The sequence below is a fragment of the Chitinibacter bivalviorum genome (assembly GCF_013403565.1).
In the GTDB taxonomy this organism is placed as follows: Bacteria; Pseudomonadota; Gammaproteobacteria; order Burkholderiales; family Chitinibacteraceae; genus Chitinibacter; species Chitinibacter bivalviorum.
The window spans coordinates 2,476,580-2,591,922 of the sequence record NZ_CP058627.1; the positions used below are offsets into that span (position 1 = coordinate 2,476,580).

A 115,343-nucleotide genomic window follows, 5' to 3' on the forward strand; every position below is an offset into this window, starting at 1 on the left:
CTGGCCTGATTTTTGTACTGATCGAATTGAAAAAGGCTGCCGAGGCAGCCTCAGGCTGCAGAGAAAGTGGAAAATCACAATCTTTAAGTCTCGGCAAAGCCGAGCCTAAGACATAAAGCCTTGAATCTGCAGCCTTCATGTTTTATTCCCACCCCTCCCGTCCCCTCCTTGAGGGGAGCCTCGCTTCGCGAGTGGGGTTTGTCATCAATCTGAGGCTACCGAGGCTGCCTTTTTTTTCGCGTTTAAATCAGTGGAAATTCTGTGGCGACGGCGGGCATGGCGGTTGTCCAATGCCCTGACTTGCCGCCGATTTTCTCGATCAGGCGAATATCGGTCATGACCATACCTTTATCGACGGCTTTGCACATATCGTAAATAGTCAGCAGCCCCACCTGCACTGCGGTGAGCGCTTCCATCTCAATGCCGGTACGACCAAACGTAGCGCACGTCACTGCGCAGCGCACGGTAGATTTAACGCGATCAATCGAAAACTCAACATCAACCGCAGTCAGCGGCAGTGGGTGACACAAGGGGATTAAATCGCTGGTTTTTTTCGCAGCCATAATCGCGGCAATGCGCGCGATCCCAAGTACATCGCCTTTTTTGTGATTACCCTCTTCGATCAAGCGCAGCGTATCGGGCAACATGCGAATATCACCTTGCGCGGTGGCGATGCGCTTGGTTTCTGCTTTATCACCCACATTGACCATATGCGCCTGACCTTGCGCATTAAAGTGCGTCAATTCACCGGCCACGGGAATGGTTTCTGCACCAGAGAGGCGACTGGCGAGCAAGGATAAATCTTCTGGGGTATTCAGATTAGGGAAACAACCGTCAGGAAAAGTGACATACACCGCGCCGATGCTTTTGAGCCACTCGCCCATTTTGGATTTACCGCTCGACAGATTTTCCAGCAAGGAAGGCATTACATCGCGGCGCAGCAGGCATACCGACCAATGCACTTGCCCATCGGGCGTACGGGCGACTGCCGCAGGGGCTTCGCTGGCATTAAGTGCGGCGCGAAATTGCAACAATAAATCAGACGGCAAAAACGGTACATCGCACGGCACGACGAGCATCCAATCGGCTGGCGAAGACATCCACGCGGCATGGATGCCCGCCATCGGGCCGGGATGATTTGGATATACATCGCGCAAGACAGCATGACCAAACGCGGCATAGTCAGGCATATTGCGGTTGGCAGAAATCAGGATATGATCGATCGGGATGGTTTGTTTTTGCAGCGATTGCAGCACCCAATTAATCATTGGCTTGCCCGATAATTCAATCAGCCCTTTATCGCGCCCCGCCATCCGGCGTGCTTCGCCACCCGCCAATACCACCGCATCCAAGGTCATTTCATCTTTCCCAGCGTAGCTGCGCAGCTTGGTCGGAGTCTTTCGCCTCCACCCAAGTTGCTTGGTGCAAGGTGACTTCTTTCTTCCAAAACGGCGCGTCGTTTTTTAAGTAGTCCATAATATAGATGTTCGCGTCATATGCGGCAACGCGGTGCGCACTTGCCGTTAAAACCAACACTATTTGCTCCGCCGGCCCCATGCTGCCGACGCGGTGGATGATCGTCACTGCATCGAGCGGCCAGCGTTCATGCGCTTGCGCCACAATTTTGTGCAATGCACGCTCGGTCATCGCGGGGTAATGCTCAAGGTGTAATGAGACTAAATCGGGCTGCGGGTTGATATCGCGTACTCGCCCGACAAACATCACCACCGCACCGATGGTCGCGTCACCCGCGAGGCGCTGATATTCGGCGGCCACGTCAAAATCGGCCTCTTGCACGATGATTTTATCGCGATGCGTCTGCCCCATCTTAACCCCCCGTCACAGGAGGAAAGATCGCCACTTCGGCCCCAGCAGGGATCGCATCATCAAGTTGCGCCATTTCCTGATTGATGGCGATACGAAACACGCGATTGCCGCCCAATTCCTCGGCCCAAACGCCGCCGCGCGTGACCAGTTGTGCAATCAATTCACGTCCATTCGCCACTTCAGGCAGTTGCTCTTCGCTACATAACAGCGCATCGCGCAAGCGTGCAAAATACAAAATCGTCAGCATCACGCCCCCAAGCTGTTAAACGGGATGTATGACACCACATCACCGCGACTGATGGTTTGACCAATTGGCAAATCAACCAAACCATCGCCCCACACCATCGACGTCAACACGCCCGAGCCTTGCTTGGCAAATAGCTCGACGCGGCCAGTTGCATTGAGGCGGGCACGCAAGAATTCGCGGCGATCTCCGGCCTTTTTCCAGTCAAAATCGGCGATCAGAGGCAAACGCGCTGGCGAGGTTTGACTTGCGCCTTGGCGCGCCAAGATAAACGGGCGCACCAGCATCAGAAAAGTCACCAAGGCCGAAACAGGGTTGCCGGGCAGTCCGATAAAATCACAAGCGCCGATTTTACCAAAAGCAAAGGGCTTACCCGGCTTGATGGCGATTTTCCATAAATTCAGTTTACCTAGGTATTCGACTGCAGACTTCACATGGTCTTCTTCTCCGACCGATACCCCGCCCGAAGTTATCAATACATCGTGTGATTGCGCTGCATATTGAAGCGCCGCAATGGTGGCCTCTTGATCATCGGGCACAATGCCCAAATCACTCACCACACAACCCAAGGCTTTGAGTGCGTTGATCAGCACATAGCGATTTGAGTTGTAGATTTGCCCAGCTTGCAGCGGCAAACCAGGCTCGACCAATTCATCGCCCGTACTCAATAATGCGACGCGCAGCGGGGCAAATACATTCAACGCAGCCACGCCAACTGAGGCCGCCAAACCAATCATCGCAGGCGTCAGCACAACGCCGCGTGGCAGAATCACCGCGCCCGCCGCAATATCATCACCGACCCGGCGGATGTTCGCGCCGTCTTTCAGGGTCAGATTGACGCGTAATTGCTCACCATCCACGCTACACACTTCCTGCATCGCCACCGCGTTGGCACCTGCGGGAATCGGCGCGCCGGTAAAAATCCGCGCGGCTTCGCCAGCCGCCAGCGGCGTACCAACTTCACCCGCAGCAATGCGCTGTACTACGAGGTATTGCTCTGGAGGATTTGAAAAATCAGGAACATGAAGGGCATACCCATCCATCGCACTATTATCAAAACCCGGCACATTGATCGCCGCACACACATCATCGGCCAAGACCCGACCCAGTGCAGCGGCCAAAGGCACAGCTTCGGTCGTCGTCACGGCTTGCGCTTGCGCCAATAATTGCGCCAGCGCAGCATCAAAATCTAACATCGCAAAGTCAGGCATGGGATAAATCCGAAAAATACTGAAAGATAAACTGCGCAATCGCAGCGGGATGATTGAGGTCGAGCAGCGGTAATTGATGCGGCGGCAGCGCAGCGGCCGAATCGGTCGCGATGGCGATGACCTGCTCATCGTCCACAAACAATGGTGGTTTGCCATTGACTGCGCGCCAGACTTCGATTTTCGCAATCGGCTCGCGCTTGAAACCTTCGACCAGACATAAATCAGCGGGCGCGAATCGTGCGATTTGTTCGCTCAGACGTGGCATTTCCCTGCCCGCCAATTCCTGAAAAATCGCGACCCGATACGGCGACACCAGCATGACTTCACCCGCCCCCGCCGCACGAAAACGGGCGGTGTCTTTGTGTGGCGGCTCAAACTCGATGTCGTGATGCGAATGCTTGATCACATTCACCCGCCAACCCAATTGTGCCAGCTCGGGCAATAGCGCTTCAATTAGCGTCGTTTTACCTGAGCCTGAATAGCCTGCGATTGCCAATACTCGATGCATGCAAAAAATCCGGTTTTAAATTGGTTTGCTTAGGCTGCGCAGCATGACTTTGCGCTCTGCCGTGTAATCCCACCACGGCTTTGCGGCCTCACCCGCCATAAAACGCGTAATCGACATAAACACATCGAGCACACAGGGATCATGCTGTGTCGCCGTCAAATCACACAATTTTAGGTACATTTGGTAGGGGCTTTGCCCGATGAGTTGCTGCGGGGTATGGATGCCCAAAAGTTGCAAATCCGCCGCCATCGCGGGGCCAATATTGGGTAAGTCCGTCAATTGCGAGAGCTCAGCGCGGTTTACTTTACTGGGGTGCATAGTCTCGCCAGATTACTAGCCACCCGTTTGCGACATAAAGCGGATCAGCTTAGTGGGTTGTTCGATAAATTCGTGTCGCTCGGGTTTGAGCTCGATCGCGTGCAAAATCGCCGCTTCCAGCTCGGCGTCAGATGCGCCACCGCGCAGCAAAGGCCGAAACTCAAACGCGCTTTCCTGCCCCAGACACATATACAGCGTACCATCGACGGTGAGTCGGACGCGATTACAGCTGGCACAAAAATGCTGCGAAATCGGCGTAATAAAACCAATTTTACCGTGATGTCCAGCGATTGCCTGCCGCGTTTGCCAGTAGCGTGCGGGGCCACCGCCTAATTCCGCCACTTCAGGAATCAGATCATAACGCTCAACGAGTCGATCGCGAATCGGCCCCAAGTCGAGGTACTGCGCATTGCGGCCAGTATCACCCATCGGCATCGCTTCGATCATGCGCAGAATATAGCCATTTTCAAACGCAAAGTCGGCCATCGTGTTGATTTCAGCGTCATTCACGCCCTGCATCGCGACCATATTGAGTTTAATCGGCGCAAGCCCCACGGCTTTGGCGGCGCGTAAACCCGCCATCACTTGGTCAAACGAATCACTACCAGTAATTTCAGAAACGCATTGTCGATCGAGACTATCGAGGCTGACATTAACGCGCGTCACGCCGGCGTCTTTGAGCGCCTGCGCGTGTTTAGCCAATTGGGTGGCATTGGTCGAGAGCGACAAGTCATCCAGCCCCAAGCCGCGAAGCCGTCCTGCCAGCTCGGGCAAATTGCGGCGCAGCAAAGGCTCGCCGCCCGTGAGCCGCACCCGACGAACACCCAAGCGGGTAAACGCGCCGACTAAACGCTCGATCTCGTCAAACGTCAGCCAATGCGCAGGCTCTTCAAAACCTTTGAAACGGGCAGGCAGGCAATAGCTGCAGCGCAGATCACAGCGATCTGTCACCGAAACGCGCAAATAATCGATGGCCCGGCCAAATCGATCTTGCAGCATAACTCGCCCCTTTTCTGAAAAAAATCAAATACTCACATCACGTGAACTTAAGTATGCACCATCGCCCAGAGCGGCTAAATACCCATTTGGGACAATAGACTGTTACCAGTTAAGCAATAAAACGTCGCAAGGCAAAGCCAGCGTTTAAGAAATAAACCATAAGCGCATGGGTATAGTCATAAACACCAATCAAAACACTATCCTCATGAACATACCCATTCATAATATTTCAAGCCCATCACACACTGGCGGCCCATGGCGCTAATGAATGAGTCGTCGCAAAAGTCACAATATGACAGCGGAGCAAATAATTCGCGGTTTAATGCCTTGTCTGGCTAGTATCTGGCAACGGCTTTGTTTATGCTTTCTCCCATAGTCACGAATTTGGATGTCGATTTTATGAAACACCGTTTATTGCACCTTTGCACCATGATGATGTTTTTAGCTTTCATCGGCTTGAGCTGGGCCAATGATGCACCCGCGCCAACCGAAGCCAACGAAGGCTATGTCGCGAAGATAAATAATCGCGACATTATGACTTTTCACAGCCCAATTCTGACTTACAGCGCCCAAGACCGCGCGCTGGGCGCCGAGCAGCGGATCAAAAAAATCTTGGCCTCGCTCAAAGAGGGCAAGGTCGACAGCAGCATGATTAACGCGCCGGCCATCGGCATTAGCATTACGATTGATGGGCAACAGGCGTTTATTGTGTTGCAAGATGATGTCAATACGCTCAGCGGTGAAACACTAGAGTCGACCGCCAATAAAGCCAAACATCAATTGCGCATGCTCATTGCCGAAAGCAATGAGCTACGCGACCCCAAACAATTACTCCACGCCGCGGCCTATGCACTCGTCGCGACCGCGATCTTTGCAGCACTCATTTACGCACTATCCAAATCGCGTATTTTCTTATTTAAAGCTGGTCGTCGTTATATCACCCGCCCCGTTGCCCATCTGGCGCAAAAAACCACTGGCGTGAGCTTTTCTTTACTAAATCGCGTGTTGCGCTGGTTGATTAATTCGATCACCACGGTATTTGGGCTGATCTTTTTATATAGCTGGACCAGCTTGGTATTTAGTTTGTTTCCGTTTACCCGCGCTTGGAGCGAAAGGCTGAATGACTCAATTCTGACTTTCCTCGGTAATGTGGGTGAAGGCATCCTGCATGCGATCCCGAGCTTTTTGGTGATTGTGTTTATTGTGGTTTGCGCGCGTTATTCTTCGCGATTCCTGCATTTTGTCTTTGGCCGTATCGAGCGCGGTGAAATGCACTTGAGCTGGTTTGACCGTGAAACGGCCAGCACCACGCGCAAAATCATGTCTTTTCTCGTCTGGCTACTGGCCATCGCGATGATTTACCCCTATTTGCCCGGTGCGGATACGGAAGCCTTCAAGGGTTTATCGGTGATGGTCGGCTTGATGGTGTCCTTGGGTGCATCGAGCGTGGTGGGGCAATTTGCCAGCGGCTTAATCCTGATTTATGCCAAATCACTCAAGCAAGGCGAATACGTACAGATTGGAGACACCGAAGGCACTGTGATGCACATAGGCTTGTTTGCGACCAAAATCCACACCAATTTGCGCGAAGAAATCAGTATTCCCAATTCGGTATTGGTCGGGCAAAGCGTGAAAAACTTCTCTCGCCTCGCGGCGGGTGGCGGCGTAATCACACAAGTGGGCGTCACCATTGGCTACGACACTCCGTGGCGCCAAGTCGAAGCGATGCTGATTGAGGCCGCAGATCAAACCAGCGGCGTGCGACAGATCCCAAGCCCGATCGTCTATCAAACGGCGCTTTCTGATTATTATGTCGAATATTTCCTACGTATCGCCGTCGATGAGCCGCGCCGTCGCTTGGAAATCATGAGTGAATTACACGCCAAAATTCAGGATGTATTTAATACCTATGGCGTGCAGATTATGTCGCCGCATTATCGTGGCGATCCGCCTGATGCAAAAATCATCGCCCCTGAAAACTGGGCACCAGCCCCAGCCAAGGGCGTTGATGCACCTTATACGTCTTAAGTTCATTCACTGAGCAAAGCACAATAGTGCTGCGCAAAAGCCTCGATGGCTGTTTGGTGCTCCACATCAAAGGGCGATCGAGGCAAATGTTCAACATCATGCAGCACCAGCGGTGTATGCCAGATCAGCCCCAGCGCCTCTGCCGTGAGCCGCATCGGATACCACAAAGCCTCAGTCGAAATGGGCTGTGCCGCATCATATAAAGCGCCAACCGACGCTGTACTGACCACCAAATGCAAGTGTTTCCCCGCCAAACTTTGCACCCCGCCATACGCCCAGTCGCGCTCAAAGACCTCATCTTGCCAACGCTTTAGCATCGCCGGGCAGCTATGCCAGTACAAAGGAAATTGCCAAACGATGCGCTCGGCTCGCAAGCAAGCCGCCTGCTCAGCCAAAACATCAATCACTCCATCGGGATACATGCTTTCCAAATGATGGATTTTGACTTGTGGCAATTCGGCGATTTCATCGATCAGCGTGCGATGAGTTTGCGAGGACGCCAAATGCGGGTGCGAAAAAATAATGAGATTTTTCATGATCAGGCCTCGCTCCATTTACCTCTTTAGTATGGTTGTCGCATGAAAGAAATACTCGCTATAAAGAGGTAGCACAACAGACAAGAGGTTAGCCATGGCCGCCACCAGTAGCGGTGTTAGCGCGCTGCATCAATCCGTATTAATCCACGAAGAAGTCAAAATGGTGGTACGCAACTGTTTTGAAATCAATCTGATGGGTTTAAATGCGATTTTGCTGGCCAAAAAGGCAGGGGAATCAGCGCGTGGCTTTGGCGTGATTTCGAGTGAGTTGCGCTTACTCAGCCTTGAGCTTCAAGCTGCAATGCAAAGACTGGGCGAGCTCACCCAAGAACTATTGGCACAGGCCACACAACGCCTGCAATCAGAGCGGCGGCTGGCGCGACTCTCCGATGCAGCAGAGCACTCCGATCAACTCAAGCTAATACTCCAACCCGCGATTACTCAAGCACAAAACAAGATGGGTCATCTCGTTGAAGCCAAGCGCTTTCGCGAATGCCTCGAAGACGCCAACCGTACTTGCACCTTCGGCTTGGTGCTAGCCCGCTCGGCCCGGATCGAATCGGCCTACAGCGGGGCGATGCGTTCAGTGCTGGCCGAATTATCGGAATCCTTTGCCCAAAAAATCGAGGCCGTTTTACCGCGACTTGACTCCCTGCAACGCATAACACAAGACTTGAACTAAACACCTATGAAAAAAGCTCAGCTAATAGCCAGTACAAGTGAACATCGCTGGTACGCCATTTCGCGCGATCCGGCTCGACCGCATCATTTAATCGACACTAATGAATATGTTGTGACCACCGGCGACGATAGTATTTTATGCGATCCAGGCGGCTCGGAGGTGTTTCCTGCGGTTTTTGCCGCGCTATCCGAAGTGATCGACCCACGCACGGTGCAGCGGATTTTCTCCTCGCACCAAGACCCCGACGTGATTTCATCGCTCGGGCTGTGGAATGATTTTAACCCCAAAATTCGCTGTCACGTTTCAGGGCTGTGGGGCAGCTTTATTCCCCATTTTGGCTGTAGCGAAGACACCTTGGTATCGATTCCTGATGAAGGTGGCATCATTACCCTAGGCAAAGCCGAATTACAGTTTATCCCCGCACACTATCTTCATTCCTCGGGCAATTTCCATTTGTATGATCCAGAGTGCAAATTGCTTTTTACGGGTGATATCGGTGCCGCCCTATTGCCGAATCATGATTGCAATCTGTACGTCGAAGATTTCGATACGCATATTCGCTACGCGGAAGGCTTTCATAAACGCTGGATGGGCTCGAACACCGCCAAGCAAAAATGGATCAATCGGGTACGCGAGCTAGATATCGATTTGATGTGCCCTCAGCACGGCGCGATCTATCGCGGTGATGATGTCAAACGCTTTATCGACTGGTTTGATAAATTACAGGTTGGCATCGGTTGATATTTTAAAAACAGTCCCCATTATTTTGAATAACCCTTTTAACGCCACGGGATTTGTGGCGTTTTTCATATCATCACAGGATTAAAACTCATGGCAATTATCGTAAACGGCGTTGAAATCAGCGAAGAAATGATCGCAGGCGAGCAAGCCAACCATGCCCAAGCGCCAAGCGCGCGTGACGCCGCAATCCAGGAGTTGATCCTGCGTGAATTGCTGCTGCAAAAGGCCAATGCGGCGGGCATCCAATCAGCAACGCCTGAAGAAGCGATCGGTGCTTTGCTCGAACAAGAAATCAAAGTTCCAGAAGCGGATGATGCCGCTTGCCAAGCTTTCTACGATGAAAACCCAGAAAGCTTCACCCGCGGCGAAATGGCTGTAGCTAGCCACATTTTGTTCCCACTGGGCGAAGGTCTGGCAGCTAGCTTAGCCAAATCAAAAGCGGAAGGCGTATTGGCTGAAGTGCAAGCCAATCCAGCGCGTTTTGCAGCCTTGGCGAGCGAACACTCAACTTGCCCATCAGGCAAACAAGGCGGCAGCTTGGGTCAATTTGGCCGTGGTCAAATGGTGCCTGAATTTGAAGCTGCGGTATTTAGCACCGAAGCAGGTCAAATCACACCTAGCCTGGTTGAAACACAATTTGGCTACCACATCATTCAAGTGAATGAGCGCAGCAATGGCGACAAAGTAAGCTTTGATGAAGTGAAAGAGCGTCTGCAAGCATTCCTGACCGATATGGCGGGTCGCAAATTGATGCACGACTACCTCGCAGCCTTGGTGGCTGATGCAAAAATCGAAGGTTACAGCTTGCCAGCCATGGCCTAAGTCTGCTCTAACTTTCAAAAAGACCGAACTTGAAGGTTCGGTCAGATTGATGGCAACCCCCACTCGCGAAGCGAGGCGCCCCTCAAGGAGGGGACGGGGGGTGGGAATAAAACATCAAGGCAGCAGATTCAACGCCTAATTTCTGAGGCTCGGCTTTGCCGAGACTTGAAAAATGTGGTTTTCCAGCTTGTCAGCAGCCTGACCGAACTTTAAAGTTCGGTTTTTTTATTGAGCGCGGCCAGACTCTGCTCGCGTAAGTCGCTCAATTGCGACAGTGTCGGATTTTGCAGTTGAGGATTAACTTCGAGCAAAGTCCATTGTTGCGCCAAAGCCATGGCCCCCAATTGCGAAGCGATACCCTTGGCGCTGTGCGCGTGCCTTTGCGCGGCCTCGATATCGGCATCGTGCAGTGCGGCCAGAAAATCCAACTCCAATCCCTGCAAACGAATAAAGCCTTTGAGTGCCAACTCAGCAAAACGTGCTTCGCTAAACCCCAGCCTAGCCTGCGCCAAAGCGGCATCCATCAGCGCAATCGAAGTATCTCCCGCATCGATCGCTGCAGCGGCAACATTCAAGCCCAGTAATTCGAGTAATTCCTGTGCTTGATAGGGTTTGCTCAAATAGCCGTCGAGCAATTTAAATTGCGGTAGTAGTCGTAACTCGTGCTCAGGGGAGGCGGAAATTAAATAAATCGGTTTATTAAAACCCAAATCACGCAATTGCGCGGTAGTACTCAGGCCATCAAGGCCTGGCATCTGGTAATCCATCAAAATCCGTTCAATTTCAGGATGCGCTGCCACCATCTTGATTGCAGCTAGCCCATCTTCTGCTGCCAGCGTCAAAGCACCTGCTTCTTCAAGTATTTCGCACAATAAATCGCGATTGACGATCTGGTCTTCCACCACCAAAATCGTCTTGCCCAACGCTGAAGCAGCATAGTTTACCGGGGCTGGCCGCGTCGCCAACTGGGGCGGCGCGGCGACCTTGGTCGGTACGGTCAGTGTGAACTCACAACCAAAACCAAACTGACTTTGCGCTACCAGCTCACCGCCCATCAAACGCGCATAATCTCGGCTCAGCGCCAAGCCAAGCCCTGTTCCACCAATATGCTTACCGCTTTCGGTTTGCTCAAATGGATGAAATAAATGGGCTAATTCATGCTCGGCGATCCCGCAGCCGGTATCCTTCACTCGCGCTTTTAGCTCGAATAGCTCGGCCTCACCCTGCTTTGAGATGTGTACCGTCACCCCGCCCTGCTCGGTAAACTTCATGCTATTGCCGATCAAATTAATCAAGATCTGCCGCAGCTTGCCACCATCGAGCATAATAAATTCGGGTAAGTCAGGTGCCAATTGAATCTCTAGCCGCAGTTTTTTTTCCTGCGCCATCAAAGCAAACATGCTGTCTAATTCGAGTTTAAGCTGCGGCAAGCTGATTGTTTCGGTGATCAGCTCAAGCTTGCCACTTTCGGATTTGGATAAATCCAGCACATGATTGAGCAGGCTGAGCAAATGTTGCCCCGAATGCGCGATATGACCGAGCTGCTTTTTTTGCCCATCACTCAAACCCAAACTTTGCCGCAAGCGCTCGGTGTAACCCAAAATAGACGTCAATGGCGTGCGGATTTCATGGCTGATGTGCGCCAAAAAACGACTTTTAGTCGCATTGGCCGCCTCAGCCAACTGGCGCGCATCGGATAAAGAAAAATTAAGCGCAACCAACTCTTTGCGCTGCTTTTCGCTACGCCACAGCACCGACAAGCCCAAGCCCGCAAACAGCAGCAATAAAATAATCTGCAACCCCGACAAAGCCACGCGGAAAAAACCCAGCCGAGCCAGTCGGTTTTTCTTGGCCTCACTATTATTGGCAAATTGCAGCCGCGCCGATTGAATCAGCTCATCAATATGGTCTTGCTGCTGCAATACGAGCGCCTGCATCGTTTTCCACTGCGCAGCACTGAGCTCGCTTTGGCGTAGCAATTGATCTGCTTCGGCAATAAAGCGATGCAAAGGCGCGGTCATGGCACTGCGTAATTGCGGATCGGGGAATAGATCACGGGTAGAGCCGCCTTCAATCCCTTTGACGCGGCTATAAAAAATATCAAAGCGCAGCGTTAAATCATCAAAGCGATGCGCCGTTGTCGCCTCGCGCAAACGCTGAAACTCGCTGCCCAGCTGAAAAATCTGCCACAGCTGATTATCAATGCCCTGCTCTGATTGGCGGGTTAACTCGGCCTTTTGCTGCTGCTCGAAATAGACGATCAGGCTAAAATTGGTCAGCAATACCGCGCTGATCGTCAGCAAAATCAGCAAAAAACGCCGTGACATCGATTATTCCGCAACGATCTGTTTAAGCTGCCAGATACACCGGCGGTAGTATTCTGTTTTGCGCAGCTCTTCTTTTGAATCAAAAGGATAAATCACAAACAATGGGCCTTTTTCACGAATGGCCATCGGTTTGCCATTGAGTTTGCTGGCCACAATGACATCGTAACTCTGCGCATCGCTCACCGGAATCTCAATCGTATAGTCATTTAAAGCCGTCATTTTGAGCGTACCCGCTTTAATGCCTGCCAGTTTGATCACATCACGTAGCAATGGGCCTTCAAAAGTTTGCGGCTCTGGATACCAAGGGGTAGGCACGGTCAGTTTTTTTTGTGGCAATTTATCCAAATCAGCAATCGATAACGCTTGCTCTTGAGTCACTTTCCCCGCAATTTTCAATACCGTTTTGGCGGCATCCGCATCGGCGGCAAAACCCAATGGGGCCAATAATAAACTGACGACTAACACTAAGGTACGCAACATCGGTTTTCCTTTTGAAATCAATAACACCCAGCGATTGTATAGCGGCTTTGCTCTGTCACATATATCTGTTTTTAGTTGTGTAACATATTAAAGGCAATGATTTTCACTTAGCGCATCGCAGCAATGTTCAATCCACATACCTAGTCACGTATAGCGTCACAATCAAATCAATCATTAATGTTATGGCACATACCCAAGACATCAATAATTACACGCCGGTTATTTAGTAGTCATTAAACGCAAGAACTAGCCAATCTATTCAATCCATTACACAGCAAATGATGATGCGCTTTCACTTGGAGCGGAATTCAAACCCCATAGAGATACAACACCAAGTATTGCCATGAAGTCATCTATATAAAAGAACTACAAAGCAATACCCCCGCATAGTAGATTCCCCGCATCGCGAAATTTAACTTCGCCAGCTAAGCTAGTTTGATCAGCAAAAGGATAAAGCGATGCGGATCATAATCATCGGCGCTGGGGTGATTGGCGTCACGAGCGCCTACTATCTGCAGCGAGCTGGCCATCAGGTGACGGTGCTAGAGCATCACCCCGCCCCAGCGCAAGAAACCAGTTTTGCCAACGCAGGGCAAATCTCCCCCGGCTACGCAGCGCCGTGGGCGGCGCCGGGCGTGCCGATGAAGGCAATGAAATGGCTGATGCAGGAGCACGGCCCGCTCCGTGTGCGACCGAAAAATGATCCGTTTCAATGGCAATGGATGGCGAAAATGCTCGCCAATTGCACGATTGAAGCCTATCAGCGCAATAAAAACCGCATGGTGCCGCTGGCTGAATACAGCCGCGATCAGCTCAAGCAACTTCGCGCCGACACCGGTATTGAATACGAAGGGCGCAGCTTGGGCACACTGCAAATTTTCCGTCAGGCCAAGCAATTAGAAAATGGCCGCCGCGATGCCGACTTGCTGGCCAAGATGGGCGTTGCGCATGAGTTACTCGACGCCAACGGCATCGCCCGCACAGAGCCCGCCTTGGCGCATATCGCCGATCAATTGGTCGGCGCGCTGCGCTTACCCAATGATGAAACTGGCGATTGCCAGCTGTTTACCCAGCAATTGGCCGATCTGGCGGCGCAACTCGGTGTGGTGTTTCGCTATGGCGTAGATGTATTGGGCTTGCCCGTCAAATATGGTCTGATTCAGTCGGTGCAGCTATCGGGTGAAACCTTAAACGCCGATGCCATCGTGCTGGCGGCAGGTTGTGCATCTCGCCAGCTGGGGCAATTGATCGGCCTTGATTTGCCCGTTTATCCAGTGAAAGGCTATTCGATTACCGTGCCACTGAGCGCCGCCGCCAAAGAGCAAGCCGATTTAGCGCCGCGCTCGACGGTGATGGATGAAACCTACAAAATCGCCCTGACCCGCTTTGATCTGCGCCTGCGGGTCGGTGGCATGGCCGAGCTGGCGGGTTATGACAAAACGCTAGACCCCAAACGCGTGGCAACACTCAAAATGGTCGCGCACGATTTATTTCCACACGCGGGCGATCTGACTACCGCTAGCGCGTGGACTGGTTTGCGCCCGATGACGCCCGATGGCACGCCGATCATTGGCGCAACGCCCATCAATAACCTATGGCTCAACACCGGACACGGTACGCTGGGCTGGACGATGGCGTGTGGCTCGGCCAAAGTGCTTGCCGATCTTATCAGTGGGCAACGTCCTGAAATTCCAACCGAACACTTAGGCTTAACTCGATATGGCTAGTACACATTCTGTGCAATATTCCCGATTGTGACATTGTTGGGGTTGCCCTCATAACTCCTTAGGATATACTTACAGATCGCGGAAGCAGTCGTTTGGCTGCTTACCGCTCTGATCCATCGAGCTCCTCGTTCAATACCATCTACCAGCATCATTATTCAGAGGAGCTTTCAACCGGAGCTCAATATGACCCACACCGCCAAGCCACGGCATACCTTTAGTATGCCGGTGCTGATCCCGAGCCTTGTTCTGATCATTGCCTTAATTGCCTTCACTACTCTGGCCCCGCAAGTGGCCGAAACGAATTTCGTCGCCGCCCAAAGCTGGATTACGGTGCATTTTTCTTGGTTTTATATTCTGGCGGTATCCGGCTTTTTCCTGTTCCTGATCGGACTGGCGATCAGCGATTACGGCAAAATCCGCCTTGGTGCCGATGACGCCGAGCCTGAATTTAGTCTGGGCTCATGGCTGGCCATGTTGTTTGCCGCAGGGATGGGTATCGGCTTGATGTATTACGGTGTCGGTGAGCCTTTACAACACTATGTCAATCCGCCACTAGCCCAAGGGCAAACTTTGGCTGGCGCCAGTGAAGCGATGACCAGCACCTTTTTGCACTGGGGTTTTCATGCCTGGGCGATTTATGGCTTGGTCGGATTGGTGCTGGCTTATTTTGGCTTTCGCTATAATCTACCGCTGACGCTGAGCTCTGGATTGTATCCGCTGCTACGCGAGCGTGTGAATGGCCCTGCGGGACATACCATCAATGTATTCGCTCTGTGTTGCACCCTCTTTGGGCTGGCACCGTCGGTTGGTTTGGGCTCGGTGCAACTCGCGGCTGGCATTCATCAACTCACAGGTTGGGACACCAGCGGATTGTCAGTGCAATTGGCTCTGATTGCGACCGTGATTTTTTTGGCGGGTATTTCAGCCTCAACCGGCCTAGGCAAAGGGGTACGTCGACTCTCAGAATTAAACCTGCTGCTGGCCGTGATATTGCTGTTGTTCGTCCTATTTGCAGGACCCACCTTATTCTTGCTCGGTGCCTTTGGTGACAATGTCGGCAATTATCTGAGCCAATTTTTGAATCTCACCTTCCGTGGCTTTACCTATACCCCAACGCAGAGTGAAGGCTGGTTAAGCGGCTGGACCATCCTATATTGGGCATGGTGGATTTCGTGGTCACCGTTTGTGGGCTTATTTATTGCCCGTATTTCTCGCGGCCGAACGATTCGGGAATTTATAACCGGCGTGATTATCATCCCGAGTATTTTCACCTTCATCTGGATGACGGTGTTTGGCAATAGCGTGATCTGGCTGGATATGAACGTGGCCCACGGCGCGCTGGCGGCGACCGCTGGCAATGTGGATGCGCTGCTATTTAGCTTCTTCTCGTACCTGCCATTTTCGAATATCGCCTCGATTATTTCGATGATGCTGATTTTGGTGTTTTTCGTTACATCCGCGGATTCGGGTGCCTTGATGCTCGATGGCTTGTCGTCGAAAGACCCAGCCAACTCCCCCATCTGGCAACGCTTATTCTGGGCGATTTTACTCGGTCTAACCGCAGGAACCCTACTCAGCGCAGGTGGACAGAAAGCCTTGATGACGATGACGCTGATCGCGGCACTGCCATTTACCGTGATTATGATTTTGCTCGCGTTTTCACTCTGGCGCGGCTTGGTGGCTGACCAGCGCCACTCGCAGCAAAAATTCACCCCAGCCAGCACATTCTGGAGTGGCCAGCACTGGAAGCAACGTCTGGAGCAGATTTTGCATCAGCCAAGCCAAGAAGACGTCGCCAGCTTTATTCGCGATACAGTGACGCCTGCCCTGCATGAAGTGGCCATTGAAATGCAGCAACGCGGCTGCAAAGCGCGAGTTGAAACGCATGACGATGGTGGCATTTCGCTGTGCGTACCGCAGCCAAATCTGCGTGACTTTATCTACGGCGTACATGCGCATGCACGCCCAGTAGCCAGCTTTGCTCTGCGCGATGCGAATTTGCCCGCCAGCGAGCGGCAATATACCTACGAGCCGGTGACTTTCTTTGCTGATGGCCGTCGCGGCTACGACATTGAATACATGCGCACCGAAGAGTTAATCGCCGATGTATTGAAGCAATATGAGCGGTATCTGTCGCTAAGCCAGAGCCAGAATACTCATTTGATCAATACCACCCCGGAGCATACCAGCAGCAATGGCTAAACATCGCTAGCTTCGTGTTCATCACTCACTCTGCCTCACCCATTGAGGCAGAGCTCAAGCGCCGCCTTGGCAACTGCCAGGCGGCTTTTTTTGCGCCGAAAGCGGCGCAAATCAGGCTAAAATTGAGCCTTACGATCAACCAAGCTGGTCTTGCCCCACAAGAGCAAGGGTGGCCATCCACGGGATTTCTCATGCACAACAATCGCCCCTTCCCCACGACCCGCCTGCGCCGGATGCGCCGTGATGACTTTTCGCGTCGCCTAATGCGCGAAAACACGCTCACCGCCAGCGATCTGATCCTGCCGGTTTTTGTGCTGGATGGCAGCAACCGGGTCGAAGACATCGCCTCGATGCCGGGCGTGCAACGCATGAGTATGGATAAACTGTTTGCCGTCGCCGAAGAAGCCGTCCAACTCGGCATCCCCGCGCTGGCGCTGTTTCCGGTGATCGAATCCCAACTCAAAACCTTGGACGCGCGTGAAGCGTGGAATCAGCGTGGCCTCGTACCGCGCACCGTCGAAGCGCTTAAAATGCGCTTTCCTGAGCTGGGCATCATCACCGACGTGGCGCTTGACCCGTACACCACGCATGGCCAAGACGGCATTATTGATGACAATGGCTATGTGCTGAACGACGAAACCATCGCCGCACTGGTGCGCCAAGCCGCCAGCCATGCCGCCGCTGGCGCGGATATTGTGGCGCCATCCGATATGATGGACGGCCGCGTCGCCGCGATTCGCGCCGCGCTCGATCGCGACAATCACATCCACACCCGCATCCTCGCCTACTCGGCCAAATACGCCAGCGCCTTCTACGGCCCATTCCGCGATGCGGTGGGCTCGGCCGTCAATCTGGGCAAAGGCAATAAATACACTTACCAAATGGACCCTGCCAATAGCAACGAAGCGCTGCACGAAGTCGGCCTCGATCTGGCCGAGGGTGCCGATATGGTGATGGTGAAACCGGGTATGCCTTACTTAGATATCGTGCGCCGCGTGAAAGACGAATTCGCTGCGCCGACTTTCGTGTATCAAGTCTCAGGCGAATACGCGATGCTCAAAGCCGCAGCGCAAAATGGCTGGCTGAATGAAGAAGCAGTAGTAATGGAAAGCCTGCTCGCGTTCAAACGCGCCGGCGCCGATGCGATTTTGACTTACTACGCGATTGAAGCAGCGAAGTGGCTGGCGAAGTAATCCGTATCACCCGAATCGCACCCCCAAAATCAGCCTTGATTTTGGGGCTCGAATGCCTGCTCCTGCTCCCACTGCCGCGAAAATAAGCTAATTCTTTCATATTCAATCACTTGTAGGCTCGGTGATAGCGAGGCTTAATGCGACTTGGATTGCGTGGGGGGCCAGATCTATCGGGGCGTAATCGTTCGACTTGCTTGATTAATAAGACAATTATTTTATCGAACAAGGCACCAAACCGCTTAGGGTCACTCAACAAGCGAGGCAACTGGTGTCGCAGTTGCGAAGCGGCGTAACTTAAATTGGCATGAAATAAGGCCTGCTGCTCTGCAGGCAATGCTCGCAATGCATCTTCACAAGCTAGACTCGCCAGATTATGTAACAAAATGGCGGCATGAAACTCCTGTCGTACAGCCAGTGGGGTTTCACCACCAAATTGTTCCAGCTTTAAGCGGCACTTGAGATTGCGGAATGCCTCTTCAATTCGCCAACGACGGTGATAGAGCGCGGCAAATTCCGCGTGAGGATACTGCACTTCATTTAAGAGCGATGTGGCCAGTATTTCGATCATACCCGACTGAAGTATCACCTTAACCAGCCTGATTTTAAAGGGTTTAATGGCAATACCATGAGTATTGAAGGACTTATATTGCGCTCGATTAGGTGTAATGGTGATGACTTCGCTCATCCGATCTGAGCGCGCAAAGGCGGTGACCAGTGGATTGTAGGACGAGCTATAGAGTCGCATACAAAACGCTTGTTGGCGTTCAAGCAGCAAGGCAAACAGCCAATGCGCAGGATAGCCTCGATCAAGCACCAATAAATCGTCTTGTTTGAGGATGGGTAACTGCCGGAGCAGCAGCTCACGCTCGCTGACGCGATCGGCATCAAGATCCGCACACAGAATCAATCCAGTACTGGTTTCGCACAAGGCGGCAGCACGTGCCAAGGAATAAGGGGGCGCATTTGCGCCATCATAAACATTGAAGTGTTCAGGCTTGCGAATATCTGCATGGTTGGGCAAATACAAAGTGGTTGAGTCGGCGGCAATGATTCTCCAGCTATGCCAACGTTGAGCCAAATCGCTTGGTAAATCATGGTTGATTTGGTCGCGCAGCTCGATATAAGCAGACTCTTTGAGCTTCTTACGCGCCATTCGAAAGGCGTCGTCATTGGGTAAACGGCCATCAGGCAGATCCAAATGATCAAAGAACTGATCGACTTCGACTTGCAAAGATTGCTGAAGTCCAGCGAGCAAAATGCCCGCTACGCGTGGAAAGGTAAAAGTGGTGTTGCGAGTGAAATCTTGCGGGCGTTGACGGTGGCGGGAACGAAATTCAAGAGAATGAAGTAACTGCTGGATTTTATAGATTGATTTGGAATATAGGGAGGGTCGGATTCATAGTCTATTAGTTATATAAAACAATAAGATAACACATAATGCCATGATCGGGCGACCTGGGAAAGGCTTATTTTCGCGGCAGTGGCTCCTGCTCCCCGCCGTGACATTGTTGGCGTATTCCTTCTTTGGCGTTTGGGTGGCAGGCATCTCATTTGTGCTGCACGCGCTACTCTTGTATGCCGCGCGAAATAGTCGCTATCGTTTAGCAAACCCAATCACCATCAGCGTTGATGACGATGCTGTTTGGTTAAGCATGGGCCATGCCACGCACTGGAAAATTGAGAGCAAAAATATTGAATCAATAGAAAGAATTAAATTGAATGGTTTTTTCCGTCTGCAAAATGAAATGCTCATCTTGCACACCAAAAATAATGATTCATTTTCAATTTCAAGTTCTGATTGCTATGAGCCTCCCTTATACCAAACACTGAATACTGCGATTTCAAGCAGAACAAGTAAGCACATTGGATTCGATAACAACCAATACCCACCCAACGTATGTCAGCCAAGCCATCGATTATATTGATCCGCACAGATATACCCATTACACCATAATTCACACTACGGCTCAGCACCTGCTCGGTGTTACTATCGCTGCATCTTCCACCTCCGCTCCTGCCCGCCGAATATTCTAATCGTCCTCTCAGCTCGCTAGCTCTTTAGCGCCTTGGCAGATCGAGAAGCGTTCCTCGCCCGCATCTGCATCAAGGCTTTTATGTCTACCCCGAATCTTGGCTATGCCATCAAACACCAGCACGTAGCCGTGGCCGGTGGCGCCGACCTGCACGTTCGCTCTTTGCTCGATAAACAGCAGTTTTACGACCCGCTCGGTATTGCTGAGGCGGCGGGCGTGTCGGAAGCGTGTTGGTCGCTGTTTGGGCAAGTTTGGCCATCGGCGCAAAAAATGGCCGATTTAATGCAGGACTATGCACTGGGCGAGCGGCGCATTTTAGAAATTGGTTGTGGCTTGGCGCTGGCCAGCTTGGTGATTCACCGCCGCCTCGGCGACATCACCGCCAGCGATTGTCACCCGCTGACCGAAACTTTTCTGAATGAAAATACACTACTGAACGCCATGCCAACACTGAAATATTGCACCGGCAACTGGGGGCGCAGCAATCTGGACTTGGGCGAGTTTGATCTGATTATCGGCAGCGATGTGCTGTACGAGCGTGACCAGCCAATTGCGCTGGCCGAATTTATCGAGATGCACGCCGCACCTGTTTGCGAAGTGCTCATTATCGACCCCAACCGCGGCAACCGCAGTGCGTTTAATCGCCAGATGAGCGAGCGCGGGTTTGAGATGAGCGAAACCATAATTACCGCACCACTGAACGATGGCAGTGCGTATCGGGGAAGGCTACTGCGTTATTTGCGCTGAGCTCATCAGCGCGATGCGCTAACGCACCGCAAATCAAATTTTTCCAAATCGCAACATAGACTTAGCCTATCTTGACTTTGCTGATTCGATTGTCGATATTCATCTGGCTGCTTGCAGCCTTTTTGGCACCAATAGCCAAAGAGCTTCACAATAATGATGGATGGAAAGACTATGAAAATCACGCTACTCGCCCTTGGGTTTGGCGTGGGCTTGGCGGCGCAAACCGCGCTGGCCTGCTCGCCAAACCCTAATCCGACCTTACCGCAAATGCCAACAGGTCTGGATGGCAAACTCCCGCTCACTTACCCTGATTTAGATCCCAACTACCCCTACATTCCGCCCGTGACCAGCGGCGCGTGCCCAACACCGGCGCGTTACGGCTTTCAGGCAACAATGCCAGCGCTAAACGATGCCGAAACGGATCGGGTGTATGGCACACAAAACACCAGCGCCCCCGCTTGGGACGCGGCCAAGGTCTATAACACCGGCGATCTGGTTAGCTCGGAAGGCGTGACATACAAAGCCAAATGGTGGACGCAAAACGAAAAACCAGGCCAGCCATGGGGCGCGTGGGAAGAGCAAACTGCGCTATCAGGCCCACAAGCGTGGAGCAGCAGCAAAGCATACAACGGCGGCGATCAGGCCACCTTTGATGGCCGCCTGTATCAAGCCAAATGGTGGACACAAAATAATCAACCCGGTCTGGCTGGCAGCCCTTGGGAAGACAAAGGTGTAGCGCCCATCCCAAAATCTCGTCCACCGCAATTCAAAGTGAATGTCACTCGCCAAAACGATGGCTCGCTCAATATCACGGTGCCCGTTGGCTCGTACATTTACCCCGTTTCATATGTGTACCGTGCCACCGCCTCATGCAGCGCAACCATGACCACCGAGGGTGAACGCCCCGCTTCGGCCATTCCACCAGTGATCGAGCGTTGGGAAGTGCATATCGATGGTAAAACAGTGGCTACCCAGCAAGGTCCGTACTTGATGCCCGTTCCTGCGGTTGCGCCACCACCCCCGCCGATTATTCCGCGCAATGCCGATGGTAGTTGCAGTGTTGCCGAAGGTACTATCGTTGGCCAATTCGGCTCGGCGCGCGGTGGCGACGTGATCGGCTGGACCACCATCGCGGCTGACAAAGCGGCTGGGCATATGCTCAGCGTTTGGCTATGCAATGGCGATCAGTGCCGCCCCTCAACCTTGCTGTGGAAAGATCGGTTTGGTACACAAGCCAATCAATATTGAGTTGTAAATACCGAGTGGCAAACAAAATGCCAAGTCAATTGACTTGGCATTTTTTATCAATCAAAGCGGATGAGTGGGGCGATGATTTGCTCCGGCGCTTTAAGCATCCTGCCATTTTTCATAAGTCGCGGCCTGCCCATGGCACACGCCCGTATCGTCAATCAGATTCCACACCGTCACATTTTCGATCCAGAAGCGCCGCCCTGATTTGGCAATACGCAGCCCGCGATAGCCAGTGGCATAACCCTGACGGCTGACCGTATCGAGTAATTGCTGGCGCTCTTGGCGATTGGGCGCTTCAGCCGAGAGGCGCGATGGCAGGCCGATCAGCTCGGCTGCACTGTATTCAAAACAGCGTTGTGCCGTCGTATTGGCAAAAATAAAACGCGGGTCGCTACTGGCCTCATGTGCCAGCACGCAAAATGGCGCTTCAAATTGCAGCCAGTGCGCCGCTTGCTCAAGCGGCCAATCGGCAGGCAGCAGCTCGCGCCCCACTAGACGGCGATAGCTGTCCAACATTAATTGCACCAAGGCTAGCTGAGTCATGATTTTTACGAATTAGGTCAAGAGACTAGACATTATACCGCGTCACTAGCTTGACTTTACCGCCGACGCTAGGCAGATTGATTCGCTCTACATGCTTGCTGACAAGACCATATGCAATACTGGCTAATGAAATCCGAGCCCGATGATGTGTCAATCGACGATCTGGCCGCCCGAAATACCGTGGGGTGGTATGGCGTGAGAAACTATCAGGCACGTAACTTTATGCGCGATACCCAGCAAGTGGGCGATGGCGTGCTGTTTTATCATTCTTCGTGCGAGCAGCCGGGCGTGGCTGGCTTTGCCCGCGTGGCCAGCAGCAGCTACCCCGACCCGACGCAATTTGATCCTAACTCCAAATATTTCGACGCCAAAGCCACGCTGGAAAAACCGCGCTGGATGCAGGTCGATGTCGAATATGTGCGTAAAACGCGGCTATTGTCGCTGAGCGAAATGCGGCAATACCCTGAGCTGGCCGAGATGCTGGTACTGCAAAAAGGCTCGCGGCTGTCGATTACCCCCGTCTCACCCGCCGAATGGCGCTTTATTCAGGATTTACTCGCATGATGACGATGATTGCCGCTTGCTTGGCGGTGGGATTAATTGCTGGTTTTCTCGCTGGGCTGTTGGGCGTTGGCGGTGGCTTGGTGATTGTGCCCGCCCTGTTGGCGGTGTTTCACCTCGCGGGTATTTTGCCCGAGCACCAGCAGCATTTAGCATTGGGTACGAGCTTGGCGACGATTATGTTTACCGGCATCGCCAGCGTGCGTGCCCACCATGCGAAAGGGGCGGTGCGCTGGGATATCGTGCGGCAAATCACGCCGGGCATTATTGCGGGCACATTTATTGGCGCCCAAATTGCCGGGCTGATCTCTACCCGTGGCTTGCAATGGATTTTTGTTGTCTTTGCCTACGTCGTCGCGGCGCAAATGCTGCTGGATTTAAAGCCCAAACCCTCGCGCCAATTGCCCGCGCGCAGCGGGATGCTCTCGGTAGGCGGTGTGATCGGCGTGTTGTCGAGCTGGGTAGGCATTGGTGGCGGGTCTTTATCGGTGCCATTTTTAAGCGCCTGCAATGTCCCCGTCAAAACTGCGATCGGCACATCATCGGCGATCGGCGTACCCATTGCGCTGGCCGGTGCGGCAGGCTACATTGCCAGCGGCTGGGGTATTGCCAGCTTACCTAATTACTCATTGGGCTATGTTTATATACCTGCACTACTCGGCATTGTACTTGCCAGCTTTCCCATGGCCAAAGTCGGCGCAGCAGTGGCGCATCGCCTCCCAGTGCCTACACTGAAAAAATGCTTCGCCGCCCTGCTGATTATTCTGGCCAGCAAGATGCTGTGGAGCTTGTGGTGAGGACAATGCAATGCGCGGCGCAAAGATAACACGATGGTTTTGGGGCTTGATCTTGGCGCTGTGCTTTAGCACAACAATGGCCAACGACATCAGCATTACACCCGCCTGCCAAAAGGCCTTTGTCTCGCTCAAGCAGTATATCGATACGCAACATGGCCTGATTTCCAGCGCAGCACTCGAAACCAGTCTCGCCGCCGACGAGGTACGCCTCAATTGTGATGGCAGCGCCAATGCGTATTCGCTCTCGATCGCCCAGATTGCCAAGCGTTATTTACCCCCGCCATCCAAACCAAGCGGCCCATTGATCGATGCACAAACCGAAACGGTCTTGTCGGTGCTGATGATCATCGGCCTGATCGCGGCGAGTAGCGCGGGCTATTTTGTATTTGATTCGGGTGGCTTGACCATCGGTATCGTAGGAGGACATTGATGTATCGCCTGCTTTTAAGTCTAGTGGCCGTACTGCTGAGCCAGAGTATTTGGGCCAAAGATTATCGGTTTTTGCAGCAAATTAACTTGCCCGACAATCACAGTGTGCTGCAAGTAGCAGAAGGCGAAAACGAGCCGCGCAGCATCGGCAGCTATAGCATTCGGCTCTATGGCGGGCACAATCCTGACTTCCCCTTGGATGACTTTATTACAGGGCTGATAGTCGCGCGCGAAGGCGTGGTTGAGCGGGTATTTAATATCGATGGCAATGGCGATGGTATTGGTGAAGTCGTCGTCGTAATCCGCAGCGCTGGCAGTGGCGGCTATCTCACTTTTGATGTTTTTGACTGGCAAAATCAGCAATTAAAACGCATTTTCTCGCTGAGTGATTTGCCCCCCAAAGCTGACCCCGTGGTAGAAGTAAAACGCGTCATGCGCAAACCATGACCCGCCCCGTTGTTCCTGCTTACCTGCTGTTAATCGCCGTTTGGTCCACCACGGCGCTGGCCATTAAATGGGGCGTAACAGGCTTGTCGTTTAGCTTGGCGCTGATGCTGCGCTTTGTGCTGGCGGCGTTACTCGCGCTAGGCATACAGCACTGGCGCCGTCAGAGCTTGCCTTTCGATCGCGCTCACTTGCGCGCCTATACCATTGCGGGCGTCGCGACTTCACTGTCAATGTTGTGCTCATTCTGGGCCGCGCAATATATGGCTTCGGGCTTGATCGCCGTGCTCTATGGCTTGGCACCACTGGCGACGGGGTTTTATGCCAGCCTATGGCTAGGCAGTAGCATGCGACGGAGTGAATTGCTGGCAATTGCGGTTAGTTTGCTCGGCTTGGCGCTGATCTTCGGCCAAAACCTCAATTTGGCCCCAAGTGGCTTACCAAGCATGCTGGCCTTGATCTTGGGCATGGCCTTGCAATCGGGCGCCGCAGTATTGCTCAAACGTTATGCCAGCACGCAATCGGCCATGGCGGTCAATACCGGCGCGCTACTGATCTGCGCCTTCCTGACGACTTTGTTCTGGTTGATCTCCGGCGCAACGATGCCCGCGCAGATTCCAACCAAGGCACTGCTCGCCATTCTGTATCTAGCCAGCATTGGCTCCGTGCTGGCCTTTGGCCTGTACTATTGGCTGATTCGCGAATGTCGCCCTATTAGCGTGGCGCTGATTTCGCTAATCACCCCCGCCACCTCGCTCTGGCTGGGTAGCTGGCTGAATCATGAAGTACTCCATCCGCGCGAATTGTATGGTACGGCGTTGATTATGCTGGGGCTGTTGATCCATTGCCTGCAAAGAAAAAACTGATCGTTTTACAGCTACCCCTAGAAGTATCGCCCTCCAACTACCAATTTTATTTGCTGATAGCAATATACCCCGTCACACCGCCACCAACACCAAGGTGATTTTTCTTTTATTATCAATCGCTTATAAACAACGTCAGCGTAGCAATTTTTGTATTATTTTTGCCAATCATGTAGTTTTAATATTGCCACTACATTAGTTTTCCCTTATACATGCACATATAACTAAATCAAAGAGATGCGCGATGGATCAATTGATTTTTACTAAAACTGAGGCGGGGCTCAAAGAGCTGCAAACACGCAGCGGCCTAATCGGGCAAAAAGAGCGCCAATTGCTATTTATGATCGACGGCCAGCGCAGCTCGGCAATGTTAGTGGCCATGCTGCCGGGGCAGGAAGTCTTGCTAACGCTGAAAAAGCTACAAGACCTCGGTCTAATCGCCCGCAATAGCGCGCAAAAGAAACTCGATCAAATTCAATTTTCTGGCCCAACAACCATCGCGCCACCGCCACCCCGTCGCAATAGCGAACAGCTCAATGAAGCACGCAAGGTGATCTTGTCGGTAACGCAAGAATTTCTCGGGCAAAACTGGGAAGAAAAACTCGGCATCATGCTGCAATCAGTGCGCAATGCCGACGATCTAAAGCCGATTGTCGAAGAATGGGCGAATGCGCTACGCCGCTCAGGCCATCGCGGCGCAGCCTATAATGGCGAAAAAGCCATCGAAGAATTATTCAAATAATTCAAACGCGCTGTAGTACTTGAAATAGGCGGGGTTTTCCCGCCTTTTTTTGTTAGCGCAACAATCCCGCCAAACGCCGCACGCCTTCTTCGATTTGCCCAATTGAGCTATGGCTAAAATTGAGCCGCAAAGCACTCGCACCCTTGCCATTCGGATAAAACGGCACGCCCGGCATCACCGCCAGATTCTGCGCCAAGCCTTGTTGCATCAAGGCCAGCGTATCTTGCTGGCGGTGCAAATGCAGCCAAAAAAACAAGCCCCCTGCAGGCTTAATCCACGACGCCCGATCCGCCAAATGCTGACTCAAAGCCGCATGCATTGCATCGCGCTTCGCACGATAACTAGGCAGAATATGGGCCACATGTTCATCCAATTGCCCAGAGCGCAACACCTCAGCCACTATCGCCTGACTCAAACGATTGCTGTGCAAATCGGCGGCTTGTTTTAATCGCGTTAACGGCACGATCAAATCAGGATGCGCAATCAGATAACCCAAACGCAAACCGGGCGCGAGGGTTTTGGAAAATGAGCCCTGATACACCCAGCGCGCCGACTTCAGGTGCGATACCAAGGGCGCAGGGGCCACGCCATCAAAAGCCAGATCACGATAAGGATCATCCTCAAACACGGGCATGCCTTTTGCATCCAAGGCTTCAGCCAGCACCTGACGCTGCGGCAAGCCATAACATGCCCCAGTTGGATTTTGGAAAGTCGGGATCAGATACGCAAAACGAGCCTCATTTTCGGCAATGGCCGCTGGCGTTAAGCCAATTGCATCTTGCTCACCAGTGATAAATTGCGCACCAAATAGCTCAAACACCTGCAAAGCAGCCAGATAGGTTGGCGATTCGCACAAAATGCGCGTGCCTTCATCGACCCAGAGTTTGGCGACCAAATCGATGCCTTGCTGCGAGCCATTCAGGATCAATACCTGCTCAGGCCTGCAATCCAAGCCCATCGCCTTGGCGCGTGCCGCCACCAGCTCGCGCAAATCGGCTTCACCCTCAGATGGGCCATATTGCCAAATATGGCTAGGTGCTTGCCATTGATCCAGTTGGGGCTGAAACAAGGTTTCTGCCGCTGGCAAACCACCGGCAAAAGAAATTACCCCAGGAGCCTGTGCGGCAGCTAGAATTTCTCTAACCAGTGAAGGCTTTAAGCGTTCAATTCGATTGGCAAACATGGCCACCCCAAATAGGTCAACAATATAGACCTATATTAACGCAACGAGGATATACGTCAATATGCTTGACCATACCGCTCATCCATCTGGCGCACATACCGAATACGAGCTCAATTGCGCACTTGAGTTGCTGTTTTATGGCTACAAAGGATTTACCGCCCAACCCGACGCAATCTTGGCCGAGCGCGGTTTGGCGCGTGTCCATCACCGCATTTTGTATTTTGTAGGCCGACAGGGTGGCTTATCGGTTAATCAATTGCTCGCCAAACTCGGCGTGAGCAAACAGGCACTCAACGCCCCGCTGCGCCAATTGCAAGAAGCGGGCCTGATCACCGCCAGCCCCTCTGAAATCGACAAGCGAGTAAAATGCCTGGCGCTCACTGAGGAGGGTATAGAGCTAGAAGAATCATTATCTGGTGCTCAACGAACTATACTCGACAGGGTATTTGCCCAATGTGGCCCACAAGCAGAATCAGGTTTTAAACAAGTGTTGGGCGTTTTAGCCAAAATCACTCAAGCCGATACCGCGCAATCATGAATACAGCAGCGGCTCACTTGCAATCGAAGTATGCAGCACGCATTTAATGATTTACCCCCTCAACCAGACAGGAAGCATCATGTTATTTGACTCATTCAAGCTCGGCCCTTTGTCGCTACAAAACCGCACGGTGATGGCACCCATGACGCGCTGTCGCGCTGTCGTGAATAACACGCCGAATGAACTGGTTGCGCAATATTATGGTCAGCGCGCCAATGCGGGCCTAATCATTACCGAAGGCACATCGCCCTCACCCGACGGCATCGGCTACGCCCGCATCCCTGGCCTTTATAACGCCGAACAAGTTGCCGGCTGGAAACTGGCCACCGACGCGGCCCACCAAGGCGGCGCGAAAATCTTTATCCAATTTATGCACTGCGGTCGCGTCACCGGCGCAGCTAATCTACCAGCAGGCGCACGCGCGGTAGGCCCAACGTCTGAAAACTGCCCCGGCGAGATGTATACTGATGCAGCCGGCATGCAAGCTCATGCACAGCCTCATGCCCTCACTGAAAGTGAGATTACTGAGGTCGTAGCTGAGTATGCCCAGGCCGCTAAGCTGGCCGTCGAAGCGGGCTTTGATGGCATTGAATTGCACGGCGCGAATGGCTACTTAATCGAGCAGTTTCTGAACGCCAACGTCAACAGTCGCACCGACGGCTATGGTGGCAGCGCCGCTGCGCGCAATCGTTTTGCATTAGAAGTCGCCAAAGCCTGCGTCGATGCCATTGGTGCCGACCGCGTCGGTATGCGCATTTCACCCTATGGCGTATTCAATAGCACCGGCGCATTTGATGGCGTGGAAGCGCAATATCTGGATTTAGTCAAAGCCCTTTCCGATCTTGGCTTGGTGTACGTCCACCTCGTTGACCATTCTGCGATGGGTGCGCCAGAAGTACCTGCGGCGTTCAAGGCGCAACTACGAGCAACATTCAAAGGCGCATTCATCGCTTCCGGCGGCTTTGAAACCGTCGAGGCGGCTGAGGCGGTACTCGCCGAAAATCGCGGCGACCTAATCGCCTTTGGTCGCCCCTTCATTAGCAACCCTGATTTGGTCCATCGCCTCAAAAACCAGCTGCCGCTGGCGCAGCCAGATGCAAATACGTTTTACACCGCCGATGCAGTGGGATACACCGATTATCCAACCGCAGCCTAATGAGTAAATAAAAACGGGGCGCATGCGCCCCGTTGTTTATCAAATGCCCCTAATCCAGACTAATGCTAAGCATTCGCTCTGACTGCAGTTCAATTTCAGATCATCAGCCTGGGTTTGCTAAATTCAATAGCTGCACTTTTAATCCAGCCAAATTTTGAGCCGATCAAGTAATCTCGCCGTCGCTCCGCGATGCGCTTGGCTAAATGCCACGCCGGCCAAGCCCATTTGCTGGCATCTGGCGTCATCATGGAGCACGCGTAGCGCCTCTGAGCAAACGGAGTCAGCATCTTCTCCCTGCCAAGCAGCACCTACTGCGATCGCCTCAGCTGAGGCTTGGGCGAAGTTAAATGTAGAAGGTCCAATCAGTACTGGACAGCCGCAGGCAGCCGCTTCGATCAGATTTTGGCTACCGAATTTCAGCAGCGATCCGCCCATGATGGTGACATCGGCGGCGCTATACCACGCAACCATTTCACCCATGCTGTCGCCCAGCAGCACCTGCACATTGCTAGCCTCGCCCTGCCACTGGCTACGGCGCAAATAGGTCAAGCCACGTGACTCAAGCAAAGTCGCGACAGCATCAAAGCGCTGCGGATGGCGTGGCACAATAATGAGCAGTGTATCGGCAGACAAATCGCCCAATGCGTTCAGCACCAGCGCCTCTTCACCATCGCGACTGGAGGCGAGCAGGATAATCTTGCGCGCCAGTACTTTTTTCCACGCTTGACCGCGTTCAATCAGCAAAGGGTCAAGCTGGTTGTCAAACTTTACATTCCCCATAATATGCACGTCTTTTGCGCCCAACTGCTGCAAACGGTCGGCATCTTGCGGCGATTGTGCCAACACAGCGGCAAATTGCGGCATCACTTGGCGAAATAGAGGAGCGAATTTCAGATAACCATTGAGCGACTTTTGCGATAGGCGTGCATTAGCCAGCACCAGCGGCACGTTCGCTTGCTGGCATTGCATGATGCAATTTGGCCAAATCTCGGTATCAATGACCAAGCCTAGCCGCGGCTGGAAGGTACGCAAAAATCGACGTATTGCTGAAGGATAATCGTAGGGCAGAAAAACAATCGTCGCATTAATGCCTGAAGACTTACCAAATAACTCATGCGCAGTGGTGCGACCCGTCGGCGTCATGCAGGTCAGCAATAAAGGCGTATCAGGATATTGTTGATGCAAGGCCAATACGATGGGTTGGGCGGCACGCATCTCCCCAACCGATACCGCATGCAGCCAAATTGGTTGGGTATTACCACCTAAGCCTTCTCCAAATTGATCTACAGAGTAATACCCAAGGCGCTCAGACCAATTTTGCCGATAGGCTGGCTGCTTACGCGCACGTTTGAGCAAATACAGCCAGATCAGCGGAAAGGCGAGCCACAGCGCAATGCGATAAATCAGCGCCGCCATTTATGCGCGCCAACCCATCTGTACAGCATCCCAGACAGCATCAACACTCGGCGCCTGCCCGCGTTGCCCCAAATTAACCGCATAACTGCTCGCCCGTATCCCGGTTAGCTCTGGATCTGATGCGCAAAAAATCGCCACAGTCGGTACGGCCACCGCAGCAGCCAAGTGCACCAAGCCTGTATCAACACCAATCACGATTTTGCTTTTAGCCAGCAAAGACGCCGCCTCGCTCAGACTGAGTTTTGGCGCCACCATGGCCGCCGGCAAGGCCGCGGCCAGTCGCTCGGCACGAGCGCGCTCAGTAGCGCTACCCCAAGGGAAAACGGGTCGAATCCCCTGCGCCAATAGCCTTTGTCCGAGCAATATCCAATTGGCCTCGGCCCATTCTTTATCGGCGCGGCTGGTCGCAGTCAGGCAGACGGCGTACGGTGAATCAGGCAGCCACGGCAAATCTAGCTCTGGCACTTGTAGGCCATAATCAATGGGGCCTTGCAGTTTGTAATCTAATGCTGCGGCGCTAAGCTGGCGATTGCGATCAATCGCGTGCAAGGATTTGCTCACCCTGTATTTACGGCAGTAACTCAAGCTAGCCAGCGGCTCGCGGATCGATTTGCGATCAAAGCCAGCGACAGGGCCGCAGGCCAGACGGGCAATTGCCGCACTTTTGATTAAACCTTGGGCATCCAGCACCAAATCATAACGGCAGGCTCGCAGCTCGGTCTTAAATGTCTGCCATTGCATGTGCGTAGGGGACGCCCAGATCGATTTGCGCCAGCGACGCAAAGCCACGGGGATCACTCGGCGAATCGCAGGGTGCAGGCGGGGCAACTCGGCGAACCCCTCCTCCACCACCCAATCAATGGCGGCATCAGGGTAAACGCGTGCCAGATCAGTGATCGCGGGCCACTGATGAATCACGTCTCCCATCGACGACATGCGTACGATAAGAATTTTCTGAATGGTCGGTTTAGTCTTCATTAGCACATTCTAACAGGCTCTACGCCCAAGCGAAAAAGCCCTATTCATTATTCAAACTACAGATTAATTACCTAAGTCTGCGCCCTAAAATCGACTAGCCAATTGAAATAAATAACATTTTTATAACTTTTTAGCGGTATTCGAGATGGATACGCGGCAGTTTTATTTTCGCCTGCTAGGATAAAAAGTAAACCCAACGGCTCGGGGCTTTTCATGCTGATCATACTGATTCTTGCGCTAGTTGCTGGCATCCTATGGCAATGGCAACAAATACGACAATTGCGACAGCAATTGGCCAATGGCTCGCTCACGGATCAACTGACGGGGCTTTATCAACGCCATCATTTACTCGATCTGGCCGAGCATGAAATTAATCGTGCGCAGCGCGGGAATATAAAAGTCTCCGCCTTGATCGTCGACCTGGATTATTGCGCCAAAATCAATCACCAATACGGCCATCAAGCAGGCGATTTGGCGCTACAGCATGTGGCGCATGCCGTGAATGAATCGATCCGCGATTTTGACTTGGCGGGGCGTTTTTCCGGCGAAGAAATCGTCCTAGTCTTGCCCAATACCGACCAAGCGGGCGCCATTGTGGTGGCGGAACGCTTACGTCATAAGGTCAAACAAAGCGCTATTGCGCTCCCCAATCAACTCCAGCTGACTATTTCGGTCACGATTGGCCTCGCCACGCTGGAAACCGAAACCGAAAGCATCGAAGATTTATTGCTGGCCGCTGATACGGCCTTGCAACGCGCCATGCAATTGGGCATCGATCGTATTCACGTTTACCAGCTCGAAGACGACGTAGCCAACGCGACATTATAAAAATCCATTTGCCCACCACTACGCTTGGGGCTAAAGTCGGGGCTTATTGTTTCCACACGATGATCCCCATGCCCCAACCTCAAGCGGCCTTGGCCCAAGCTGCGCGCGAGCGCCAAAGTCAACTCACCAAACCTGCGGGTAGCTTAGGCCGTCTCGAAGACTTGGCCATCTGGCTGGCCGCCCGTTTGCCCAGCCCGACGCCGATGCGCCTCAAACCGATGCTGGCGATTTTCGCCGCAGATCATGGCGTGGCGACGGAAGGGGTTTCGGCATTTCCTGCTGAAGTCACCGCCCAGATGGTAATTAACTTTCTCAATGGCGGCGCAGCCATTAATGTGCTGGCACGCCAACATCAAATTTCGCTGGCGATTATTGATGTCGGCGTAGCCAATGATTATCCCAATAACAGCCAAAGCATCGCCAAGTTATTTCGCACGCCGATTGCCAATGGCACGGCGAATTTGCGTCATGCGCCAGCCATGAGCGAGGCGCAATGTCAAAAAGCCTGGCAAATTGGTTTTAGCATCGCTCAAGAGGCGGCCAAAGCAGGTAAAACCTTGCTGATTGCAGGTGAAATGGGCATCGCCAATACGACTGCGGCGGCGGCTTTGATCTGCGCACTCACAGGACATGCTGCCGAAGACATCGTGGGTTTGGGCACTGGCATCAACCCCGCTTCGCGCGCATTGAAAGTCCAAGTTGTTAATGATGCAATCGCTCGCGCCACGGCTTCAGGCGCCAATAGCGCACAAGATTGGCTACGTGAAGTGGGCGGTTTTGAAATCGCGGCTTTGGCGGGTTTTTATGCGGGCGCGGCGGCTGCGGGCGTTCCAGCGCTGCTGGATGGTTTTATCACTACAGCCGCCGCACTAGTCGCGGTTAAACACGATGCGGCGATTGGTCAATGGCTGATTGCCAGCCACGCATCACAAGAACAAGGCCACCGCCTAGCCTTGCAGGCTTTAGAACTTGAGCCACTGCTCGATCTGGGTTTGCGCCTAGGTGAAGCCAGCGGCGCTGCGCTGTGTGTACCGCTGCTGCAAAGTGCGCTTGCGTTGCACGGTGAAATGGCGACCTTTGCTGAAGCTGGCGTGGCCGCCAGCAATATGGAGTGATATGCCGTTTCGTTTAACGCTGATTCGACATGGTGAAGCCGAAAGCGCGCAAAATGCAGTCTTTGGCCAAAGCAATCCACCGCTTTCCAGCTTAGGGCGGGCGCAAATGCTCGCACGCTGGCAAATGCTCTCAGCCCAACCTGTTGACGCGATTGCCAGCTCTACACTGGCACGCTGTGCAGATTTTGCGCTCGATTGCGCCCAGCAGCTGCAAGTACCACTCCATCTCGACCATGGCTTTCAAGAAATACACCTTGGGAGTATTGATGGCAAAGCCAAGTCTGAATGGACTTCAGAAGACCATACCCATTGGGATGCCTGGCAAGCCAATCCTCAGCTGTCGCCACTCCCAGCGGGAGAAAATTGGTTGCAATTTCAGCATCGCGTCATCAGTGCGCTCGATAGTTGGTTTTCACAAGGCGAAGCAGAGCATCGGGTACTGATCGCCCATCAGGGTACGATCAAAGCCATTTTACTCGCCGCGTTTGGCCTGCCGGCAGAGCGTCATCAGCAATTTTGGCTGGCAACGGCGGGCTCGGTGACGCTGTGGTGGGATGAACACTACCCGCCCATGCTGCTTGAGCTTTCAAACACTTTGGCTGCCGATTGATGCGTTCCATCTTCGATTGGCGCTTGCCAGTGCTAGCGATCCAATTTCTCACTCGCTTACCTACGCCGCAAATTCAGCACTTTGAGCCAAGCCTACTGGCTAAATCAGTAGGCTGGTTTCCAATGGTGGGGCTGATTGTTGGCGGTTTGCTCCTGATACCTGCGTATGGTTTACAGCAAGAGCCTTGGCTGGCCGCGGTATTGAGTTTGTTATTGTGGGTCTGGGTCACGGGTGGTTTGCATTTGGATGGTTTGGCCGATATGGCCGATGGGCTTGGCGCATCTCATCGTGACCCAGCGCGATTTCTGGCGGTATTGAAAGACCCGCATCTCGGTAGCTTTGGTGTGCTATCGCTCATCATGCAAACAATACTCAAACTGATTTTGCTGATGCTCTGTATCCGTAGCCACGCATGGTGGGCGATTTTGCTGATTCCGGCTTGGGCGCGCAGCGGTGTATATAGCTGGCAAACCTTGCCAGCACTGGCGCCGGGGATGGCGGAGCAATTTGGTTGGAAAAAAACACCTTATCTGGGCTGGAGCTGGTGGCTGTGCTTGCTAGGGCTTTCGGTATGGTTGAGCCCATGGTTGGTTCTGGGTTTAGCGGTCATTGTTGTGTATCGAAGCTGGTTAAAACACAAGCTGGGCGGCGTGACTGGCGATTGCCTCGGTGCAGGCATTGAGATGAGCGAAAGCGCCTTATTGATCTGCGCCATCGTCGGGCCAATCATCGCCCACACGATTGCCAATTAAATCTTGTCGCCCTGCCAGACAGTGGCGATAATCACCCCTTTTTTACCGCATCGAGCCTGCATTATGAAAATCATCCGTGTATTGGAAGTCTGGGAAAAAGGCATGGAAGGTGGTTTTGTCGGCACATTGCCGCTCGATGAAACTCTCGATGTGGCGTTTCTCTACAGCCTATTTGCTGCCGAGCAGGATAAGCCCGACCCAGAGATGAAATTGTCATATATGCTCGATGAATCTCGCCTCGCCGCCTTGCAGCCGTTTGTGGCGCAAAGTACCGACTTTGAGCAATTTGACTATATCCTCAGTGCACACGGCATTCCTGATTACGAGTAATGGGTATATCCATCAAAGCCGATGATAGGAAGGGCTTGATAAATATACCCAGCACCACGCACTTTATTCTGGCACAAAGGTGAGTGCTACCGAGTTAATGCAATAACGCTCACCAGTCGGCTCTGGGCCATCAGGAAACACATGCCCAAGATGAGCATCGCACCGCGCGCAGCGCACTTCTTCGCGCACCATGCCGTGACTTAAATCCTGATGCCGCTCAATGCTGCCAGGCTCGGCCTCTTGCCAGAAACTGGGCCAGCCACAGCCCGCATCAAACTTAGTCCCCGACTTAAATAATAAGCTGTCGCAACAGACGCAATGATAATCACCCGCCGCTGTGACCCGATATAGTTCCCCCGAATAGGGGCGTTCTGTACCTGCTTGGCGCGTGACACGAAAGGCTTCGTGGCTCAGTTGCAACTTCCATTCTGTTTCGGTTTTTTTAATCTTATTCATGGCTTTGCTCGGGAATTGGGAATACAAGCGGTGCTACATTACTCGCCATAGCGCATACGACTTAACTCCAGACGCAATGCAATTTCTAACTGATGCAATGGTCGCTGGAAAATACGGGTTAATTTTCGCTCGGCCTGCTTTTGAAACAAACTAAGTTGTTGCGCATGGGCAAATTCCAGATGCATTAATGCGCCTTCATAATCACCTTCATTCGCGCAAATGGTTTCCAGCAATTGGTGCGCTTCCTGCCCCATCGCAAAACCCTGAATACTCTCCCCCAGAGATAAACACAACTCCAAGGAAAGTCGAGCCTCGGCCAGCTTATTTTGTCGAATAAAGATGCGCCCCAAAATCAAAGCAACGTAGGATCGGCACCATAAACCACCCAGCTGTTGCGCCAATACACGAGCCAATTGTAAATGCTCAAAGGCCTCATCCAGCTGAGATTGATCAAGATGAATCAAGCCACTGTAGATATGAAACTCCGCTTGCGTTTCCAAATGAGGTCGTAATCTCAGCTTGGCTTTCAGACGTTCTAATAACGTCTGCATTTCACCATACAATTGCAGGCGATAGCAGGTTGCGATCAGAGCCAACAAACAATCGACTCGCAACGGTACGTCATCGACATTTTCAGCCAATGACAAGGCTCTTCGTTGATACTCCAAAGAGATTTCAAGCTGATTAAATACCAGACACACCTGAGCAATCCCAGAGTAGCCACGAATAAAAGCACGGCTATCCTCGGCTTCAATGGCCGTTTGCAGCGCTTGCAGCCAAATATCAAGCGCCCGCATATATTCACCCTGCAGCAACTGGCTTTGCGCCTGCCAATGCAGCGATTGCGCCAGTAAAGGCCAATCACGTAATTGCCGCGCAATGAGACCCGCATCGCGAAAATCCCGTGTAGCTGCTGCGGGCCGTTCGCCCAAATCAATCAGATATTCACCCCGTGCCAGTAATGCGGCAGCCTGCCCCCGAGGATAATTATTCTGTTGTGCGCTATGGATCAACTCAGCCAATATTTCAGGCTTTTTTTCTGCCTGCATTTGAATGCGATAGCTCGCGAGAGTCTGGTCAAATTCTTCTGGACTCATTGATAGATCTCCACGCGATTGCGACCCAAGTGCTTGGCTCGATATAAGGCATGGTCTGCATTTTGCAGCAGGATATCAGCCCCAGACTCCCCAGATAGCTCGGCAACGCCAATACTGCATGTGGCCTGCAAATTAGGGTCAAACTGAGCCCAATCAAACTGCGCAACTTTCATCCGAATACGCTCAGCGACTTCGGCTGCGGTGGCCGCCGTTGCGCCCGGCAGTAACAACACAAACTCCTCGCCACCAAAGCGCGCCACCAAATCACCACCGCGGCACGATTGCAACAAAATCATGGCAGTAGAGCGAATCACGTCATCGCCCACTGCATGCCCGAATGTGTCATTTACTTTTTTGAAATGATCCAGATCGACCATCAGTACTGACAACGCTCGCCCATCCTCTGCACACCGCTGATAGAGAATCGGCATTTCTTGATCGAGGTGACGACGATTACTCGCGCCGGTGAGCGGGTCTTGCAAAGACGCGCTTCGCAAAGTCTGCATCAATTCTGAATTGGCATTACTTTGCTGGCGCAGCATTAGATTTTCTTGTCGAGTTTGCAGCACCATCAATTGGGTATCGAGCTCACGAATTCGCCGATCAAGCGCATTGGTGAGCTTATCCTTCGCCAGTTGCTGCGCATTTTGAATGGCCAATTCATGGTATTGACGGCGATATTCCCAAGCCATTTTATAGTCGCCGCGCAATCGGCCTAATTCTGACAGTTGTGAATACACCCGCAGCAGCAGAGTAAACGAGCCAAAACTAGAAATTTTCTCCAGCGCGAGCGTGAGGTATTCGTGGGCTTGCTCATATTCACTCAGGGCAACGTAGACCTTGCCTAGATTTAATAAATTGAGCGATTGGCTCCATAAATAGGAGGTTTTGCGATTGATCTCCCATGCGGTATGCAGCCATTTCTTGGCCGAGTCATATTCAGCCAGCGCCCAGTATGCTTCACCACGATAACTATACCAATCAGCCAGCCAAGCTTTATGCTGGGAAGCCTGAAAAATGGATTCCCCAGTCTTGGATAAGGCCAATACCAGTTGATATTCACCCAGCAGATTCAAATCCGCCGCGACATGCAGGTAACTTTCGGCCAATTGTTCTGGATCATTTACTTTACGGGCAAAATCAAGGCCGACCTCATGCCAACGCAACGCATCGCCAGCCTGTTGATGTGCGAAATACACATCACCAATACCCATGCAGCAATCGGCATAAATATCGAACGCTTTTACACTCAGTGCTTTTTTAAGGCTAATCGTCCATGCTTTTAGCGCTAAGCCGTATTCGCTCGCCGATAGATGCAGTCGACCACGTGCACACTCCAACTCCGCATAGAGCCGCGCAGACTTTAGTTGCCCAGCCAGATCTTCGGTTCGATCTAGCGCGGTATGCCCTTGCTCCAAATTCCCCAATGCCCAGAAACTACGTGCCAAGAGAAGCTGCGCCTTTGCTTCTTGCGCAGCTAAACCTGCCGTTTGCGCCAAAGCAATTGCCTCACGCATCAAGGCAATCGTTTGCTCACAATCGGGCACGAACCATTTCTGCCCTTCAGCGATCAATTGTTGAACTTTATCAACGAGATTAGCGGGTAAAGCCATTTCAGCCTAAACAGTTTGGGGTTTGGTTTTAACTATAGCTAGTTTATTGCTACAAAAACTAAAACCCTGACGCAGCAGGGTTTTAGTTTTATTCCAACGCCATATTGATTCGCAGTTAAATACCTTCTGCAATAAAGCGTCGAATCATGCCCAATAACTCATCCTCTTGATATGGTTTGCCCAAATAGGCATTGACCCCCAAATCGAAGGCATATTTCTTATGTTTATCCGCTGTACGCGAGGTAATCATAATAATCGGGATGTGACGCGTATCTTCGGCCACCCGCACATTGCGTGTGAGCTCAAAACCATCCATCCGTGGCATTTCGATATCGACCAACATTACCGCAGGTTTCACGTCGTGCAATTGCTGCAATGCATCCACACCATCTTTAGCAGTGACGACTTGGAACCCTTCACGCGCTAATAGACGACCAGTAATCTTGCGTACGGTTAAGGAATCATCAACGACCATCACCACTGGTGCCGTTGCCAATTGCTCAGGCATGGTGGGTTGCGAGGTTTGTGCCGGCGTCACTTCCTGTTTTTGAACCGATTGGGTAATCTGACCAGATTGAGCCAGCAATGCCAATGGATTCATAATCAGTACGATTTCACCCGTACCCAACACGGTAGCACCGACCACACCTGGGATACGTGCCAATTGTGGGCCAATTGGCTTCACCACAACCTCTTGGTTTTTAACCAATTGATCCAGATGCAAAGCAATACGTTCAGCGCCCGAGCGCAATAACACTACGGTGGAGTAGCGTTTTTGTTCAGGTACAGCCTCAAAATCCCCTAGCAAACGCGGCAAATACGCAAAGCGGTAGCGTTGCCCCATCCACTCTTGCGAGCGATTTGCATAGAGTGCGGCCAAGGCTTCTTGTTTAAGCTCCTGAACCTGCTCAACCATAACTGACGGGATCGCAATTAATCGATCTCCGCCCTTCACCAGTAATACTTGCGCCACCGCCAGAGTCAACGGCAGATGAATCGTAAAGGTTGTTCCTTGACCCGCAACGGTAGAAACATCAATCTTACCGCCCAGATTACTGACTTCGGTTTTGACCACATCCATACCAATACCGCGACCAGACAATTGGGTCACCGTAGAGGCAGTTGAGAATCCGGGTTCAAAAATCAATTGGCACACATCGCCTTCGGAAATAACCTGATCGGCAGTAATCAGGCCTTTCTCGATGGCTTTCTGTCGAATGCGTGTTACATCAAGTCCACGACCATCATCTTTGAGCAGCAGGACAAGTTCATTACCTTCTTGGCGAACTTCAATTTGAATCTCACCAAACTCTGACTTGCCGTGCGATTGGCGCTCGTTACTGTGTTCCAAACCATGGTCGATCGCGTTGCGCAGCATATGCTCGAACGGCGAGATCATTTTATCGAGTACACCACGATCGATTTCGACACGGCCACCTTTAACTTCCAAGTTGACCTTTTTGCCGACCTCTTTACCTGCTTGGCGGGTTAAACGATATAAACGCTCAGACACACTCGAAAACGGCACCATGCGCACACGCATTAGGCTTTGTTGCAACTCTTTAGTCATTCGAGACTGAGCCAACAAGGCCGCAGATGACTCATCCAGATTATTCAAAAGATGCTGCTGAACCGTTGCCACGTCATTAACTGACTCGGCCATAAAGCGAGTCACTTCCTGCAATCGACTAAAGCGGTCGAACTCCAGCGGATCAAACTCGCGGTGCATGTCCTGCACTTCTTTTTCACGCGCCTGCATTTGCGACTCAGCCTGGATTTCCAGCTCTCGCAATTGCGTGCGCAGACGCGCCACGTTTTCCGTCAAATCGACCAATGATGATTTAAGCGCAACCATCTCAGATTCAATACGAGTACGTGAAATTGCAACTTCACCGGCCTGATTGACCAACTGATCGATCAACTCAGATTTGACACGAATAACAGTCTTATTCTCAGGGTCGGCCGCAGCCAATAGTTTTGGCATTACGGGGGCAACGGCAAGCTCGGCCACACCAACCTCAGGTGCGGCTTCAACTGGCTTGGTCAACTCGCCAAAAAACGCCAGTAACGCGTCATAATCACTTTCTAAGCGGGCGGCTACAGTTGGGTCGGTTGCAACACTTTCAATGAGTCGCGACTCCATAACGTGAGCAGCTTCACCCATTCGCATTGCACCACTCATTCGCGCACTACCTTTTACCGTATGCAGGGTGCGCTTAAGTCGCTTAAATACGGCCTCAGGATCCTCGCCTTGATTCAACAGGCGAATATCCTCACCTATTAATGGCAGCAGCTCTTCGGACTCTTCAATGAAAATCGGTAATAACTGAGCATCAATATCATCATTGAGGCTGGCATCAATCTCAAAATGTACAGCACCTTTAGGCTCATCATTTGCAAGGAGCTGGCTAATTGGCGAAGGCTCGTCACTCAGACTTTCCAGAGCAGGAGAGACCAGTAAGCTAGACAGGAAAGGATCAATAGCTTCTGCTTCTGCTTCTGCTTCTGCTTCTGCTTCTACTTCTGCTTCTGCTTCTGCTTCTGCTTCTGCTTCTGCTTCTGCTTCTGCTTCTGCTTCTGCTTCTGCTTCTGCTTCTGCTTCTGCTTCTGCTTCTGCTTCTGCTTCTGCTTCTGCTTCTGCTTCTGCTTCTGCTTCTGCTTCTGCTTCTGCTTCTGCTTCTGCTTCTGCTTCTGCTTCTGCTTCTGCTTCTGCTTCTGCTTCTGCTTCTGCTTCTGCTTCTGCTTCTGCTTCTGCTTCTGCTTCTGCTTCTGCTTCTGCTTCTGCTTCTGCTTCTGCTTCTGCTTTCAATGGTGATTCAAGTGCTAGATCCAAGTCCAGCTTAATTTCTTGCTCTTCAGTGTCGAGCACCACAGGCGGAACAAACTCTGTGACTTTTTGCTCTTCTCCGTCGAGCTCAGGTGACATGGGCAAATCTAAATCTAGATTTGGCAGGTCAAGCGACAACAAATCTTGTTGATCCTGCTCATCAAGTTCTTCTGGTAAATCGAGCCCCGTTTCGAATAATGGCGGAAGTTCGGTATCAATCGATACTGGAGTTACCTCGGCATCAAAGCCAGTTGGATCACTACTGAGATTTAATTCAGCATCTACTGGCTGTAGCAAAGCAAACTTGGATAACAACTCAGGAGCACTAGCCGGTTCTTGTTGCTGTAGAATTTTATTGAGCATTTGCTCTAAGTGATCAACTGCATCGGCAAACAAGGCTAGCTCATCACTTGCCTGATCTCCTAATAGCTGCAAACCATGCTCAACGGCATACGCAACTTCTCCCTGCGGGATAAAACCTGCAGTAGATGCGATACCACCTAATGTATGTGCAGCCAAAATAAATTGAGGTTCGACGTGTTTTTTCTCTGCCAGAACGGCAACACCATGTTGTAAGGCCTGAAGATGCTTTTGTGCTTCCTCACAGAAAATACCGAAAAGAACAGGTGAAACACTCACCGATCCAATCTGCAAATCTTCTTGCTCGCTAGATAAATTGTCCTCTGCGACCGAAATTTGCACTTCAGCGCTCGGTTCTTCAGGCGCTTCTGCATCAGCTCTTAACGCGGCGGCTTCAGTCTCGATGGCGCTTGCTTCGACCGCTACTTGGCCACTCTCCTGCAACTGCTTCACCCACACAACAAATGCCGTATGCGTATGTTGCAACAAATTCAATAGGCGCGTTGAAACTGGTTTTTCAAGCTGAAGCCACTTATTCATGACCTGCTCAATGGCCCAAGCAACCTCACCCAACTGGAAGAGCCCCACCATCCGTCCGCTACCTTTTAAGGTATGGAAGCTGCGGCGAATTGTTGTAACTGCCTCGCGATGCTGAGGATCTTGCTCTAATAACTGAACGTTCTCATCAATAGCAGCAAGGACTTCAACCGCTTCTTCGAGAAAAACTTCCAACAATTCAGCATCCATTGCCGCTTCTGATACTGGTAGCGGTTTGTTTTCAGTCGTTTCTACTAATTTCGGTGCTTCTACTGCGCCAGTCGCATCAGGTTCAACCTCCAATGCAGCCATTGGCACTTCATGCACCTCCTCTAAAGCAGGTGCAGGGATGTGCGTCCGTCCTGTCAGGCGCTGCAAAAGTCCCATCAACTGAGACTGATCATCGCGCTCTTGGGCCATATCATTGGCGTAAAAACCCAAACCCGACAATGCTTCAGCCAGCTCTTCGAGCTTACTTTGCTCAGGGATATGCTCTGAGTCGACGTATTCGGTAATGCGCAACAAACACTCTTGGCACAATTCAACTGCAATTGGCCGCTCCAACATCATTAATGCACCTTGCACCTGATGCAGCATCGGCTCAATTTGCGTCAGCGCGGCACGTTGATTTGGATCGCGGAAAAAAGCATCCAATATTTCTTCGATATTGGCTAAATTGCTGCGAATTTCATTCGACAATTGACCGAGCAGCAAACGCTCTTGGGCCTCACGACTTACTTCGTCTAATTGAGGCAAATCCAGAGTCGCACTTGGATCTTTCAAGCGAGCCAATAAGGCCTGAACTTGGCTTGGGTAGTCTTCGGATTGGCTTGGGTAGATAACTAAGGCATTTTCGGCCAGCAGTAAGCCTGTCGCCATTTCAAGCGCGAGTTCATCACTAGCGCTATCCGAATTGGCTCCTAATAAAAGCCCTTCCCATAACTGATCCAAGCCAACAATATTGAGTGACGCTGATTTACTCGCCAATTGTTGTAAGTTCTGACGAACCGCATTGAGCTTCTCGGCGCTACCGCTGGCCACACGAGACCAGAGCTCTTTAGTCTGCATCAACTCATCGCGCAAACTTCGTGCCAATTGCTGCTCTAACTGAGCTTCAGGAGAAATAATGTCTTGTGTCTTTGGCAGCAAATCATCCAGCTCAAATTGAGCCGCCAAGCCTTTGGCTAAGGCACTTTCCGACTCCATTTGAGCCAAGATATACAACATGTCGCGGAATAAGCGTTCAGCAACTTTATTGGAGCCATCAGCCAAACGACGAATTTGCAAATTTAAGCGCAGCAACAGCTGACTTGCTTCAAGGTCTAATGTCGCTCGATTGCTACCCAAACCATCTACAACCGCAGCAGCAGTCCACCAAAAGGTGCGAGGAATGCTTGAGCTCTGAGCTTTCGCTAAATCAGCGAGTGCAGCAGCCATCACAGTTGCTACTTCATTCTGCCCTTTGAGCCAGCGCAATAAGCCGCTCTCATATCGAGTGCGTTGCTGCCGAATCAATTTCACCAATTCTGAACCGCTTAGCGGCTGACTTGGCAAGCCTTGTGGCAAATCAAGTATGAGCTGTGGATAAAATAATTCGGCACCTGATGCATTTGCATTTCTAGCCTGCGCCAACAAGCGGAAGGTAGGAAGCAAACTCAGAGGTACATTGGGCATACCAGCCATTAAGCGGTCTAAGTACTGACTGACCTCCGCTAATGCCTGCTGAACAGTGGATGTACATGAAGAGTCTACGTCTCCTCGTTCAAGCGCAAAAATGACTTGTTCGACCTCTTCGCAGAAACGAGCAACGCCGGTCAATTCGACCAAATCAAGAGCGCCAAATGCTTGATGCAAGAAATTAGCGGCATGCTTTAAATTTGCAGCATCCGTAGATTGCAAATAGGCTGCCAACGCTTCATTTGCCTTTGCAAGGGAGCTGTTAATTTCAGCATTAACCCAAAGCAAAGAGCCCTTATCGAATTCAGTGTGCATGCTCATGGCAGAATCCCATGAAAGAAGAGTTGGGCAGAGCGCCCAACTCTCAGGATAGAAAAATTAAGACAGCTTAAAGCCGGAAACGGAAGATTTCAGTTCGGCAGCCAGTCCAGTCAACTCGCCCACAGCGGCCGCAGATTGCTTAGTACCTTGAGTGGTTTGCTCGGTAATTGCCAAAATGTCACGCATTGTACTGGCCACCTTACTGGCCAAAGCAGTTTGACCTTCAGTTTCCTTCGCGATCGACTCATTTAAACGAGCCAGTTCACGAGATACTTTACCGATCTCAGACAGAGCAGTACCAGCAGCATCAGACAATTTCGCCCCTTCAACTACACCCTGCGTAGAGAGCTCCATCGCAGCTACCGCATCATGCGTATCAGCCTGAATCGTTTTTACAATCGCACCGATTTGTTTCGTTGCTTCACCAGAACGTTCTGCAAGTCGCTGCACCTCTTCAGCAACGACCGAGAAACCTCGACCAGCTTCACCAGCGGCCGCAGCTTGAATCGCAGCATTCAGAGCCAAAACGTTCGTCTGCTCAGTAATGTCAGAAATCAACTCTACGATCTCGCCAATCTCTTGTGATGATTCACCGAGTCGTTTAATTCGCTTCGCAGTTTCTTGAATCTGCTCCCGAATCTCGCCCATACCTTTAATCTGGTTATTTACCGCTTCAGCGCCTTGCTCCGCAGCGGCCAGTGATGTCTGGGCTACCTGCGCGGATTCAGCTGCGGTGCTTGATACACCTTGAATAGAATATACGATTTGCTCAACCGTAATATTTGTTGTCTCAATCTCTTCAGATTGGCGTTGCGCTGCCACGAGCAATTGATCCGAAATACCTTGAGCTTCTGCGGTTGCAGAATTTACCTGATCCGTTGCGCGGTTAATACCCGTAATCAGCGAGCGCAACTCTTCAATCGTGAAGTTAATAGAGTCAGCAATCGCCCCTGTCAAGTCTTCAGTTACCGAAGCTCGAATCGTCAAGTCACCATCAGCAAGGTCGCCCATTTCATTCAGTAAGCGCAAAATAGCGTCTTGGTTTTTACGGTTTTCAGCCTCAGAGGCCAAGCGACGTTTTACCGACTCTTGGTTAAAGACACGCACCAGCAAAAGTAGGGCCGCGAGAGATGCTACGATCAAGATAAATTCCAAAATACCAATAACAAAACCGCCAACCGTGTTTTGGTATTCACCAGCCAACTCAGCAGAGTCCGCCAACAATTTATCTGAATCACGAACAATCGCCTGATTGGCCAATCGAGTATTTACCAATGGCTGCATGTTTTTTGAGAACGAAGCAACAACCACCTCAAAGTCCTTAAACAGCACATTGATCTGTTCAAGCTTCTCTGCCAGAGCCGATGTTTCCACAGCTCGCAATTGCAACTCCGAACTACCTTCAGAAAAGCCTTTCACAATCTCATGGAAGGTTGAAACGTCTTTACCCAACAAGAATACAACTTCGGGGTTAATCAATTCCGATGCCAACATTGCATTGGCATTCTTCGACATCCGCTGTGACAGCATTGAAAGCTGATTTGCATAATCCAATTCGCGCGCATTCGCACCCGATTCAGCAAGCAGGGATGTTAATTGCTGGGTTTGTTCTAGCAATTTGGCATCATTGGCATTGATACCATCGACGCTTTTACCAATCGTAATCAGCTGTGGTTTTTGTTTTAAGATTGTATCAACGGTTGGACGACTTGGATTCGGACGATAAGAGGCATTCCAAGTATCATTAATTTTAGTCAGTTCTTTTGAACCTGAAACTTGAAACAAGCTCCAGGAAGACTGATCACCCGTCAGCTCGTTCAAGCTGAAATCAAATTTATTGTAGGCTTCTTCCAGTGTTTTGAAGGCTTCGGAATTACCTTGCACCGCCTGATTGGAAGCACGTGCAATACGCTGCGAAAGCATCTGCATTTCGGTCGCAATGGCCTGATGGCGAGCATTTTGCTCAGCAGCGCGGAAGGATAAGAAGGCTAGCAAAGCAAATAAAACCAAACTCGCGATCATCGCCACCAACAAAATTGCCATTTGCTGACGCGCAGGAAAATGCCCAATCAATGGCAATGGTTTTGCAGCCTGACCGTCACTCCCCTCTGGGAGGCGAATTTTATCTAGAATCCATGTGGTTCTAGCTGGATCAAATGACTTTTTGTTTGGCGCAGCTTTACCAGCCTGATCGCTACCCGAAAAGAGCCCTTTTATTTTTTCCATCAATCCCATTGCTACCTCCCAAACCACATTGAGCTGTGGTCGATATTTTTATGCGATACCCGTTTGCAAAAAGCTTGGTTGAACAACCAACTCAGCAATATTCAATGTTTTCCAACGCTGTCCAATTGAATCCATGTATTCATCCCCTAACCAAGGTGCCGCGTTTTCTGTTTTTGGCAAAGGGGTCAAATCAGCCAAGTGCTTTAAACCTAGCATTCGGTTTACCAAGACCGCAGCGTGCGTCAAATGCCTTGGCTGCAGCAAGACTAAGCGCGACATGGATGTAAATCCAGCATGATTCAGACTAAAAAAGGCAGGCAAATCGGTAACGCTGACCAAATTTCCGCGAATATTAGCAACGCCCTTAAACCACGAAAATCCAAGCGGCACCGTCGCCACAGCAGGTACCGGCATAACTTCGGCGACATCCGCCAAATCAACCAGCCAATTCTCGGTGCCAATCATGATGCCAAGCCGCGCATCAACTTGGGCGACTGCCGCCGCACTTTGCAAACGGTCCATCACCCCTTGCTGGTACTCGCGCAAACTAATGCGTTTAGCCATTTACAACCCCACCTGAATTACAGATTGGCGATTTTATTCAGCAACTCTTGCGAATCTACTGGTTTAACAACGTATTCAACCGCGCCCTGACGTTTAGCCCAAACCATATCAGTTTCTTGGTTTTTCGATGTGCACATGATGATTGGGATGTGCTTAGTCGCTTCTTCGCGACTAATCGTACGGGTCGCTTGGAAGCCATTCATTCCAGGCATAACAACGTCCATTAAAATCAAGTCAGGCATCAGCTCTTTGGTCTTCAAAACAGCTTCTTCGCCAGACTCTAAAGTCATAATTTGAAAACCATTTTTTGTGAGCAATTCACCCAAAAAATGACGCTCGGTCGGAGAATCATCAACAATCAGAATTTTTTTGATCGCCATAATGCTTTACTTTCCATTAATTTAAATTTTTCAAACGACACCAGCGTGTGCACGCACCGCCGCCAATAAACTGTCTTTCGTAAATGGCTTGGTCAGATACTCATCCGACCCCACCATCCGACCCCGTGCGCGATCGAACAAGCCATCTTTTGATGACAACATTACAACAGGAGTCGACTTAAATCTCGGGTTTTTCTTGATCAAAGCACAAGTCTGGTAACCATCTAGGCGCGGCATCATCACGTCGACAAATATCACGCTCGGATTATGGTCTGTGATTTTTGCCAAGGCATCAAAACCATCTTCAGCCAGAATCACCTCGCACCCAGCTTGCCCCAAAAAAATCTCAGCGCTACGGCGGATGGTATTACTGTCATCGATTACCATCACCTTAACACCCGCTAAATTGGACATGTGACTCCCCCGAATTCGGCTGCTCACCCGCATAATTAGCACTGGCAGCAACGATAACACACCAAAACAAAAGTGGATGTTATCAAAATTAGTTTTTTATTAAGGGAAAAATCATATGCTGAGCCCCCGCATTAGACAAGACTAATGAGGAAAGCGTAGAAAAAAAGAAACCCCAGTCCAAGAGGCTTGACTGGGGCTATATAGATTGCTCCTCTTCAGGAGCCCCGCTCAGGGAGGAAAAGCGGGAGGTGCAGGGGCGCACCTAGTGATAAAGATAGTCGTCCTGACTCAATCCGCAAGGAGAATCATTCTCCGTCCATCGGTTCAATCTCATTCATTTGCTGCAAGACATCATCAAACCAAGCGCCAACCACCTTCTCCACCTCACTCACACCCTGCTTTTTAGAGCTTGAGAAAAGTTGCACCGTAATTTGCGGATTACCCGCAAACTCATCCTTCACGGTGCGTAGCGCCTGCACTTTTTCCTGATTATTTAATTTATCTGACTTAGTCAGCACACAATGCACCGGCTTGCCTGTTGGCAAAAAGAAATCCAACATCAGTCGATCCAAGTCGGTTAGCGGACGGCGACTATCCATAATTAAAACCAAACCAATCAGGTTGGCCCGGTTCGCTAAATACTTGCCCAATAGCCCTTGCCAATGTTTACGCACTGCCTCAGGCACTGCTGCATAACCATAGCCTGGCAAATCAACCAAACGGCGCGTATTGCCGAAATCAAAGTAATTGATATGCTGCGTACGACCGGGCGTTTTTGAGACATAAGCTAAACGCGTATGATTTGCTAAAGTATTAATTGCACTAGACTTACCGGCATTCGAGCGGCCAGCAAAAGCCACTTCAACGCCTTCCGCGGGAAGGGCTTTAAGATCGTTAACGGTGGTAAGAAAAGTTAGGCCTTGAAATAGGGACATCTGAGAGCGCCATAGTGGTTTGTATCGGGGTCTTGCTATAGAATACCAGCATTTGATAGACCATCGTCGGCATACTAGGGTGAAAACCCATAAACAAACGACCGACGTACGCAAAATTACGGGAGCGGATTTATGCGCAGCATGACTGTGGCAGTAAAGCTAGCAGCACTTTTGATGATGACGCCAGCTGCATTTGCAGCCGGTGCCAAGGCTGACCCTGCTAAGGGTAAAATTATTGTCGACCAAGTCTGCGCGGCCTGTCATGGCGCCGATGGCAATAGCGTAGTCAGCGCAAATCCTAGCTTAGCCGGCCAACATCCAGAATATATCGTCAAACAATTGACCGAATTCAAAGCACAGAAACGTAAAAACCCTGTGATGCTCGGTATGGCCACGCCATTATCGAATGAAGATATGGCCAACGTTGCGGCCTATTTCAGCCAGCAAAAACCTAAAGACCGTGGTGCGTCAAACAAAGAGTTGATCGAAGCGGGCAAGAAAATCTATCGCGCCGGCGTAGCGAGCAAGAATGTTCCCGCCTGTATGGCCTGCCACGGCCCTGCGGGCGCGGGCATCCCAGGCCAGTACCCGCGTTTGTCTAGCCAGCACGGGGCGTACACCGTCGCTCAGTTAACCGCCTTCCGTAATGGTGAGCGTGCAAACAATCAGCCAATGATGGAAATCGCAGGCAAGCTCTCAGACAATGAAATCAAAGCCGTTGCTGAATACATTCAGTCGCTGCATTAATTTGTTTTAATAATCTAGTTACTGGAACTGTTTGCTCCAGCAACACACCAAGAGGGGTCAAGGTCAATGCACCTGAGCCCCTTTTTTAATTTATGACCCAAAATACTCGCCACACCTCGTTTTCGCGCGCCCTGTTCGATTTATTGTCGTCCATGCGCTTTGCCATTAGCTTGCTCACCATCTTGGCAATTGCTTCCATTATTGGCACCGTCCTCAAACAGAATGAGCCCTACGTCAATTATCGCGTCGAGTTTGGCGACTTCTGGTTTAGCATCTTTGAACCCATCGGCCTATTTGATGTTTACCATTCCGCTTGGTTCTTGGTGATTCTGGCCTTTCTGGTGCTCTCAACCAGCTTGTGTATTTGGCGGCACTTCCCCGGCATTCTCAGAGACATCAAAGGCTATCGAGAAAAAGCCAGCGTCAATTCACTGCGCCTGATGGGACATCACGCCGAATCAGTCACACCGATTGAACAAGGGATGGTTGAGCAACACCTCAAACAGCATGGTTATCGCTATAAGATTCGTCCAGATGGCGAAGCGACACTGATCGCAGCCAAAAAAGGCAGCTGGCAAAAGCTGGGCTACCTTTTTGCCCATGCAGCGATTGTGGTGATCTGTATTGGCGGATTAATGGACGGCAATCTGCCGCTTAAACTGCTCGAGCTGACCGGACAAAAAACGCCGGAAACACGCGACATCCCACAAAGCCAGATCCCACCGAGCAGCCGCTTGCAGAGCAATAATCTCTCATTCCGCGGCAATGTCACCTTGAGCGAAGGCAATTCGGCCTCTGTCGTCTTCTTGAACGCTGGCAATGGCTACTTTGTGCAAGAGCTCCCCTTTGTGATCAAGCTCAAGCAGTTCCATATCGAGCATTACTCAACTGGTATGCCGAAACTATTTGCCAGCGACATTGATGTGCTTGATCTACATACAGGCAAGCTCATCCAAAGCGGCACCGTCAAAGTCAATCACCCGCTCATCGTCGACGGCGTCGCCATTTACCAAGCCAGCTTTGGCGATGGTGGCTCTGGGCTTGATTTTGTGCAATGGGATTTGAAAACAGGGAAAACTCAATCCCTGCAAACACGCTCGCAAACGACACAAGCCTTGCAATTGGGTGCGAACAAATACCAACTTGAAGTCGGTGATTTACGCCCATTCAACATTGAGAATCTGGGCAAGGTTCAAGGCGACACCTCTGCAGTCGCGGTCAATAAGCTTCAAGAAGCCATGGCCAGCGCGCAAGCAGTGAAAAGCGAACACAATCTGCGCAATCTTGGGCCAATGATTCAATTCAAACTGCGTGACGATACTGGGCAGGCCGTTGAGTACCAAAACTACATGGCTCCCTTCACTGAAAATGGCGCCAGCTATTTTATGACAGGTATGCGCAGAGAGGTCTCTGCACCTTTTAGTTTTGTCCGTATACCCCTGGATAAAGATTATAAAATCGATACTTTCATGCGCCTGCGTAGCACGCTGCTTGATCCTCAATTGCAAGGTGAAATTGCCCGTCGCACCGCAGCCAAAGCCCAACAAGGCGGTGGTGTTTCCAGCGAAAGCCAAGCGCAATTTGCCGATGTTACCTTGGGCGTACTGACGCAATTTGCCAATGGCGGCCTGCCTGCGATTGATCAATTCCTCGCAGAGAAAGTCCCCGAAGACAAGCGCCAAGCCGTGGCGCAAACTTACTTGAAAGTTCTGCAAGGCGCGATGATTGACGCCATGGATGTCGCCCAAGGCAAAATTGGTCAAGCGCCCATTGCCGTGAGCGAGCAGCAATATCGCTTCCTGATGGACAGTCTGGTGGCCACCAGTCAGCTCTTTGACTATGGCGCACCGACCTTATTGCAACTCAATGGTTTTGATGAAGTCAAAGCCAGCGGCTTTCAACTCACACGCTCACCAGGCAAAAATGTGGTCTATCTCGGCTCGCTATTGCTGATCATGGGGGTTTTCTGCATGTTTTATATTCGCGAAAATCGCCTGTGGATCCGCATCAGCCCTGAAGGCACACTGATTGCCATGAGCAGCAACCGCAAGTCCGCGGAGCTAGAGCAAGAATTCACCCTGCATAGCAATGCATTAACCAAGAGTAATTTGTCATGATCTCCACTTTGCAAGCGCGACGCTGGCCTGACTTTGTCTTTGCCGCCTTGATTATTTTGACGGGCGCAATGACATGGCATCTCTACGGCCATTTTCTTGATTATTACGAACAAGGCATCTTGCTCGGGTCAGTCGCAGGTCTGATCTGGCTAGGCTGGTTTTGGTCGCCGCTCCGCTGGTTTTTCCCGGTGTGCGGACTCTTTGCGCTGGCCGCAATCGGAATCTATCAGGGCGATCTGGCGCGCGGGCAGAGCGCGTTCTGGCTGAAATACGTGTTAGCCAGCCAATCGAGTGTGATGTGGATGTGCGTGCTCTTTTTCCTTGCTATGTTCATGTACTGGATCGGCATGTGGAAACGCTCACACACTGCACTGGGCATCGCCAGTGGCTTGACTTGGGCGGCCGCCGCGGCGGCGATGATCTCCAAGCTTGTACGGTGGTATGAAAGCTACCTCATCGGGGCTGATATCGGCCATATCCCCGTCTCTAATCTGTATGAAGTATTTATTCTCTTTTGCTTGATGACGGCGTTGATGTATCTGTATTACGAAAGCAAATTTGCCGCCAAAGCGATGGGGGCGTTTGTTTTACCCGTCATCTGTGCCGCGGTGGTATTTATCGTCTGGTATTCATTTGATCGGCAAGCTCACGAGATCCAGCCGCTGATTCCTGCTTTGCAATCGTGGTGGATGAAAATACATGTGCCGGCCAATTTTGTTGGCTATGGCGCTTTTGCACTCTCTGCCATGCTGGGCGTAGCGCAAGTGGTCGTTTCGAAAGGCTGGCTGACCAGCCGCCTGCCAAGCTACGACACCTTGGGCGAAGTCATGTACAAAGCCATTGCCGTGGGCTTTCTATTTTTTACTATTGCGACGGTACTCGGCGCGATGTGGGCCGCAGATGCTTGGGGCGGCTACTGGAGCTGGGATCCGAAAGAGACTTGGGCGCTAATTGTGTGGCTCAACTACGCAGCTTGGCTGCATGTTCGGATGATCAAAGGCTGGCGCGGCGATGTGCTCGCTTGGTGGGCGATTATTGGCTTATTAGTGACTAGCTTTGCTTTTATTGGCGTCAATATGTTCCTATCAGGCCTGCACTCGTACGGCGGGCTCTAAGCAAAAACCCTGATGCAGACTGGTCTAGCGGCCGATACCGCCCACCAGTCTGCAACTTATTAGCAACAGCTAACACTCCCATAATTAAACGTTCATTTGAGCGCCATGCCAGCGCAAAGCCGCGCGCCCCCTAGGCTCTTGCCACCCATCCACCCGACACAAGCAAGACTCACGCCCAGCCAGTAACATTTTGATATATTCATCAGCTATGGCACTGCTTTACCATAAGCCATCTGTAGCAAACGAATCAATTAGGTCACGGGCATCATCATGGATAACACCACGCTATTTTTTAGAACCGATTCAGGAAACCATGAACTTCAAGCTCGCACGCCAGGCTTTCCGATTAAACAACGTCAGTTGCTATTCCTGATCGACGGCCAAAAACGAATAGCCGATTTAGCCGCCTTCAGCCCCGATCTCGAAGACCTCAAGTTACGTTTGATCAAGCTACAGGAAATGGGTTTGATTCAAACCCACGCGATTGAGCGCACTCCGCTCCCCACTATTTTTGACGCCACCATTCAGCCTGTTGAGCCCGTCAGAACCAAAACCAAGCAACTACCGTCGACCAAAGCCCTGCAGAATGTACGACGTATTATTAGCATGACGGACCAGACTTATCTGGCTAATAAATTGGAATACATGCTGGTAGATGTGTTTGATGTGATGCAAACGGCCGATGAATTGCAATTTTGCATCGACCGCTGGCAAAAGACTTTGCGCGAAGCGGGCTTTCATGAAATGGCCGACGCCTATATGTGGCAGGTACGTAGCGCGCTCAGTGATTAATTCGCCTTAGACTGGCGTCATCAAAGTCGCCAGTAATTGCGCCTCAAGCAGCGTCCAATCGGGCGCTGTTTCACTTTCTACAATCACTTCAAAACGGCTATCGCGACGATAAGCACTCGGTGCCGCACCCACCATACCTTCCACCCAATCAAAGCGATACCAGTCGCGCTCGGTCTGGAATACGCCCTTGGCGCGGCTCAAACCGTGCAGCGCCAACGCATCAGGGCTGCCAATTTGTTCAAACAGAGCCGCTACTTTGGCGCTTGAAAACAGGGTTTCAGGTGAAAAAATCCACCCACAACTGTGCGAACCTAAGCTGGAATGCATTTTTTTGACCGGCCACACCTCGGGCGTGGATGCAAAGTCGGGATCAACGGCTTTTTTACGCGGCATTAAGCGATGCGATTGAGCCTGCCCAGTGGTTTGCGCTTCGGGCCAACGCTCGGGGTGCAATTCCAAATCCAGTAATTGCGCAGCAAAAACCCCTTGATGAGCACGCTGCACCGCCAACTTGGGTGGAAATTGCGCTGCGGCCATTTTTTCTGCGGCTGCGATTTGTTCTTCATCGGCTAGATCGCATTTATTGAGCACCAGCACATCGGCCAATTGCAATTGATCACGCCACGTTTCATGCGTGGTATAACGGCTATCGCCCAGATGCCGCGGATCGAGCAAAGTAATGATCGCCCGCAATTCAAACGCACTCGCCAACATTGGATCACGCAATAAATCGACAATACCCGCAGGGTGTCCCAAGCCGGAAGGCTCAATCAGCAATCTGTCTGGCCGTATACCCCTTGCCAACTTGGTTAAAGTAACGCGCAATTGTGGGCTGGTCGTACAGCAGATGCAGCCACCCGGCACTTCGGCCACTTGCAGACCTTCCCCTGCCGCCGAAAGGCTAGCACCATCAATGCCGACCTCGCCAAATTCATTGACGACAATCGCCCAATATTCATTTGCGGGCTTATGGGCCAGCAAGTGCATCAAGGCAGTTGTTTTACCCACCCCCAAAAAACCGGTGACAATATTGACGGGAATCGGGGCTTTTTTTGGCTCACTCATCATTACTCAGCCGCCTTCGGCGCGGGTTTGTGCTCGCGCTTTTTGCTTTCATCGGTATGCAGCAAACTCATGGCGGCACCCGATTGGCCCACAATCAATTTTGGCAATACGGTGAGCGATTTGATCAATGCATCATCAATCAAAGCTTGCTCCTCTTTGCGCGGCGGCTTCAGTACATAATTGGCCACCTCGGCCTTATTGCCCGGATGCCCCACCCCAATGCGCAAACGCCAGTAGTTTGGCGTTCCAAGATGCGATTGAATATCCCGCAAGCCATTATGCCCACCGTGGCCGCCACCCTGTTTCAGCTTGGCCAAACCTGGCAGCATATCGAGCTCATCATGCACGACCAAGATTTCATCGGGCAGGATTTTATAAAACTGTGCCAAGGCCACCACCGCCAAACCACTGCGATTCATAAAGGTTTGGGGCTGCAGCAACCACACATCGTTACCTGCAATATTCACTCGCCCGATTTGGCCATGAAATTTACTATCGTGGCGCAGCATGATTTTGCCATCACGCGCGAGTTGATCGACGAGCCAAAAGCCCGCGTTATGTCGCGTTGCTTCGTACTCAGCCCCCGGATTACCCAGACCTACAATCAGTTTTATTGCCATAATTTAGCTCGAAAAAAACAAACGGCCTGTCACCAGGACAGGCCGCAATGATACCGCGTTTGGAAGGACAAGGTACTCTCAGGTACCGCTACACTATGCTGCTTGACTGTAATTATTCGATTCTGAACTGCCTCTATTCTAGCACTCAATCCACGCCAGCTTACAACTTAATTGGCCGGCCCTGCACCAGAAGAAGGTGCAAGAATAATCCCTTTTTCACTGCGCTCCTGCCCTGCTTTATCTACATTTCGGATATAGGCCAACCCTGCTGCATTGGGCTCATGCCGGATCAAACGAAACTCGCCCATGGGCGACAAATACAATTGCCCCGCAACAATCTTGGGCGAAGCAAAATCCACCCGCCAACCGCCATGCCATTCCCAATGCGCGTCTTTGAGCTGCATCTCGCCCAGCCACTGATCATTTTGCGCACGCTGCACATTGATAATTTGCCCTTCACTATCGCGCAGCACCAAGATATTTCGTCCATCCGCCGCATAATGCGCCAAACGCCAACCCGGCCAAGCGCCAAGCAGATTAACGTCAATTTGCTGATCGGGCGGCGTAGCGGGGATGTCTATCCCCAAGGGCAAGCTGCTTAATTCGGTACGAAATGGGAAATAATCCATTCCATCTTGGCGCACATGAAAGGGCGACATTCCCCAGCGGGGCATAAACCAATAAATGGCCATCAAAAACAAGCTAGCCCAGATTGCACCCCAGAAATACGGGCGCCAGCGCGGCGGCATGACCGGCAAATTAGCCAACAAATCCAAGGGGCTACTGCTATAGGTACGCATGGCCGTACTATCGCGCTCTTCTTCATTCCAATGCATGATCCAACCCTCAATTGATGCCACTACCTTACCATGCACATCCAAACTGCGACTTGTCGAATATTGCTATTTATTCACTTCGCCGCTCTACAGACGTAAAAAAACCCGCCGCAGCGGGTTTTTTCAAACAGACAAAAGGGATTAGCCTTTTGCGCCGTTGAGCATAGATACAGCCAAGTCTGCGCCGCGCAACAGAGAAACCAATTGCACGCCTTCTGGCAATGCCAGATCAGACAAGTGAACTGACAGATTGCCCACTGCCAAGTTAGCTTGGTCAACAGTGATGAATTCTGGCAATTTAGAAGCAACGCAACGAACCATTACTTCGTTCAAGATGTTGCTGATCGCGCCACCTTGCAATTTAACACCCAGACATGTGTCAGCGTTAACGAAGTGCAATGGCACTTTCAATTCGATCACAGTGTCAGCAGCAACACGTTGGAAGTCAATGTGTTGTACTTGTTGTTTGAATGGGTGGTATTGAACTGCACGTACCAAAACTTGTTCAGCAGCGCCGCCATCGATCGACAAGTTGATCAATGCAGTGTGGAATTTTTCGTCTTGCAGCGTGTAGTACATGCTGTTGTGATCCAAGTTGATCGCTGTTGGGGCAACAGAGCCACCGTAAACGATACCTGGCAATTGACCGGCTTTACGCAGGCGGCGGCTCGCACCAGTGCCCTGCTTTGCGCGGCTTGTAGCATTTAATTCGAAAGTCATTTTGAAACTCCAGTTTGGAAATAAACATGCGCCCCCCGCGACCAGAGAAGCGCACGATTCGGGGTATAACCCCAGAATTCTTTTACAACAAAGCCTGCGAGGATATACCCGCAGGCCTGTAACGATTAATCAACGAAAAGACTTGAAACCGATTCTTCGTTGTTAATGCGACGCATCGTTTCGGCCAGCAAGCCAGCGATTGAAACCACACGCACTCGACCACTCGCTTGCGCTTCTTCAGACACCGGGATCGTATCGGTAACAACAACTTCATCCAAAGCTGATTGCAAGATACGCTCAACCGCTGCGCCCGAGAAAACAGGGTGAGTGGCGTAAGCCATTACTTTCTTCGCGCCAAATTTCTTCAGAGCTTCCGCCGCTTTACACAAGGTATTGGCGGTATCGATCATATCGTCGATGATGATACAGGTACGATCTTTCACGTCACCGATGATGTGCATGACTTCGGCCACATTGGCTTTCGGACGACGCTTGTCGATGATCGCCATATCCACACCAAGCTGTTTCGCCATGGCACGGGCACGTAATACGCCGCCAACGTCGGGAGAAACAATCATCAGGTCTTCGTGGTTTTTCGCACGAATATCAGCCAGCAAAACGGGCGTTGAGTAGATGTTATCGACCGGAATATCGAAGAAGCCTTGGATCTGATCCGCGTGAACATCCACAGTCAAAACGCGATCAACACCTGCAACCTGCAGCATGTTGGCAACGATTTTCGCAGAAATCGGCACACGAGCAGAACGTGGACGGCGATCTTGACGCGCATAACCAAAGTACGGAATCGCAGCAGTAATACGGCCAGCAGAGGCACGTTTCAATGCATCGACCATCAACATCATTTCCATAATGTTGTCGTTGGTTGGCACACACGTTGATTGCAATACGAACACGTCGCGACCGCGAACATTTTCGAGCAATTCAACCGTAACCTCACCATCTGAAAAACGGCCAACGGTGGCGCGCCCCAAAGAGATGTCGAGATGATTAACTACACGTTCAGCAAGGCGTGGGTTAGCGTTGCCGGTAAATACCATGAGGCTGTCGTAAGCCATTTCCGATTCCTGAAAAAACGAAAAGCGTGTAACTTGTGATTACACGCTTTTCTTTTTATAGGTGGCAGGGGAAGAAGGATTCGAACCTTCGCATGTCGGAATCAAAATCCGATGCCTTAACCAACTTGGCGACTCCCCTAACGATACTGCATCAAAACTAATCCGATGCAAAACCGAGTAACTGGTGTTCTTGCAGAGATGACGTAACAAAACCTGACATCTCTTTAGGAAGGCCGAATATTACGGCATTTGCTTGATTTTGTGAAGTGTTTTTTTCAACATCTTTCGCAACAAAAGCGGCAAATACGCAACTTCCTGATCCGGTCATCCTCGCTGGCGCATATTGGCTAAGCCATTGGATATGCTGAGCAATTTGAGGATATTTCCGAACCGCCACGCTTTCCAGATCGTTTCGTAAAACGCGCCAGTCGGCCGTGCCTTCGAGGAGCGAAACTTTAAGGGATGGCGTATTCCTTGTCAACTCTGGATCGCCAAAAATCGCGGGGGTTGGCACATGAACAGGTGGATGCAAAACCACAAAATCCGTCGCCTCAGTCTCGATCGGCGTCATGATTTCGCCAATGCCTTCAACCAGCGCATTGCGGCCAAAAATAAAAAACGGCACATCAGCACCCAGTTGCAGCCCCAAGTCCATCAATGCCTGACGCTGCCAATTAACGTGCCAGAGTCGATTGAGTGCCAACAGCACGGTAGCAGCATCCGAGCTACCGCCGCCCATGCCACCGCCCATCGGCAGACGCTTATCAACGCGAATATCGACGCCATAGGAAACGCCCGTTGCGGTTTGCAGCAGCTTCGCTGCCCGTACTGTCAAATCGGTTTCTGCAGGCACATTGGGCATGGGGTTATGGTGCACAATCTGGCCGTCATCTCGCACCCGCAACCAGACCGTGTCATGCGCGTCCACCAGTTGAAAGATAGATTCCAACAAGTGATACCCATCCGCCCGACGACCGACGATATGCAAAAATAAGTTGAGTTTGGCTGGCGCCGGGAAAGCGGCAAAGCCTTCGGCATCAACTAGGGGGGTATAGCTCATGGCGCGGCAGAATTCCATTCATTAATCAAGATACGTACCTTTAAATCATCGCGTAGCAACTCGATGCGGTACGGTAAGGGCGTATTGCGGTAATCGCTGGGCGTAATGCGCCAGCCATTTTGCAACAGAACTTCGCCCTCGCGCGCAAAAGGCTCATTCGGCGATGGCAAACCACGCAACCACCAACGCATCCCCGATACTGGCAAAGTCAAGCCAGTTAATTGCTGCAGCAATTGTTCGGGATCATCCGCCTGATCGAGCTGCTCGCCGCGATTGAGTACCGCGCTGCTAACCCGGTCACCCTGATATTGCAGCACCAGCTCGGCCAACGTCGTGCCGAATGGCGAAGATAAAATGAGCTGATCCTGCTGCTTAGCGGCCACCCAGCTAAATTGCGCCGTATCCGATTGATTCGCCTGACGGATATTGATCTTTCCCGTCGCGGCAAAACCGGCAGGCGGAACAGCCAAAGGCGTTTGAGCACAGGCCGCCAGCAGCATAACGGCACTGGCCAGCCAAACTCGGAGCATACTCAAGCAACGCAGTAATTTCATTTACCAACCCATGCGTAGCTTGAGTTCCAAAGCCACTTCATCATCAGGCTGAATTTTGAGCGCATTATCCAATAGCTGCTTGGCTTTTTCCTGCTGCCCCTGCTGCCACCAGACTTCAGCCAAATGCGCAGCCACTTCGGCATCAGGCATCATTTTGTAGGCGCGCTCCAGCAAAGCAGCCGCATCATTAAGCCGCCCTTGTTTAAAGCGTAACCAACCCATTGAGTCGATCAACACCGGATTATCAGGCTGCTGCGCCACGGCCTGACTTAAAAGGGTATCGGCCTCAGCATAGCGATCGGTACGATTCGCAAGGATATACCCCAAAGCATTCAGACCATTAACGCTATTTGGCGCCAAGGTCAAATAGTGACGCAAATCCGCCTCGGCAGCAGGCACATCGCCGGATAAATCTAGATACAAAGAACGATCGTAATAGAGCTCGGCTTGATCAGGATGCTTGGCAATCGCTTTGGTCAGCGCCTCAACGGCCCGTTTAATCTCTTTTCGTTCCCGCCAAACTTGGGCTTCAACCTGCGCTTTATCGACTTGCTCCTGCACGCTGGTTTGCGGCAGCGCGGCCAGCGCCTTATCGGCCTGCGCTTGCTGACCTAACTTGGCGTGCAATCGCGGCACGCGCAAAGCCACTGCGGCTTGTTTTTCGCCAGTGACTTTGGCATACCAATCGAGCGCCAATTGGTATTGATATTGCTGCTCAGCCAATTGCCCCAAATATTGCGCCAGATAAGTTGCGCCCTTTGGATTAAGGGTCACTGCACGGCTGAGGTTTTTTTGCGCTTTGGCAATGTCGTTCATCTGCATTGCAATCAGCCCCGAGCCAATCAAGGCCTCAACCTGATTCGGATCGCGCAACAAAACAGCATCGTAATATTGCCCTGCCTGCTCGTATTGCCCAGCATCCGCCGCCATTCTGGCCTGCATTAGCACCAAATTGCTCGACATCGGATTCGCTTTGATCGCGTCATTTAAGATCTGCTGTGACGCGACGGCGTCCTTGCCTTCCAGCAACTGCACTTTATACAGCACCGCGACATCCCATTGCGGGCGCAATTTGAGTGCGGCATCAAGCTCTTGCTGCGCCTGTGTGCTTTGCAGAAGGCTGCCATAGGCGACGGCTCGCGCGTAGTGCGCCTCCGGCATCGTCAAATAGGGTTCGGTCAGGCGCAAAGTGAGTTGCAACACGGCTTTGCGATCTGTGTCTTTATCCCACAGCTGATGCATCTGAACAAAAAAGGGCGCCACTTCTTGCGGCTTAGCGGCCAAAATAGCTTGGATATGTACTTCGGCCTCGGCAACGCGATTGCCCTTGAGCAGCAAGCTCACCATCAATTGCCGCGCAGGGATAGACTGCGGTGCGGCGGCAACCCAGATAGTGGTCGCCTCCAAGGCCAAAGCCAATTGCCCTGATGCCACGGCAAGCTGGGCGGCGCGCTGTGCGACACGAGGGTCTTTACTGCGGCGCGCCAGATCAACCCAAGCTTGAGCCGCCAGCGCCGTATTGCCGCGCTGCGCTGCGACATCCCCCACCAAAAAGCGCATGACCATTTCATCATCAAGCTGCTGCTTGGGCAGACTCGCCAGATCGTATTCAGGCGCATCGCTAGGCTCAGGCGTCGCCGCAGCCACCGCAGAAGCGGCAACGACTTGTGGCACCTGTTGAGTTGCACAACCAGTCACGCCAAGTAAAAGCGAGGCCAACAAAGCCGAGATGCGCAGGGTCATAGATTGATCCAATTAGAGGGTAAAGCAAATAGAAGGACGATATTAGGTAAACTAGCTACTAAAGTCCAACCCCAAGCAGCCAATATGCCAGAGCTACCCGAAGTTGAAACCACACGTCGCGGCATTGAGACGCATTTAATCAATGCCACGATCAAAGAAATAATCGTTAGAAACCCGCGCCTACGCTGGCCTATCCCTGTAGATTTGTCCGAACTCGCGGCAAATCAAGTCATATTATCCATCCGACGACGAGCCAAGTATTTACTTATTGAGCTCGCCAACGGCACGATCCTGATCCATCTGGGCATGTCAGGCAGCCTACGCGTCCTGACCGAGGCCTATCCAGCCGAAAAACATGATCATGTAGATCTAGTGCTCAGCAATGGCACGCGATTGCGCTACCGCGACCCTCGCCGTTTTGGCGCTTGGCTGTGGTTAACTGGCAATCCGCTGCTGCACCCCCATCTAGCTAGCCTAGGCCCTGAGCCTTTAGGTGAACAATTTAGTCCGGCCTATCTGGCCAGCAAGCTAGTGAACAAGCACACTGCCATCAAGCAACTCATCATGGATAATCACATCGTCGTTGGCGTGGGCAATATTTATGCTTCTGAATCTTTATTTCGGGCGCGCATTGACCCACAGCGCAGCGGCCATTCATTAGATTCAAGCGACATTAGCAACTTGGTCGAGCAAATCAAGCTCACTTTAAGCGAGGCTATTGCCGCTGGTGGAAGTACTTTACGGGATTACGTGGATAGCGACGGCAAAGCGGGCTACTTTATGATCAATAGCTACGTGTATGGCCGCACCGGCCAAGCCTGTCGCATTTGCAGCACACCGATCAATACAATTCGCCAAGGCCAGCGTGCAACTTTCTATTGCCCGCAATGCCAACATTGACAAGCGGCCACGCAAGCGGCATAAATCAGAATACCAATAGGCTTGCCCAGAGCCAAACGACGCGCACCGCGTAAGGGGACAAGATGAGTACCGAATACCTGCATCAACAAGAGGTCGCAGCAAACGACCACTTGGTAGCAAACTTCCAGGCCTACAGCGCTTGGCGTGGCAACCTGACCCATTCGATTGCTCAGCTTTCTCGCTGGCTATCCGATCAGGACTTGAACGACTCGCAAACCACTTTGCGCATTCAAGGCATGATTGACCGTCTGAAAGAAGACAAACTGAATATCGCCTTTGTCGCCGAATTTTCACGCGGTAAATCTGAATTAATCAACGCTATTTTCTTTGCCCACTACGGCAAACGCATTCTGCCATCGAGCGCCGGCCGCACCACAATGTGCCCGACCGAGCTCTTGCACGACGGCAGTAAAGCGCCATGCTTGCAATTACTGCCGATTGAAACCCGCGCCGACAATGTCACGACGATTGAATATCGCCGCTACCAAGACGAATGGCACACCATTGCGCTCGACATCGACGACGCTGATTCGATGCAGGAAGCTTTCAAAGAAATCGGTCGCACGCAACGCGTAAAAGTTGAAACTGCCAAGAAATTTGGCCTGTTCGACGAAAGTGACCCCGATCAAGTCGTCGCACTGGATGCAAATGGCGAAGTAGAAATCCCTTGCTGGCGCCACGCCATCATCAACTTCCCGCACCCCTTGCTGGAACAAGGCTTGGTCATTCTCGACACCCCGGGTTTGAACGCCATCGGTACTGAGCCTGAGTTGACGCTCAATCTCTTGCCCAACGCACACGCGATTCTGTTTATTTTGGCTGCCGACACCGGCGTAACCAAATCAGACATCGAAGTGTGGCGTAATCATATTGTGCGCAACCAAAGTGGCAAACGTGGCCGTTTGGTGGTACTCAACAAGATCGACGGCTTGTGGGACGACCTTAAATCAGACGCTGAAATCGAAGCCGAGATTGTGAAACAGGTCAAAACTACCGCCGAATTGCTGGCGATGCCATCGTCGCAGGTTTACCCTGTTTCGGCACAAAAAGCATTGGTTGCCAAAGTACAGAACGACGAAAAGCTGCTTGATAAATCGCGCTTGATGTCGCTGGAAAAAGCGCTTTCTGATGACTTGCTCCCCGGCAAGCAAGACATCGTACGCGATGCGACGCAAAGTGAAGTCGAAGACGTTGTTTCGGCGGTACGCGCTATTTTGCAAGCACGCCAAGATGGCGTGAAAGAGCAATTAACCGAACTCACCGGTTTGCGCGGCAAAAACCAAGACGTGATTGCCCAGATGATGGACAAAGTTCAGGGCGATAAAAAGCAATTTGAACAAGGTCTGGTTCGCTTCCAAGCTTTGCGCTCAGTCTTTACCCAGCAAACCAATAAATTATTCTCATTGCTCGGCAAAGATGCATTGAAAGCCGAAATTGACCGTATTCGCGATCAAATGGAACGCAGTCTGTTCTCATTCGGCGACGGCGGCCTATCTGCCACGATGGATAAATTCTTTGTCGATGTCAACGGCTCGATCTCTAAATCCGCCGAACAAGTCGCCGAGATTCAAGCCATGATGGCGGCGATGTACAAAAAATTCAGTGAAGAGCACGGTCTTGGCACGGCAACGCCACCACCGTTCTCAACGCTGAAATATCACAAAGAGTTGGCGCGACTGGAAAAATCATTCCGCGAGCATTTCAACACCGTCGGCAATTTACTCACCACTAGCCGCGGCCGTTTGACGCACAAATTCTTTGAAACCGTCGCCAGCCGTGTGGTGTATGTCTTTGAAGTGGCCAACCGTGACGTTGAAAACTGGTTGAAAGCGGTGATGGCGCCGATGGAAACGCAAGTGCGCGAGCATCAATTGCAATTGCGTCGCCGTCTTGAATCGATCAAACGCATTCACAAAGCGACTGATACGCTGGAAGATCGTATCCAAGAGCTGGAAGAAATCAATCGCCAATTGGCCGAGCAAATCGCCGAGCTCAACAGCAATCTGCGTACGGTGTACGGCGCACTGCACGCCGAAATGCAATCGGCACAGCGCGCAGCCTAAGACTAGCCTTAGCATTCACCAAAACGCCGCGTCCAATCGCGGCGTTTTTTATTGCCAACGATCGCTGTGGCAGCGGGATTACTTACTTGCCGCAGCTCAAAATGCAGCGCCATAATCAAGCACCATCCCATTCGAGCGAGAGCATTCAGCATGAGTATTTTATTAGAGATTTGCGCCGGTTCAGTGACTTCCTGCCTCGCAGCGCAAGAAGGTGGCGCACAACGGGTTGAGTTTTGCGACAACCTTCTCGAAGGCGGAACGACGCCCTCGTACGGCCAGCTGGCCGCAGCGCGCGATCGGCTCTGGATTGGCCTGAATGTGATTATCCGCCCGCGCGGTGGTGATTTTCTGTACTCGGACCTTGAGTTTGAAGTGATGGAGCGCGATGTGCTGGCGTGCAAGAAGATAGGGGTAGATGGTATTGTCATCGGCATCTTAACTAGCGAGGGCCGCATCGATATACCCCGCACAAAACGTCTCGTTGAATTGGCCGGCACCATGCCCGTCACCTTCCATCGCGCTTTTGATGTCGCCTGTAATCCACAACAAGCGCTCGAAGACATTATCAGCACAGGCTGCAATCGCCTACTGTCGAGCGGTCAAGCTGCGACGGCACTTGAAGGTGCGGCCTTGCTCAAACAGCTGCAAGAACAAGCGGGTCAGCGCCTCACCGTGATGCCCGGCGCAGGCGTGCGCGCGCACAATATCGCCGAATTGGTGCAACAAACAGGCTGCCGCGAGTTTCACAGCTCAGGTCGCGCGCCCTTCCCTAGCGGCATGCTGTATCGCAATCCGAATGTGAAAATGGGGGCTCCGGGGCAGGATGAGTACAGTATCGTCGAAACGGATGCCAAATTGGTACGAGATATTCTGCTGAACGCCCAAGCTGCTGTGCAATAAATTACACCAATCAACTTAATGACTTACTAATTTTAATGTAGTTAGTTTACATTAGTCGTTCCTGCATGCTCACTGCAAAAGCTCTAAGGGAACGTTATGTCACTGAAAAATAAAGTTGCATTGATCACTGGCTCGACCAGCGGCATCGGTCTGGGCATTGCCCGCGCACTGGCCAAAGAAGGAGCCACCATTGTCCTGAATGGATTGGGCGACCCTGCCGCTATCGAGCAAACTCGTGCCGCACTCGCGGCGGAGTTTGGCGTGAAAACCTATTTTATTGGCGCAGACCTTACCCAAGCCGCGGCGGTTGCGGCCATGATTCAGGAAGTCGAATCGACCTGCGGTCAGCTTGATATTCTGGTCAACAATGCAGGCATGCAACACGTCAGCCCCATCGAAGATTTCCCACCCGAAAAATACGATTTGATTATTGCACTGAATCTATCTGCGGCGTTTCACGCCATCCGTCTCGCCGTACCGGGCATGAAGCAGCGCAACTGGGGACGAATTATCAATATCGCTTCGGCTCATGCCTTGGTCGCGTCGCCCTTCAAATCGGCGTATGTCGCCTCCAAACACGCCATTCTTGGACTCACCAAAACCGTTGCCCTCGAAGTGGCCGAGCATGGCATCACCGTCAATGCCATTTGCCCTGGCTATGTCATGACTCCGTTGGTGGAAAAACAAATTCCAGACACCGCCAAAGCGCGTGGCATCAGCGAAGAAGAAGTCATTCGCGATGTGTTGCTGTACGCCCAATCGACCAAAAAATTCGTTGAAGTGGAAGAGCTGGGCAGTTTGGCGGTCTTTTTATGTTCCGATGGGGCCCGTTCGATGACTGGCGTTGCATTGCCCGTAGATGGCGGCTGGACCGCACATTAAGCCATTACTTAGTAAGGCCGCCAGATCGGCCTGATCGATTTAAGCCAACAATGGGAAGGAAATAACATGGCCAAGAAGAAAAAAATCGCGATCACCTGCCAAGGCGGCGGCAGCCAAACAGCATTCACTGCCGGTGCATTAAAAGCGCTTTATGATGCGGGGTTTAGCGAGCATTACGAGCTGGTGAGCATTACCGGCACCTCGGGTGGCGCCCTGTGCGCTACTTTGGTGTGGTATGCCATGCTTAAAAAAGATGCTTACCTGCCTCAGCGCATGCTCGATCTTTGGGCGGACAATACGGCGCAATCGACAGCAGAGGAGCAATTTAACCACTATGTGGTAGAGTCCATCCGCGCCGTTAATCGCGGTCAAGTGCCGCAATTCAACCTCAGCCCCTACTCGCCACTGATGCAAATGATGTCGAGTATGAGCACGTCGAATTTACGCAAAAACTTCACCGATTTTCGCGGCCTACTCGAAGCGCACATCGACTTTGCCGAGCTGGCGCAGCTTGGCCCACAAGCCAATATGCCTGCGCTCATTTTAGGTGCGGCTGAAGTGTTAACGGGACAGCTGGCCAAATTTAATTCGCGTCACGAGGCTATTCGCGTCGAACACATTTTGGCGTCTTGTGCGGTGCCGAATATTTTTGAAGCGGTCGAGTTTGACGGCAAAGCATATTGGGATGGCCTATTTTCCGATAATCCGCCCATCGATGAAGTGATCAAACCTGAATTAGTCGGCATGGAAAATCTGCCCGAGGAAATTTGGGTGATTAAGATCAACCCCAATGGCAGCCGCGAAGTACCCAAATCGCCAGAAGCGATCTCAGACCGTCGCAATGAAATGATCGGCAATATGTCCTTATTTCAACAACTCACCAGCATCAGAACATTGAACGAATTACTGCTCAAAGACGCTTTCAGGCCTGAGTTTCTAGCCTCTCGTGGGATTAAAGCGCCGGTTCTACTGCCCAAATGCCTCAGCGTAGATGAAACACGCCCCTATCACATTCCATTTATTGAAATGTCGGAAGAAATGCAGCTCACGCTCGATTACGAAAGCAAACTCGATCGCAGCAAGAAAAACATCTCACGCCTGATGGCCGATGGTGAAAAGCAAGGACGCTTGTTTATCGAAGGCCGCATTGCCAGCCTCAAATAAAACACCCCGCTTCGGCGGGGTATTTTATTGAAGATCAATTAAATATTGACCTTGATAGACATACCCACAAAACCATCACCAGTTAATCATCCTCTTTTGCTTTAGGCAATTCTAGCCACACGCGTAAACCAGCCTCAGTGCGATTTGCTGCCCCGATTCGGCCTCCATGCGCCTCGACCACACGTCGCGCAATGGCCAAACCCAAACCATAGCCCGCGGGGGCAGCAGCCTGAGGCCCGCGATAAAATGGCTCAAATATCTGCGCCAAATCGCCCGCAGGCACACCGGGGCCCAGATCCAAAATCTCGAAATGCCAATATTCGGCTTGCCCGCTGATCGTGAGCAGTACTTCAGCGCCAGCGGGGCTAAAGCGCAAGGCATTGCGAATGATATTTTCAAATGCCCGCCGCAATAACTCAGCATTACCCCGCAGCCAGATTTCCTCGACGGGCGGCGTCCAAGCAATCAATTTTTGCTCTGCCGCAGCTTCAAAAGTCGCGTCTTCGATGAGCTCACTCAATAAAGTCGTTGCATCAATTAGATCGGTTTGCTGCGCGGAGTTGGCTTCGATCCGCGACAGCGTCAGCAGCTCGCCGATCAGTTGATTGATGCGATTCGATTCGCGCTCGATCCGTGCCAGCAGCCTCGCCTGCTGCTCAGGCTGTTGTTGCGCCAAGCCAATAGCCAGTTGCAACCTTGCCAGCGGCGAGCGCAGCTCGTGCGACACATCATGTAATAAGCGCCGCTGCCCTTCGAGCAAGGTGCGCAATTGCTCGGCCATATCATCGTAATCGCGCCCCAAATCGGCTAACTCATCGTTGCGGCGACTCAACAATGGGCTCACTCGCTGCGATAAATCCCCTTTGGCCGCCGCCTGCACAGCGCGGCGTAAATGACGGATCGGCTTGGTGACGTACGCGGCCAGCAAGGCGGCGGAGATCAGGCTCGCCAAAGCACCGCCCAGCATTGGCTCAATAGGGAAATGGTGCCGTTGGTGTGGCGGCGGCGGGGGTTTGTGGCCGACCGAGGGCGGATGTGCCGCATTCGGCGGCCAAGGCGGTGGTGCTTCGCTGCTTGGTGGCTCGGCAGGCGCACGCGTTCGCAGCCAAATGGAGCTCCCCACAGCAAGGATCGTCAGCAGTTGCGCGACAAAAATAAACAGGAAAAACTTCCAGAATAAGCGCCCCATTACAGATCCCGAATCAATTGATAGCCCTGACGAAACACCGTTTGGATGCACGAGCGGCCATCGGGTAGCGTGCCCAATTTGTGTCGAATGCTACTCAGATGCACATCAATACTGCGATCAAACTTGGCCAACGGCCGCCCTAGCGCCTGCTGCGAGAGCTGGTCTTTACTCACCGGACGCCCGGCAAATTGCGCCAAGACCTCCAGCAAGCTGTATTCGGTACTGGTCAGCTCCAATGGCTTGCCCGCCCATTGCGCACGGCGCTGGGTAGGCCACAATTCAAGCTCGCCCACCTTGATCCCACTGAGCGTGTCATTGGCCAGACCTTGGCTACGACGCAAAATGGCGCGAATACGCGCGGTGATTTCTCGAGCCGAGCTGGGTTTAGGGACATAATCATCCGCGCCCAGCTCCAGACCAATAATACGGTCGGCATCATCGCCCATCGCAGTGAGCAAAATCACCGGCAAATTGCTCAGGGTACGAATCTTGCGCAGCGCCTCGATGCCATTCATTTGCGGCATCATCACATCAATCACCGCAATATCAAATTGCCCACCCAGCGCCGCCTGCGCGCCGCTTAAGCCATCGTGGGCCAGCTCGACGCTAAAGCCTTCTTGCTGCAAATATTCGCTCAGCAACTCCAGTAATTCGACATCATCATCAACGAGTAAGACACGCGGCATGGGTAGTACTTCTTTTAGATTTGTTCAACGCAAGAATAAGGGAACTCAGCCCCAGCATAGAGTGGATTTACCCAAATTTACATCTACTTAACGCCGCTTTACGCGGGTAAGTCGCACAATGATTTCCAGACAACACGGCCTTCGCCGCGTTTTTGATGGAGAAAAATCATGACCCGACTTATCACCAATCATCGTAAAGCATGGATCGCACTGGCCTTAGCCCTTGGCATTGCTAGCGCAGGGTATGCTGCGCAAGAACAAATGGATAATGGCTGCAATCGACATACCCAGCAAGATGGCATGCGTCAGCATGGCCGATCACCGATGCTGCGCGGCATAGACTTGAGCGATGCCCAACAAGCACAAATCAAAGCACTGCAAGCACAAAACCCACGCCCCGAAGCCAGTCACATGGCCACGCAACAGAGCGCGCTGATGCAGTTAGTGACCGCGCCGCAGTTTGATAAGGCCAAAGCCGAAAGCCTGATCAACGCGCAGCACCAGCAAATGAGCGAACACATGCTGGCACATCTGGCGATGGAGCAAAAAATCTATGCTCTGCTGACCCCGGCACAGCAAGAGCAGGCGAAACAAAACCTCAGCAAAATGCCGCACGGGCCACGCCACCCCGATTAAGTTGGCGCAGCAACGATCGATTTCTATTCTCGCGTGGTTTTGGGCGGCGAAATTTGCCGCCCTTTTTTTACGATCAGTTTTTTAACGCTGATAAAGCGTCAATCTGGCGCTGCAAATCGCGCGGCAATCTTTGCCACGCGGGGTGTTTTTAATCGCGCAGGCTAGCCTCAAGCCGCTAAATAGCCGCAAAAATCCAAATGACAAGCAGGCCAATCTCAATCGCTTTACTTAGATTTACCTGTCTTTACATCTAGCAGGGATAAATTGCCCGCCAGTTGGCCGATGTTTTGCTAAGTGCGGATTGAAATTGCGGTGTTCAATCATTTCATATCGATTTGCACTGGATTTCACCCCAATTTAATCCATCACGAGGAGTATTAATCATGTCGATCAGCAGTGTATCGAGCACGAGCTGGCTTAGCCAATTGAGCCAAACCAGCGCAACGAGCAGTACGACCAACTCGGTCAGCGCCAACCGACCGCCTGCGCCGCCACCCGGTGGGCATCATGGCGGCGGCAAATTAATGTCTGCCATCAGCAGTACCCTCAGCGAACTCGGATTAACCACGACATCCAGCAGCGAAACGAGCAGCACAACGAGCACCGACACCACGAGCAGCGATACCAGTCAGGCCTTAAGCTCATTGATGCAAAACCTGATGGGCGCGCTGCGCTCACAAAGTAGCGAGACCCAAAGCGCTCGCAATGATCGCGACCAAGACGACGGCCCCGCTGCCACTGGCGCCAGCCAAGGCCCGGGCAAAGGTCGGCCCAATATCGCCGCGGATTTGCAAAGCCTGCTACAAAAACTGAGCAACTCGTCCAACGCCAGCACCGACTCCAGCAGCAGTAGCGACTCCAGCAGCGCTATATCCGATTTGGAAAGTAGTTTTAAGCAATTGGTGACGAGCTTGGGCGGCGATAGCAGCAAAACGACGCTGAGCGACTTTTTGACTAAGTTAGCCAGTAAATTGCCCGAGATGGGCAGCAAGGGCAATGTCGTTCAAACCCAGGTTTAAGTGAGAAAAAAGCCACTCCACCTAGCATTCCGAGTGGCTTTTAACACATCACGATGTCAGGATCTCGGCGCTCAATGCGCCAAACTTCTGGCATTAGATCACTGCGATCTTGCGGCCTTCTGCGGCACTTTGGCGGGCAAGATCGAGAATGCGCATGACATTGCAGGCCTCACTCGCGGGCACTGGATTCGGCCCCAACCCCAAAATGGCATCGCGGATTTTGGCGTAATAGCCCGCATAATCACCTTGCCCCAAAGGCAATGACTCGCTGCTGATTGCATCATTGAACGAGTGATACACGGTCGCTTCGCGCTGATCCACGCCCCATTGTGCACGATCTGGTCGTAAACCCGCTTTTAACCAGCCCTCTTGCAAATCCAGCCCCGAAACACTGTAGGCCGCTTGCGTACCTTGCGCCAGAAAACGCGGTGTTCCGCCATGTACCAGCGTACTGGCCGCCAAGACGGCGCGCATGGTTTTGTAATGCAAGATGACATTGAAATCATCAACGGCTTTGGCGCCATCACGGCGCAGCACTAAATCAGCGCTCACCGCCTCAGGCATGCCAAATAGTTGCAATGCCTGATCAATTAAATGCGGACCAAGGTCGTACCATAGCCCCGCCCCAACAACATCATCCTCGCGCCAGCGCTGGCGCACATCGGGGCGGAAACGATCAAAACGCGAAGTAAATTCAACGACACGACCCAGTGTGCCCGCGGCAATGGTTTGCGATAAATGCAAAAAGTCGCTATCCCAGCGGCGATTGTGAAATACCGACAAGAGCTTGCCCGCTTCTTCGGCGCGTTGCACCAGATCATCCGCTTCGCGTAGATCAAGCGTAAATGGTTTATCGATCACCACATGCTTGCCCGCTGCCAGTGCGGCACGCGCCAATGGATAGTGGGTATCGTTGGGGGTAGCAATCACGACCAAATCAAGGCCGGGATGGGTAATCAGGCGATCAGGCTCGGTCTTCACCACAATATCCGGCCAATCGGCAATCACATCGGCCGGACGTGAGCTGGCAATGGCGGTGAGTTGCAGGCCTTGGGTTGCATCAATTAATGGTGCATGCAAGGTTTTAGCCGCATAGCCGTATGCAATTAATCCCACCCGTAACAATTGATCCACTGATTTATTCCCTGATTGCATTTGAGACGAATTTATAACTGTTTTTTAATTCAGTGTCAGTACAGTATTTTCTCGATAGGGAATGAAACCGCGTGTTTATTGAGCAAACCATGGAATAAACTGAATTAATTGCAATTCATTAATTTAATATTACAGCGATTAATAATTAAGCTTGTTTCAAACAAAAACATCAGACAGTGTATTGAAAGAAAAACCACCGCACCGCAAATTATTCAATTGTCATTGTTAAACCAGCACCTGCCGCACTTCAATAAAGAATTTTTGAATCTGGGCGTCAATTCGAGGATCAATCATGACCTCCGGTGCACGGCCGTGCGGACAAGGCAAGCGGGGCGTCGTGCCAAAAAGGCGGCAAATAATCGGGCGCTCGGCATAAACCGTGCAGCCTTTTGCTCCAAGATGAGGGCACAGATACTCAGCCAGTGCTGCCGCGCGCTCGGCCTTGGTTTTGCTCGGTAAGCGCGAGATTTCTTCGCTTGAGGTTAATACCGGCCCACAGCAATCATGACAACCTTCGACGCAAGCAAAGCTGGGGATGCGCGAACGAAAATAACGAATTTGATCCCGCTGTTCAAACATTATGGGTTCGCCGTGCGCAGCATATCGACATGAGCAATACCATCTTCATCGTATTCGGCGGAAACGGTGACAAAGCCATGCTGGGCATAAAAGCGCTGCAAATGCGCTTGCGCGCCGATCCGATTGGCCATCTTAGGGTATTGCTCTTCAAAACCAATCAATGCTTGCTCCATCAAGATATGCCCCACCCCGGTACCTCGGGCACTAGGCGCACTAATTACGCGTCCCAGCGACGGCTCGGCAAATTTAAGCCCCGGTGGCACCAAGCGCAAACAGGCGACAATCTGCTCATCATGCCAACCCAGTAAATGGGTAGAAACCAGATCAAGATCATCAATATCTGGGTAGGCGCAGGCTTGCTCCACCACAAAAACCTCCTGTCGTAAGCGCAAATACTTAAATAGCGTTAGAGAATCAAAATCGCCAAAGTGATACCAACGCCACTGAATATGCATAAACTCAACTCAAACCATCGACAGGAATAAGCACCATTTTACCGCTGATCTGCGTTGGCGATACGCTTTACTCGCGTACCGGCTCATTTCTCGGCAGGGCTGCTGACCCGCTCTGGCGCGCACAGCGGTAAAGTCAGCGTAAATTCAGACCCCCGCCCGACCTGACTCTGCACTTCGATACGTCCGCCCAAGACCGAGTGGACGATGTTGTAGACAATATTGAGCCCCAAGCCTGATCCACCCTGACCCAATTTGGTGGTAAAAAACGGCTCAAAGATATGATCCAGATGCTCGGGGCGGATGCCTACACCATTGTCACTGACTATAAGCCTTAGCGTCTGCTCATCGATTAAACGCGCAGTAATCATCACCAAGCCCGCGTTTTTTTCGGCAAACGCATGTGTTTCAGCATTGGCAATCAAGTTATTTAACACCTGCACCAAGGCGCCGGGAAAGCTATCGAGTTTCAATCCTTGCGGGATATCCGATTGCAAGCGATTAGCCCCATACAACACGCCCATGGTTTGCATGACTTGCAACACCAATTCAGCCAGATCAAACTCGCGGCGCAGATCGCTGGTTTGATCGACCGCGACCTGCTTAAAGCTGCTGACCAATTGAGCCGCCTGCTCAAGATTGCGCATCAAAATCTGCAAGCCTTGCTCGGTGACATTCACATAATCGGCCAACACGGTTTTGCGTAGCGTCTGGGCGGTAATTTGCTCAGCCAATTCGCGGTTTTTCTCCTGCAAGGTTGAGCCCATCGTCACGCTCACGCCAATAGGCGTATTGAGCTCATGCGCCACCCCTGCCACCAAAGAGCCCAAGGCGGCCATTTTTTCAGACTCGACCAGCATTTTTTGCGTGGTTTTCAACTGCATAATGGTTTGTTGCAAAACATCATTTGCTTCAACCAGCTCGCGGGTGCGTTGGGCGACGGTTTGCTCCAGATGCTCGGAATGCCCTTCCACCTCAGTTAAATACGTAGCCCGTTCTTGTGCAGTTTCAGCGACTTGGCTAAAGGATGGCTGCCAAGCTTTGGGCACTTTTGGCGTTTTTGCCTGCGGGTCGCCCTGCAAACGGTGCAGAAAATCGACCAGACGCAGTGCGGGTAAAGCAAAGAAGTAGGAAATCGCCCAAGCTGCCGCGATCAGCAACATCAGCAAACCCAGCAACACAAAAGGCGTCCCCGCCACTTGCTTCGCTTTAGCCTGCTCAAGCTCCAGCTCGGAAAAGTACACCAGCAAATGCCACTGACTGCCTTGCAGTGGCAAGACCAGCCAATGCCATTGCCCATTGGTTTGTAGCGATTTTTTCTTCGCCAGCATACTGGCCAACGGGATTTGCGTCAGTTGCGCGGGCAGTACATTACTGCTTTTCAGGATATCCTTACTTTCGATCACCTGCCCCGCATCGTCGGCCAACACATGCCCGAGCGAATCAACAACCAAAGCATGGCCAAGGTAATTCATATCCACCTTCAGCGTTTCGGCAAACATTCGCAGCGTAACATCTGTTCCCAGCACCCCGACGAATTCATCCTGCACATATTGTGGGCGCAATAAACTCACCATTGCGCCTTTGCCACCCGCATCGTAATAGGGTGTCGTCCAGCGATTTTCGCGCTGCGGATTTCGATTGGGCGACATCATTTGCACTGGCCGTGTACCGCCCGCATCAAAGACTACTTTCAACATGGCATCGACCGATTGCGTGCCCGTCGCTTGTTGCAGCTCTTTTTCGGCAATAAACGGGTAAATGCTGGAGAAATCTTCACGAGGCGAATAGAAATACGACCATTGGAAATAAGGGTGAGCCTGATGAGCGGCATGCATCGCAGGAAACAGCGCCATAGCGGCGGCGATTTCTTTCCCCAGATGAGGCTGCGTCAGTGCTGATGAGGCGACAAACAACTCACCAAAACGCTCGCGCCACCATGGATCAAGTTGCGAGCCCAGCAATCCCCCTGAGCCAGTCCGGCGCACGCCATACTGCGCTAGATGTTTCCACGTGCCCTCATCCAAGCCCAATTCCGGTCGCATCATGGTGTCGCTCAATTGCAAACTAAGGCGTTGTAAATGACTGGTCGCCACATTAATGACTTGTTCAAACGCCAATTGTTGCTGCAGCGCATGCGACTCGACCGATGCGAGTAAACGCGACTCCTCGACCGCCTCTACATGGCTTTTATACATCCACAATGCGGCCAACACGGGCACCACGACCGCAACCAGAAATAACAGAAAATGCCGCCGCAAACGGCGTAATTGCAGCTTGGTATTTTGCGTTGTATTGCCATCGATCCAGTCCATTCAGATTCTCCTGAACCCAACATTCCCTAGCAATATAGCTGCCGCAATCCACTTTCACATCAGAGACTTAAATTCAAATGGCAATAAAAAACCCCGGCACGCGGTCGGGGTTGTTGGCGGGTGACGAGTGATACTTACCCGCCAATGCGCTCACGCCATTTCGCCACTTGCACCAGCACTTGGAAAGGTGCTGTACCACCAATGTGATTGCGGGCGTCGAGCGAGCCTTGCAGCGTCAACACCGATTGCACGTCATCTTCGATCAATGATGAGAATGATTTGAGCTCAACCAGCGTTAAATCAGCCAGATCTTTTTTCTTGCTTTCCGCATAACGCACGGCCAAAGCCACGGCTTCGTGCGCATCGCGGAATGGCAGGCCACGTTTCACCAAATAATCGGCCAAGTCAGTCGCAGTGGCAAAACCTTGCTTGGCGGCGCGCTCCATCGCCTCTGGCTTGACGGTAATACCGCGCATCATGTCGGCGTAGATACGCAGCGTATCGGTCAAGGTATCAACGGTGTCAAATAGGCCTTCTTTATCTTCCTGATTGTCTTTGTTGTAGGCCAGCGGCTGGCCCTTCATCAGCGTGAGCAAAGCCACCAGATGGCCATTCACGCGACCGGTTTTACCGCGCACCAATTCTGGCACGTCTGGGTTTTTCTTTTGCGGCATGATGGAAGAGCCGGTACAGAAACGATCGGCAATATCAATAAAGCCGTAACGTGGACTCATCCATAGGATCAGCTCTTCTGACAAACGCGACAAATGCGTCATGATCAGCGAGCCAGCAGCAGTAAATTCAATCGCGAAGTCGCGATCAGACACTGCATCGAGCGAGTTTTCGCAAATCGCTTCAAAACCAAGCAATTTGGCAGTGATGGTGCGATCAATCGGGAAAGTCGTCCCCGCCAGCGCTGCCGAGCCCAAAGGCATGCGGTTCACCCGTTTGCGGGTATCGGCCAAACGCTCGGCATCACGGCCCAACATTTCGACGTAGGCCAGCATATGGTGGCCAAAGGTCACTGGCTGCGCCACTTGCAAATGCGTAAAGCCGGGCATCACAGTGCTGGCATTTTTTTCAGCCAAATCTACCAGTGAATGCTGCAAATCGCGCACCAAACCAAGCAAGACATCAATCGCGCCCCGCAAATACAGGCGAATATCAGTTGCCACTTGGTCATTGCGTGAACGGCCGGTGTGCAGACGTTTGCCCGCATCGCCGATTTTATCGGTCAGGCGACGTTCGATGTTCATGTGTACGTCTTCGAGATCCAGACTCCACTCGAAACGACCCGCGCGAATATCATCGAGAATGTCAGCCATGCCGCCTTGGATGGCGCGCAAGTCTTCATCCGACAAGACGCCCACTTGGTTCAGCATGCCGGCGTGCGCCAGCGAGCCCTGAATGTCTACTTCCGCCATGCGGTTATCAAAAAACACCGAAGCGGTATAACGTTTAACCAGCTCGGAAACTGGTTCATTAAAACGGCCCGACCAAGCTTTATTGCTTGGTGTTGCGGAATCAGACATTGCAAAGCTTCCTGAAAAAATAGGGGAAATCAGCAAGGATTATACGGTCTAGACAGCAAAGCTGCACCTGCATTCCGACTAGCATCGACTTTCAGCGCCAGCGCAGGGCGTAGATTGCGCATGAAAAAACACTACCCAGCTGAAAAACACCGCGGCATATTCGCTGGGGGCTCAGACTTGCAACATGCCCAACAGCATTTGGCCAGCGGCAGTGCAATCGAGCGAGCGCAAATACATTACTGGGTATAAGGCCAAGAGCATTACCAATGAACAATTATAAGAATATACCCATCAATGCACAATAACTACGGTCAGCAGGCGCACCCGACTCAAGAGCAACGCGCGACCCATAGTCCGCAAACACACGCCCAACTCAAGACCAGATGAGCCGATTGTCACCCGCAGCCATCCATGCACTGGCGGCTGGCAGTTTATGCGTACGCCCAGTCACTTTCTGAGCTTAAATGAATCAATCTATCCCGCACAAAGAGCTTTGCCATGCCCGCCTACGAGACCGTTCTAAATTTTTGGTTTGAAGAAATTGAGCCCGCCAAATGGTGGGTAAAAGATCCGCAATTTGATCAACTGATCGTCGAACGCTTTGCCCAAACCCACGCCAGCGCGATTCGCTGCGAATTATTTGAATGGCGCGAATCCGCGCATGGGCGATTAGCCGAAATCATTGTGCTCGACCAATTCTCTCGCAATATGTTTCGCGACACAGCCGAGTCCTTTGCCTACGATGCATTGGCACTGGCCTTAGCCCAGGAAGCCATCAGTGCTGGCGCTGGCGATTTGCTGAGCCCGGTGGAGCGCAGCTTTTTATACCTGCCGTTTATGCACAGCGAGTCGCTACTGATCCATGAAATCGCCGTCGGGCTGTATCTCGAAAATGGCATCGAAAGTAATTTGAATTTTGAGCTCAAACACAAAGCCATTATCGAGCAATTTAATCGCTATCCACATCGCAACGCGATTTTGGGCCGCTCCTCAACACCGGAAGAGCTGGCGTTTTTACAGCAGCCCGGCTCAGGCTTTTGATTGCACGGGGCAAGCGCCGCAGCGCGAACGCTTAATTAAAAAATCGGCGCCACTCGGAGGCTTTCACCAGTTGTCGACAGTGATTGCGGTCCAGTCGACGGCCTAGATAACGGCCACGTTCATACGCCAAATTTCGTGCCGCAATGGCATCTAGCTTGCGGCGTGATGACATGTCGTCGACTTCCTTAAAGGCCCGCAAACGCGCCATTTTATAACGGCCTTCACGACCATCATCGTGCTCCGCGCAGTATTTCATGGCCCCCGCAAAGGCGCCGATGCGATGCGCATCTTGACGGCTATCTGCCCAGGTCGGGCTCGCCATTAACATCAAGGCGGTCAGCGCAAAGACGGTGATTTGAATCCATTTCATAGCGTTAATCCATTTCATAGCGTTAATCCATTTCATAGCGTTACTCCGAATTGATTAGTTCCAGCGATCTTTGCGTATCTCACGACGAATCTCACGTCGTGCTTCACGCCGTTCGCTACGAACCTCACGTTCGGCCTTACGCTTGGCAGCACGCACTTCACGCGCACCTTCACGAATCGCCTGGCGACGCTCCCATGGGTTATCCGCCGAGTAATAATCGCGCGCGGCTTCGCGGCGCTCTGCCGCCACTTCACGCGCACCGTCAATTTTGGCCTTGCTCACTTCACGGATACCATCGCGATAAGCGTCGTGCACGCTTGCCTGAGATGTAACGGTTGCGATACTGAAAATGCCTGCGATCAATCCGATCAATAGTCGAGACATAATGAACTCCTCAATTACCGAGCCAAAAGGCAATGGAGGCCATCATAAGGAAGGAAACGTAAGGATTGAATCGCTTGTGCGTTTTCGCACAAGCGCTTTGAGGGGCTCAAAATTCGCGTGGCAAAGGCTGCAAGATCTTAAAAATACCGCGTTCATCTTGCTCCAGATAACCGCCACTGCGCAGTTGAGCCAGCATCCGATTGACCATCTCGCGCGATAAACCAATGCGCGCAGCAAGCTCTTGCTGGCTCAGGGCCAAGCCACTTTGTTGATGCTCATTTCGGGCACGACGATCGAGCTGAATCAGCAAACGCCGCAAGCGGTGATAACCATTTGATTGCGCCAATAAATTGATCGTATTGACTAAATGAAAGACGCCTTGCGCCAGCTCGCGAGCGACGGCTTCCCATGCCGCGGGATAGGCTGCCAGCGCTTCGGATAAGGCCGATAAAGGCAATTGCAGATAATGGGCGTCTTCTTGCACCGTTAATTGAACTTGGGCGGCATTAGGCATCTGCAATGCATGCAGCCCCGCCACGGAGCCAGCCGCCATATGCCCATATAAAAAGAAACGCCCTGCCGCCTGCGTATTGGAAGTCGCGACCACAATGCCAGAGGAGATAAACAATATATCGTCGATACGCTGACCTTCCTCCCAAAGTACCGTGCCTGCCGTTGCGTCATGTTCATGACCAACAGCCAATAGCTTTTCCCGCTCTGCGACTGGAAAAGCCTGTAGCAATGGGAATAACAGCGGTAACAGGGAATCAATATTCGGAGTCATACCAGAGATGGTACTACGAGAGATGTGCGATAGAAACGAAAAAAGGGTTCCAGCTAAAAAGCTGGAACCCTTATATTCTTGGTGCCGACGGCAGGAATCGAACTCGCGACCCCCTGATTACAAGTCCAAAATCCAGACCTGAAATCACGCGACAAAACCAATAAATTCAACGGTTTGCCATACCCTGCTTTACCTCATCTTACCCTAATTTCACCAAATTGCTGCAGCAAAAATGCAGCAAAGAAATATTGGCCAAACTTGGGGTAACAGCAAGGAACATAGCGCTATACTCTAGGCAGTCATGTGACTGCAAACATGACTTATCCAGATATGGACCGCCTCATCGACATCAAAGAGCTGAGCGAAACAATCAGCTTGGCAGAGCAGACTATCTACAACAGATTCAACAAGGGTGGCGATTTACCGCCAGCAATTAAATTGGGACGCAGTTTGCGCTGGCGTGAAAGCGACGTTGCGGCCTGGATAGCCAGTAAACAGCCGGCAATAGAACCAAAGCCACTTCACACAGCTCCACCGAAAAGGCGGCGGGGCCGTCCTTCTAAACTTTCGCAAGTGCCGTACCAGCAACACAAAGACTCTGAGTTGCTCTGACAGCATATGTGAAAAGCCGCAGCCAGGGAGTGCCGCCGAAGGTTAGAGCACCGCTCCCCCTATCCAAAAAATACATACTTTTAGGGATTGGTTATCAGCGAAGGCTTTACCCGACCCTAGCTGTGTAACACCCTACAAATTGCAGGTGTGACTGAAAGGTCCCCGCCACGCTTTAGACGCAAAGCTGAAAAACAGCGAGAGAAGCCACGTTTAGTATTGGTTACTTATGCGTTTAAGTAGGCGGGCTGTTTCAATAGAAATCAGTTTTGGATAAATAATGACAGTCCTTTCCCTATCCCCTTCAAACAATGAGTTCAAATAATATTCATTTATTAATATATTGTGCTCTTCACTTAGTTCATTATACGAGACATTTCTTATAAAATCTTGCTCGCCATTTCCGAAACTCCCAAAAAAATGAGAATCTATTCTTGAAAGCCATTTATCGGAGGACTGTCTATTTCCGTCAAAAAGGCAGTCAGTATACTCCCCGTACAGCATATTCAATGTATTAATATATTGAGATGCCTGCATAGGCTTTCCTTTGCAAAATAGAGCAATTGACTCTTGCAAATAATATTTTTCGATGTGCACTGATACCGATGCTGACCTATCACCTTCAAAAAGTGCATTATTTAGTTGAATTGATTTGCTATTTACCTGATGAACTAAAGAGTTGTAATGACTATTACCTATCTGTAGCTTCAGCGACTCCTCTTTTGCAATCTGTTCTGCTTCATTTATTAGCAAATTTGCAAGTTTATCTAATTCATTTCTTACATACGCAGCTTCATCAGTCACCCTTATTAAACTCTCAAGCCACAGACCAACAAGCAGTAGAGAAAAACAGCTAATCTGGTCAAAATTTCTATGTTTTTTTGACTCGAGATAAAAGCCATTAGCCGCCTCAATAAAACCTTCCCTTCCCCAATTCCTTATTTTACCCTCTAAATCAATTCTCATAGTTACATAATTAGCAACTATCTTTGAGAGCATATCTTCTGGAATTTTAGATAGTACATCTTTCGATTCTTTGTATTGATTGAGTAGTCTGTTTCCGCTAGACACTTCATCAACAGCAAACGCCGCCTTTTTAATCCCATCAAAAATACCCATTTTGGTACTCGCTATAGTTGCTGTTCCAGCTTAACAAATTTACGTTGCCATGAATGGCCAGAAAATCGTGCTGATAAACAAGAAAAATATAAAAGATAACCCTGTTTGCGGCCTAAGCATCCAGCTTCTTTTTTTCGCAATGTTTCTGCTGTTAAATATTTTCATGGTTTTATAAAAACCAACTAAAAGATATATGGCAATAACTATTTCCATGGTTATCCTGTTTACTGAACAAAGATAGTTTGATGCAAGAGCTCACGAAGCGGTTTCAGATTACACATTTTAAGAAAACCAACCTACATCTTAGAATAGCAACCTTTCGAACATCTTTGATTGGTATTCATTGGGTAAGCCAACCATCTTAGCGCTTAGTTCTACAACTAACCGACACCTTATTATCCCCGCTCAAATAAGCTGACGCAAAACTTAGTCGGTCCATGTGGCGATAGAAGCAAATCTATTAGTTATCGCCAAGTACGCACGTTGTTGCTTGCCGTAGGTCGATGCCAGCCGAAGATAAAACAAACATCACCAAGCCTGCATACATGACAAAACAGCGTCGCGAGGATAGGCAGTTAACACTCCGAAGGAGCGCGCAGGGCGTTCAGCCCGTAGCAGCCGGCCACGCCCCAGCGGGGACGGTGTGGGGGAGCCGCCAAGGGACAAAAGCAGCGTCCAGCTGCTTTTGAGTCCACCCCAGTGGACGACCGTTGGTGGGGGCGGAGCCATCCCCCCGACCAAGGTCGGGAAACCGCGTTGCGCGGGCGTTGCAGGGCCCCGGGCAGTTGCGCAGCAAATGGCAGGGTGAGCAACGAGTCCGACAGGACCACGACCAGCGGGAGTGCCGCAGCAAGGCGGTTTCCCGAACTTGTGAGGGGGGACCGGTGAGGCTGCCGCCCTAGCGGCAGAATTTTGGGTAGGGCGTCCAGCCCGTTAGCCAAAATGTCCTCATAAGCAAGGGGATTTATCCCCGCGCAGCAGGCCGCAGGCCTGCGAAGTGAAAGGTCGGAACGCTTTCGGGGGCTAGATGTTTTTGATGTTTGCACACTGCAAACATCGGCACAAACATCGAATCATGCTAACCCTCCTGAGCTATACGACGTATCACTCCCAGCGGAAAATCACTATGGCAATCAACAAACAGCATCAAGGTGAAATCAATCGCCTTCGCGTATTACTTTATGTTTCGAAAGTGGGCTATGCGAGTCTCAAGCAAATTGCACGCGCTATCTGGCAACGCACAGATGCCAGTGCTTTAGTAATGACGGGCCGGACACTTAAATGGCTAACGGAAGAAAAATACATCGTCACTCGTCGCGACACGATTAAGTCAGAGCTGCTGGTGACGCTAACAAAAAAAGCTGTTAGATGGCTGACCGAGCGTGACTTCACGCTTCCCGATCATTGGAAGCACGCTCGGGATTGGCTTCGCAATGCGTACCCTCATCGAACCGCGTGCAATAGCGTGCATGCCTGCTTTTACACAGGTAACTATGACAGTCCCGGAGTTTGGAGTGAGCTAGAAATCGGTGCACGCGCCTCCCCTATTTTTCAGCAAACATACGAAAAACAGGAAAACGCCTTTGTCCTCAAAGAAGTTCACTGCAAGATTCCAGATGTCATCGCAGAATCAACGACAGGATTCGAATGGATTGAAGTCGAGAATTGCAGTCGCAGCGAAGCAGACTTCGAAAAACTCATTCTGGCCATGCGAGCAATGCGATTTGCAAAAGATAGGCAAATTTCAAACGTACATTGCATTATCGCCAGTACCGCAGCCGAACGATTTAGCACACGCCTAAAGGCCTATCTAGTGGATGGGTTGGGCGCGTTTAGTCCAGAACAGCAACAGCTAAATCAGCAATTACTCAAGGAGCAATTTATTAAGATTTCACGGCTCAATCACACCGACATAAGCCTCGAAGCACTGCCATTTTAAGAACTACCAACATAAAACCCCAGTTGTGACTGGGGTTTTAACGACATCAGCGATGTCTTAATGGGCACGAACTGCTGCAACAAGTTCAGCATGCGTTGGATTGTAGTAGCGCATGGACATCTGCAGCGTTTTCCAACCCATTACCTTTGCTAACGTCGGTGCTTCCATTTTTGGGGCTAGCCTTGAAGCAGCTTCGTGACGCAGGTCATGAAAACACAAGCCAGAGATGTTGGCTTTCTTACACGCGAGACGAAATGCTTTGCTTAAGCCCCGAGTGTCATGAAACGAGTTTACTCGCTCGTTGAGGCTGGCTGGCTCAGGCAGACTCCAGAGAATCTCTTCCGCCGCTTTTGTCAGTGGCACCACTCGCTTGCAGCCATTTTTAGTTACCCCTAAGCGAATGATTTCAGCATCAAAATCGACCTGGTGCCACTTCAAACTGGCAATTTCACCGGCCCGCATGCCGGTTTCAATCGCGAGGCGAATCGCAACGACAAGCCCCCTGTTACCGCTCACGCACAATTTAGCGGCAGCAATGAGACGGTCTTCTTCATCGCCCACTAAACGACGGTCGCGACCTTCCGGTAACTTTGGCTTACGAATGCCTTCAATCGGATTTTGAACTGGGATGCTCCACTCGGTTTTAGCGCAGTTAAACAGATGTGAAAACAGTGCCAGTTCAAGACGAACTGTATTTGCACCGACTTCTGCCAAGCGCTCATCACGATAGCGTGCAAAATCAACATTGCGCAGACTCGCTAAACCGCGCAAAGCCAAGGGGTGCTTTTGCAAGCGGGCAATCATCAAAAGCTCATTGGCCGCACTCTTTTTACTGGGGGAGATTTCTTTACCGTAGCGGGTCAATGCCTGACCCAGCGTTGTCGTCTCAGCTTCTCGCCGGTCAACGAAAATGCCACGAATCATTTCAGACTCAACGACACTCGCCCAACCCTCAGCTTCGGCGCGCGTTTCAAACGTCGCAGTCTGACTGGGATAGCCCACTCGACGCACAATGACTTGATATTGGTAGGGTCCACGTTTTTGGATGGTTGCCATGATTACTTGCTCCTAGGATAGGTCGCGGCACTAAAAATGTGCCTTGGAGCAGAGGTATAGCGTTGACGCATTGGCATGATTGCATCTCGATGCAAAATAAATAGACATCGAGCCATCACTATCTGAGTGCAGCAAAACTGCAGCAAATAATGATTTAAAATGCGAAAGGGTCCAGCAATTGCTTGCTGAACCCTTGATTTTCTTGGTGCCGACGGCAGGAATCGAACTCGCGACCCCCTGATTACAAGTCAGGTGCTCTACCAACTGAGCTACATCGGCTAAGAGCTGCGCATTCTACCAGAGCTTTTAATTTGCGCAAGCCCCTAAACGCATTTTTTTAATTTTTTACGAGTACCAGGTGATTATCCCAGCGCGGCGTGCCCTGCATGGGGCACATTGTGAGGGTATCGCCCCCCATTTGATAATGCGCCAACACACCAGTTTCGCTGCTGATCCACGCCTGCTTACCATCGCTGGCGATCCCTGCTGGGCGGAGCAGATTGAGGCTAGCCAACGGTGTACCGTCGCTTTGCCAGCGCGCCAGCTGATTGCCGCGCAAAGCGCTGATCAAAAATTGCGAGCCCAATTGCGCATCGTGCACGGCGGCAATACTGGCACCATACCCTTGCAGCGCAGGAGCTTGCGCGGCGAGCTGTAATTGATCGGCATTGGGTTTGAGCAGGGCCAGCAAGGGGGCGTTGAGATGCTGCTCAGCCTTGGCGTATTCGGCCTGCAGCGCGATGCCGATCGTGCCATCGTGACTGCGCGCCAGGTGCCGAATGCTGAGCGCTTTGTCTTCCAATACGTATTCGGCCAATTTCTTCCCGCTGGGCCATTCCAGCAGCACCAGCGAGGGATTCATTTGCCCGCGATTGATTTTGGCGCGACCCGTTTCGGGCAAGGTCAAAACCCCACCATTAGCAATGGCCAGTATCTTGCCAGGAACTAGCCAGATCATTTCATGCGGACCAATACCCCAAGTGGGTAATTCGGCAATACGCTTGAGATTGGCCACATCATAGATGCCGAGCAAGCCTTGGCTGCTGTCGTCGTTGTTTTCGGTCGTGATTAGCGTTTTGCCATCGGGCGTTAATATCGCGTGGCCGAAGTAATGGCGATCGAATTCGGCCTCGCGCAATTGCACCACCTCACCACGTTGCCAATTGATTTTCGCCAGCCACGAGCCCAGACGGCGGCTCACGACGATGGCTTCGCCACTCGCAGGCAAGGCAACAATGCCATGCCCACGCCCTGGCAAAGCAATCGGCTGATACGTCTCGCCCGAGATCATGCCCGCCGACATCACCTCGTCCGACCAACTGGCGCTAAGCAAAGTCGGCACAGCCTGATCAGATGTAGTCCCCGCCTTGCCCGCCACCGCATGCCGCGGCCACGTCGCCAAGGCACTGAGCTGCAGAAAATGACGCCGATTGATCATCAGTCGCCGTCGCCTTCGGTAAAGCCCAAGGTCAGATCCCATTGCTCGGCGATGTCGTTTTGCAAGCGATGCTTCACTTGCGTGAGCGCCTTGCTGCAATCTTGTCGCGCCTTGGCGCTACTTTGGCTCAGATCGTCGGGCAAAAGCTGGCAAGTCTTTTGCGCCGCCAGCATGTCGGCTTTCATCGCGGCGGCCAGCTCGGCGTGACCGTCTTTGCTCAACCATTGATTTAAGCCGCCCATCGCGCGGCTAAAACCGGCGTATTGCGCCAGAATCTGCGCCTTGCTGCTGCCACTGCGCCACTCGATATATTGCTCGGGCTTGATCCCCGTGCCCGTTGGAATCCGTTTGATCAGGCTAGTCAGGCTGGCGATCATCAAGTTCACATGTTCAGAGAACAAGTTCTGGCGGAAAAACGGGTTTTCAGCGCCCAACTCGGTGTTATACACCCGCCAACCTTCGTCCAGCGCGTGTGTTTCCTGCGCGACCCATTGACTGATTTTGACCAGATAATCGCAACGCGGCGGCGCTTTCAAGCTTGCCAACACACCCGCAGGCTGCGCATCGCCCCAGAGTAAATACTCGATCGTGGGCAAGCCACGCGCGGCGACATTGCCCTCGCCCCCTGCGATCGCGGCCTCGACATCCGCCACACGCACAGGGCGAAAATCAATATTGCGCCCCAAACGTGCCAGCACCATCGGCCCTGCGGGTGCGCCATCCATCGCGCGCCATGCCTGACTCGCACTCAGCCACGCTGCACGCGCATTTTTCAACTCGGCAGCATCGAGTTTTTGGCACAGGTTTTTACTCGCCAGCGCCAACTCGTCTGCAGCGTGATTCAGTGCGGTATAACGGCTCAGATAACCGTCTTTAAGCCAAGATTGCGCCCAAGCCACATCGGGCACGGGCGCTTTGCTGATCTCGACCGGGTCTGCGGCCAAAGCCGGCACAGCGAGCAAAGCCGAGAAAACGGCACTTAATGCAAATTGACGCATCATTTCTGCCTTACAGGGATTTCAAAAATTGTTCCAGATTCGCGCGATCGCTGGCGTTGAGCTTGAGCACCGCCTGCTTGCTCGCCTCAGCCTCGCCGCCATGCCACAACACTGCCTCCATCAGGCTACGCGCGCGGCCATCGTGCAGATAGCGGCTGTGGCCATTGACCGTCGGCACCAGCCCCAAGCCCCATAGCGGCGGCGTTTTCCACTGGCGACCATTGGCGCGACCATCTGGGCGACCGTCGGCCAGACCTTCGCCCATATCATGCAGCAGCAAATCGGTATAAGGATAAATGGTTTGATTGGCCAATTGCGGCACAGGTGCAAATTCGCCGGTTTTATAGCTCGGCGTGTGGCAACTGACGCAATTGGCGTCTTTAAATAGCTGCTTACCGCGCAGTACATTGGCCGAGTCGGCATCGCGGCGGGTCGGCACGGCCAGCGTACGGGAATAGAAAATCACCTGCTCCAGATTTTTATCGGAGATTTCCGGCTTGCCGCCCGACGGAGCTTTTAAGCAGTCTTTCTGCTTGGCGGTGCATTCCTCATGCGGATTTACCCGCGAGGTAATCCCCATATCGCCCAGAAACGCCCCCGCGCTTTGATGCGCAATTGTGGCCACATTGGCCTTCCAGCCAAAGCGCCCGAGCATGTCCTTGCCGGCAAAGGCATCGGGCACATAATTGGGCGTGCCTGCGATACCACGCCCTTCAGCGCGCTGCCGCTCGGCATTCGCCAGAATATCCCTCTCGGGTATTGCCTCTAAAAGCCCTAAGCCAATCATCTGTGGCGCAATACGGGGGGAGAGCATAATGTCTTTATGCAGCGGCCCATAACCTAAATGATCGAGTTTGTACGTTGGCGACTGCAAACTATAGGGCGTGCCATCGGCAAATTGGCCTTTGATTTCACGATATTGAATTTGCACCTGACCTTCGGGCTTTACATGCGGAATCGCGCGATTATTAAACTGCCCGCCGTAGACTGGGTCGGGCTTCTGACCGGGAATAGACAGTCGAATCAACAAAGCCATCGGCTGCTCTTGCTGAATGCCATTGGCAAAATCGGGCGGCGCGCCACGCCCGTCCAGCGTATGGCAAGCGCCACAGGATTGCGCAATAAAATGCGGCCCAAGGCCATCGCGCGCGGTCGTCGATGACGGCGCTTCCACCCAAGGCTTGGTGAAGAAGGCATTACCGATTTCAAATTGCGTCACTTCATCGTCGGTTAGTGCTGGCATGGGCAGCGAAAAAGCATTTTTACCGTGATCATCAGTCGTACCCGCTTCGCCGCCGGGTAGTAATTCAGCTTGCTCAAGCAGGGCTAATACCGCCGTACTTTCATAGGCCAGCACGCCACCCGCGATCAAGCAGGCCAGCAGAGGGAGGGAAAATCGGTGCAGCATATTCATCTCTTTAGTTATTGCTATTCTTATTGGCGTAAATGCCAAACCCCCAGCGCAGAGACTGGGGTTTTGCTCACACACATTTAGACGCTTACACGCCGGTATTCAGGCGTTTGATGCCCAGCTCTTTGGCTGCGTTCACCAGATCTTTCGATTGTGCTTTCAGTGACTCAACAGTGGCCTGCACGCGTTTGCGGCCGGGCGCGTCTTTTTTGCCGACGATTTCCCGATCAAATGGCGCTTGGATGGCTTCGGCCAGCTTGACGCTGTTATCGATATCGCTGCTGGTTTGCTGCGCGATTTCGGCGTTTTTCTGTGCGACCAATTGTTTCAGGCTCGCGCCTTCAAGCACTTCACCAGAACGGCGCACATAACGACCTTCCCACGCGTTTTGGATGCCTTTGGCATCGGTCACAATATCGCGGTGCGTGTTATCACTAAAGCACGAATGCTCGTCTTCCTGATTTTGCGTATCGAGCGCCACTTCCATGCGCTGACCCGCCAATTCGCCTCGGCTCAAAGTGCCCATACCGGTAAAGATTTTCTTAATACTATCGAGGTCACCCTTCACAAATTTGGCGCGATAGTTGTTACCGCTGGCTTGCCATTGCTGCTCCACGCGCGCCAAATCATCGACCAACATTTGCGTTACCAGCTTCAAATATTGCGCGCGGCGCTCGGCATTCGGTGCCGTGGTGTAATCGGTATAAGGGCGCTGACCGGCGCTGTCTTTGCTCAGATCCTGACCCCAGAGTAAAAATTCGATCGCGTGCCAGCCCGTCGCGATGTTTTGCTCGCCACCGCGTTCATTCAAGCCACGCAATTGCTTTTCGGTAATGGCGACTTTGGGGTTATTAATAATGCCGCCTTTGGGCTTGCCTTTCACGTAGTCGATATACACTTCGTCCAGTGGCCATGCGTTGATAAAGCCTTCCAGACCTGCATCGTCGTCAATCGGGCCGGCATAGAAACGAAACGCTTCGGTCTGGCCGTACCATTCGCGTGCTTCAATCCACGCAGCTTGCGCCGCCTTCAGGCTCTCAGTAGTCGGTTTGGCAAGGAATGCATCGATCTTGCTTTGCATATCACGCGCGCTGGCGCTGCTGTCTTGATAATTGGCCAATACTACATTGGCGTATTGATCCAATACCTGCTGTTTGCTCACTTCGGCGGCGTTGACCGCGCCATTCCATAGCATTCCCGCGCAGAGCAGCGCCAAGCTTAGCTTTTTCATACCCCAGACCTTCGCATCGATTCAATAGGGTGAATCTTAATCCGCGACCCGACCAAATGCAATCAATTCTCAATACCGTTATCATGTAAGTCCGTTTACTTCACAAATAATCGCAGCATAATTGCAAAGTCCTGCCAACTGGACTCGTTCAACTGGACAAGCCCTATCAGCGGGGTAGAATCACGCCTCAAAGTAGTTATCTAAGTGCGCGCACCGGAGAAAGTATGAGCCGCGACATGAAGCCCAATCATCGCAGCAGCAGCAATCGTTCTAGCAATAACAATAAATCAGGCGGCGGTTCGCTATTTACCGGGCTACTGGTGGGTTTGTTTATCGGTATTGCCATTGCAGTTGCGTTTGCCCTGTTTTTAAATCGCAGCGGCAATCCATTTGGCAAAGACAAAACCACACCTAACGATATGCTGGCCTCTAGCCCTGAAACGGCGACCGCAGCACCTGAAATTTTGCACCCCGGCAATGGCAAGGAATCAGTCGCGGTCGTGACCACCGCGCCCGTGGCGAGTAAAACTGCGGCGAGCAAGCCTGTGGCTGCCAATGCCAGCGAAGATCGTTTTGATTTTTATAAAATGCTGCCTGAAGTGAACGAATCACCCAAAGCCGCACCTAAGGAAGTGGCAGTTGCTTCGGCCGTGGTGAAACCGAAACCAAGCGCATCGGCGACGGCCACTGCGGAAGCGGCAAAACCGGGCTGGATTCAGGCCGGTGCATTTCAAAATGAAAATGATGCCGACAATATGAAAGCCAAATTGGCCTTGATCGGCGTTGAATCGCGGATTCAAACGACAGAAGTGCCTGAAAAAGGCGTTTGGCATCGTGTACGGATTGGCCCTTTTGCCAACCCGGCCGAGCTGGAAAAAACCCGCAGTTTGCTCAAAACCAATGGCATCGATAGCTCGGTGGTCAAAGGTAATTAAAAATAAACGAGGTCCATACGGCCTCAATCATGGAGTGTGACATGCTGAAAAACTGGATTAAATCGATTGTTTTGACCGCCAGCCTCTTAGCTTCAACTGCGGCAATGGCCTACACCGAAGGCAAAGACTACAAAGCGCTGGCCAAACCACAGCCCGTTGCCGTGGCTGGTAAGCAAGAAGTGATTGAGTTTTTTTGGTACGGCTGCCCGCACTGCTACGCGATTGAGCCTGCGGTAGAAAGCTGGGCTGCTAAATTGCCAGCCAATGTGAATTTCCGCCGCGTCCATGTGATGTGGGATGGCCGCAATGATATGGAAGGCCACGCCAAGATTTTCCTTGCGCTCGAAGGCATGGGTTTAACCGCCAAACACCAGCTGGCCGTGTTTGACGCAGTACAAAAAGATCGCATCGAATTGCGCAAAGAAGACGTGCTGTTTGACTGGGTGAAAAAACAAGGCCTTGATCTGGCGAAATTCAAAGCCAACTACAATGGCTTTTCAACCCAAATGCAACTCAATAAGCTGACCGAGACGACCAAAACCTATGCGATTGACGGTGTACCTACCTTTATCGTCAACGGCAAATGGGTAACTAGCCCAGCGATGGTGGGCAAAGAAGATGACACGATCACCAAAGTCATCGATGAATTGCTTGCAAAAACACCCGCAGCCAAAGCGGCAGCAAAACCGAAAAAATAACGGCCTTTGCAGCAACGAATTCAAAAACACCCCAGCTGGGGTGTTTTTTTTCGCCTTTCGTCTCGATGCAGTGATGCGCTGCAACAAGTAAATGTCATTTGTAAGTAAGGCACAATTGAATAAACAGGAAAGGACTTCTAAAGTGAAACTTCACGCGATCTATTCGCTTATTGAATTAGGGTATTTCAATTTTGTCTGGCGCTCATCCAACCCATTCAGGCGATCCCAGCTCTAGCGCAGTTGATGCGGCCGAGGTGTTTACGCATGTGTTGCAACATGTCGATGGCTGGGTGTACCGCTGTCATTTCAATCCGCTACTTACTTTCCAATTTAGCAACGCGGCCAGTCTGGCTATCGCGGGCTATCCGGCCTCGAGCTTAATCGATCATCCCGATCTGGGGCTGGCCACGCTGATTCACCCTGACGATTTAGTTGCAATTACTCAAAAACGGCAATGGGCTTTAGATCAACAACAAGCCTATCTCAATGAATACCGCCTGATTCGCGCCGATGGTGCCATCGTTTGGGTGCAAGACCGGGCGAAAGGTATTTACAGTGAAAATGGTGACCTGATCGCGCTAGAAGGGATGATGCTCGACATCACCGCTCAACGTGCGCGTGAGCAAGCACTTTTTAATCAGCAACAGCAATTACAAGACCTTTACGATCAATCGCCCGATATGTTGCTATCGATCGATCCAGAGACGACATTAGTCATTAACTGCAACCAAACATTACTCAATACCCTGGGGTACGATAGGTCTGAAGTCATTGGCAAATCAGTGCTACAGCTCTATACCCCCAAGGTTCATGACTATATCCGGCTAGAACTTATCCCGCTTTTTCTGAGTCAAGGCAGACTTGATGGGGTGGAGCTTGAAGTTCAAAGCAAAAACGGCCAAGTCTTTGATGTACTGCTGATCGCCAGCGCAGTTTACGATGCCGCAGGCCAGATCACCCAAACTCGCTCGCTCTGGCGCGACATCAGCAAAGCCAAAGCACTTGAGCGCGCCCAACAGGCTATCAAACATCGCTTTCAGGACATGATTGACGCACTACCCACGCCGGTAGCCATTAACAATCCAAAATTAGAAATTACTTACCTCAATCCAGCATTTATCCAATTATTTGGCTACACCAGAGATGAGCTGCCCAACCTGCAGACTTGGTGGCATCTTGCCTATCCCGACCCATTTTATCGTCAATGGGTCATCGAAGAATGGGGCAAGCGGCTGAAACAGGCGCAGCAAAGCCAGCAGCCTTTCGAGCCAATGGAAGTTTTCATCTACAACCGTGCGGGCGAAAAGCTGCATATCCAAGCACGGGCACAACCCCTCGATAACGACTGGGCGGATGACCATTTAGTGCTGCTGCTCGATCTGAGTTCACACGACAAACAGCAAGAAGAATTAAGCCAGCGCGAACATCGTTTCCGTACGCTATTTGATACCGCCAATATTTCGATCTGGAATGAGGACATGTCTGGCCTAGTGACGCACTTGGCCCAGTTGCGCAGCAATGGCGTGAACGATATCGAACAATACCTCGCAGAGCATCCAAACGCATTGCTGGAGATGATTCCGCTATTTCAAGTAACCGATGTCAATCCAGCCACGCTACGCCTATTTGGCGCAGGCAAACAAGAGCTGCTGAGCGGCTTTAGCCAATTATTTGGCCCAGGCGCTTTGGAAGTCGTCAAGCAGGAAATCATCGCCTTTTGGCGAGGCGATCAATTCTTTCGCACAGATCTCAATCTATGCCGCGTAGATAAAAAACCAATTCGAGCCATTCTGTCCTTTCCAATCCCTGCAGATATTGAATCCGCGCGCAATGTCCCCGTGAGCGTACAAGACATAAGCGAAAATTATTCATTACAAAATAAATTAGCCCTGCAAGCTGAAATACTCGAAAACATTCAGCAAGGCATTCATTTGGTCAGCGCCAGCAATGGTGAAATCATCTATTCCAACCCAAATTTAGAACTGATGTTTGGCTATGAGGCAGATGAATTAATCGGCCAACACGTAAGTATTCTGAATGCCGCCAATGGACATAGCCCAGAAGAAATAGCCAGCCAAATGATTACTGCACTCCAAACACAGCCGCACTGGGAAGGCGAGCTACTCAATCAACGCAAAGACGGTAGTACCTTCTGGACGCGAGCCAATGTATCGAGCTTTCAACATCCCGACTTTGGCCTCTTATGGGTGACAGTACAGCACGACATCAGCGATCGAAAACAGGCACAGCTAGCGCTCAATTTTAGCAATGCTCAATTACAAGCCGTCGCCCGTATTCAGGGGCAATTCATTGAAACCCAAGATGAACATACCGCATTTGAAACCGTCCTCTCTCAGCTAAAACAACTTACTAACAGCCCCCATGGTTTTGTAAGCGAAGTGTGTAGCGATGCCAATAAGCAGCCCTATATCTGCACACACGCCATCAGTAATTTGGCGTGGGATCATCCTTCGCGCGAACTTTATGCCGCGCACCAGACTGGTGGGATTGAGTTTCATAGTTTGGAAAATCTATTTGGGGCTGCACTCAAAACCAAAGACATTGTCATCAGCAACAACCCTAGCCAAGATTCGCGCGCCAAAGGCGTGCCAGCAGGTCATCCTGCGCTTTCTGCATTTATGGCCATCCCCGTTTTTAGCGGCGAACAGATCATTGGCTTAGTCGGTTTAGCCGATCGGGAAGGGGGATACACCCGAGCGCTGATTGAACAGTTACAACCTATTTTGCTGACTTATAGTCAGCTAATTAATGCCTTACGTAGCAAACGTGAATACCGCAAAGCGCATGAAGAATTGCAGCAACGCGATCAACTTTGGAAAGATGCGATCGAAGGCGCAGGGCATGGCGTTTGGGAATGGAATATCGCCAGCAATAAGGTTACCTACTCCGAGGCATGGGCCAATTTGGTGGGCTTTTCACTCGCGGAATTAGAAGACTCCCATGCCATCTGGGAAAGCCGAATCCACCCAGATGACATCAAGCAAACAATGCTGATGCGCGCGAAATATCTACGCGGTGAGTTGCCTCGTTACGAATCTGAATATCGCTTTCTATGTAAAGACGGCAGCTATAAATGGCTGCTCGGGCGAGGCACCGTCGTATTGCATGACGCACAGGGTGGGCCTTTGCGCATGATCGGCACCACCACCGATATTAGTCGTCGCAAAGAAGCTGAAGAAGCCCTGATGGCCAATCGGGCGCAATTAGCCGGCATGATCGATAGCGCAATGGATGCCATTGTGACCACCGATGCTGAGTTTTGCATCATTCTATTTAATCGTGCGGCGGAGCAAATGTTTGGCTATGCGGCAGCTGAAATATTAGGCGCGCCCATCGAAACGCTTATTCCACTGACTCTAGCTGCGGGTCATCGCCAACTGATGCATCAATTTGCCAAACACGGCAATTCCACCCGAAAAATGCGAGGGCATTCGGTTAGGCAAGTGACCGGATTGCGGGCCGACGGCAGTGAATTCCCCGTTGAAGTATCGATTTCCTACTCAGAAAACTACGGCAACCCAATATTTACCGCGATGGTGCGCGATATCACCGAGCGCAAACAACATGATGATGAAGTGCAGCAACTCACCACATCGCTGGAAGCCCGCGTAGCCGCCCGAACCATCGAGCTCGAAAAAGCGCGTCAACAAGCAGAAAGTGCCAATCAAGCTAAAAGCGCCTTTGTCGCCAATATGAGCCATGAAATTCGCACGCCACTCAATAGCGTATTGGGGATGTCGCACTTAGCACTGCAAACCGAATTAAATGAAAAACAGCGTGATTACCTGCTCAAAATTAGCAACTCAGGCACGCATCTGCTGGCGCTGATTAACGATATTCTGGATTTTTCAAAAATCGAGGCGGGCAAACTCGATTTAGAACATGCCGACTTTGCATTGCAATGCTTGCTGCATGGGATTCATGATGTGATGGAGCCAAGGGCGCAGGAGAAATTCCTCCAGCTCGATTTAGATATCGCCCCTTCTGTGCCCAAATTTGTTCGGGGCGATGAATTACGATTGAAACAAGTTCTGCTCAATTTACTCAGTAATGCGATCAAATTTACCGAGCATGGTCGCGTCAGCCTTTGCGTCACCGCCACTGAGCTGGCTCATCAACAATGTGCCATTCAATTTAGTGTGCGCGATACCGGCATCGGTATTTCTGCCGAAGCACAATCCCGCCTCTTTCAATCTTTTGTCCAAGCAGATGACTCGACCACGCGCAAATATGGCGGCACCGGACTGGGCCTGGCCATCAGTCGCCAGCTCGTTGAATTGATGAGCGGCAAGATCGAGCTCAAAAGCCAGCTCAAACAAGGCTCTGAATTTAGTTTTAGCATTACGCTACCGAAAGTCACTTCGGTCAGTAGCGAAACCCTCGACACAGAGATCGAATCTCAAAACCACTTAGAAGCACTAGCAGGCAAGCATGTATTACTCCATGTATTTAACCAACAAGTGGGCGCTGATTTACTGGCAGAAGTCGGCGTTGAAGTGACACTGGCCAATCATGGCCGCGAAGCCCTAGATTTAATCGAACAGCAAAGCTTCGACGCCGTGCTCATGGATGTACAAATGCCCGTCATGGATGGCTTGACGGCCAGCCAGATTTTGCGGGCCAACCCCAGTTTGGCCCAATTGCCGATCATTGCCATGACGGCGAATGTTTCCAACGAAGATCGGCAACGCTGCCTAGCGGCGGGGATGAATGCGTTTATTGGCAAACCTGTTCACCCCATCCAACTGTATCGCACTTTAGCGCATTGCCTTGGTGCCTCAATGGCCAGCAACAACAGCGCCACAGCCGACCAGCCGCCGCACAGCAATGCGCTGATCGATCGCGAAGTCCTCAATACCATGCTGGGTGACAAGCCCGATCGACAACGCAAATATTTTGCCAAATTTGCGCAAGCGATGAACGACGGCCTAGCTCAAGTGCAGCAATTACTCGATGAGGGTCAGCTACAAAAAATTGGCGAACAATGTCATCGGCTTAAATCAATCGCTCGCACTGTCGGCGCATTGCCTTTGGGCGATCGCCTCGCCGACCTCGATAGCAACAAGATGGGTATACCCGCAGAAACCCTGTCTAAAAAGATCTTTGAGCTCCATACCCTCTATCACAGCACTTGCCAACATTTAGTGCAAAGCGGTTTGCTCGAGAGCGAATATCTCATTGAGCCGACGATGCCCGAGCTCGCTCTGGATACTGAGCTGCACATCATGCTGATCGACGATGATGAATTCACGCTCGACTTACTCACACAACACCTGAGCGATCTCAGGCTCACCCAGGTGAGCAGCTACCTGAATGCCCATACTGCGCTGGCAAAACTGGCCGCCGGAGTTAAAGCCGACTGGATATTATGCGACTTGCAAATGCCCGATATGGATGGCATTGCCTTTTTGCGCCAACTTGGAGTACTTCATTTTCAAGGCCAAGTCGCCATCCTATCGGGCATGGACAATCAAGTGCTCAAGGCCACCGAGAAACTAGCCCAATCGTATGCACTCAATATTCATGGCGCACTGAGCAAGCCCGTCAAGAAAAGCGATCTGGCTCGACTACTGGGTGAACAAGCACTCCAAACCCCCGCCCAAGCCCCTGCTAGCAGTAAATTGCCCAATGATTCTCTAGACATTGCCGAGCTGCAGCACGGTCTAGCCCATGGTGCAATCGAGCTGTATTACCAACCCAAAGTCAGCACCAGCAATCACACGGTGATCGGTGCAGAATGTCTTGCGCGTTGGCGGCACCCTACCCGCGGCCTACTGGGGCCTGCGCTATTTGTCCCCGCCATTGAAACGCTCGGGCTGGTGGATGAGCTGACCTTTATCGTCTTGCGCCAAGCGGTGCAGCAACTCAAGCAATGGCAGGAAATGGGCGAGTATTTCAAATTATCGGTCAATGTCTCGATGGACAATCTGTACCGCCTTGAGCTGCCCGAGCTATTTACCGAGATCCTGAATCAATATGGTGTTGCCGCCGAATCGATCACGCTGGAAATTACCGAAACGCAGCTTTCGCATGATTATGTGCTGAGCTTGGATATTTTGACGCGCTTGCGCATTAAAGGCTTTGGCCTGTCGATTGATGACTTTGGCACTGGATTTTCGACCATGGAACATCTGATGCAAACGCCCTTTACCGAGCTGAAAATTGACCGCGCATTTGTACGCGGTGCCAGCACCGATAAATCAGCGCAAACCATCTTGGAACACAGCGTCATGCTCGGCAGCAAATTCGCCCTCAATCTGGTCGCTGAAGGCGTTGAAACGCAGGACGATTGGAATATGGTCGTCGCTGCCGGCTGCCATGAAGTGCAAGGTTATTTGGTCTCTCGCCCGATGCCTGCGAGCGAATTTATCGCTTGGAAACAGCAGTGGGAACAACAACGCAAGGAATCAGCAAAATGAGTAATAAACCATTGGTATTGATCGTTGATGATGATCTGTTTATGCTGGATTTTCTCAATGATGCGCTCAGTGAGCGCTGCCAGATCATTACCGCAGAATCGGGAGCGGCCGCTTTACAATTGGCTCAGCAACAGCATCCAATCTTGGTCATCACCGATGTCCAAATGCCGGAAATGAATGGTTATGAGCTGTGCCAACACATCAAAGACGATTTTGATATTTCGGATACCCCTGTGCTGTTTGTTTCTGCGCTTGATGACATCGAAGACCGCTTGCAAGGCTTTGAAGTCGGTGGTGAGGATTTCGTCCTCAAGCCCGTCAATCCACAAGTACTAGACGCCAAAGTCGCGCACATTTTGCGTTTGATCGAAGAGCGACGCCAACTCAAATCGCAAACCCAATACGCCACCAATACCGCCATGCTGGCGATGACCAGCATGAGCGAAACGGGCTTGCTACTTGAAGGGCTAAAATTATTTAATCAATCCAATACCCCGCTTGAATTGGCCAAAGCAGTGATCCAAGCCCAAGCGATGTACGAGGTTGATGGCGTCGTTGAATTATTGCTCCCTGCGGGTCAGCGCTTAATTCAAAATAAACTCGGCCCAGCCAGCGAGCTAGAGGCTTCCGTCATGCAGCACATGGCGGGCATGGATAGAATCACCCAATATAAAACGCGGATGTCGATTACCTATCCACATGTCCGCACATTAATTAGCAATATGCCGCTGCACGACCCTGATCGCTGCGGTCGGCTACGTGATCATCTGGCGATGTTGATTGAAGCTGCGGATGTCCGGCTAGTATCGATCGTCACCTCTGCGCAAGCCCAACAACAAGGAAGCGCTATTGAAGGAACGATTGCATCGCTCACTACCACGCTGGCTAATATTGACGAGCTGCAGCGCTCTGGACGCGCTTCGGCCTCGCTGATTTTGAATAATGTGATGATGCGCGTCGAAGAAGCGCTGGTCGGTCTGCAACTGACTGAGCGCCAGGAATCATCTTTGATGGGCATCATTCATGATGGGCTGGAAGATGTATCGAGCACTCTACTGGCCGAAGCGCATTTTCAGGATCAACTCAGCAACGTGATTCGGGACTTACAACGCGCCGTAAAGCAGATATAACAGTCGATACGGGGTTATCTATGGCAATGCGTTTGGGTTCGTTGCGATGGCAGGTCAAAAGTCATTATGGGTATATAGCTAAAAACCTTCTTCAAAAAGATCTTCAGCCATATCCCCATAGATCAATCAATTTAATTTAACTACAAGCGGCTCGTTAATAACTTCTGCGGCAAGCGAATTGGCTCGCTATTTGATTTTGCATTCCCCACCTCTGCGGGGAATTTGCAAATCAATATGCAGCCAGAGCAGTCAACATCGGCGCAGAATTTGGCGTTCCCAAACCTGTAACTTGATCGTACCCCGCTCTGGCATAACAATACGCGCAAGTACCATCCGAGCCCGATTTCACATCCAACAAAGAAGCCGCATAGGTGGTGGCGACTGCGCCGATATTTTTATACAGCGCCGTTTGAACCTGACCGAGGACTGCTTTACCCGCTAAGGCGCGCTGCGCATTGGATATGGCAATCAAACCCGCCCACTGCGGTGCTGCAATACTTGTTCCCCCTACCCCATACCAGTAACCCGTACTCGAGCCTTGCGGCGTCATATACATATATTGCCCAGTGCTGGGATTAGAGTTAAATGAAATATCGGGCACGGTGCGCATGGGTTTGGTGGCACTTTTGCCTGGGATAGAGACATAGTTTTGATAAGCGGGCATGGCTAAATAAGCACTGACACCTCCACCCGAACCTGACCAAGCGGTTTCGCTACGCGCCCCCGAGCCTGAATAGCTCAAGGAAGTACCCCCAACACTCAACACTTTAGATGACACCGCAGGCCAGCTCACGCCAGCACCGTTATCGCCTGATGCCGCCAAATAGGTCATGCCTGCGGCACCAAAGTTGGCATCGTAAAAACTCACCCATGAGCCTTCATTCGCGCCAAAACTCATACTCACAGCACCAGCGCCCATTTTATTGGCCACGCCGACCGCACTATAAAGACTGGTAATCATCGCATCTTGACCTTCGATCAAGACAATTCGTGCCAAAGGTGCGATGGCATGCGCCCATTCTACATCCAGCGCAATCTCGCCTTGCCAGCCCGAGTTATACGCGGGCGGCGTAGAGCTCAAACCATTGGCAGTATTGGCATAAGCTACGGTTAAATTACATGCGCCCGCAGTAGGTGCCGCCAAGGGCAATTTGCTGGCGCTATTAAGCACGGTTGTCGTACAGCTGGGCAAGCCAAACTTGGCATTGAATATGGCCAAATCAGTGGCCACATTGGGATCATGGTAGGCATCCACGATATAGATCGTTTGCCCTGAACCTAAGCTGGCCAATTGCGCGGCAGTCAGCTTCGTCCCCGCCGCAGGGATAGCAGGTAAGCCATAGGCTGCGCGAATCTGAGCTGGATTAAAAATCGTAGTCGATGTCGCAGCAAATGCAGTGGTGCTACCCGGCGCTTTATCGGCGGCAGTGAAGGTACTTGGATGCTGTACTTCATTAGGATCGTTGGGCAGTGCCGCGGTAAACTGATACGTTGGCTTGAGTTCGATGTTGGTTGGTGCATCCGCACTTAGATTGGCGCTGGTCGATGTGCTCGCGCTCGTCGTCGCAGCGCCGCCACCACAGCCCTGCAATGTCAGTGGCAAACCCACCGTGAATAAGAACATCAATGGCGTTGCGACATTTTTGATGCAAGTATCAGTTTGCTTTGACATATGCTTCTCCAATCTGCGAAAGAGCGATCGATCAGACGATCAAATATAAGTAATTGCTAATATATATTTTTCCCTTTTAATGTCAACGTCTTAAGTAGAAATTCAAATAGCATATCCGATTGGCGGTAGTGAAATGGCATTTTATTCAAGCTAATTTCACAGTCAGAAAGTCAAGTGAAACTTACAAATCCAGATCCAAACCAACTCGAGCAAGAATAATCAAAAAAATTCCTCGGCCATAAAAAAACGCAGGCTGATGCCTGCGTTTTTTGGTCGAAAACACCGCTGAAAAACTACACGGTGCGATAGAGTTTTTTATCTGCGACCTTCATCTTTTCGTATTCGCTACGCAGAATACAGACAAGCTCACTCTCGCCGATGCCGCGTATCGTGATCTCACGGGTAATGATGTGATCGGTGAAAAAGCTGGTGGTGCGCTCATCTTCCAAATCAAAGCCACGTCGATTAAAGGCAAAGCCGACACCGGGCAGCTTTTGCACCCGAGCTGCCATATTGATGCAAGAGCCTACATAATCGTGCCCCTCGCCCACCGAAAACACCGTACCGCGCGCGAGCCCGCAACGCAGACGAGTGGGCGGGTCAACGACCAAAGACTTCAATGTCGGGAGAAAATCCTGCTGGTATTTTTTGCAGATGCTCCACGCGCTGGCGATCACATTGCGCATCGAGACAGGTGAAATGCCATTGCAATCCCACATCACCAACAAGCCATCGCCCATGAATTTGATAAAAAAGGGCAATGGGCACCACAGCGCAACCCCTTCAGGCTCATCTTTTTGCTTCATTTCATTGCGCAATTGCTCCATCAACCAATTGAGAAAGGGATGAAGAAAATTAGGGACCGACAGATGCGGGTCGATCTGCTTGCAAAACTGAGTGAAGTCCTCCAAATCAAACACCGCCGCCAGCGCGTCGATCGGCTTCGAACGACGAGTCAAATCGCCCAAGCCCAACAGCGAAGCATTAAATTGATCAAATGCGTCGTACGTAAGTAACTTGCGGCGGCGCCCGTCAACTTCGAGGCGCACGTAATCAGCATTGCGGGGTTTGAAAGTAGGCATGATTCCAGTGTAAGTGGTCTTTTACTAAACGTGCGGCAAATACCAAGGCAAGATAATAAGGCTTTGTGACAGGAACTAAAAGCGTTTCCCCCGTCATTTGTATTTGCATTTCATTGCCTTGGCAAAAACAGCGCTAAAATCAACAGGCTGGAGCGGCGTTAACAAGATTGATATGCATTAGCAATTTCACCACACCATTCAAGCGCAACACACTTAGATACTGACTATGTTTTGACTTAATCACGAAAAAATCGTCAGCAGTCTTTTACTTTGCAAGTCGTTGAACCCTATAAAATGGATGCTAGAGCTGCTCTAGCACAGCTTAATCTAGCCTTACCATGCCCAGCGATGCGCACGAACACGGTATTTTTCGCTTGCAAAGCTGACTCATAGCGCTGAAATAGAACATCACGATCGATGGGATTTTCCCGCAATGGATCAGCTTCCCAAGGAAGATCGGGCTCCAATAATAAATGCAGGGCGTAGTCTTGCGGATGCCACAATGAGGCGAGTTCTTCGGGGCAAAAACCAAATCGCACCTCGGCCCAGATAATGCAAACCAACACACTGGTATCACATAGCAGCCATTGAGTCCCTAGCGCCAACTGAGCCTCCAACGCCAATTGGCCGCGTGCAATCGCAATAATATCGTCAAGGTCGTAATGCGTGCGCTGCTGCGCCGCAAACCACGGCCGCGCAAACTCGGGCACCCAAGGCGCGTGAAGCTCGCGACTTAATTCCTGCGCCAATTGCGTTTTGCCACACGACTCAGGCCCAACAATGGCAATCCGCTTGGCTTCCAGACTTGTCACACTCATACCGAGCCCGCGGCCAATTGCGCGCGCCAGTTACGCCATCCCCAAACTGCCAATGCAGCCAGCAAGACATACAGTAGCGCAGTCACATACAGCGTCTTATACACATAAACGCCGCTCGCGAGCAGATTGAGCACAATCCAATACGGCCAATTTTCCATCCGTTTTTTGGCTTGCATCCACTGTGCAATCAAGCCAAAAACAAAAATCGACGAATCGAGAATCGGCACATCAGTAGGCAGAAACTGAATCTGCAAGGTGGACACGCCGGCGGTGATCAGAATGCCGACGCCGTTAAGGCACAACCATTCTTTGCGACTTAAATAACGAATCGGCTCAGGCGATGCACTGGCCCCACCCCGCCATTGCCACCAGCCATAAATCGCCAGTACGGCATACACACCTTGCAAGGTTGCCTCGCCAAACAAGTTGTATTGCAGGAACAATCCGACATACAACAAGCTGGCCACCAGTTGCAATGGCCAAGTCAGTACATGGGCACGCGCGGCCAAGGCAATGGCCACCAGCGTAATAATAAAACCAATAATTTCAACAATCGACATAATGACCTACAAAAAATGGGGTATATCCAGCAATGTATTTTATAACAATAACTACTGAGCAATACCCCTATCTATTTTCAAGTCGATTGTAATCAAACAATCCATAATTGATACCCAATTTGGCTTTCATCACCTGATGAACTTCATCACTGAAAGCCCAGAATTCATCACTGGTACGGCGCACGCCAAATTGATCCATCAAGGCGGTGTAATCCGCTTCGCTGTTTAATTGCGCCACCGCTTGCGTCAATTGCGGCAATTGCGCTTCATTCACCACCCAAAATGCATTGGGGTAGGCACCGATAAAGCCGTTCACCAAGGTGAGCTTATCTTCCGCTGGCAGACGACGTTTCTGATCAAAAAACAACTGCGCCACATTCTTATACGCACTGTCGTTCAACAAAGTCAGCCAAATGGGTTTGCCCTGCTTGGGCAATACTTTAATCACCACATCCTGTGGCAACCATTGCAGACTAACGCCTTTAACTTGCTGCAATTGAGTCAGTGCATCCACCAGCTTCGGATTCGCAAGATAGCTCAAAGCAAATTGATTTTTAAAATCAGCAGAAATACGCTGCTTAAACCTCTGCAACATTTGCTCATAAGCTTGCTCGGGCGCTAAGGACGCTGGCACGGTCAGTACAAAATCCTCCAATGGCAAGGCGCTGGCGCTTAAGTACTCTTGGGTATTCTTTGGCGCACCACGATACCATTGATTTTGCAGCGCGATGTGCGCGGGATCTGGCAAGGTAGACAAGAAGTTTTGCTCGCCCTCGATGCGCAAAAAGTCCATATAGAGCCGCGTTTTGAGCTGGTGGCCAATATTGCCGAACACATCAAAACCTGCGACGAGCAGATAGTGAAAACGCTCCAGCAATGGGTAATCAATCACCCATGCCGTTTGTGGCGGCGCATCACCAAGCAGCCCCTGCTCAACCGTGGCATTGTCGTAATTGCGAAAGATGGTGAGTGCCGCATTTGGATTATGACCATCACCATCCCAAATAAGCTGCTCGGCCTGCACTTTTTTGCGTTGCGGTCGTTGCTGAATATATTGAACGCGCGCCTTGAGATATTTCAGTTGCGCATCGGCAAACATGCTCCAGTCGGCCAAGATGGGTGCCGAATTTCCCAATTGGTCTGGCAATGCCATCGCACTGCTATTTTGAATCAGAAATTGCCCCACTTCGCGCTCATTCATCGTATCGGGGTCACGGAAAAACACCCAAAATCGATCATTGATCACATTCAAGGCCATGTTGCCACGGCATACAGGGCCTTTAATAAAGCCCATCACCGTAAATTGCGCTTCTTCGAGCATAAACCGATAGCGAGAATCGATGGGCAGTTGCTCAAATGCAATAAACGGATTGGTAGCTACATCAAGGGTATAACTCGGGAGCTTGCTGACCGTATAGGGCGCATCAATAAACCACCGTTGCCACTGCTGCATCCGCGCTGTATCCAGGCGATAGGGCATATGGGTTTTATTCAGTATCGTCTCTTTAACGGGGGTAAGGCGGTAATACACGCGCTCAACGCCTGGATCATCGTAAGGGCGAGCCGTGGCGATCAGATCCACAGACTTGCCGGGGGGCGTGCGCGAGCGCACTATTTTGAAGAAGGTTTTATCATCGCCAAAATACAGATGGGCCAGAAATAAATGTTCATAAATATAGCGCGATGAAAGCTGTGATTTCAGTGAGTCACGATTAAGCCATTGTTCCCATTGCGCAATCTGCTGGGTCAAGATGGGGCTCAATGGCGGCTCTGCCTCACGCGGCGCTCCTTGTGAAATCCATTTGAGCATGAATTCAGTTTCATTTGACGACAAACCCTGCAAACCAAAAGGCATGCCCCACAATGGGTTTTTATGCGCAAATTTGGCAAAGTTTTCGATCGTCGTACATTGCTGCTCTCGGCCTAGCGAGAAATCAAAATCATTCGACAGTACGGCAGTTTTGGGTAGTGGATTTTGCTGCTTGAGCTTGAGCATTTGAGCTAAGACGCTGCCATCAATATTGCTGATGCCATTGTTTTCATTCAGAACGGCATGAAAACCACGCTCTCGCCATTGTGAAGCCAACATCGCGTCTTCAAAAAGCCGTGTGGGTGGCACGGCCTTCAGGCGGTCGCCATACACTTGATTCGGGTTTGCGCCGCGGGCAATGCCTTCCCACGCCGTCAGTTTGAGCTGACAGGGCGCATCATAGCAACCATGACAAACGGCACAACGCGCCTCCAAAATCGGTTGCACATCGTGGTAATACACATCGCCTTTTTTTGGGGTAGCGGGCACATCGTAGCGCGTCGTTTCGGCTTGGCCGTATTTCTGCTGCCATTGATATTGGCTTATGGCACTACATGCGCTGAGCAAAGCCAATAGCGCGATGAATGGCAAATGGCGGACAAGCTGTTTCATATCTCGATCTCTTTTTTCCCGTTTGGCTAATTTATAGCTAGATCTGGCGACATGCACCTGCCTTACTGCGCGATGGCTCAAAGTGCAATATGCAGAAACTGCACCAGCGCATTTGACCCATCAATTTAAAAGCACACTTAAGCTGACTTCCTACGGTCGCGAAAACTCGGCGAACTCACTCGCGTACAAACGATACGGCGCAGATTACTGCCTTTCCGGTGTTGGCTCTCAAGCAAGAATCCCTGTTAAGGTGGGATTTGACACGTAGCAAGACCCTAGGACGCAAATTCACCTACAATCAGCCTATTCTCAGTGCTCTGGCTGCCCGTATGCAAACCATATCAACCACTCCATTACTGTCTCTGGATGAAATCTTGGCGCTGTCGCTGCAAGCGGGTTTGCTAATGCATCAATCTGGTGCGGGCACTCATCGTACGTCAATGGCGATGCAAAGAATTGCCAAAGCACTGGGCGCGGCTCGGGTTGATATTATGATTTCCTCGACCAATATCGGTGCCACCGTCGAGCGTGCGAATGAACTGGGAAACGAAACACTCACCGCCTTTCGCAAAGCGCCGCATATGGGTGCCAATTTCTCATCACTGACGGCAGTGCGCCATTGGCTGCATCAGCTTGAGCATGGCGAAATCGATGCCAAAATAGCCAAGCGGCAACTCGACGAAATTGCCGGTCGTGCAACGCACTACCCCCGCTGGCTAATTACCATTTTAGTAGGTATATCATGCGGCGCCTTTGCTGCACTATTTGGTGGCGATATACCTGCAATTATTTTCACCACCATTGGCGCAGCCTGTGGGATGGCCGTGCGCTTTTTCATGGTTTTGCGTCATTTCAAGCCTTCGATTTTCGCTACGGCATCCAGTTTTGTCGCCTTACTCATTACGGGTTTGCTGGCACATCAAGCGAGCAGCACGCCTGATGCAGCACTAGCCGCATCGGTCTTGTTCTTGATTCCTGGCGTGCCACTCATTAATGGCGCAGCCGACTTGCTCAATGGCAATTACTTAAACGGGATTGTGCGTTTCACAATGAGTGCCGTGATTATTTTTGGCATCGCCGTTGGCGTGAGCATTGCATTGCGAATTTTGGGGTAAATGATGAATACATGGTTATTGGAACTCTGGGCGGCGCCTGCAGCTTTAGGCTTTGCCTTATTATTTAATGTGCCGCCCCGCGCCCTTTGGATGTGCGGCGCACTGGCCATCGTCGGACATGCTTGTCGTAAATTAGTGATGGTATACGGCGGCGACATTGTGCTAGCGACACTCTGTGCCGCACTGTTGATTGGCCTTGTCGCCGAATGGTGGGGAGCACGGCACAATGAGCCGAGCGCAATTTATGCCGTCAGCGCCGCAATCCCGATGGTACCTGGCACCTATATGTACAAAGCGGTACAAGGCCTACTCGGATTGGCACGCTTACCTCATGGCGCAGATGGCTCACAACTTTTGGTGGCAGCAGGCGTCAGCGGAATTACCGCCTGCATGGTCGTGATTGCACTGGCATTCGGGGTGGCAGCCCCATTGCTGTTGTGGCCCAAATCGAAAGACTAATCTGAAGACTGCGCAACACATACTCGGTTGCGCCCTTCTGCCTTGGCCTGATACAAGGCATGGTCAGCGCGTACGAGCGCGTCTTGGATACTTTCATTTTCGCCGAGTAATGCCACGCCTTGGCTAAGCGTATAGCTAAACAGAATTGCATTCTGGTTCGCACTGACCTTGCTTTGCGCAACCAAGAGGCGAATCCGCTCAGCAATCGCCAGTGCATGTTCCAAATCAGTATCAGGTAACAGCACGACAAATTCTTCGCCGCCAGTACGCGCCATTAAATCGCTGGAGCGCAAAGTTTGCCCGCACCAGCGCGCTAACAAGATCAAGGCCTGATCGCCGACTTCATGACCGTAGCTGTCATTGATCACTTTGAAGTGATCAATATCCATCGCAATCACCGACAAAGGCAGCTTTTTGCGCTTGGCCCGATCCCCCTCTTGTTTCGCGCGCTCAAATAAGGCCCGACGATTCAGTAAGCCCGTTAATGGGTCGGTCCGTGCGGCCACTTCCAATTGCGCAATCAATTCAGTGTTTTTATTAATCAGTTCGATTAAATTATTGTTCACCAGATTGAGCGCACTGGCGGTTTGTTTTTCAGTGGTTAAGTCGGTCGCCAATTCAAAAAAGATTTGCTCGGTTTCCGCGGGTGAATTGAGCGCAATTAATAGTGAGCGCACCCAATATTGGCTACCATCGGCTCGCTCGCCGGTAAACTCCAAGGTCACCGGCGTTCCTTGCTCCGCCAAGGTCAGGTAATAGTTGATTTGCAAACCTTGCGGCTGTAATTCGTAGTTACTGCGCAATTGGCCAATTAATGACTTCGACGATTGACCAATCAGACGCCCGAATTGATCGCTCACATAGGTAAATTTACCCTGCCTATCCATCATTGTAATCAGCGCATGATCTTGCAAAGCACGCAGCCAACTCGACTGGCTATTGATCTGCGCTTTAAGCTCCTTGCGCAATTGCCTTTCCGTCGTGAGATCGACCGCAAAGCCTGCAATACCCGTTAGCTCTCCTTGTGGGCTATAGGTACACGAGCGATAACAGCGCACTGTTCGATTTAGATTGCCAACTTTAGGCAAATCAATTTCGCTATTGCGTCCTTCTTGGCGTGCCAATACGGCTAACTCTTCAAATTGGATTTGCTCAGACATCCAGTCGGGCAATAGATCGAGATCACTTTGCCCCAACAATTCATCGCAACTCCGACCCATCAAATCGGCCATCGCTTGATTGACCCAAATATAGCGCGACTGCAAATCCTTCATCCACGCGGCGACAGGCAAGGCAGCGAGCAGTGCTTCATGGGATACAGTTGGCGTAGTGGGCATAAGCATCTTTGCTGGGCGACTAATCGTTAAATTCAACAACGTAGCGATAATAATCGCTACGGAAATAAGAATAGGTCAGCTCAAAAGCCCGCCCATTGGGCAAGAAGCTCACCCGCGTTAAGCGCAGAAGTGCTTTGTTGAGCTCAAACCCACATAAGGCAGCCATTGCCGCATCGCAAGAAAATGCGTCAATCTCCTCGACCGCTTTTGCGATAACCAGATTATGTTCATTCATAAATTGGTACAGCGATGTGCCCACCGCATTCGGGTCAGGCAAGATACTGCTAGGCAGGCTAGTTGATTCATAGCCAATCACGACATCATTAGCAGTTCGTAGCCGCTGCAAACGACTCACTTTGGCGCCTGTTTGTAACTTTAGTCGCCATTGCTCATCGATATTGGGCGCGGCAATTTCGCGTTTAAGCCACACCGAACCCGCCTTAAATCCTCGGGCGTGTAATAGATCGGATAAATTACTCAAGCGTGAAACGGGCTGATCTATTTTGGGGGTGATCAGATAATGCCCTTGCTCATCACAGCGCAGCCAGCTCTCGCTCACCAACTGATCAAAAGCGATCTGCACTACTGCTTCGGGTAATTTAAATAAAGCGGCAAATTGGGCAATCCCGGGCAAGACCTCATTGGGCAGCCAATAGCCTGCGGTAATAGCAATTTTTAATTTTTGGAAGAATTGGATCGCAACAGGCTGCGGCGAAGCCAGATCAGGCTCTAGCGCCAAGAGTTTGCGATCCATTGCTGTGGCTTGATCCATCTCATTTATCCCGCAGATTAGGATTTGAGCATAGCAGCCCCCATAAAACTTGCAAAAATACGGTTTGTTTGACTGGTCACACTGCGAAAAATACACAATAAAAAAGCCTTCGTTGGGCTAGATCGCCACGTACGAAGGCTTTTTCTGCAGCTCGCCCAGCCGCGAGCGGATTGCATCGATAGATCAGCTTAGAATTTCTCGGCCCGCAACACCCGCACCTCAGAGAGCCATTGCACCAGCGCGTAATGCTGGCCAAATTGCAGCTGAATCTGCTCAGCCAATTGCTCCGCACGGGCCGTATTGGTGATTAACTCGATTTGGATATTTTCATTGGCATCAAAATTGCCCCGTTTTTCACCGTGAGCGCCTTTACCGCGCGCAGCAACAATGGTCCAGCCGCGAATTTGGTTAGCTTCAAATAATTCAACTAAGTCATTTTCCAATACTGCTTCAGTCACAATCGTCAGCATCGTTTTGGCGTGAAAATTCATGGTCCTTCCTTATGCAACAGCACTAGCGAATTGATAATAGAGCGGGATACCCACCAGCAGATTAAATGGAAACGTGATCCCCAACGCCGCGCCAAGCGACAAGGCAGGATTGGCCTGCGGTACTGCCATCCGCATTGCGGCGGGCGCAGCGATGTAGCTGGCCGAGGCCGCCAAGGTACCCAACAAAGTGAGCCCGCCCAATGACAGCCCCATCATCAAGCCAAAACCAATCCCGACCCAGCTAAAAGCCAACGGAACGCCCACGCCAATGGCCAAAATAAATAAACCTTGCTGGCGCAAGACGCCGATCTTCCCTGCAACCACTAAGCCCATTTCTAACAGGAACAAGGTTAATACGGGTTTAAATAGATCTAAATACAGCTTATCTAGCGGTTTAATCCCTTCTGGCCCAGCCACCAAACCGATCAACAAGCCGCCCATCAGCAAGACCATGCTTTTACCCAGTAAAACCTCATGCAGCAATTTACCCCAACCATGCCCAGCTTTCGCTCCGTCGGCTTTGGCGCCAAGACGCGCCAATATCACGCCAATGATCAATGCGGGCATTTCCAGCAAGACTAGAAACAAAGTACTTTGCGACTCGTAGCTCACCCCAAGACGCGTCAAATAAGCCACCCCGACAGCAAACGTCACCACCGAAGCAGAGCCATAATGCGCTGCGACGCTTGCGGCATCTGGCTGAGCGAGCTTGAGGCGTAACACCGGATAAGCCAGCAAGGGCAAAATAAAACCCATCGCGATGACCAGCAAAGCCTGCGGCAATATCTCTAAAATTGGTTGTTTGGCCAACACCAAACCGCCTTTGATACCAATGGCCAGCAATAAAAATACCGATAAGGTGTCATATAGAGCGCTTGGCAGTTTTAAATCTGACTTGGCCACTCCCGCAGCCAAACCCAGCAAGAAAAATAGGACAACGGGATCGATTTGCATGTAGAAATATTTCACCTTTATCTAGTTGTTTTATGAAATGTACTACATTTTTGAAAACAAAAAAACGCCTAAAAACAATAGGGTCTTACGCACCGAAATGTAGTCAAAGTACGTAGTAGCCCTAGATATTTATTTAACATACGCAAGGAACCTTCAGCCCATATCGGCCTCAAAGCATGGATTTTATTTTTCGCATAGGGCGATATGGAAACCTGGCTGCATTCATTATTGGCACATTCAAGCGAACTGGCTTTATTGCTGCTGTTTATCATCGTTCTGGCCGAATCAACCGCGATTGTGGGTTTGCTGATCCCCGGTACAGTCTTAATGCTGGCGATGGGCGCGTTGATTGGCAATGGCCAAATGGATTTCTGGGTCGCTTGTGCAGTTGGTTTTATCGCCGCCCTGATTGGTGATGGCTTATCGTACTGGTTGGGTTATCGCTATCGCAGCCAGCTCCATCGCTTATCGATTATTCGTCCGCATCGCCGTTTATTGATTCAGGCACGGCTTGTGTTGCGCCATCACGGCCCAGTAGGGATTTTTGTCGGCCGCTTTTTGGGGCCAACTCGCCCAGTATTGCCGATGGTGGCGGGCATGCTGTCGATGCCACGACGTCGCTTCTGGCCCGCCTGTGTCTTGGCCTGCTTACTCTGGACTCCCGCGTATCTGATGCCGGGTATTTTGGCTGGCGCCGCAATTGGCTTGGCGAGCGATGGCTTATTTTCCTTCCCGATTCTACTAACGCTAGCGGCGATTTCAGTCGGCTTGGTGCTGTGGCTCGGCACGCAGGCGGTGCGGCATAGCCTGCGCGCTCGCGCTTTGGCGGGCATGCCAGTTCATCTCAGCTGGGGAGCGCCGCTCAGTGGCATCGCTTGCGCAGTGGCTGTCTGGCAAATTGCTGTTCATCCACTCGCGCCTATCTATGGCGCACGCGTCTGGCAAGTTTTGGCCTAATCATTTTGATCTGATTAATAATCAAAGGGTGCTGCGGCACCCTTTTTTGTGGCGATCAATTTTTAGCGCGCAAAACAAAAAGCCTCATCCGAAGATGAGGCTTTTTGCATAATTCGTGTGGGTCGGGAGGGATTCGAACCCTCGACCAACGGATTAAAAGTCCGCTGCTCTACCGACTGAGCTACCGACCCAGAAAGGTGTGTATTTGGCGATGGTGGGTCGGGAGGGATTCGAACCCTCGACCAACGGATTAAAAGTCCGCTGCTCTACCGACTGAGCTACCGACCCGCTTCGTCACATACAGAGATGCGCATTATAAGGTTATTTCGCCGCCTGTCAACGCCTAATTTGAAGTTTTTTTAAATTACTTTGGCAATATGCTGCACGACTTGCGGGCACTCACGCGGTAAACTACTGCCACCATTAAGAAAAAAGGATGTTGTGATGCGTATTTTACATACGATGTTGCGCGTGGGTGATCTGGATCGCTCGATCGCTTTTTATACCGAAGTACTGGGCATGCAGCTTTTGCGTCGCAAAGATTATGCCGAAGGCCGCTTTACGCTAGCTTTTCTAGGCTATGGCGATGAGGCGCACCACACCGTGCTGGAATTAACGCATAACTGGGATACTAGCAGTTATGACTTGGGCAATGCTTATGGCCATATTGCACTGGAAACACCCAATATCGTGGCGACGTGTGATGCCGTTCGCGCCAAAGGGGGCAAAGTCGTGCGCGAGCCCGGCCCGATGAAGCATGGCACTACAGTGATTGCTTTTGTTGAAGACCCCGATGGCTATAAAATCGAGTTCATTCAACCCTAAAGGGTATAGCCCTAAAGACATTGCATAAATTAATCTTTAGAGCCATACACCCCTATGTATCTAAACTACGAGACTTATCAAGCATGTTGAAATTTGTTTTGGCATTGGCGAGCTTACTGCCCAGCGTCGCCATGGCGGCAGGTTTGGACGGCAGCAGCATGTCGCTCAATTGGATCATTCCCTTTGCAGGGCTGTTATTGTCTATCGCACTGTTTCCTATTTTTGCGCCCCATTTCTGGCACGAAAATTTTGGTAAAGTGGCCGCCTTTTGGGGCGCGCTGTTTGTGATTCCCTTTGCACTGCACGCAGGCGTAGGTATTACTGCAGAAGTGATCGTTCACGCGCTGCTCGAGGAATATATCCCCTTTATTCTGATTTTGTTCGCGCTCTACACCGTCTCTGGCGGCATCTTGGTGTGGGGCAATCTGCATGGTTCACCCAAGCTCAATACTGGCATTCTGGCCTTGGGAACAGTACTGGCCTCATTGATGGGTACCACCGGCGCGGCGATGCTGCTGATTCGCCCCATCCTGAAAGCCAATGACAATCGACTCCATAATGTACATGTGGTGGTGTTCTTTATTTTTCTCGTTGCCAACGTCGGTGGCGGTCTAACACCATTGGGCGATCCACCGCTCTTCCTCGGCTTTTTGAAGGGCGTGGATTTTATGTGGACGGTTGAACATATGGCTGGTCCGGTCTTGCTGATGAGCGCCTTGCTCTTAGCGATGTTTTACGCCATTGATAGCTATTACTTCAAAAAAGAAGGCGTACTACCGCGCGACAAAACGCCCGATAGCGCGCTCAAAATCTATGGCAAGCGTAATTTCTACCTGCTTGCGGCGATTATCGGCCTCGTGGTGATGTCGGGTGTTTGGAAGCCTGGCATCGAATGGGAAGTCATGGGCTCGCACCTTGGCTTGCAAGACATTGTGCGCGATGTGCTATTGCTGGTGATTGGCCTGATTTCTTTAAAAATCACGCCAGCTCAAGTGCGTGCGGGCAACGATTTTAACTGGGGGCCGATTCTGGAAGTCGCCAAGCTATTTGCCGGCATCTTTATCGCGATGGCACCCGCGATTGCGATTTTGAAGGCCGGCTCTGATGGCGCAATGGCCAATCTGGTCGCGCTAGTCAGCAATCCCGATGGCACGCCGCACGACTCGATGTATTTCTGGATGACCGGTATTTTGTCGGCCTTCCTTGATAATGCACCGACCTATCTGGTGTTCTTCAATCTGGCGCATGGCGATGCGGCACATATGATGGGCCCATACGCCTCAACGCTCTTGGCGATTTCCTGCGGTGCGGTCTTTATGGGCGCGATGAGCTATATCGGTAACGCCCCCAACTTTATGGTTAAAGCGGTGGCTGAAGATCGTGGCGTCAAAATGCCAAGCTTCTTTGGCTATATGGGCTGGTCCATCGCCTGCTTGCTGCCGGTGTGTATTGTGATGACCTTGGTATTCTTCCACTACTGATCATTTGCTACTCACAAGCTCAGCCCACCCATCGCGGTGGGCTTTTTATTGCCTCAATCATTCACGCCACAAACACGGCAGCGCACAGTAGCACTACCTCACCAAGCAACAATCGAAATCCTCAAGAACTATCTGCGACAGTAATCACTAGGTAACTTGTAATGTTTACATTGAAAAAAATAGCTCAAGCTGTATGCTATGACACTGGCAAGTTGAGTGGGTTTGTATTTTCGGCTTGAAGTGCTTGGACATTTGTTGTTTGACTCAACAAAAAAATGCCAAGGCTCAGTAACAAAATTACAAAAACAGGTCAACTTTTTGCGCTGTATCAAGCAATTTAGCCAGGATGGACTAAAAGCCAACGCAGGATTTGATTTGCATCAGTAGGCAGAAGCCAGCGCTCCGTATACTGGCTTCATCGGGTGAAGGGAATACAGCCTTTTACCTAGCAATCACTAAACACAACCCAAATAAGAGGTGTTACCGTGGCTCAACCGTTATCTCCAAGCGTATTAGATAGAATGCATCGCTATTTCCAAGCGGCAAACTATTTGTCTGTTGGTCAAATCTACTTGCTCGACAATCCAATGCTGAAACTGCCGCTGAAACGCGAGCACATCAAGCCACGTTTGTTGGGTCACTGGGGTACTACACCTGGTCTGAACTTCATTTTTGCTCATGCTAACCGCATCATTACTGAACGCGAAGTTAACATGATCTACATCACTGGCCCTGGCCATGGTGGTCCTGGTTTCGTTGCGAATACTTGGTTGGAAGGTTCATACGAAGAGTTCTTCCCAAGCATCGATCGTTCTGAAGCAGGTATGCAACGCCTGTTCAAACAATTCTCTTTCCCACGTGGCATACCATCACACGTAGCTCCTGAAACTCCAGGTTCTATGCACGAAGGTGGCGAGTTGGGTTATTCAGTATCACACGCATACGGCGCGGCTTTGGACAATCCAGACCAAGTAGTAATCGCTGTAGTGGGTGACGGTGAAGCTGAAACTGGCCCATTGGCTGCTTCTTGGCACTCTACTAAGTACATCCACCCGATCAATGACGGTTTTGTACTGCCAATCTTGCACTTGAACGGTTACAAAATTGCTAACCCAACACTTCTTGCCCGTATGGACAAAGAAGAAGTAACTAAATTGTTCGAAGGTTATGGCTACGAGCCAATCTTCGTTGAATTGAAAAACGAAACATTCAACGACAAACCAGAAACATTCGTACAAATCCACCAAGACATGGCTGCGGCAATGGACTTGTGTATGGACAAATTTGCTGCGATCCGCGCTAAAGCTGAAGCTGAAGTGGCTGCTGGTCAACCAATCGTTCGCCCACGTTGGCCAATGATTGTAATGCGCACGCCAAAAGGCTGGACTGGCCCGAAAGAAATCAAAGGCAAAAAAGTAGAAGACTACTGGCGCAGCCACCAAGTTCCATTCTCTGATATCGACGGCGAGAATGTACTGAACTTGGAAAAATGGTTGGCTTCTTACGACGTTAAATCTTTGTTTAACGACGACGGCTCAGTAAAAGAAGAATTGACTTCATTGGCACCAAAAGGTCAAAAACGTATCGGCTCTAACCCAGTTGTACACGGCCAAGTGTCTAAAGACCTGAAAATGCCTGACTTCCGTAACTACGAAGTTAAATTTGCAAAACCAGGCACTGAAAATGCTGAAATGACTCGCGTAATGGGTAAATTCCTGCGCGACATCATGAAAGAAAATGAAGCAGAGAAAAACTTCCGTATCTTCGGCCCAGATGAAACTGCATCTAACCGTTGGAACGACGTATTCGAAGTTTCAGGTAAAACTTGGTTGGCGAACTACTTCGAAGAAGACAAAACCAATGACTTCTTGCAACAAGATGGCCGTGTAATGGAAATCTTGTCTGAGCACACTTGCCAAGGTTGGCTCGAAGCGTACAACTTGACTGGTCGTCACGGTTTCTTTAGCTGCTACGAAGCGTTCATCCACGTGATCGATTCAATGTTTAACCAGCACGCTAAATGGCTGAAAACAACTCGTCACATCAACTGGCGCAAACCGATTCCATCGTTGAACTACCTGTTGACTTCACACGTATGGCGTCAAGACCACAACGGCTTCTCTCACCAAGATCCAGGCTTTATCGATCACGTGGTGAACAAAAAAGCTGAAGTGATCCGTGTTTACTTGCCAGCTGATGCGAACACTTTGTTGTCTGTAACTGACCACGTATTGCGTTCACGTCACTATGTGAACGTGGTTGTTGCCGGTAAACAGCCAGCACTGCAATACCTGACTATGGATCAAGCG

At 51.3% G+C, this 115,343-nt stretch carries 105 protein-coding genes, 4 tRNA genes and 1 pseudogene (2 of these 110 running past the window's edge); 48 read left to right on the forward strand and 62 right to left on the reverse strand.

Going from position 1 to position 115,343, the window contains the following annotated elements; translation table 11 throughout:
- Positions 1–9, forward strand: partial view of a SirB2 family protein gene (locus HQ393_RS11735; RefSeq protein WP_179355354.1) — the 3' end only. It extends 378 nt beyond the left edge of the window; only the last 9 of its 387 coding nucleotides appear in the window; its start codon lies beyond the left edge, outside the window; its stop codon occupies positions 7–9.
- A gap of 233 nt (positions 10–242) precedes the next feature.
- Here HQ393_RS11735 and moaC read toward each other — a convergent pair whose 3' ends face one another.
- From moaC to moaA, 7 genes are read right to left on the reverse strand one after another with little or no spacing between them, the layout of a single operon-like run.
- Positions 243–1,358, reverse strand: coding sequence for a cyclic pyranopterin monophosphate synthase MoaC (gene moaC / locus HQ393_RS18120; RefSeq protein WP_438833111.1), 1,116 nt, complete (start codon positions 1,356–1,358; stop codon positions 243–245).
- A gap of 1 nt (position 1,359) precedes the next feature.
- The gene (moaE, locus tag HQ393_RS11750) at positions 1,360–1,827 is read right to left on the reverse strand and encodes a molybdopterin synthase catalytic subunit MoaE (RefSeq protein ID WP_179355355.1); all 468 of its coding nucleotides are present in this window, start codon (positions 1,825–1,827) and stop codon (positions 1,360–1,362) included.
- 1 nt (position 1,828) lies between these two features.
- Positions 1,829–2,074 (reverse strand): MoaD/ThiS family protein, encoded by a 246-nt coding sequence (locus HQ393_RS11755; RefSeq protein WP_179355356.1) that lies wholly within the window; start codon positions 2,072–2,074, stop codon positions 1,829–1,831.
- A complete protein-coding gene (locus HQ393_RS11760) occupies positions 2,074–3,282 on the reverse strand; it encodes a molybdopterin molybdotransferase MoeA (protein ID WP_218871145.1) in 1,209 nt (402 codons plus the stop codon). Before HQ393_RS11760 ends, HQ393_RS11755 begins: the two co-directional genes overlap by 1 nt.
- The gene (mobB, locus tag HQ393_RS11765) at positions 3,275–3,790 is read right to left on the reverse strand and encodes a molybdopterin-guanine dinucleotide biosynthesis protein B (protein WP_179355357.1); all 516 of its coding nucleotides are present in this window, start codon (positions 3,788–3,790) and stop codon (positions 3,275–3,277) included. The genes HQ393_RS11760 and mobB overlap by 8 nt, the downstream gene beginning before the upstream one ends.
- A 15-nt stretch (positions 3,791–3,805) precedes the next feature.
- Positions 3,806–4,108, reverse strand: a complete 303-nt coding sequence (locus HQ393_RS11770) for a helix-hairpin-helix domain-containing protein (protein WP_179355358.1) — start codon at positions 4,106–4,108, stop codon at positions 3,806–3,808.
- Positions 4,109–4,123: 15 nt separating this feature from the next.
- On the reverse strand, positions 4,124–5,107 hold the full coding sequence (gene moaA, locus HQ393_RS11775; RefSeq protein ID WP_179355359.1) for a GTP 3',8-cyclase MoaA: 984 nt from the start codon (positions 5,105–5,107) through the stop codon (positions 4,124–4,126).
- Between the two features lie 399 nt (positions 5,108–5,506).
- Between moaA and HQ393_RS11780 the strand changes: the two genes are divergently transcribed.
- Positions 5,507–7,135, forward strand: a complete 1,629-nt coding sequence (locus tag HQ393_RS11780) for a mechanosensitive ion channel family protein (RefSeq protein WP_179355360.1) — start codon at positions 5,507–5,509, stop codon at positions 7,133–7,135.
- Positions 7,136–7,137: 2 nt separating this feature from the next.
- Here HQ393_RS11780 and HQ393_RS11785 read toward each other — a convergent pair whose 3' ends face one another.
- On the reverse strand, positions 7,138–7,671 hold the full coding sequence (locus tag HQ393_RS11785) for an NAD(P)H-dependent oxidoreductase (protein WP_179355361.1): 534 nt from the start codon (positions 7,669–7,671) through the stop codon (positions 7,138–7,140).
- A 94-nt stretch (positions 7,672–7,765) separates the two neighbouring features.
- Between HQ393_RS11785 and HQ393_RS11790 the strand changes: the two genes are divergently transcribed.
- The 3 genes from HQ393_RS11790 to HQ393_RS17930 all read left to right on the forward strand — a co-directional run bounded on the left by HQ393_RS11790 (position 7,766) and on the right by HQ393_RS17930 (position 9,916).
- Positions 7,766–8,353, forward strand: a complete 588-nt coding sequence (locus HQ393_RS11790; RefSeq protein ID WP_179355362.1) for a hypothetical protein — start codon at positions 7,766–7,768, stop codon at positions 8,351–8,353.
- A 6-nt stretch (positions 8,354–8,359) separates the two neighbouring features.
- The gene (locus tag HQ393_RS11795) at positions 8,360–9,094 is read left to right on the forward strand and encodes an oxygen-binding di-iron domain-containing protein (RefSeq protein ID WP_179355363.1); all 735 of its coding nucleotides are present in this window, start codon (positions 8,360–8,362) and stop codon (positions 9,092–9,094) included.
- Positions 9,095–9,184: 90 nt separating this feature from the next.
- Positions 9,185–9,916 (forward strand): peptidylprolyl isomerase, encoded by a 732-nt coding sequence (locus HQ393_RS17930; RefSeq protein WP_179355364.1) that lies wholly within the window; start codon positions 9,185–9,187, stop codon positions 9,914–9,916.
- 209 nt (positions 9,917–10,125) lie between these two features.
- Here the strand turns inward: HQ393_RS17930 and HQ393_RS11805 are convergent, their stop codons facing one another.
- Together HQ393_RS11805 and HQ393_RS11810 are read right to left on the reverse strand one after the other, a co-directional pair.
- Positions 10,126–12,243, reverse strand: a complete 2,118-nt coding sequence (locus tag HQ393_RS11805; protein ID WP_179355365.1) for an ATP-binding protein — start codon at positions 12,241–12,243, stop codon at positions 10,126–10,128.
- 3 nt (positions 12,244–12,246) lie between these two features.
- Positions 12,247–12,723, reverse strand: coding sequence for a putative pterin-binding protein (locus tag HQ393_RS11810; RefSeq protein ID WP_179355366.1), 477 nt, complete (start codon positions 12,721–12,723; stop codon positions 12,247–12,249).
- A 455-nt stretch (positions 12,724–13,178) separates the two neighbouring features.
- On the opposite strand from HQ393_RS11810, the pseudogene HQ393_RS11815 reads away from it, so the two are divergent.
- From HQ393_RS11815 to hemB, 3 genes and pseudogenes are all read left to right on the forward strand, one after another.
- Positions 13,179–14,450, forward strand: a pseudogene (locus HQ393_RS11815) (D-amino acid dehydrogenase); the annotation flags it as partial.
- A gap of 183 nt (positions 14,451–14,633) precedes the next feature.
- Entirely contained in the window at positions 14,634–16,652 is a 2,019-nt protein-coding gene (locus HQ393_RS11820) for a BCCT family transporter (RefSeq protein ID WP_179355368.1), read from the forward strand.
- A gap of 191 nt (positions 16,653–16,843) precedes the next feature.
- Complete coding sequence (gene hemB, locus HQ393_RS11825; RefSeq protein WP_179355369.1) at positions 16,844–17,845, forward strand: porphobilinogen synthase; 1,002 nt, start codon at positions 16,844–16,846, stop codon at positions 17,843–17,845.
- A 106-nt stretch (positions 17,846–17,951) separates the two neighbouring features.
- Here hemB and HQ393_RS11830 read toward each other — a convergent pair whose 3' ends face one another.
- The gene (locus HQ393_RS11830; RefSeq protein ID WP_179358367.1) at positions 17,952–19,241 is read right to left on the reverse strand and encodes an IS4 family transposase; all 1,290 of its coding nucleotides are present in this window, start codon (positions 19,239–19,241) and stop codon (positions 17,952–17,954) included.
- Positions 19,242–19,380: 139 nt separating this feature from the next.
- On the opposite strand from HQ393_RS11830, the gene HQ393_RS11835 reads away from it, so the two are divergent.
- From HQ393_RS11835 to HQ393_RS11845, 3 genes are all read left to right on the forward strand, one after another.
- Positions 19,381–19,770, forward strand: coding sequence for a hypothetical protein (locus HQ393_RS11835; protein ID WP_179355370.1), 390 nt, complete (start codon positions 19,381–19,383; stop codon positions 19,768–19,770).
- 189 nt (positions 19,771–19,959) lie between these two features.
- Positions 19,960–20,625 (forward strand): class I SAM-dependent methyltransferase, encoded by a 666-nt coding sequence (locus tag HQ393_RS11840; protein ID WP_179355371.1) that lies wholly within the window; start codon positions 19,960–19,962, stop codon positions 20,623–20,625.
- 171 nt (positions 20,626–20,796) lie between these two features.
- Positions 20,797–21,873, forward strand: a complete 1,077-nt coding sequence (locus tag HQ393_RS11845) for a carbohydrate-binding protein (RefSeq protein WP_218871147.1) — start codon at positions 20,797–20,799, stop codon at positions 21,871–21,873.
- A 99-nt stretch (positions 21,874–21,972) separates the two neighbouring features.
- Here the strand turns inward: HQ393_RS11845 and HQ393_RS11850 are convergent, their stop codons facing one another.
- Complete coding sequence (locus HQ393_RS11850) at positions 21,973–22,419, reverse strand: MEKHLA domain-containing protein (protein WP_179355373.1); 447 nt, start codon at positions 22,417–22,419, stop codon at positions 21,973–21,975.
- A gap of 111 nt (positions 22,420–22,530) precedes the next feature.
- Between HQ393_RS11850 and HQ393_RS11855 the strand changes: the two genes are divergently transcribed.
- The 6 genes from HQ393_RS11855 (at position 22,531) to HQ393_RS11880 (ending at position 26,255) form a co-directional block, all read left to right on the forward strand.
- On the forward strand, positions 22,531–22,983 hold the full coding sequence (locus HQ393_RS11855; protein ID WP_179355374.1) for an EVE domain-containing protein: 453 nt from the start codon (positions 22,531–22,533) through the stop codon (positions 22,981–22,983).
- Positions 22,980–23,777 (forward strand): sulfite exporter TauE/SafE family protein, encoded by a 798-nt coding sequence (locus HQ393_RS11860; RefSeq protein WP_179355375.1) that lies wholly within the window; start codon positions 22,980–22,982, stop codon positions 23,775–23,777. The genes HQ393_RS11855 and HQ393_RS11860 overlap by 4 nt, the downstream gene beginning before the upstream one ends.
- 10 nt (positions 23,778–23,787) lie before the next feature.
- Positions 23,788–24,207: a hypothetical protein gene (locus HQ393_RS11865; protein WP_179355376.1), complete on the forward strand. Its 420-nt coding sequence runs from the start codon at positions 23,788–23,790 to the stop codon at positions 24,205–24,207.
- On the forward strand, positions 24,207–24,653 hold the full coding sequence (locus HQ393_RS11870) for a PliI family lysozyme inhibitor of I-type lysozyme (RefSeq protein ID WP_179355377.1): 447 nt from the start codon (positions 24,207–24,209) through the stop codon (positions 24,651–24,653). Before HQ393_RS11865 ends, HQ393_RS11870 begins: the two co-directional genes overlap by 1 nt.
- Positions 24,650–25,516 (forward strand): DMT family transporter, encoded by an 867-nt coding sequence (locus HQ393_RS11875; RefSeq protein ID WP_179355378.1) that lies wholly within the window; start codon positions 24,650–24,652, stop codon positions 25,514–25,516. The genes HQ393_RS11870 and HQ393_RS11875 overlap by 4 nt, the downstream gene beginning before the upstream one ends.
- A 241-nt stretch (positions 25,517–25,757) precedes the next feature.
- Positions 25,758–26,255, forward strand: a complete 498-nt coding sequence (locus HQ393_RS11880) for a hypothetical protein (RefSeq protein WP_179355379.1) — start codon at positions 25,758–25,760, stop codon at positions 26,253–26,255.
- A 52-nt stretch (positions 26,256–26,307) separates the two neighbouring features.
- On the opposite strand, the gene HQ393_RS11885 is transcribed toward HQ393_RS11880, so the two are convergent.
- Positions 26,308–27,438, reverse strand: coding sequence for an aminotransferase-like domain-containing protein (locus tag HQ393_RS11885; protein ID WP_179355380.1), 1,131 nt, complete (start codon positions 27,436–27,438; stop codon positions 26,308–26,310).
- 61 nt (positions 27,439–27,499) lie between these two features.
- Here HQ393_RS11885 and HQ393_RS11890 point away from each other — a divergent pair, with 61 nt between their 5' ends.
- Complete coding sequence (locus HQ393_RS11890) at positions 27,500–27,976, forward strand: MarR family winged helix-turn-helix transcriptional regulator (protein WP_179355381.1); 477 nt, start codon at positions 27,500–27,502, stop codon at positions 27,974–27,976.
- A 79-nt stretch (positions 27,977–28,055) separates the two neighbouring features.
- Positions 28,056–29,132 (forward strand): alkene reductase, encoded by a 1,077-nt coding sequence (locus HQ393_RS11895; RefSeq protein ID WP_179355382.1) that lies wholly within the window; start codon positions 28,056–28,058, stop codon positions 29,130–29,132.
- A gap of 138 nt (positions 29,133–29,270) precedes the next feature.
- Here HQ393_RS11895 and waaA read toward each other — a convergent pair whose 3' ends face one another.
- Both waaA and waaC read right to left on the reverse strand, forming a co-directional pair.
- A complete protein-coding gene (gene waaA, locus HQ393_RS11900; protein ID WP_179355383.1) occupies positions 29,271–30,548 on the reverse strand; it encodes a lipid IV(A) 3-deoxy-D-manno-octulosonic acid transferase in 1,278 nt (425 codons plus the stop codon).
- Positions 30,549–31,526: a lipopolysaccharide heptosyltransferase I gene (waaC, locus tag HQ393_RS11905; protein ID WP_179355384.1), complete on the reverse strand. Its 978-nt coding sequence runs from the start codon at positions 31,524–31,526 to the stop codon at positions 30,549–30,551.
- 213 nt (positions 31,527–31,739) lie between these two features.
- Here waaC and HQ393_RS11910 point away from each other — a divergent pair, with 213 nt between their 5' ends.
- The 5 genes from HQ393_RS11910 to HQ393_RS11930 all read left to right on the forward strand — a co-directional run bounded on the left by HQ393_RS11910 (position 31,740) and on the right by HQ393_RS11930 (position 35,161).
- A complete protein-coding gene (locus HQ393_RS11910) occupies positions 31,740–32,354 on the forward strand; it encodes a diguanylate cyclase (protein ID WP_179355385.1) in 615 nt (204 codons plus the stop codon).
- Positions 32,355–32,422: 68 nt separating this feature from the next.
- The gene (gene cobT, locus HQ393_RS11915; protein ID WP_246307885.1) at positions 32,423–33,469 is read left to right on the forward strand and encodes a nicotinate-nucleotide--dimethylbenzimidazole phosphoribosyltransferase; all 1,047 of its coding nucleotides are present in this window, start codon (positions 32,423–32,425) and stop codon (positions 33,467–33,469) included.
- 1 nt (position 33,470) lies between these two features.
- A complete protein-coding gene (locus HQ393_RS11920) occupies positions 33,471–34,079 on the forward strand; it encodes a histidine phosphatase family protein (RefSeq protein ID WP_179355387.1) in 609 nt (202 codons plus the stop codon).
- Positions 34,079–34,831: an adenosylcobinamide-GDP ribazoletransferase gene (gene cobS, locus HQ393_RS11925; protein ID WP_179355388.1), complete on the forward strand. Its 753-nt coding sequence runs from the start codon at positions 34,079–34,081 to the stop codon at positions 34,829–34,831. Before HQ393_RS11920 ends, cobS begins: the two co-directional genes overlap by 1 nt.
- A 63-nt stretch (positions 34,832–34,894) precedes the next feature.
- Entirely contained in the window at positions 34,895–35,161 is a 267-nt protein-coding gene (locus HQ393_RS11930; RefSeq protein WP_179355389.1) for a DUF7683 domain-containing protein, read from the forward strand.
- A gap of 63 nt (positions 35,162–35,224) precedes the next feature.
- Here HQ393_RS11930 and msrB read toward each other — a convergent pair whose 3' ends face one another.
- From msrB to yihA, 9 genes are all read right to left on the reverse strand, one after another.
- Positions 35,225–35,617, reverse strand: coding sequence for a peptide-methionine (R)-S-oxide reductase MsrB (gene msrB, locus HQ393_RS11935; RefSeq protein WP_179355390.1), 393 nt, complete (start codon positions 35,615–35,617; stop codon positions 35,225–35,227).
- Between the two features lie 38 nt (positions 35,618–35,655).
- Entirely contained in the window at positions 35,656–36,714 is a 1,059-nt protein-coding gene (locus HQ393_RS11940) for a tetratricopeptide repeat protein (protein WP_179355391.1), read from the reverse strand.
- Entirely contained in the window at positions 36,711–38,327 is a 1,617-nt protein-coding gene (locus HQ393_RS11945; protein WP_179355392.1) for a tetratricopeptide repeat-containing diguanylate cyclase, read from the reverse strand. Before HQ393_RS11945 ends, HQ393_RS11940 begins: the two co-directional genes overlap by 4 nt.
- 115 nt (positions 38,328–38,442) lie before the next feature.
- Positions 38,443–44,049 (reverse strand): hybrid sensor histidine kinase/response regulator, encoded by a 5,607-nt coding sequence (locus HQ393_RS11950; protein ID WP_179355393.1) that lies wholly within the window; start codon positions 44,047–44,049, stop codon positions 38,443–38,445.
- A gap of 57 nt (positions 44,050–44,106) precedes the next feature.
- The gene (locus HQ393_RS11955) at positions 44,107–46,275 is read right to left on the reverse strand and encodes a methyl-accepting chemotaxis protein (RefSeq protein ID WP_246307886.1); all 2,169 of its coding nucleotides are present in this window, start codon (positions 46,273–46,275) and stop codon (positions 44,107–44,109) included.
- 48 nt (positions 46,276–46,323) lie between these two features.
- Positions 46,324–46,839: a chemotaxis protein CheW gene (locus tag HQ393_RS11960; protein WP_179355395.1), complete on the reverse strand. Its 516-nt coding sequence runs from the start codon at positions 46,837–46,839 to the stop codon at positions 46,324–46,326.
- A 17-nt stretch (positions 46,840–46,856) separates the two neighbouring features.
- Complete coding sequence (locus HQ393_RS11965; RefSeq protein WP_179355396.1) at positions 46,857–47,219, reverse strand: response regulator; 363 nt, start codon at positions 47,217–47,219, stop codon at positions 46,857–46,859.
- 30 nt (positions 47,220–47,249) lie between these two features.
- Positions 47,250–47,633 carry a twitching motility response regulator PilG gene (gene pilG / locus HQ393_RS11970; protein ID WP_179355397.1) on the reverse strand — a complete coding sequence of 128 codons (384 nt, stop codon included), beginning with the start codon at positions 47,631–47,633 and terminating at the stop codon, positions 47,250–47,252.
- A 305-nt stretch (positions 47,634–47,938) separates the two neighbouring features.
- Entirely contained in the window at positions 47,939–48,568 is a 630-nt protein-coding gene (gene yihA / locus HQ393_RS11975) for a ribosome biogenesis GTP-binding protein YihA/YsxC (RefSeq protein WP_179355398.1), read from the reverse strand.
- A 132-nt stretch (positions 48,569–48,700) separates the two neighbouring features.
- On the opposite strand from yihA, the gene HQ393_RS11980 reads away from it, so the two are divergent.
- From HQ393_RS11980 to HQ393_RS11995, 4 genes are all read left to right on the forward strand, one after another.
- The gene (locus HQ393_RS11980) at positions 48,701–49,315 is read left to right on the forward strand and encodes a c-type cytochrome (RefSeq protein WP_179355399.1); all 615 of its coding nucleotides are present in this window, start codon (positions 48,701–48,703) and stop codon (positions 49,313–49,315) included.
- A gap of 92 nt (positions 49,316–49,407) precedes the next feature.
- Complete coding sequence (locus HQ393_RS11985) at positions 49,408–51,432, forward strand: cytochrome c biogenesis protein ResB (protein ID WP_179355400.1); 2,025 nt, start codon at positions 49,408–49,410, stop codon at positions 51,430–51,432.
- Entirely contained in the window at positions 51,429–52,547 is a 1,119-nt protein-coding gene (gene ccsB / locus HQ393_RS11990; RefSeq protein ID WP_179355401.1) for a c-type cytochrome biogenesis protein CcsB, read from the forward strand. The genes HQ393_RS11985 and ccsB overlap by 4 nt, the downstream gene beginning before the upstream one ends.
- Positions 52,548–52,817: 270 nt before the next feature.
- Positions 52,818–53,339: a hypothetical protein gene (locus HQ393_RS11995; protein ID WP_179355402.1), complete on the forward strand. Its 522-nt coding sequence runs from the start codon at positions 52,818–52,820 to the stop codon at positions 53,337–53,339.
- 6 nt (positions 53,340–53,345) lie between these two features.
- Here the strand turns inward: HQ393_RS11995 and HQ393_RS12000 are convergent, their stop codons facing one another.
- The 9 genes from HQ393_RS12000 to HQ393_RS12040 all read right to left on the reverse strand — a co-directional run bounded on the left by HQ393_RS12000 (position 53,346) and on the right by HQ393_RS12040 (position 61,013).
- The gene (locus HQ393_RS12000; protein WP_179355403.1) at positions 53,346–54,407 is read right to left on the reverse strand and encodes a CobW family GTP-binding protein; all 1,062 of its coding nucleotides are present in this window, start codon (positions 54,405–54,407) and stop codon (positions 53,346–53,348) included.
- Positions 54,407–55,024: an aminoacyl-tRNA hydrolase gene (gene pth / locus HQ393_RS12005; protein ID WP_179355404.1), complete on the reverse strand. Its 618-nt coding sequence runs from the start codon at positions 55,022–55,024 to the stop codon at positions 54,407–54,409. Before pth ends, HQ393_RS12000 begins: the two co-directional genes overlap by 1 nt.
- Before the next feature lie 167 nt (positions 55,025–55,191).
- Positions 55,192–55,860: a hypothetical protein gene (locus HQ393_RS12010; protein WP_179355405.1), complete on the reverse strand. Its 669-nt coding sequence runs from the start codon at positions 55,858–55,860 to the stop codon at positions 55,192–55,194.
- Positions 55,861–56,001: 141 nt separating this feature from the next.
- Positions 56,002–56,580, reverse strand: coding sequence for a 50S ribosomal protein L25/general stress protein Ctc (locus HQ393_RS12015; RefSeq protein ID WP_179355406.1), 579 nt, complete (start codon positions 56,578–56,580; stop codon positions 56,002–56,004).
- Positions 56,581–56,705: 125 nt separating this feature from the next.
- Positions 56,706–57,656 (reverse strand): ribose-phosphate pyrophosphokinase, encoded by a 951-nt coding sequence (locus HQ393_RS12020; RefSeq protein ID WP_157315062.1) that lies wholly within the window; start codon positions 57,654–57,656, stop codon positions 56,706–56,708.
- A gap of 62 nt (positions 57,657–57,718) precedes the next feature.
- Positions 57,719–57,795, reverse strand: a tRNA-Gln gene (locus HQ393_RS12025).
- Positions 57,796–57,813: 18 nt separating this feature from the next.
- Entirely contained in the window at positions 57,814–58,716 is a 903-nt protein-coding gene (ispE, locus tag HQ393_RS12030) for a 4-(cytidine 5'-diphospho)-2-C-methyl-D-erythritol kinase (protein ID WP_179355407.1), read from the reverse strand.
- Positions 58,713–59,270: a lipoprotein insertase outer membrane protein LolB gene (gene lolB, locus HQ393_RS12035; protein WP_179355408.1), complete on the reverse strand. Its 558-nt coding sequence runs from the start codon at positions 59,268–59,270 to the stop codon at positions 58,713–58,715. The genes ispE and lolB overlap by 4 nt, the downstream gene beginning before the upstream one ends.
- On the reverse strand, positions 59,271–61,013 hold the full coding sequence (locus HQ393_RS12040) for a tetratricopeptide repeat protein (RefSeq protein WP_179355409.1): 1,743 nt from the start codon (positions 61,011–61,013) through the stop codon (positions 59,271–59,273).
- Positions 61,014–61,097: 84 nt separating this feature from the next.
- On the opposite strand from HQ393_RS12040, the gene mutM reads away from it, so the two are divergent.
- Together mutM and HQ393_RS12050 are read left to right on the forward strand one after the other, a co-directional pair.
- Entirely contained in the window at positions 61,098–61,913 is an 816-nt protein-coding gene (gene mutM / locus HQ393_RS12045; protein WP_179355410.1) for a bifunctional DNA-formamidopyrimidine glycosylase/DNA-(apurinic or apyrimidinic site) lyase, read from the forward strand.
- A gap of 83 nt (positions 61,914–61,996) precedes the next feature.
- The gene (locus tag HQ393_RS12050) at positions 61,997–63,997 is read left to right on the forward strand and encodes a dynamin family protein (protein WP_179355411.1); all 2,001 of its coding nucleotides are present in this window, start codon (positions 61,997–61,999) and stop codon (positions 63,995–63,997) included.
- Between the two features lie 8 nt (positions 63,998–64,005).
- On the opposite strand, the gene HQ393_RS12055 is transcribed toward HQ393_RS12050, so the two are convergent.
- On the reverse strand, positions 64,006–64,149 hold the full coding sequence (locus HQ393_RS12055) for a hypothetical protein (RefSeq protein WP_179355412.1): 144 nt from the start codon (positions 64,147–64,149) through the stop codon (positions 64,006–64,008).
- On the opposite strand from HQ393_RS12055, the gene HQ393_RS12060 reads away from it, so the two are divergent.
- From HQ393_RS12060 to HQ393_RS12070, 3 genes are all read left to right on the forward strand, one after another.
- Complete coding sequence (locus tag HQ393_RS12060) at positions 64,148–64,897, forward strand: copper homeostasis protein CutC (protein ID WP_179355413.1); 750 nt, start codon at positions 64,148–64,150, stop codon at positions 64,895–64,897. The two genes, HQ393_RS12055 and HQ393_RS12060, sit on opposite strands and share 2 nt — an antisense overlap.
- 96 nt (positions 64,898–64,993) lie before the next feature.
- A complete protein-coding gene (locus HQ393_RS12065) occupies positions 64,994–65,779 on the forward strand; it encodes a 3-hydroxybutyrate dehydrogenase (RefSeq protein ID WP_179355414.1) in 786 nt (261 codons plus the stop codon).
- A 66-nt stretch (positions 65,780–65,845) separates the two neighbouring features.
- The gene (locus HQ393_RS12070; RefSeq protein WP_179355415.1) at positions 65,846–66,943 is read left to right on the forward strand and encodes a patatin-like phospholipase family protein; all 1,098 of its coding nucleotides are present in this window, start codon (positions 65,846–65,848) and stop codon (positions 66,941–66,943) included.
- An 82-nt stretch (positions 66,944–67,025) separates the two neighbouring features.
- Here HQ393_RS12070 and HQ393_RS12075 read toward each other — a convergent pair whose 3' ends face one another.
- Entirely contained in the window at positions 67,026–68,132 is a 1,107-nt protein-coding gene (locus tag HQ393_RS12075) for a HAMP domain-containing sensor histidine kinase (protein WP_179355416.1), read from the reverse strand.
- Positions 68,132–68,818, reverse strand: coding sequence for a response regulator transcription factor (locus HQ393_RS12080; protein WP_179355417.1), 687 nt, complete (start codon positions 68,816–68,818; stop codon positions 68,132–68,134). The genes HQ393_RS12075 and HQ393_RS12080 overlap by 1 nt, the downstream gene beginning before the upstream one ends.
- 168 nt (positions 68,819–68,986) lie before the next feature.
- On the opposite strand from HQ393_RS12080, the gene HQ393_RS12085 reads away from it, so the two are divergent.
- Both HQ393_RS12085 and HQ393_RS12090 read left to right on the forward strand, forming a co-directional pair.
- Positions 68,987–69,454, forward strand: coding sequence for a Spy/CpxP family protein refolding chaperone (locus tag HQ393_RS12085; RefSeq protein ID WP_179355418.1), 468 nt, complete (start codon positions 68,987–68,989; stop codon positions 69,452–69,454).
- Positions 69,455–69,837: 383 nt separating this feature from the next.
- Positions 69,838–70,473: a hypothetical protein gene (locus HQ393_RS12090; protein ID WP_179355419.1), complete on the forward strand. Its 636-nt coding sequence runs from the start codon at positions 69,838–69,840 to the stop codon at positions 70,471–70,473.
- 93 nt (positions 70,474–70,566) lie between these two features.
- Here HQ393_RS12090 and HQ393_RS12095 read toward each other — a convergent pair whose 3' ends face one another.
- The 5 genes from HQ393_RS12095 to argH all read right to left on the reverse strand — a co-directional run bounded on the left by HQ393_RS12095 (position 70,567) and on the right by argH (position 76,506).
- Positions 70,567–71,607, reverse strand: coding sequence for an oxidoreductase (locus tag HQ393_RS12095; RefSeq protein ID WP_179355420.1), 1,041 nt, complete (start codon positions 71,605–71,607; stop codon positions 70,567–70,569).
- Between the two features lie 246 nt (positions 71,608–71,853).
- Positions 71,854–72,207: a YkgJ family cysteine cluster protein gene (locus tag HQ393_RS12100; RefSeq protein WP_179355421.1), complete on the reverse strand. Its 354-nt coding sequence runs from the start codon at positions 72,205–72,207 to the stop codon at positions 71,854–71,856.
- Entirely contained in the window at positions 72,207–72,662 is a 456-nt protein-coding gene (locus HQ393_RS12105; RefSeq protein ID WP_179355422.1) for a GNAT family N-acetyltransferase, read from the reverse strand. The genes HQ393_RS12100 and HQ393_RS12105 overlap by 1 nt, the downstream gene beginning before the upstream one ends.
- A gap of 83 nt (positions 72,663–72,745) precedes the next feature.
- Positions 72,746–74,974, reverse strand: a complete 2,229-nt coding sequence (locus HQ393_RS12110) for an ATP-binding protein (RefSeq protein WP_179355423.1) — start codon at positions 74,972–74,974, stop codon at positions 72,746–72,748.
- 134 nt (positions 74,975–75,108) lie between these two features.
- A complete protein-coding gene (gene argH, locus HQ393_RS12115; protein WP_179355424.1) occupies positions 75,109–76,506 on the reverse strand; it encodes an argininosuccinate lyase in 1,398 nt (465 codons plus the stop codon).
- A 498-nt stretch (positions 76,507–77,004) separates the two neighbouring features.
- Here argH and HQ393_RS12120 point away from each other — a divergent pair, with 498 nt between their 5' ends.
- Positions 77,005–77,547: a DUF924 family protein gene (locus HQ393_RS12120; RefSeq protein ID WP_179355425.1), complete on the forward strand. Its 543-nt coding sequence runs from the start codon at positions 77,005–77,007 to the stop codon at positions 77,545–77,547.
- 31 nt (positions 77,548–77,578) lie between these two features.
- Here the strand turns inward: HQ393_RS12120 and HQ393_RS12125 are convergent, their stop codons facing one another.
- From HQ393_RS12125 to HQ393_RS12135, 3 genes are all read right to left on the reverse strand, one after another.
- Positions 77,579–77,917: a hypothetical protein gene (locus HQ393_RS12125; protein WP_179355426.1), complete on the reverse strand. Its 339-nt coding sequence runs from the start codon at positions 77,915–77,917 to the stop codon at positions 77,579–77,581.
- A gap of 54 nt (positions 77,918–77,971) precedes the next feature.
- Entirely contained in the window at positions 77,972–78,301 is a 330-nt protein-coding gene (locus tag HQ393_RS12130; protein ID WP_179355427.1) for a hypothetical protein, read from the reverse strand.
- A gap of 106 nt (positions 78,302–78,407) precedes the next feature.
- Complete coding sequence (locus HQ393_RS12135; protein ID WP_179355428.1) at positions 78,408–79,085, reverse strand: Crp/Fnr family transcriptional regulator; 678 nt, start codon at positions 79,083–79,085, stop codon at positions 78,408–78,410.
- A gap of 303 nt (positions 79,086–79,388) precedes the next feature.
- On the opposite strand from HQ393_RS12135, the gene HQ393_RS12140 reads away from it, so the two are divergent.
- Positions 79,389–79,697, forward strand: coding sequence for a helix-turn-helix transcriptional regulator (locus tag HQ393_RS12140; protein ID WP_218871151.1), 309 nt, complete (start codon positions 79,389–79,391; stop codon positions 79,695–79,697).
- A gap of 210 nt (positions 79,698–79,907) precedes the next feature.
- On the opposite strand, the gene HQ393_RS12145 is transcribed toward HQ393_RS12140, so the two are convergent.
- Positions 79,908–80,813 (reverse strand): hypothetical protein, encoded by a 906-nt coding sequence (locus HQ393_RS12145; protein WP_179355429.1) that lies wholly within the window; start codon positions 80,811–80,813, stop codon positions 79,908–79,910.
- A 1,027-nt stretch (positions 80,814–81,840) separates the two neighbouring features.
- Between HQ393_RS12145 and HQ393_RS12150 the strand changes: the two genes are divergently transcribed.
- Complete coding sequence (locus HQ393_RS12150; protein WP_179355430.1) at positions 81,841–82,752, forward strand: hypothetical protein; 912 nt, start codon at positions 81,841–81,843, stop codon at positions 82,750–82,752.
- 57 nt (positions 82,753–82,809) lie between these two features.
- On the opposite strand, the gene HQ393_RS12155 is transcribed toward HQ393_RS12150, so the two are convergent.
- From HQ393_RS12155 to HQ393_RS12180, 6 genes are all read right to left on the reverse strand, one after another.
- Entirely contained in the window at positions 82,810–83,808 is a 999-nt protein-coding gene (locus HQ393_RS12155) for a site-specific integrase (RefSeq protein WP_179355431.1), read from the reverse strand.
- A 203-nt stretch (positions 83,809–84,011) separates the two neighbouring features.
- A tRNA-Thr gene (locus HQ393_RS12160) sits at positions 84,012–84,087 on the reverse strand.
- Positions 84,088–84,145: 58 nt separating this feature from the next.
- The gene (locus tag HQ393_RS12165) at positions 84,146–85,246 is read right to left on the reverse strand and encodes a DUF1513 domain-containing protein (protein WP_179355432.1); all 1,101 of its coding nucleotides are present in this window, start codon (positions 85,244–85,246) and stop codon (positions 84,146–84,148) included.
- On the reverse strand, positions 85,246–86,247 hold the full coding sequence (locus HQ393_RS12170) for an imelysin family protein (protein ID WP_179355433.1): 1,002 nt from the start codon (positions 86,245–86,247) through the stop codon (positions 85,246–85,248). The genes HQ393_RS12165 and HQ393_RS12170 overlap by 1 nt, the downstream gene beginning before the upstream one ends.
- Before the next feature lie 7 nt (positions 86,248–86,254).
- Positions 86,255–87,652, reverse strand: a complete 1,398-nt coding sequence (locus tag HQ393_RS12175) for a di-heme oxidoreductase family protein (RefSeq protein WP_246307887.1) — start codon at positions 87,650–87,652, stop codon at positions 86,255–86,257.
- A 91-nt stretch (positions 87,653–87,743) separates the two neighbouring features.
- Positions 87,744–88,886 (reverse strand): imelysin family protein, encoded by a 1,143-nt coding sequence (locus HQ393_RS12180; RefSeq protein WP_179355435.1) that lies wholly within the window; start codon positions 88,884–88,886, stop codon positions 87,744–87,746.
- A 224-nt stretch (positions 88,887–89,110) separates the two neighbouring features.
- Here HQ393_RS12180 and HQ393_RS12185 point away from each other — a divergent pair, with 224 nt between their 5' ends.
- From HQ393_RS12185 to HQ393_RS12200, 4 genes are all read left to right on the forward strand, one after another.
- Entirely contained in the window at positions 89,111–89,821 is a 711-nt protein-coding gene (locus HQ393_RS12185) for an SPOR domain-containing protein (RefSeq protein ID WP_179355436.1), read from the forward strand.
- A 41-nt stretch (positions 89,822–89,862) separates the two neighbouring features.
- Complete coding sequence (locus HQ393_RS12190; protein ID WP_179355437.1) at positions 89,863–90,519, forward strand: thiol:disulfide interchange protein DsbA/DsbL; 657 nt, start codon at positions 89,863–89,865, stop codon at positions 90,517–90,519.
- Positions 90,520–90,710: 191 nt separating this feature from the next.
- Positions 90,711–96,959, forward strand: a complete 6,249-nt coding sequence (locus tag HQ393_RS12195) for a PAS domain S-box protein (RefSeq protein ID WP_179355438.1) — start codon at positions 90,711–90,713, stop codon at positions 96,957–96,959.
- A complete protein-coding gene (locus HQ393_RS12200; RefSeq protein WP_179355439.1) occupies positions 96,956–98,089 on the forward strand; it encodes a response regulator in 1,134 nt (377 codons plus the stop codon). Before HQ393_RS12195 ends, HQ393_RS12200 begins: the two co-directional genes overlap by 4 nt.
- Positions 98,090–98,318: 229 nt before the next feature.
- Here the strand turns inward: HQ393_RS12200 and HQ393_RS12205 are convergent, their stop codons facing one another.
- The 5 genes from HQ393_RS12205 to HQ393_RS12225 all read right to left on the reverse strand — a co-directional run bounded on the left by HQ393_RS12205 (position 98,319) and on the right by HQ393_RS12225 (position 104,643).
- Positions 98,319–99,761 (reverse strand): S53 family peptidase, encoded by a 1,443-nt coding sequence (locus HQ393_RS12205; protein WP_179355440.1) that lies wholly within the window; start codon positions 99,759–99,761, stop codon positions 98,319–98,321.
- A 293-nt stretch (positions 99,762–100,054) separates the two neighbouring features.
- Positions 100,055–100,843, reverse strand: a complete 789-nt coding sequence (locus HQ393_RS12210) for an adenylate/guanylate cyclase domain-containing protein (RefSeq protein WP_179355441.1) — start codon at positions 100,841–100,843, stop codon at positions 100,055–100,057.
- Between the two features lie 287 nt (positions 100,844–101,130).
- Entirely contained in the window at positions 101,131–101,661 is a 531-nt protein-coding gene (locus tag HQ393_RS12215) for an AAA family ATPase (protein WP_179355442.1), read from the reverse strand.
- Positions 101,658–102,221, reverse strand: a complete 564-nt coding sequence (pnuC, locus tag HQ393_RS12220; RefSeq protein ID WP_179355443.1) for a nicotinamide riboside transporter PnuC — start codon at positions 102,219–102,221, stop codon at positions 101,658–101,660. Before pnuC ends, HQ393_RS12215 begins: the two co-directional genes overlap by 4 nt.
- A gap of 67 nt (positions 102,222–102,288) precedes the next feature.
- Positions 102,289–104,643, reverse strand: a complete 2,355-nt coding sequence (locus HQ393_RS12225) for a fatty acid cis/trans isomerase (RefSeq protein ID WP_179355444.1) — start codon at positions 104,641–104,643, stop codon at positions 102,289–102,291.
- Between the two features lie 329 nt (positions 104,644–104,972).
- Between HQ393_RS12225 and HQ393_RS12230 the strand changes: the two genes are divergently transcribed.
- Positions 104,973–105,758, forward strand: a complete 786-nt coding sequence (locus HQ393_RS12230; RefSeq protein WP_179355445.1) for a threonine/serine exporter family protein — start codon at positions 104,973–104,975, stop codon at positions 105,756–105,758.
- Positions 105,759–106,217 (forward strand): threonine/serine exporter family protein, encoded by a 459-nt coding sequence (locus tag HQ393_RS12235; RefSeq protein ID WP_179355446.1) that lies wholly within the window; start codon positions 105,759–105,761, stop codon positions 106,215–106,217.
- Here the strand turns inward: HQ393_RS12235 and HQ393_RS12240 are convergent.
- From HQ393_RS12240 to HQ393_RS12255, 4 genes are all read right to left on the reverse strand, one after another.
- Positions 106,214–107,554, reverse strand: a complete 1,341-nt coding sequence (locus HQ393_RS12240) for a sensor domain-containing diguanylate cyclase (protein ID WP_179355447.1) — start codon at positions 107,552–107,554, stop codon at positions 106,214–106,216. The two genes, HQ393_RS12235 and HQ393_RS12240, sit on opposite strands and share 4 nt — an antisense overlap.
- A gap of 19 nt (positions 107,555–107,573) precedes the next feature.
- Positions 107,574–108,326 (reverse strand): GntR family transcriptional regulator, encoded by a 753-nt coding sequence (locus HQ393_RS12245; protein ID WP_179355448.1) that lies wholly within the window; start codon positions 108,324–108,326, stop codon positions 107,574–107,576.
- A gap of 188 nt (positions 108,327–108,514) precedes the next feature.
- Positions 108,515–108,817: a P-II family nitrogen regulator gene (locus tag HQ393_RS12250; protein ID WP_179355449.1), complete on the reverse strand. Its 303-nt coding sequence runs from the start codon at positions 108,815–108,817 to the stop codon at positions 108,515–108,517.
- 9 nt (positions 108,818–108,826) lie between these two features.
- The gene (locus HQ393_RS12255) at positions 108,827–109,771 is read right to left on the reverse strand and encodes a sodium-dependent bicarbonate transport family permease (protein ID WP_179355450.1); all 945 of its coding nucleotides are present in this window, start codon (positions 109,769–109,771) and stop codon (positions 108,827–108,829) included.
- Between the two features lie 204 nt (positions 109,772–109,975).
- Between HQ393_RS12255 and HQ393_RS12260 the strand changes: the two genes are divergently transcribed.
- Positions 109,976–110,728, forward strand: a complete 753-nt coding sequence (locus HQ393_RS12260; protein ID WP_179355451.1) for a DedA family protein — start codon at positions 109,976–109,978, stop codon at positions 110,726–110,728.
- A gap of 118 nt (positions 110,729–110,846) precedes the next feature.
- Here HQ393_RS12260 and HQ393_RS12265 read toward each other — a convergent pair.
- Both HQ393_RS12265 and HQ393_RS12270 read right to left on the reverse strand, forming a co-directional pair.
- Positions 110,847–110,919 (reverse strand) — tRNA-Lys (locus tag HQ393_RS12265).
- Positions 110,920–110,940: 21 nt separating this feature from the next.
- Positions 110,941–111,016 (reverse strand) — tRNA-Lys (locus tag HQ393_RS12270).
- A 156-nt stretch (positions 111,017–111,172) separates the two neighbouring features.
- Between HQ393_RS12270 and gloA the strand changes: the two genes are divergently transcribed.
- From gloA to HQ393_RS12285, 3 genes are all read left to right on the forward strand, one after another.
- The gene (gene gloA / locus HQ393_RS12275; RefSeq protein ID WP_179355452.1) at positions 111,173–111,553 is read left to right on the forward strand and encodes a lactoylglutathione lyase; all 381 of its coding nucleotides are present in this window, start codon (positions 111,173–111,175) and stop codon (positions 111,551–111,553) included.
- Positions 111,554–111,636: 83 nt separating this feature from the next.
- Positions 111,637–113,034 (forward strand): sodium:proton antiporter, encoded by a 1,398-nt coding sequence (locus tag HQ393_RS12280; protein WP_179355453.1) that lies wholly within the window; start codon positions 111,637–111,639, stop codon positions 113,032–113,034.
- Positions 113,035–113,504: 470 nt separating this feature from the next.
- A protein-coding gene (locus tag HQ393_RS12285) for a phosphoketolase family protein (protein WP_179358497.1) crosses the window boundary here: on the forward strand, positions 113,505–115,343 show its 5' portion. The gene runs 576 nt beyond the window's last position; the window shows 1,839 of its 2,415 coding nt (coding positions 1–1,839); it begins with the start codon at positions 113,505–113,507; the stop codon falls past the right edge of the window.

What these genes read in the sequence shown, in the direction of transcription:
- moaC (WP_438833111.1), bottom strand. Translation starts at nt 1,358, where the DNA reads ATGACCTTGGATGCGGTGGTATTGGCGGGTGGCGAAGCACGCCGGATG.
- moaE (WP_179355355.1), bottom strand. Translation starts at nt 1,827, where the DNA reads ATGGGGCAGACGCATCGCGATAAAATCATCGTGCAAGAGGCCGATTTT.
- HQ393_RS11755 (WP_179355356.1), bottom strand. Translation starts at nt 2,074, where the DNA reads ATGCTGACGATTTTGTATTTTGCACGCTTGCGCGATGCGCTGTTATGT.
- HQ393_RS11760 (WP_218871145.1), bottom strand. Translation starts at nt 3,282, where the DNA reads ATGCCTGACTTTGCGATGTTAGATTTTGATGCTGCGCTGGCGCAATTA.
- mobB (WP_179355357.1), bottom strand. Translation starts at nt 3,790, where the DNA reads ATGCATCGAGTATTGGCAATCGCAGGCTATTCAGGCTCAGGTAAAACG.
- HQ393_RS11770 (WP_179355358.1), bottom strand. Translation starts at nt 4,108, where the DNA reads ATGCACCCCAGTAAAGTAAACCGCGCTGAGCTCTCGCAATTGACGGAC.
- moaA (WP_179355359.1), bottom strand. Translation starts at nt 5,107, where the DNA reads ATGCTGCAAGATCGATTTGGCCGGGCCATCGATTATTTGCGCGTTTCG.
- HQ393_RS11780 (WP_179355360.1), top strand. Translation starts at nt 5,507, where the DNA reads ATGAAACACCGTTTATTGCACCTTTGCACCATGATGATGTTTTTAGCT.
- HQ393_RS11785 (WP_179355361.1), bottom strand. Translation starts at nt 7,671, where the DNA reads ATGAAAAATCTCATTATTTTTTCGCACCCGCATTTGGCGTCCTCGCAA.
- HQ393_RS11790 (WP_179355362.1), top strand. Translation starts at nt 7,766, where the DNA reads ATGGCCGCCACCAGTAGCGGTGTTAGCGCGCTGCATCAATCCGTATTA.
- HQ393_RS11795 (WP_179355363.1), top strand. Translation starts at nt 8,360, where the DNA reads ATGAAAAAAGCTCAGCTAATAGCCAGTACAAGTGAACATCGCTGGTAC.
- HQ393_RS17930 (WP_179355364.1), top strand. Translation starts at nt 9,185, where the DNA reads ATGGCAATTATCGTAAACGGCGTTGAAATCAGCGAAGAAATGATCGCA.
- HQ393_RS11805 (WP_179355365.1), bottom strand. Translation starts at nt 12,243, where the DNA reads ATGTCACGGCGTTTTTTGCTGATTTTGCTGACGATCAGCGCGGTATTG.
- HQ393_RS11810 (WP_179355366.1), bottom strand. Translation starts at nt 12,723, where the DNA reads ATGTTGCGTACCTTAGTGTTAGTCGTCAGTTTATTATTGGCCCCATTG.
- HQ393_RS11820 (WP_179355368.1), top strand. Translation starts at nt 14,634, where the DNA reads ATGACCCACACCGCCAAGCCACGGCATACCTTTAGTATGCCGGTGCTG.
- hemB (WP_179355369.1), top strand. Translation starts at nt 16,844, where the DNA reads ATGCACAACAATCGCCCCTTCCCCACGACCCGCCTGCGCCGGATGCGC.
- HQ393_RS11840 (WP_179355371.1), top strand. Translation starts at nt 19,960, where the DNA reads ATGTCTACCCCGAATCTTGGCTATGCCATCAAACACCAGCACGTAGCC.
- HQ393_RS11845 (WP_218871147.1), top strand. Translation starts at nt 20,797, where the DNA reads ATGAAAATCACGCTACTCGCCCTTGGGTTTGGCGTGGGCTTGGCGGCG.
- HQ393_RS11850 (WP_179355373.1), bottom strand. Translation starts at nt 22,419, where the DNA reads ATGACTCAGCTAGCCTTGGTGCAATTAATGTTGGACAGCTATCGCCGT.
- HQ393_RS11855 (WP_179355374.1), top strand. Translation starts at nt 22,531, where the DNA reads ATGCAATACTGGCTAATGAAATCCGAGCCCGATGATGTGTCAATCGAC.
- HQ393_RS11860 (WP_179355375.1), top strand. Translation starts at nt 22,980, where the DNA reads ATGATGACGATGATTGCCGCTTGCTTGGCGGTGGGATTAATTGCTGGT.
- HQ393_RS11865 (WP_179355376.1), top strand. Translation starts at nt 23,788, where the DNA reads ATGCGCGGCGCAAAGATAACACGATGGTTTTGGGGCTTGATCTTGGCG.
- HQ393_RS11870 (WP_179355377.1), top strand. Translation starts at nt 24,207, where the DNA reads ATGTATCGCCTGCTTTTAAGTCTAGTGGCCGTACTGCTGAGCCAGAGT.
- HQ393_RS11875 (WP_179355378.1), top strand. Translation starts at nt 24,650, where the DNA reads ATGACCCGCCCCGTTGTTCCTGCTTACCTGCTGTTAATCGCCGTTTGG.
- HQ393_RS11880 (WP_179355379.1), top strand. Translation starts at nt 25,758, where the DNA reads ATGGATCAATTGATTTTTACTAAAACTGAGGCGGGGCTCAAAGAGCTG.
- HQ393_RS11885 (WP_179355380.1), bottom strand. Translation starts at nt 27,438, where the DNA reads ATGTTTGCCAATCGAATTGAACGCTTAAAGCCTTCACTGGTTAGAGAA.
- HQ393_RS11890 (WP_179355381.1), top strand. Translation starts at nt 27,500, where the DNA reads ATGCTTGACCATACCGCTCATCCATCTGGCGCACATACCGAATACGAG.
- HQ393_RS11895 (WP_179355382.1), top strand. Translation starts at nt 28,056, where the DNA reads ATGTTATTTGACTCATTCAAGCTCGGCCCTTTGTCGCTACAAAACCGC.
- waaA (WP_179355383.1), bottom strand. Translation starts at nt 30,548, where the DNA reads ATGGCGGCGCTGATTTATCGCATTGCGCTGTGGCTCGCCTTTCCGCTG.
- waaC (WP_179355384.1), bottom strand. Translation starts at nt 31,526, where the DNA reads ATGAAGACTAAACCGACCATTCAGAAAATTCTTATCGTACGCATGTCG.
- HQ393_RS11910 (WP_179355385.1), top strand. Translation starts at nt 31,740, where the DNA reads ATGCTGATCATACTGATTCTTGCGCTAGTTGCTGGCATCCTATGGCAA.
- cobT (WP_246307885.1), top strand. Translation starts at nt 32,423, where the DNA reads ATGCCCCAACCTCAAGCGGCCTTGGCCCAAGCTGCGCGCGAGCGCCAA.
- HQ393_RS11920 (WP_179355387.1), top strand. Translation starts at nt 33,471, where the DNA reads ATGCCGTTTCGTTTAACGCTGATTCGACATGGTGAAGCCGAAAGCGCG.
- cobS (WP_179355388.1), top strand. Translation starts at nt 34,079, where the DNA reads ATGCGTTCCATCTTCGATTGGCGCTTGCCAGTGCTAGCGATCCAATTT.
- HQ393_RS11930 (WP_179355389.1), top strand. Translation starts at nt 34,895, where the DNA reads ATGAAAATCATCCGTGTATTGGAAGTCTGGGAAAAAGGCATGGAAGGT.
- msrB (WP_179355390.1), bottom strand. Translation starts at nt 35,617, where the DNA reads ATGAATAAGATTAAAAAAACCGAAACAGAATGGAAGTTGCAACTGAGC.
- HQ393_RS11940 (WP_179355391.1), bottom strand. Translation starts at nt 36,714, where the DNA reads ATGAGTCCAGAAGAATTTGACCAGACTCTCGCGAGCTATCGCATTCAA.
- HQ393_RS11945 (WP_179355392.1), bottom strand. Translation starts at nt 38,327, where the DNA reads ATGGCTTTACCCGCTAATCTCGTTGATAAAGTTCAACAATTGATCGCT.
- HQ393_RS11950 (WP_179355393.1), bottom strand. Translation starts at nt 44,049, where the DNA reads ATGAGCATGCACACTGAATTCGATAAGGGCTCTTTGCTTTGGGTTAAT.
- HQ393_RS11955 (WP_246307886.1), bottom strand. Translation starts at nt 46,275, where the DNA reads ATGGAAAAAATAAAAGGGCTCTTTTCGGGTAGCGATCAGGCTGGTAAA.
- HQ393_RS11960 (WP_179355395.1), bottom strand. Translation starts at nt 46,839, where the DNA reads ATGGCTAAACGCATTAGTTTGCGCGAGTACCAGCAAGGGGTGATGGAC.
- HQ393_RS11965 (WP_179355396.1), bottom strand. Translation starts at nt 47,219, where the DNA reads ATGGCGATCAAAAAAATTCTGATTGTTGATGATTCTCCGACCGAGCGT.
- pilG (WP_179355397.1), bottom strand. Translation starts at nt 47,633, where the DNA reads ATGTCCAATTTAGCGGGTGTTAAGGTGATGGTAATCGATGACAGTAAT.
- yihA (WP_179355398.1), bottom strand. Translation starts at nt 48,568, where the DNA reads ATGTCCCTATTTCAAGGCCTAACTTTTCTTACCACCGTTAACGATCTT.
- HQ393_RS11980 (WP_179355399.1), top strand. Translation starts at nt 48,701, where the DNA reads ATGCGCAGCATGACTGTGGCAGTAAAGCTAGCAGCACTTTTGATGATG.
- HQ393_RS11985 (WP_179355400.1), top strand. Translation starts at nt 49,408, where the DNA reads ATGACCCAAAATACTCGCCACACCTCGTTTTCGCGCGCCCTGTTCGAT.
- ccsB (WP_179355401.1), top strand. Translation starts at nt 51,429, where the DNA reads ATGATCTCCACTTTGCAAGCGCGACGCTGGCCTGACTTTGTCTTTGCC.
- HQ393_RS11995 (WP_179355402.1), top strand. Translation starts at nt 52,818, where the DNA reads ATGGATAACACCACGCTATTTTTTAGAACCGATTCAGGAAACCATGAA.
- HQ393_RS12000 (WP_179355403.1), bottom strand. Translation starts at nt 54,407, where the DNA reads ATGATGAGTGAGCCAAAAAAAGCCCCGATTCCCGTCAATATTGTCACC.
- pth (WP_179355404.1), bottom strand. Translation starts at nt 55,024, where the DNA reads ATGGCAATAAAACTGATTGTAGGTCTGGGTAATCCGGGGGCTGAGTAC.
- HQ393_RS12010 (WP_179355405.1), bottom strand. Translation starts at nt 55,860, where the DNA reads ATGCATTGGAATGAAGAAGAGCGCGATAGTACGGCCATGCGTACCTAT.
- HQ393_RS12015 (WP_179355406.1), bottom strand. Translation starts at nt 56,580, where the DNA reads ATGACTTTCGAATTAAATGCTACAAGCCGCGCAAAGCAGGGCACTGGT.
- HQ393_RS12020 (WP_157315062.1), bottom strand. Translation starts at nt 57,656, where the DNA reads ATGGCTTACGACAGCCTCATGGTATTTACCGGCAACGCTAACCCACGC.
- ispE (WP_179355407.1), bottom strand. Translation starts at nt 58,716, where the DNA reads ATGAGCTATACCCCCCTAGTTGATGCCGAAGGCTTTGCCGCTTTCCCG.
- lolB (WP_179355408.1), bottom strand. Translation starts at nt 59,270, where the DNA reads ATGAAATTACTGCGTTGCTTGAGTATGCTCCGAGTTTGGCTGGCCAGT.
- HQ393_RS12040 (WP_179355409.1), bottom strand. Translation starts at nt 61,013, where the DNA reads ATGACCCTGCGCATCTCGGCTTTGTTGGCCTCGCTTTTACTTGGCGTG.
- mutM (WP_179355410.1), top strand. Translation starts at nt 61,098, where the DNA reads ATGCCAGAGCTACCCGAAGTTGAAACCACACGTCGCGGCATTGAGACG.
- HQ393_RS12050 (WP_179355411.1), top strand. Translation starts at nt 61,997, where the DNA reads ATGAGTACCGAATACCTGCATCAACAAGAGGTCGCAGCAAACGACCAC.
- HQ393_RS12060 (WP_179355413.1), top strand. Translation starts at nt 64,148, where the DNA reads ATGAGTATTTTATTAGAGATTTGCGCCGGTTCAGTGACTTCCTGCCTC.
- HQ393_RS12055 (WP_179355412.1), bottom strand. Translation starts at nt 64,149, where the DNA reads ATGCTGAATGCTCTCGCTCGAATGGGATGGTGCTTGATTATGGCGCTG.
- HQ393_RS12065 (WP_179355414.1), top strand. Translation starts at nt 64,994, where the DNA reads ATGTCACTGAAAAATAAAGTTGCATTGATCACTGGCTCGACCAGCGGC.
- HQ393_RS12070 (WP_179355415.1), top strand. Translation starts at nt 65,846, where the DNA reads ATGGCCAAGAAGAAAAAAATCGCGATCACCTGCCAAGGCGGCGGCAGC.
- HQ393_RS12075 (WP_179355416.1), bottom strand. Translation starts at nt 68,132, where the DNA reads ATGGGGCGCTTATTCTGGAAGTTTTTCCTGTTTATTTTTGTCGCGCAA.
- HQ393_RS12080 (WP_179355417.1), bottom strand. Translation starts at nt 68,818, where the DNA reads ATGCCGCGTGTCTTACTCGTTGATGATGATGTCGAATTACTGGAGTTG.
- HQ393_RS12085 (WP_179355418.1), top strand. Translation starts at nt 68,987, where the DNA reads ATGACCCGACTTATCACCAATCATCGTAAAGCATGGATCGCACTGGCC.
- HQ393_RS12090 (WP_179355419.1), top strand. Translation starts at nt 69,838, where the DNA reads ATGTCGATCAGCAGTGTATCGAGCACGAGCTGGCTTAGCCAATTGAGC.
- HQ393_RS12100 (WP_179355421.1), bottom strand. Translation starts at nt 72,207, where the DNA reads ATGTTTGAACAGCGGGATCAAATTCGTTATTTTCGTTCGCGCATCCCC.
- HQ393_RS12105 (WP_179355422.1), bottom strand. Translation starts at nt 72,662, where the DNA reads ATGCATATTCAGTGGCGTTGGTATCACTTTGGCGATTTTGATTCTCTA.
- HQ393_RS12110 (WP_179355423.1), bottom strand. Translation starts at nt 74,974, where the DNA reads ATGGACTGGATCGATGGCAATACAACGCAAAATACCAAGCTGCAATTA.
- argH (WP_179355424.1), bottom strand. Translation starts at nt 76,506, where the DNA reads ATGTCTGATTCCGCAACACCAAGCAATAAAGCTTGGTCGGGCCGTTTT.
- HQ393_RS12120 (WP_179355425.1), top strand. Translation starts at nt 77,005, where the DNA reads ATGCCCGCCTACGAGACCGTTCTAAATTTTTGGTTTGAAGAAATTGAG.
- HQ393_RS12125 (WP_179355426.1), bottom strand. Translation starts at nt 77,917, where the DNA reads ATGAAATGGATTCAAATCACCGTCTTTGCGCTGACCGCCTTGATGTTA.
- HQ393_RS12130 (WP_179355427.1), bottom strand. Translation starts at nt 78,301, where the DNA reads ATGTCTCGACTATTGATCGGATTGATCGCAGGCATTTTCAGTATCGCA.
- HQ393_RS12135 (WP_179355428.1), bottom strand. Translation starts at nt 79,085, where the DNA reads ATGACTCCGAATATTGATTCCCTGTTACCGCTGTTATTCCCATTGCTA.
- HQ393_RS12145 (WP_179355429.1), bottom strand. Translation starts at nt 80,813, where the DNA reads ATGGGTATTTTTGATGGGATTAAAAAGGCGGCGTTTGCTGTTGATGAA.
- HQ393_RS12150 (WP_179355430.1), top strand. Translation starts at nt 81,841, where the DNA reads ATGTTTTTGATGTTTGCACACTGCAAACATCGGCACAAACATCGAATC.
- HQ393_RS12155 (WP_179355431.1), bottom strand. Translation starts at nt 83,808, where the DNA reads ATGGCAACCATCCAAAAACGTGGACCCTACCAATATCAAGTCATTGTG.
- HQ393_RS12165 (WP_179355432.1), bottom strand. Translation starts at nt 85,246, where the DNA reads ATGATCAATCGGCGTCATTTTCTGCAGCTCAGTGCCTTGGCGACGTGG.
- HQ393_RS12170 (WP_179355433.1), bottom strand. Translation starts at nt 86,247, where the DNA reads ATGATGCGTCAATTTGCATTAAGTGCCGTTTTCTCGGCTTTGCTCGCT.
- HQ393_RS12175 (WP_246307887.1), bottom strand. Translation starts at nt 87,652, where the DNA reads ATGCTGCACCGATTTTCCCTCCCTCTGCTGGCCTGCTTGATCGCGGGT.
- HQ393_RS12180 (WP_179355435.1), bottom strand. Translation starts at nt 88,886, where the DNA reads ATGAAAAAGCTAAGCTTGGCGCTGCTCTGCGCGGGAATGCTATGGAAT.
- HQ393_RS12185 (WP_179355436.1), top strand. Translation starts at nt 89,111, where the DNA reads ATGAGCCGCGACATGAAGCCCAATCATCGCAGCAGCAGCAATCGTTCT.
- HQ393_RS12190 (WP_179355437.1), top strand. Translation starts at nt 89,863, where the DNA reads ATGCTGAAAAACTGGATTAAATCGATTGTTTTGACCGCCAGCCTCTTA.
- HQ393_RS12200 (WP_179355439.1), top strand. Translation starts at nt 96,956, where the DNA reads ATGAGTAATAAACCATTGGTATTGATCGTTGATGATGATCTGTTTATG.
- HQ393_RS12205 (WP_179355440.1), bottom strand. Translation starts at nt 99,761, where the DNA reads ATGTCAAAGCAAACTGATACTTGCATCAAAAATGTCGCAACGCCATTG.
- HQ393_RS12210 (WP_179355441.1), bottom strand. Translation starts at nt 100,843, where the DNA reads ATGCCTACTTTCAAACCCCGCAATGCTGATTACGTGCGCCTCGAAGTT.
- HQ393_RS12215 (WP_179355442.1), bottom strand. Translation starts at nt 101,661, where the DNA reads ATGAGTGTGACAAGTCTGGAAGCCAAGCGGATTGCCATTGTTGGGCCT.
- pnuC (WP_179355443.1), bottom strand. Translation starts at nt 102,221, where the DNA reads ATGTCGATTGTTGAAATTATTGGTTTTATTATTACGCTGGTGGCCATT.
- HQ393_RS12225 (WP_179355444.1), bottom strand. Translation starts at nt 104,643, where the DNA reads ATGAAACAGCTTGTCCGCCATTTGCCATTCATCGCGCTATTGGCTTTG.
- HQ393_RS12230 (WP_179355445.1), top strand. Translation starts at nt 104,973, where the DNA reads ATGCAAACCATATCAACCACTCCATTACTGTCTCTGGATGAAATCTTG.
- HQ393_RS12235 (WP_179355446.1), top strand. Translation starts at nt 105,759, where the DNA reads ATGATGAATACATGGTTATTGGAACTCTGGGCGGCGCCTGCAGCTTTA.
- HQ393_RS12240 (WP_179355447.1), bottom strand. Translation starts at nt 107,554, where the DNA reads ATGCCCACTACGCCAACTGTATCCCATGAAGCACTGCTCGCTGCCTTG.
- HQ393_RS12245 (WP_179355448.1), bottom strand. Translation starts at nt 108,326, where the DNA reads ATGGATCAAGCCACAGCAATGGATCGCAAACTCTTGGCGCTAGAGCCT.
- HQ393_RS12250 (WP_179355449.1), bottom strand. Translation starts at nt 108,817, where the DNA reads ATGAATTTTCACGCCAAAACGATGCTGACGATTGTGACTGAAGCAGTA.
- HQ393_RS12255 (WP_179355450.1), bottom strand. Translation starts at nt 109,771, where the DNA reads ATGCAAATCGATCCCGTTGTCCTATTTTTCTTGCTGGGTTTGGCTGCG.
- HQ393_RS12260 (WP_179355451.1), top strand. Translation starts at nt 109,976, where the DNA reads ATGGAAACCTGGCTGCATTCATTATTGGCACATTCAAGCGAACTGGCT.
- gloA (WP_179355452.1), top strand. Translation starts at nt 111,173, where the DNA reads ATGCGTATTTTACATACGATGTTGCGCGTGGGTGATCTGGATCGCTCG.
- HQ393_RS12280 (WP_179355453.1), top strand. Translation starts at nt 111,637, where the DNA reads ATGTTGAAATTTGTTTTGGCATTGGCGAGCTTACTGCCCAGCGTCGCC.